General features: G+C 74.3%; 95 protein-coding genes and 1 pseudogene (1 of these 96 running past the window's edge). 70 read left to right on the top strand and 26 right to left on the bottom strand.

Annotated features, from left to right (window positions below; translation table 11 throughout):
* The 18 genes from nsdA to D7294_RS32660 form a co-directional block, all read left to right on the top strand.
* Positions 1–96: the 3' portion of a transcriptional repressor NsdA gene (nsdA, locus tag D7294_RS23505; RefSeq protein WP_120683014.1), read on the top strand. Its footprint begins 1503 nt before the window's first position; the window shows 96 of its 1599 coding nt (coding positions 1504–1599); its start codon lies beyond the left edge, outside the window; its stop codon occupies positions 94–96.
* 289 nt (positions 97–385) lie between these two features.
* Positions 386–1696 carry an ammonium transporter gene (locus D7294_RS23500; RefSeq protein WP_422070731.1) on the top strand — a complete coding sequence of 437 codons (1311 nt, stop codon included), beginning with the start codon at positions 386–388 and terminating at the stop codon, positions 1694–1696.
* Positions 1693–2031: a P-II family nitrogen regulator gene (locus D7294_RS23495; RefSeq protein WP_120683010.1), complete on the top strand. Its 339-nt coding sequence runs from the start codon at positions 1693–1695 to the stop codon at positions 2029–2031. Before D7294_RS23500 ends, D7294_RS23495 begins: the two co-directional genes overlap by 4 nt.
* Positions 2032–2104: 73 nt before the next feature.
* Complete coding sequence (locus D7294_RS23490) at positions 2105–4768, top strand: [protein-PII] uridylyltransferase (protein WP_120683008.1); 2664 nt, start codon at positions 2105–2107, stop codon at positions 4766–4768.
* 143 nt (positions 4769–4911) lie between these two features.
* Entirely contained in the window at positions 4912–6459 is a 1548-nt protein-coding gene (ffh, locus tag D7294_RS23485) for a signal recognition particle protein (protein ID WP_120683006.1), read from the top strand.
* Between the two features lie 70 nt (positions 6460–6529).
* Positions 6530–7945, top strand: a complete 1416-nt coding sequence (proS, locus tag D7294_RS23480) for a proline--tRNA ligase (RefSeq protein WP_120683005.1) — start codon at positions 6530–6532, stop codon at positions 7943–7945.
* Positions 7946–8171: 226 nt separating this feature from the next.
* Complete coding sequence (locus D7294_RS23475) at positions 8172–8771, top strand: hypothetical protein (protein WP_120683003.1); 600 nt, start codon at positions 8172–8174, stop codon at positions 8769–8771.
* A 166-nt stretch (positions 8772–8937) separates the two neighbouring features.
* Positions 8938–9378: a 30S ribosomal protein S16 gene (gene rpsP, locus D7294_RS23470; protein ID WP_120683001.1), complete on the top strand. Its 441-nt coding sequence runs from the start codon at positions 8938–8940 to the stop codon at positions 9376–9378.
* Between the two features lies 1 nt (position 9379).
* Positions 9380–9619: an RNA-binding protein gene (locus D7294_RS23465; protein ID WP_062205924.1), complete on the top strand. Its 240-nt coding sequence runs from the start codon at positions 9380–9382 to the stop codon at positions 9617–9619.
* Positions 9620–9724: 105 nt separating this feature from the next.
* A complete protein-coding gene (gene rimM / locus D7294_RS23460) occupies positions 9725–10309 on the top strand; it encodes a ribosome maturation factor RimM (protein ID WP_120682999.1) in 585 nt (194 codons plus the stop codon).
* A gap of 70 nt (positions 10310–10379) precedes the next feature.
* Positions 10380–11207, top strand: coding sequence for a tRNA (guanosine(37)-N1)-methyltransferase TrmD (trmD, locus tag D7294_RS23455; RefSeq protein WP_120682997.1), 828 nt, complete (start codon positions 10380–10382; stop codon positions 11205–11207).
* Between the two features lie 142 nt (positions 11208–11349).
* Positions 11350–11697, top strand: a complete 348-nt coding sequence (gene rplS / locus D7294_RS23450) for a 50S ribosomal protein L19 (protein WP_120682995.1) — start codon at positions 11350–11352, stop codon at positions 11695–11697.
* Between the two features lie 28 nt (positions 11698–11725).
* Positions 11726–12421, top strand: coding sequence for a signal peptidase I (lepB, locus tag D7294_RS23445; protein WP_120682993.1), 696 nt, complete (start codon positions 11726–11728; stop codon positions 12419–12421).
* Positions 12414–13682, top strand: a complete 1269-nt coding sequence (gene lepB, locus D7294_RS23440) for a signal peptidase I (protein ID WP_241562574.1) — start codon at positions 12414–12416, stop codon at positions 13680–13682. Before lepB (D7294_RS23445) ends, lepB (D7294_RS23440) begins: the two co-directional genes overlap by 8 nt.
* Complete coding sequence (lepB, locus tag D7294_RS23435; RefSeq protein WP_241562573.1) at positions 13612–14763, top strand: signal peptidase I; 1152 nt, start codon at positions 13612–13614, stop codon at positions 14761–14763. The genes lepB (D7294_RS23440) and lepB (D7294_RS23435) overlap by 71 nt, the downstream gene beginning before the upstream one ends.
* Positions 14764–14833: 70 nt before the next feature.
* Complete coding sequence (lepB, locus tag D7294_RS23430) at positions 14834–15595, top strand: signal peptidase I (RefSeq protein WP_120682989.1); 762 nt, start codon at positions 14834–14836, stop codon at positions 15593–15595.
* A gap of 13 nt (positions 15596–15608) precedes the next feature.
* Positions 15609–15944 carry a DUF2469 domain-containing protein gene (locus D7294_RS23425; RefSeq protein ID WP_120682987.1) on the top strand — a complete coding sequence of 112 codons (336 nt, stop codon included), beginning with the start codon at positions 15609–15611 and terminating at the stop codon, positions 15942–15944.
* A 107-nt stretch (positions 15945–16051) separates the two neighbouring features.
* The gene (locus D7294_RS32660) at positions 16052–16960 is read left to right on the top strand and encodes a M23 family metallopeptidase (protein ID WP_206619555.1); all 909 of its coding nucleotides are present in this window, start codon (positions 16052–16054) and stop codon (positions 16958–16960) included.
* Here the strand turns inward: D7294_RS32660 and whiG are convergent.
* The 4 genes from whiG to D7294_RS23400 all read right to left on the bottom strand — a co-directional run bounded on the left by whiG (position 16896) and on the right by D7294_RS23400 (position 21062).
* Positions 16896–17738: an RNA polymerase sigma factor WhiG gene (whiG, locus tag D7294_RS23415; RefSeq protein ID WP_120682985.1), complete on the bottom strand. Its 843-nt coding sequence runs from the start codon at positions 17736–17738 to the stop codon at positions 16896–16898. The genes D7294_RS32660 and whiG overlap by 65 nt on opposite strands.
* A 152-nt stretch (positions 17739–17890) precedes the next feature.
* Positions 17891–19066, bottom strand: a complete 1176-nt coding sequence (gene dprA / locus D7294_RS23410) for a DNA-processing protein DprA (RefSeq protein ID WP_120682983.1) — start codon at positions 19064–19066, stop codon at positions 17891–17893.
* On the bottom strand, positions 19063–20676 hold the full coding sequence (locus tag D7294_RS23405; protein WP_120682980.1) for a YifB family Mg chelatase-like AAA ATPase: 1614 nt from the start codon (positions 20674–20676) through the stop codon (positions 19063–19065). The genes dprA and D7294_RS23405 overlap by 4 nt, the downstream gene beginning before the upstream one ends.
* On the bottom strand, positions 20676–21062 hold the full coding sequence (locus D7294_RS23400) for a YraN family protein (RefSeq protein WP_120682978.1): 387 nt from the start codon (positions 21060–21062) through the stop codon (positions 20676–20678). Before D7294_RS23400 ends, D7294_RS23405 begins: the two co-directional genes overlap by 1 nt.
* Before the next feature lie 403 nt (positions 21063–21465).
* Here D7294_RS23400 and rpsB point away from each other — a divergent pair, with 403 nt between their 5' ends.
* The 9 genes and pseudogenes from rpsB to D7294_RS23355 form a co-directional block, all read left to right on the top strand.
* Complete coding sequence (gene rpsB / locus D7294_RS23395) at positions 21466–22329, top strand: 30S ribosomal protein S2 (protein WP_120682976.1); 864 nt, start codon at positions 21466–21468, stop codon at positions 22327–22329.
* 160 nt (positions 22330–22489) lie between these two features.
* A complete protein-coding gene (tsf, locus tag D7294_RS23390; RefSeq protein ID WP_120682974.1) occupies positions 22490–23326 on the top strand; it encodes a translation elongation factor Ts in 837 nt (278 codons plus the stop codon).
* A 187-nt stretch (positions 23327–23513) separates the two neighbouring features.
* The gene (pyrH, locus tag D7294_RS23385; protein WP_120682972.1) at positions 23514–24251 is read left to right on the top strand and encodes a UMP kinase; all 738 of its coding nucleotides are present in this window, start codon (positions 23514–23516) and stop codon (positions 24249–24251) included.
* A 45-nt stretch (positions 24252–24296) separates the two neighbouring features.
* Entirely contained in the window at positions 24297–24854 is a 558-nt protein-coding gene (gene frr, locus D7294_RS23380; protein WP_120683088.1) for a ribosome recycling factor, read from the top strand.
* Between the two features lie 4 nt (positions 24855–24858).
* On the top strand, positions 24859–25860 hold the full coding sequence (locus D7294_RS23375; protein WP_120682970.1) for a phosphatidate cytidylyltransferase: 1002 nt from the start codon (positions 24859–24861) through the stop codon (positions 25858–25860).
* A 55-nt stretch (positions 25861–25915) separates the two neighbouring features.
* Positions 25916–27022, top strand: a complete 1107-nt coding sequence (gene rlmN / locus D7294_RS23370) for a dual-specificity RNA methyltransferase RlmN (protein ID WP_120682968.1) — start codon at positions 25916–25918, stop codon at positions 27020–27022.
* Positions 27023–27215: 193 nt separating this feature from the next.
* A complete protein-coding gene (locus D7294_RS23365; RefSeq protein WP_120682966.1) occupies positions 27216–28316 on the top strand; it encodes a thiamine ABC transporter substrate-binding protein in 1101 nt (366 codons plus the stop codon).
* Positions 28317–28326: 10 nt separating this feature from the next.
* Positions 28327–29967 carry an ABC transporter permease gene (locus D7294_RS23360; RefSeq protein ID WP_120682964.1) on the top strand — a complete coding sequence of 547 codons (1641 nt, stop codon included), beginning with the start codon at positions 28327–28329 and terminating at the stop codon, positions 29965–29967.
* Between the two features lie 10 nt (positions 29968–29977).
* Positions 29978–31030, top strand: a pseudogene (locus D7294_RS23355) (ABC transporter ATP-binding protein); the annotation flags it as partial.
* Positions 31031–31321: 291 nt separating this feature from the next.
* On the opposite strand, the gene D7294_RS23350 reads toward D7294_RS23355, so the two are convergent.
* Together D7294_RS23350 and D7294_RS23345 are read right to left on the bottom strand one after the other, a co-directional pair.
* Positions 31322–32527, bottom strand: coding sequence for a hypothetical protein (locus tag D7294_RS23350; RefSeq protein WP_120682962.1), 1206 nt, complete (start codon positions 32525–32527; stop codon positions 31322–31324).
* Positions 32509–33216, bottom strand: coding sequence for an ABC transporter ATP-binding protein (locus D7294_RS23345; protein ID WP_120682960.1), 708 nt, complete (start codon positions 33214–33216; stop codon positions 32509–32511). The genes D7294_RS23350 and D7294_RS23345 overlap by 19 nt, the downstream gene beginning before the upstream one ends.
* Positions 33217–33581: 365 nt before the next feature.
* Between D7294_RS23345 and D7294_RS23340 the strand changes: the two genes are divergently transcribed.
* Positions 33582–35015, top strand: coding sequence for a gamma-aminobutyraldehyde dehydrogenase (locus D7294_RS23340; RefSeq protein ID WP_120682958.1), 1434 nt, complete (start codon positions 33582–33584; stop codon positions 35013–35015).
* A 60-nt stretch (positions 35016–35075) separates the two neighbouring features.
* Here the strand turns inward: D7294_RS23340 and D7294_RS23335 are convergent, their stop codons facing one another.
* Together D7294_RS23335 and D7294_RS23330 are read right to left on the bottom strand one after the other, a co-directional pair.
* Positions 35076–35762: a glycerophosphodiester phosphodiesterase gene (locus tag D7294_RS23335; RefSeq protein WP_120682956.1), complete on the bottom strand. Its 687-nt coding sequence runs from the start codon at positions 35760–35762 to the stop codon at positions 35076–35078.
* A complete protein-coding gene (locus D7294_RS23330) occupies positions 35750–36751 on the bottom strand; it encodes an adenosine deaminase (protein ID WP_241562580.1) in 1002 nt (333 codons plus the stop codon). Before D7294_RS23330 ends, D7294_RS23335 begins: the two co-directional genes overlap by 13 nt.
* 173 nt (positions 36752–36924) lie before the next feature.
* On the opposite strand from D7294_RS23330, the gene D7294_RS23325 reads away from it, so the two are divergent.
* On the top strand, positions 36925–37986 hold the full coding sequence (locus tag D7294_RS23325) for a hypothetical protein (RefSeq protein WP_147450901.1): 1062 nt from the start codon (positions 36925–36927) through the stop codon (positions 37984–37986).
* Positions 37987–38425: 439 nt separating this feature from the next.
* Here D7294_RS23325 and gabT read toward each other — a convergent pair whose 3' ends face one another.
* Positions 38426–39784 (bottom strand): 4-aminobutyrate--2-oxoglutarate transaminase, encoded by a 1359-nt coding sequence (gene gabT / locus D7294_RS23320; protein ID WP_241562572.1) that lies wholly within the window; start codon positions 39782–39784, stop codon positions 38426–38428.
* Between the two features lie 319 nt (positions 39785–40103).
* On the opposite strand from gabT, the gene D7294_RS23315 reads away from it, so the two are divergent.
* On the top strand, positions 40104–40955 hold the full coding sequence (locus D7294_RS23315) for an aldo/keto reductase (RefSeq protein WP_120682950.1): 852 nt from the start codon (positions 40104–40106) through the stop codon (positions 40953–40955).
* Positions 40956–41134: 179 nt separating this feature from the next.
* A complete protein-coding gene (locus tag D7294_RS23310; RefSeq protein WP_120682948.1) occupies positions 41135–41656 on the top strand; it encodes a TetR/AcrR family transcriptional regulator in 522 nt (173 codons plus the stop codon).
* A 12-nt stretch (positions 41657–41668) separates the two neighbouring features.
* Here D7294_RS23310 and D7294_RS23305 read toward each other — a convergent pair whose 3' ends face one another.
* Entirely contained in the window at positions 41669–43024 is a 1356-nt protein-coding gene (locus tag D7294_RS23305) for an ABC transporter ATP-binding protein (protein WP_120682946.1), read from the bottom strand.
* A gap of 231 nt (positions 43025–43255) precedes the next feature.
* On the opposite strand from D7294_RS23305, the gene D7294_RS23300 reads away from it, so the two are divergent.
* The 3 genes from D7294_RS23300 to D7294_RS23290 all read left to right on the top strand — a co-directional run bounded on the left by D7294_RS23300 (position 43256) and on the right by D7294_RS23290 (position 48982).
* Positions 43256–45619, top strand: a complete 2364-nt coding sequence (locus tag D7294_RS23300; RefSeq protein WP_120682944.1) for an ATP-binding protein — start codon at positions 43256–43258, stop codon at positions 45617–45619.
* 187 nt (positions 45620–45806) lie between these two features.
* Entirely contained in the window at positions 45807–47360 is a 1554-nt protein-coding gene (locus tag D7294_RS23295) for a PucR family transcriptional regulator (RefSeq protein ID WP_120682943.1), read from the top strand.
* 173 nt (positions 47361–47533) lie between these two features.
* Complete coding sequence (locus D7294_RS23290; RefSeq protein WP_120682941.1) at positions 47534–48982, top strand: aldehyde dehydrogenase family protein; 1449 nt, start codon at positions 47534–47536, stop codon at positions 48980–48982.
* Here the strand turns inward: D7294_RS23290 and D7294_RS23285 are convergent.
* Together D7294_RS23285 and D7294_RS23280 are read right to left on the bottom strand one after the other, a co-directional pair.
* Positions 48963–50240 (bottom strand): TRM11 family SAM-dependent methyltransferase, encoded by a 1278-nt coding sequence (locus D7294_RS23285; protein WP_241562571.1) that lies wholly within the window; start codon positions 50238–50240, stop codon positions 48963–48965. The genes D7294_RS23290 and D7294_RS23285 overlap by 20 nt on opposite strands.
* A 38-nt stretch (positions 50241–50278) precedes the next feature.
* Complete coding sequence (locus D7294_RS23280) at positions 50279–53206, bottom strand: glycoside hydrolase family 3 C-terminal domain-containing protein (RefSeq protein WP_120682939.1); 2928 nt, start codon at positions 53204–53206, stop codon at positions 50279–50281.
* 301 nt (positions 53207–53507) lie between these two features.
* Here D7294_RS23280 and D7294_RS23275 point away from each other — a divergent pair, with 301 nt between their 5' ends.
* The 5 genes from D7294_RS23275 to D7294_RS23255 all read left to right on the top strand — a co-directional run bounded on the left by D7294_RS23275 (position 53508) and on the right by D7294_RS23255 (position 60106).
* Positions 53508–55193, top strand: a complete 1686-nt coding sequence (locus D7294_RS23275; RefSeq protein ID WP_120682937.1) for an extracellular solute-binding protein — start codon at positions 53508–53510, stop codon at positions 55191–55193.
* Positions 55194–55315: 122 nt separating this feature from the next.
* Positions 55316–56374, top strand: coding sequence for an ABC transporter permease (locus D7294_RS23270; RefSeq protein WP_241562570.1), 1059 nt, complete (start codon positions 55316–55318; stop codon positions 56372–56374).
* Positions 56371–57330, top strand: a complete 960-nt coding sequence (locus tag D7294_RS23265) for a carbohydrate ABC transporter permease (protein ID WP_120682935.1) — start codon at positions 56371–56373, stop codon at positions 57328–57330. The genes D7294_RS23270 and D7294_RS23265 overlap by 4 nt, the downstream gene beginning before the upstream one ends.
* Positions 57331–57386: 56 nt before the next feature.
* Positions 57387–59405 (top strand): beta-galactosidase, encoded by a 2019-nt coding sequence (locus tag D7294_RS23260; protein ID WP_120682933.1) that lies wholly within the window; start codon positions 57387–57389, stop codon positions 59403–59405.
* Positions 59402–60106, top strand: coding sequence for a GH12 family glycosyl hydrolase domain-containing protein (locus D7294_RS23255; protein WP_120682931.1), 705 nt, complete (start codon positions 59402–59404; stop codon positions 60104–60106). The genes D7294_RS23260 and D7294_RS23255 overlap by 4 nt, the downstream gene beginning before the upstream one ends.
* 99 nt (positions 60107–60205) lie before the next feature.
* Here the strand turns inward: D7294_RS23255 and D7294_RS23250 are convergent, their stop codons facing one another.
* A complete protein-coding gene (locus D7294_RS23250) occupies positions 60206–62221 on the bottom strand; it encodes a glycoside hydrolase family 31 protein (protein WP_120682929.1) in 2016 nt (671 codons plus the stop codon).
* 71 nt (positions 62222–62292) lie between these two features.
* Positions 62293–63366 carry a LacI family DNA-binding transcriptional regulator gene (locus D7294_RS23245; RefSeq protein ID WP_120682927.1) on the bottom strand — a complete coding sequence of 358 codons (1074 nt, stop codon included), beginning with the start codon at positions 63364–63366 and terminating at the stop codon, positions 62293–62295.
* Between the two features lie 355 nt (positions 63367–63721).
* On the opposite strand from D7294_RS23245, the gene D7294_RS23240 reads away from it, so the two are divergent.
* The 6 genes from D7294_RS23240 to D7294_RS23215 all read left to right on the top strand — a co-directional run bounded on the left by D7294_RS23240 (position 63722) and on the right by D7294_RS23215 (position 71191).
* Positions 63722–65620, top strand: a complete 1899-nt coding sequence (locus D7294_RS23240; protein WP_120682925.1) for an acyl-CoA dehydrogenase family protein — start codon at positions 63722–63724, stop codon at positions 65618–65620.
* A gap of 113 nt (positions 65621–65733) precedes the next feature.
* Complete coding sequence (gene dxr, locus D7294_RS23235) at positions 65734–67002, top strand: 1-deoxy-D-xylulose-5-phosphate reductoisomerase (protein ID WP_120682923.1); 1269 nt, start codon at positions 65734–65736, stop codon at positions 67000–67002.
* 58 nt (positions 67003–67060) lie between these two features.
* Entirely contained in the window at positions 67061–68365 is a 1305-nt protein-coding gene (locus tag D7294_RS23230) for a M50 family metallopeptidase (protein WP_120682921.1), read from the top strand.
* Positions 68366–68437: 72 nt separating this feature from the next.
* Positions 68438–69592 (top strand): flavodoxin-dependent (E)-4-hydroxy-3-methylbut-2-enyl-diphosphate synthase, encoded by a 1155-nt coding sequence (gene ispG, locus D7294_RS23225; RefSeq protein ID WP_120682919.1) that lies wholly within the window; start codon positions 68438–68440, stop codon positions 69590–69592.
* Between the two features lie 133 nt (positions 69593–69725).
* Positions 69726–70571, top strand: coding sequence for a GNAT family N-acetyltransferase (locus tag D7294_RS23220; protein ID WP_120683080.1), 846 nt, complete (start codon positions 69726–69728; stop codon positions 70569–70571).
* A gap of 53 nt (positions 70572–70624) precedes the next feature.
* Positions 70625–71191: a GNAT family N-acetyltransferase gene (locus D7294_RS23215; protein WP_120682917.1), complete on the top strand. Its 567-nt coding sequence runs from the start codon at positions 70625–70627 to the stop codon at positions 71189–71191.
* 79 nt (positions 71192–71270) lie between these two features.
* Here the strand turns inward: D7294_RS23215 and D7294_RS23210 are convergent, their stop codons facing one another.
* The 3 genes from D7294_RS23210 to D7294_RS23200 are packed head-to-tail and all read right to left on the bottom strand — an operon-like array spanning position 71271 to position 73148.
* Complete coding sequence (locus D7294_RS23210; RefSeq protein ID WP_120682915.1) at positions 71271–72173, bottom strand: aminoglycoside phosphotransferase family protein; 903 nt, start codon at positions 72171–72173, stop codon at positions 71271–71273.
* Position 72174: 1 nt separating this feature from the next.
* A complete protein-coding gene (locus tag D7294_RS23205) occupies positions 72175–72636 on the bottom strand; it encodes a ferritin-like domain-containing protein (protein WP_120682913.1) in 462 nt (153 codons plus the stop codon).
* A complete protein-coding gene (locus D7294_RS23200; protein ID WP_120682911.1) occupies positions 72633–73148 on the bottom strand; it encodes a hypothetical protein in 516 nt (171 codons plus the stop codon). The genes D7294_RS23205 and D7294_RS23200 overlap by 4 nt, the downstream gene beginning before the upstream one ends.
* A gap of 317 nt (positions 73149–73465) precedes the next feature.
* On the opposite strand from D7294_RS23200, the gene rimP reads away from it, so the two are divergent.
* The 9 genes from rimP (at position 73466) to D7294_RS23155 (ending at position 84353) form a co-directional block, all read left to right on the top strand.
* Positions 73466–73963, top strand: coding sequence for a ribosome maturation factor RimP (rimP, locus tag D7294_RS23195; RefSeq protein ID WP_120682909.1), 498 nt, complete (start codon positions 73466–73468; stop codon positions 73961–73963).
* Positions 73964–73976: 13 nt separating this feature from the next.
* Positions 73977–74978, top strand: coding sequence for a transcription termination factor NusA (gene nusA, locus D7294_RS23190; RefSeq protein WP_120682907.1), 1002 nt, complete (start codon positions 73977–73979; stop codon positions 74976–74978).
* A gap of 122 nt (positions 74979–75100) precedes the next feature.
* Positions 75101–75388, top strand: a complete 288-nt coding sequence (locus tag D7294_RS23185; RefSeq protein WP_120682905.1) for a YlxR family protein — start codon at positions 75101–75103, stop codon at positions 75386–75388.
* Positions 75389–75541: 153 nt separating this feature from the next.
* On the top strand, positions 75542–78544 hold the full coding sequence (gene infB, locus D7294_RS23180; RefSeq protein WP_120682903.1) for a translation initiation factor IF-2: 3003 nt from the start codon (positions 75542–75544) through the stop codon (positions 78542–78544).
* A gap of 136 nt (positions 78545–78680) precedes the next feature.
* On the top strand, positions 78681–78974 hold the full coding sequence (locus D7294_RS23175) for a DUF503 domain-containing protein (RefSeq protein WP_120682901.1): 294 nt from the start codon (positions 78681–78683) through the stop codon (positions 78972–78974).
* 54 nt (positions 78975–79028) lie between these two features.
* The gene (rbfA, locus tag D7294_RS23170; RefSeq protein ID WP_120682899.1) at positions 79029–79562 is read left to right on the top strand and encodes a 30S ribosome-binding factor RbfA; all 534 of its coding nucleotides are present in this window, start codon (positions 79029–79031) and stop codon (positions 79560–79562) included.
* Between the two features lie 7 nt (positions 79563–79569).
* A complete protein-coding gene (gene truB, locus D7294_RS23165; RefSeq protein ID WP_120682897.1) occupies positions 79570–80463 on the top strand; it encodes a tRNA pseudouridine(55) synthase TruB in 894 nt (297 codons plus the stop codon).
* 370 nt (positions 80464–80833) lie between these two features.
* Complete coding sequence (locus D7294_RS23160) at positions 80834–83425, top strand: ATP-binding protein (protein ID WP_120682895.1); 2592 nt, start codon at positions 80834–80836, stop codon at positions 83423–83425.
* On the top strand, positions 83409–84353 hold the full coding sequence (locus tag D7294_RS23155; protein ID WP_120682893.1) for a bifunctional riboflavin kinase/FAD synthetase: 945 nt from the start codon (positions 83409–83411) through the stop codon (positions 84351–84353). The genes D7294_RS23160 and D7294_RS23155 overlap by 17 nt, the downstream gene beginning before the upstream one ends.
* Before the next feature lie 31 nt (positions 84354–84384).
* Here D7294_RS23155 and D7294_RS23150 read toward each other — a convergent pair whose 3' ends face one another.
* From D7294_RS23150 to eccE, 3 genes are all read right to left on the bottom strand, one after another.
* Positions 84385–87762: an SCO5717 family growth-regulating ATPase gene (locus tag D7294_RS23150; RefSeq protein ID WP_120682891.1), complete on the bottom strand. Its 3378-nt coding sequence runs from the start codon at positions 87760–87762 to the stop codon at positions 84385–84387.
* A 457-nt stretch (positions 87763–88219) separates the two neighbouring features.
* Entirely contained in the window at positions 88220–88900 is a 681-nt protein-coding gene (locus D7294_RS23145; protein WP_120682889.1) for a hypothetical protein, read from the bottom strand.
* Entirely contained in the window at positions 88900–90180 is a 1281-nt protein-coding gene (gene eccE / locus D7294_RS23140) for a type VII secretion protein EccE (protein ID WP_174248416.1), read from the bottom strand. The genes D7294_RS23145 and eccE overlap by 1 nt, the downstream gene beginning before the upstream one ends.
* A 99-nt stretch (positions 90181–90279) precedes the next feature.
* Here eccE and eccB point away from each other — a divergent pair, with 99 nt between their 5' ends.
* From eccB to D7294_RS23125, 3 genes are all read left to right on the top strand, one after another.
* Positions 90280–91749 (top strand): type VII secretion protein EccB, encoded by a 1470-nt coding sequence (gene eccB / locus D7294_RS23135; RefSeq protein WP_120682885.1) that lies wholly within the window; start codon positions 90280–90282, stop codon positions 91747–91749.
* A 1-nt stretch (position 91750) separates the two neighbouring features.
* Positions 91751–92989 carry a type VII secretion-associated serine protease mycosin gene (mycP, locus tag D7294_RS23130; protein ID WP_120682883.1) on the top strand — a complete coding sequence of 413 codons (1239 nt, stop codon included), beginning with the start codon at positions 91751–91753 and terminating at the stop codon, positions 92987–92989.
* An 80-nt stretch (positions 92990–93069) separates the two neighbouring features.
* Positions 93070–93768: a class I SAM-dependent methyltransferase gene (locus D7294_RS23125; RefSeq protein ID WP_120682881.1), complete on the top strand. Its 699-nt coding sequence runs from the start codon at positions 93070–93072 to the stop codon at positions 93766–93768.
* Between the two features lie 8 nt (positions 93769–93776).
* On the opposite strand, the gene D7294_RS23120 is transcribed toward D7294_RS23125, so the two are convergent.
* The gene (locus D7294_RS23120; RefSeq protein WP_120682879.1) at positions 93777–94040 is read right to left on the bottom strand and encodes a DUF397 domain-containing protein; all 264 of its coding nucleotides are present in this window, start codon (positions 94038–94040) and stop codon (positions 93777–93779) included.
* A gap of 194 nt (positions 94041–94234) precedes the next feature.
* On the bottom strand, positions 94235–94510 hold the full coding sequence (locus D7294_RS23115; RefSeq protein ID WP_120682877.1) for a hypothetical protein: 276 nt from the start codon (positions 94508–94510) through the stop codon (positions 94235–94237).
* 250 nt (positions 94511–94760) lie between these two features.
* Here D7294_RS23115 and D7294_RS23110 point away from each other — a divergent pair, with 250 nt between their 5' ends.
* Positions 94761–95180: a hypothetical protein gene (locus tag D7294_RS23110; protein ID WP_120682875.1), complete on the top strand. Its 420-nt coding sequence runs from the start codon at positions 94761–94763 to the stop codon at positions 95178–95180.
* A 46-nt stretch (positions 95181–95226) separates the two neighbouring features.
* Here the strand turns inward: D7294_RS23110 and D7294_RS23105 are convergent, their stop codons facing one another.
* A complete protein-coding gene (locus D7294_RS23105; protein WP_206619554.1) occupies positions 95227–95556 on the bottom strand; it encodes a hypothetical protein in 330 nt (109 codons plus the stop codon).
* Between the two features lie 1149 nt (positions 95557–96705).
* Between D7294_RS23105 and mycP (D7294_RS23100) the strand changes: the two genes are divergently transcribed.
* Genes mycP (D7294_RS23100) through D7294_RS23090 form a run of 3 tightly spaced genes read left to right on the top strand, consistent with a single transcriptional unit; the run spans position 96706 to position 98640 of the window.
* Positions 96706–97926, top strand: coding sequence for a type VII secretion-associated serine protease mycosin (mycP, locus tag D7294_RS23100; RefSeq protein ID WP_158674685.1), 1221 nt, complete (start codon positions 96706–96708; stop codon positions 97924–97926).
* A gap of 33 nt (positions 97927–97959) precedes the next feature.
* Positions 97960–98304, top strand: coding sequence for a WXG100 family type VII secretion target (locus D7294_RS23095; RefSeq protein WP_120682869.1), 345 nt, complete (start codon positions 97960–97962; stop codon positions 98302–98304).
* Between the two features lie 45 nt (positions 98305–98349).
* Positions 98350–98640 (top strand): WXG100 family type VII secretion target, encoded by a 291-nt coding sequence (locus D7294_RS23090; protein WP_120682867.1) that lies wholly within the window; start codon positions 98350–98352, stop codon positions 98638–98640.
* Positions 98641–98963: 323 nt separating this feature from the next.
* On the opposite strand, the gene eccCa is transcribed toward D7294_RS23090, so the two are convergent.
* Positions 98964–102962, bottom strand: coding sequence for a type VII secretion protein EccCa (gene eccCa, locus D7294_RS23085; protein WP_120682865.1), 3999 nt, complete (start codon positions 102960–102962; stop codon positions 98964–98966).
* Between the two features lie 132 nt (positions 102963–103094).
* Here eccCa and eccD point away from each other — a divergent pair, with 132 nt between their 5' ends.
* The 6 genes from eccD to D7294_RS23055 all read left to right on the top strand — a co-directional run bounded on the left by eccD (position 103095) and on the right by D7294_RS23055 (position 110329).
* A complete protein-coding gene (eccD, locus tag D7294_RS23080) occupies positions 103095–104618 on the top strand; it encodes a type VII secretion integral membrane protein EccD (RefSeq protein ID WP_120682863.1) in 1524 nt (507 codons plus the stop codon).
* 194 nt (positions 104619–104812) lie between these two features.
* A complete protein-coding gene (rpsO, locus tag D7294_RS23075; RefSeq protein WP_120682861.1) occupies positions 104813–105103 on the top strand; it encodes a 30S ribosomal protein S15 in 291 nt (96 codons plus the stop codon).
* A 330-nt stretch (positions 105104–105433) separates the two neighbouring features.
* On the top strand, positions 105434–107665 hold the full coding sequence (locus D7294_RS23070; protein ID WP_120682859.1) for a polyribonucleotide nucleotidyltransferase: 2232 nt from the start codon (positions 105434–105436) through the stop codon (positions 107663–107665).
* The gene (locus D7294_RS23065; protein WP_120682857.1) at positions 107662–109032 is read left to right on the top strand and encodes a M16 family metallopeptidase; all 1371 of its coding nucleotides are present in this window, start codon (positions 107662–107664) and stop codon (positions 109030–109032) included. Before D7294_RS23070 ends, D7294_RS23065 begins: the two co-directional genes overlap by 4 nt.
* A 71-nt stretch (positions 109033–109103) precedes the next feature.
* The gene (gene dapB, locus D7294_RS23060) at positions 109104–109871 is read left to right on the top strand and encodes a 4-hydroxy-tetrahydrodipicolinate reductase (RefSeq protein ID WP_120682855.1); all 768 of its coding nucleotides are present in this window, start codon (positions 109104–109106) and stop codon (positions 109869–109871) included.
* Between the two features lie 2 nt (positions 109872–109873).
* Entirely contained in the window at positions 109874–110329 is a 456-nt protein-coding gene (locus tag D7294_RS23055; protein ID WP_120682853.1) for a hypothetical protein, read from the top strand.
* 122 nt (positions 110330–110451) lie between these two features.
* Here D7294_RS23055 and D7294_RS23050 read toward each other — a convergent pair whose 3' ends face one another.
* Positions 110452–111000 (bottom strand): hypothetical protein, encoded by a 549-nt coding sequence (locus D7294_RS23050; RefSeq protein WP_120682851.1) that lies wholly within the window; start codon positions 110998–111000, stop codon positions 110452–110454.
* 68 nt (positions 111001–111068) lie between these two features.
* The gene (locus D7294_RS23045) at positions 111069–111293 is read right to left on the bottom strand and encodes a hypothetical protein (protein ID WP_120682849.1); all 225 of its coding nucleotides are present in this window, start codon (positions 111291–111293) and stop codon (positions 111069–111071) included.
* 169 nt (positions 111294–111462) lie between these two features.
* Here D7294_RS23045 and thyX point away from each other — a divergent pair, with 169 nt between their 5' ends.
* The 3 genes from thyX (at position 111463) to D7294_RS23030 (ending at position 115105) form a co-directional block, all read left to right on the top strand.
* A complete protein-coding gene (thyX, locus tag D7294_RS23040) occupies positions 111463–112185 on the top strand; it encodes an FAD-dependent thymidylate synthase (protein WP_120682847.1) in 723 nt (240 codons plus the stop codon).
* Positions 112186–112390: 205 nt separating this feature from the next.
* Complete coding sequence (gene dapA, locus D7294_RS23035; RefSeq protein ID WP_120682845.1) at positions 112391–113290, top strand: 4-hydroxy-tetrahydrodipicolinate synthase; 900 nt, start codon at positions 112391–112393, stop codon at positions 113288–113290.
* 129 nt (positions 113291–113419) lie between these two features.
* On the top strand, positions 113420–115105 hold the full coding sequence (locus D7294_RS23030; protein ID WP_120682843.1) for a ribonuclease J: 1686 nt from the start codon (positions 113420–113422) through the stop codon (positions 115103–115105).
* Positions 115106–115343 lie beyond the last annotated feature (238 nt).

Genomic DNA, 115343 nt, shown 5'->3' with positions numbered 1-115343 from the left:
CCCGAGATCCGCGAGGTGCTGCAACGGCTGGCCGAGCTCGCCGCCGGGCGGGAGCGGCCCCACGGCAGGGAGGGCGGCGTGGCCCGGGCGGTCTAGCGCCGCCCACTCCCCTGGTCCCCCCTCGCCCCTCGTCCCGACGCGCCCCGCCCGGGCGCTCGGGGCACGGACGCGGGCGGCGGCGGGGCGTTACCCCGCTCCGCCGACGCGGTGATCCTTGTCATGGCGGTGTAACACGTCCCGCCCCATCGTCACCTTCGTGAAACAAATGGGGCCATTGACGGAAACGGCCCTCAGAGAGCCTGTGGCGCATCGTGACCTGCCCGCGGGACTTGCCCGCATGGGCCGTCCTTCTGAGGAGACGTCCGCTTTGAGCCCTGAAGAAGTGCTGTCCCAGACAAATATCGGTTATGTGGTGATCAGTGCCGCACTGGTGATGCTCATGACTCCGGGCCTCGCCTTCTTCTACGGCGGCATGGTCCGGGTCAAGAGCGCGCTGAACATGCTGATGATGTCGTTCATCGCCCTCGGCATCGTCAGCGTGCTCTGGGTGCTCTACGGGTTCACCCTGGCCTTCAGCGACACCAGCAGCAGCCCGATCCTCGGCAACCTGGACTACATCGGACTCCAGGACATCACCGTCGACCAGGGCGAGCTGATCGCGTTCATCCTGTTCCAGCTGATGTTCGCCGTGATCACGCCCGCCCTGATGAGCGGCGCCCTGGCGGATCGCGTCAAGTTCACCGGCTGGGCGCTCTTCGTGGTCCTGTGGGTCACCGTCGTATACTTCCCGGTCGCCCACTGGGTGTGGGCGGTGGACCAGGGCTGGCTGTTCAACCAGGGCGTGATCGACTTCGCGGGCGGTACCGCGGTCCACATCAACGCCGGCGCGGGCGGCCTCGCCGCGGCGCTGGTGGTCGGCAAGCGCATCGGCTTCAAGCGCGAGCCGATGCGCCCGCACAACCTGCCGATGGTGCTGCTCGGCGCGGCCCTGCTGTGGTTCGGCTGGTTCGGCTTCAACGCGGGCTCCGCGCTCTCCCCGAACGGCACCGCGGCGCTGATGGCCCTCAACACCCAGGTCGCCACGGCCGCCGCCATCATCGGCTGGCTGGCCTACGAGCGGCTGCGGCACGGCGCGTTCACCACCCTGGGCGCGGCCTCGGGCGCGGTCGCGGGCCTGGTCGCCATCACCCCCTCCGGCGCCAACGTCAACCCCATGGGCGCCCTGCTCATCGGCGTCGTGGCGGGCGTGGTCTGCGCCTGGGCCGTGGGCCTGAAGTACCGGCTCGGCTACGACGACTCCCTCGACGTGGTCGGCGTGCACCTCTTCGGCGGCGTGGTCGGCACCCTCATGGTCGGCTTCCTGGCCACGGACGGCGTCGGCGGCTTCGAGCAGTTCGGCAAGCAGGCCCTGGGCGCGTTCTCCGTCATGGCCTACTCCTTCGTGGTCAGCTACCTCCTCGCCCAGCTCGTCCAGCGCACCATCGGCTTCCGCGCCTCCGAGGAGGAGGAGACCGCCGGGCTCGACCTGGCCTACCACGCGGAGACCGGGTACGACTTCAGCCAGACCGGCTCCGGCACGGTGGCCGTCGGCGCGGCGGCGGGCACGGCCGGCGCGGCGGAGTCCGGCGGGCGGACCGGTGACAGGCACGGCGAGAAGGCCGGCGAGAAGGCCGGCGAGAAGAAGGTGGACGCATGAAGCTCATCACCGCGGTGATCAAGCCGCACCGCCTCGACGAGGTCAAGGACGCCCTGCAGGCGTTCGGCGTGCACGGCCTGACCGTGACCGAGGCCAGCGGCTACGGCCGGCAGCGCGGCCACACCGAGGTCTACCGGGGCGCCGAGTACACCATCGACCTGGTACCGAAGATCCGCATCGAGATCCTCGTCGAGGACTCCGACGCCGAGCAGCTGATCGACGTCGTCGTCAAGGCGGCCCGCACCGGCAAGATCGGCGACGGGAAGGTGTGGAGCGTGCCGGTCGACACGGCCGTCAGGGTCCGCACCGGCGAGCGCGGCCCGGACGCCCTGTAGCGGTGACCCCTCGCCCACACCCCGGCAAGGGCCGGGAAACCACCCGACCACGACGACGGGAGTTGGCTACCGCATGACGGCTCCAACCGCCGGAACCGGCGGCGACGAGACGGAAACCGGCGGCGGTTACGCGGCGGCCCGGCTGCGCCTCCTCACCTCGGAGGAGCGGCCGGGCCCGCCGCGTCGCGCCGCGCTGGCCCGCCTGACCGACGAGTGGCTGGCCGGGCTCTTCGCCGCCGCCCCGCGCCAGGGCCGCGCCGCCCTGGTCGCCGTGGGCGGCTACGGGCGCGGGGAGCTGTCGCCGCGCAGCGACCTCGACCTGCTCCTGCTGCACGAGGGCGGCGGGGGGCGCGCCGAGGTGGCCGCCCTCGCCGACCGGCTCTGGTATCCGGTGTGGGACCTGGGCATCGCCCTCGACCACTCGGTGCGCACCCTGGCCGAGGCCCACCGGGCCGCCGCCGAGGACCTGAAGGTCCACCTCGGGCTGCTCGACGCGAGACACCTGGCGGGCGACGCCTCGCTCACCGCGGAGCTGCGCACCGCCGTGCTCGCGCAGTGGCGCGCCAAGGCCCCGACCAGGCTGTTCGAGCTGCGCGAGCTCACCGCGGAACGGGCCCGCAGGCAGGGCGAGCTGCCGTTCCTCCTCGAACCCGACCTGAAGGAGACCCGCGGCGGCCTCCGCGACGCCACCGCGCTGCGCGCCGTCGCCGCCTCCTGGGTGGCCGACGCCCCGCGGCAGGGCCTCGACGCGGCGCGCAACGTCCTCCTCGACGTCCGCGACGCCCTGCACCTGGCCACCGGCCGGGCCACCGACCGGCTCGCCCTGGAGGACCAGGACCAGGTCGCCGCCGCCCTCGGCCTGTCGGACGCCGACGCGCTGCTGCGCCAGGTCTACGAGGCGGGGCGCACCATCTCCTACGCCTCGGACGTCACCTGGCGCGAGGTCGGCCGGGTGCTGCGCGCGCGCTCGGCGCGCCGCGGGCGCCGCGGCCTGCTGCCGGCCAGGGCCGGCCGGCGCGGGCAGGCGCCCGAGCGCACGCCGCTCGCCGAGGGGGTCGTCGAGCAGGAGGGTGAGGTGGTGCTGGCCCGCACCGCGCGCCCCGACCGCGACCCCGTGCTGCCGTTGCGCGCCGCCGCCGCGGCCGCCCAGGCCGGGCTTCCGCTCGCGCTGCCCGCCGTGCACGCCATGACCGCGGCGGCCGGGCAGAGCGCCGCCCTGCCGGTGCCCTGGCCCGCCGAGGCCCGCGAGCAGTTCGTCACCCTGCTCGGCGCCGGGCCCTCCGCCGTGCCGGTGTGGGAGGCGCTGGACGCCGCGGGGCTGATCACGGGGCTGCTGCCCGACTGGGAGCGGGTCCGCTGCCGCCCGCAGCGCAACGCCGTACACCGCTGGACCGTCGACCGCCACCTCGTGGAGACCGCGGTGCGCGCCTCGGCCCTCACCCGCCGCGTCCGCCGCCCCGACCTGCTGCTCGTCGCCGCCCTCCTGCACGACATGGGCAAGGGCTGGCCCGGCGACCACAGCCGCACCGGGGAGACGATTGCCCGGGACATGGCCACCCGGATGGGCTTCCCCGCCGCGGACGCCGGGGTGCTCGGCACGCTGGTCAGGCACCACCTGCTGCTCGTCGAGACGGCCACCAGGCGCGATCTCGACGATCCGGCGACCGTCGCCACGGTCGCCGAGGCCGTGCGCGACCTCGGCACCCTCGAACTGCTGCACGCGCTGACCGAGGCCGACGCCCTCGCCACGGGCCCGGCCGCCTGGTCGCCCTGGCGCGCCTCGCTCGTCGCCGACCTGGTCAAGCGGGTGGCCGCGGGTCTGGAGGCCGGCGGCCCCGGGCCCGCGGCGGGGAGCCTGGCGGGGGCCGGGCCGGGGAGCGACGCGGAGGCGGGGGACGCAACGGGGGACACGGCGGAGGACGCCGCGAGGGGAGGGGTGCGGGGCGGCCGGGCGCCGGGGGCGGCCGGGGGCCAGGGGCACAGCCCGGAGCCAGGGGCGCACCCTGCCGCCTCGCGGCCGTCGGCCGCCGCGGAGCGGCTCGCCTTCGAGGCCGTCCGCACCGGCGGCCCCGTGCTGAGCCTGCGCCCGCGGCCGGAGGACCCGGGGCCCGACCCGGGGCGCGACCCGGCCGACCCGGCGCGGGAGGCACCGCCGGGCGAGGAGCCCGTGGGCGTCGAGCTGCTGCTCGCCCTGCCCGAGCGGCCGGGCGTGCTGCCCGCCGTGGCCGGGGTCCTGGCGCTGCACCGGCTCACCGTCCGCTCGGCCGAGCTGCGCTCCCTGGACCCGGCGGAGCAGGGGCCGGTCCTGCTGCTGAACTGGCGGGTGGCCGCCGAGTTCGGCTCGCTGCCCTCCGCGGAGCGGCTGCGGGCCGACCTGGTGCGCGCCCTGGAGGGTTCCCTCGACATCGAGGCCAGGCTCGCCGAGCGCGAGGCCGCCTACCGCAGGCCGCGCCGCCGCTCCCCGCAGGCGCCGCCGCCCGCCGTCTCGGTGGCCCCCGGCGGCTCCCGGGTGGCCACCGTCATCGAGGTGCGCGCCCAGGACGCCCCGGGGCTGCTGCACCGCATCGGCCGCGCGCTGGACGCGGCCGGGGTCGTGGTCCGCAGCGCGCACGTCAGCACGCTGGGTGCCAACGCCGTGGACGCCTTCTACGTCACCGGCGTCGAGGGAGCCCCCCTTCCCGCCGCGGAGGCGGCCGGGCTCGCCCGCGACCTGCAGCGGGCGCTCGCGGCGGGCTGAGCCGCCCCCGCCCCGGGGCCGGGAGGCGGCGGGGCGGGGCGGGCGGCCCTCCGCCGTGGGCTGACCGTACGGGCGCGGGCCCGATACCCTGGAGGGCACCGAATGACGACTTGCCCCACGATCTGTAAGGACCCGCCAGCGCCGTGTTCGATACTCTCTCCGACCGCCTTGCGGCAACGTTCAGAAATCTCAGGGGCAAGGGCCGCCTGAGCGAAGCGGACATCGACGCCACGGCCCGGGAGATCCGTATCGCCCTGCTGGAGGCGGACGTCGCCCTGCCGGTGGTCCGCTCGTTCATCAAGCAGGTCAAGGAGCGGGCGCTGGGCGCCGAGGTGTCCAGGGCCCTCAACCCCGCCCAGCAGGTCATCAAGATCGTCAACGAGGAGCTGGTCCGCATCCTCGGCGGCGAGACCAGGCGGCTGCGCTTCGCGAAGAACCCGCCGACGGTGATCATGCTGGCCGGCCTCCAGGGCGCCGGCAAGACGACCCTGGCGGGCAAGCTCGGCCGGTGGCTGAAGAGCCAGGGCCACACGCCGCTGCTCGTCGCCGCCGACCTGCAGCGGCCGAACGCGGTCAACCAGCTCTCCGTCGTCGCCGAGCGCGCCGGGGTGGCCGTCTTCGCCCCCGAGCCGGGCAACGGCGTGGGCGACCCGGTGAAGGTGGCCGAGGACTCCCTCGGCTACGCGCGGGACAAGCAGCACGACGTGGTCATCGTGGACACCGCGGGCCGCCTGGGCATCGACGAGGAGCTGATGCGGCAGGCCGCGGACATCCGCGACGCCGTCCGGCCCGACGAGGTCCTGTTCGTGGTCGACGCGATGATCGGCCAGGACGCGGTCACCACCGCGGAGGCCTTCCGCGACGGCGTCGGCTTCGACGGCGTGGTCCTCTCGAAGCTGGACGGCGACGCCCGGGGTGGCGCGGCGCTGTCCATCGCCCAGGTCACCGGCCGCCAGATCATGTTCGCCTCCAACGGCGAGAAGCTGGACGACTTCGACGCCTTCCACCCCGACCGGATGGCCTCGCGCATCCTCGGCATGGGCGACGTGCTCAGCCTCATCGAGCAGGCCGAGCGCACCTTCAGCCAGCAGGAGGCGGAGAAGCTCGCCGGGAAGCTGGCCAAGGGGCCCAAGGAGTTCACCCTCGACGACTTCCTGTCCCAGATGGAGCAGGTCCGCAAGATGGGCTCGCTCTCCAAGCTGCTCGGCATGATGCCGGGCATGGGCCAGATGCGCGAGCAGATCAACAACCTCGACGAGCGCGAGGTGGACCGCACGGCGGCGATCATCAAGTCGATGACCCCGGCAGAGCGCACCGACCCCAAGATCATCAACGGCTCGCGGCGGGCCCGCATCGCGCGCGGCTCCGGCGTCGACGTCAGCGCCGTGAAGAGCCTGGTGGAGCGCTTCTTCGAGGCCCGCAAGATGATGTCCAGGATGGCCCAGGGCGGCGGCATGCCGGGGATGCCGGGCATCCCGGGCATGGGCGGGGCGCGGCGCAAGGCCAAGCAGCAGAAGAAGGGCAAGGGCGCCCGCCGCTCGGGCAACCCGATGAAGCGCCAGGCCGAGGAGAGCGCCGCGGCCCAGCGGCAGGACGGCGAGGGCGGCGCGTTCGGCCTGCCGGGCGCGGGGCAGGGCCCGGGCGACTTCCAGCTGCCCAAGGAGTTCAAGGACCTGCTCCCGCCCTCCTGAGGACCGTCTCAAGGGGCCGTGGGACCGCCCGATTCACGCTCGGGCCCCGCGGCCCCGTACCATCTCCGCCATGGCTAAGGCTCCCGTACTCACCCCCCAGGCGGAGGACTTCCCGCGCTGGTACCAGGACGTGATCAGCAAGGCCGAGCTCGCCGACAACGGCCCGGTCCGCGGCACCATGGTCATCCGGCCTTACGGGTACGGGCTCTGGGAGCGGATGCAGTCCGAAATCGACGCCCGCATCAAGGCGGCGGGCGCGCGCAACGCCTACTTCCCGCTGTTCATCCCGCAGTCGTACATGGTCAAGGAGGCCGAGCACGTCGAGGGCTTCGCCCCCGAGCTCGCGGTGGTCACCCACGGCGGCGGCAAGCAGCTCGAAGAGCCCGCGGTCGTCCGGCCGACCTCGGAAATGATCATCAACGACTACTTCGCCAAGTGGGTGCAGAGCTACCGCGACCTCCCGCTGCTGATCAACCAGTGGGCGAACGTGGTCCGCTGGGAGATGCGCCCGCGGGTGTTCCTGCGCACCACGGAGTTCCTCTGGCAGGAGGGGCACACGGCGCACGCCACCTACGAGGACGCCAGGGACTACGCCGCGCGCATCCACCGCGAGGTCTACGCCGACTTCATGGTCAACGTGCTGGCCGTCGACGTGGTGCTGGGCCGGAAGTCGCCGGCCGAGCGCTTCGCCGGGGCCATCAACACGCTGACCCTCGAAGGCATGATGCGCGACGGCAAGGCCCTCCAGATGGGCACGAGCCATGAACTCGGCCAGAACTTCGCCCGGGCCTTCGACACCCGCTACCTGTCCAAGGAGGGCAGCCGCGAGCTGGTGTGGCAGACCTCCTGGGGCTCCTCGACCCGCATGGTCGGCGGCCTGATCATGACCCACGGCGACGACAACGGGCTGCGCGTGCCGCCGCGGCTCGCCCCGGTGCAGGCCGTCGTGCTCGCGGTCAAGGACGACGAGGCGGTCCTCGCCAAGGTCCGCGAGCTCGGCGCGGCGCTGGGCGCCGCCGGGATCAGGGCCGAGGTCGACGACCGCACCGACACCCCCTTCGGCCGCCGGGCGGTGGACTGGGAGCTGAAGGGCGTGCCGGTCCGCGTGGAGATCGGGCCGCGGGACCTGGCCGAGGGCACCGCGATGCTCGCCCGCCGCATCCCGGGCGGCAAGGAGCCGGTCTCCATCGAGCAGTTGCCCAAGCTGCTGCCGACGGTGCTGGAGGAGGACCAGGCGCTGCTGCTGCGCCAGTCCCGCGAGCTGCGCGAGGGGCGCACCCGGGACGTGCAAACGATCGAGGAGGCGGTCGAGGTGGCCACGCGCGGCGGCTGGGCCCGCATCCCGTGGGCCGAGCTGGGCGCCGAGGGGGAGCAGCGGCTGGCCAAGGACGCCGTCTCCGTGCGCTGCCTGGTCGCCGAGGACGGTTCGGTGCCCGAGTCGGACGACGCCCCGGGCACGCTGGCGATCGTGGGCCGCTCGTACTAGGCCGGGTCGTCCGGATTCTTCCCGGATCGGGCCGCCGCCCCTGCGGGCGGCGGCCCGCCCGCAGGCCGCCCGGGGTGCGCCCGTGCGCGGGCCCGGCCCGCGGTCACCCTGGGTGAGCGCGGCGTTCCAGAGCGGGTGGAAGCGCCGCGAACTGACGGGTAGGTGCAAATTCGGGGACTTGACCCGGAATCGGAACACACCGGGGGACTTGCTCGTTAGGTACGACGTGAGCACGACACCACCAGTTCTCGCCGCCGAGCTGGCACACGCGTGGGCCGACATTCAACGGCACCACCCGGAGCTGCCGGATTTGGCCGCACCCGAATCGCTGATCGGAGAGTCCTCGTCCGCGTGCGGCTCCGAGCTCTCCTTCGAAAGGCTGCTGCACGAGGCAGTGCACGGCATCGCCGCCGCCCGGGGGGTCAGGGACACCTCCCGCGCGGGGCGCTATCACAACCGCAGGTTCCTCGCGATCGCCGAGGAGCTCGGGCTGGAGCACGCCGAGGACCCGCACCCCAGCAGCGGGTTCTCGCTGGTCACGATGACGCCGGAGACCCGCCGCAGGTACCGGCCCACCTCCGAACGCCTCCAGCGCGCGCTCAAGGCGCACGTCGCCGCGACCGAGACGGACACCGCCCGCAGTTTCCGCGGGCCCGCCGCGCGGCACGGCTCCTCCGGGGGCGGCGTCCGCGTGAAGGCCGTCTGCGAGTGCGGGCGCAACGTCCGGGTGGTGCCCTCGGTGCTCGCCCAGGCCCCGATCGTGTGCGGCGCCTGCAAGAAGCCGTTCCAGATCGCGGAGGCCATGACCGTGGCGGCGTCGTCCTGACGGGCTGTGGCAGAATAATCGGCTGAACTCGGCAGTCGTACAGGACCCCTCTCTCCTCCGGCTGACGCGTCCATCGGGCCTGCCGGCGCCGCATCCCCACGCGACGACCGTCCCCCTCGGGGATTCCGGGGGCCCACCACGTCAACACGCAGGAGACACCACACCCGTGGCAGTCAAGATCAAACTGAAGCGACTGGGCAAGATCCGTTCGCCGCACTACCGCATCGTCGTCGCCGACTCGCGTACCCGCAGGGACGGGCGCGCGATCGAGGAGCTGGGCCTGTACCACCCGGTGCAGAACCCCTCGCGCATCGAGGTCGACTCGGACCGCGTGCAGTACTGGCTCGGCGTCGGCGCGCAGCCGACCGAGCCGGTGCTGGCCATCCTCAAGGCGACCGGCGACTGGCAGAAGTTCAAGGGTCTGCCGGCGCCGCCGCCCCTGAAGGTCGCCGAGCCCAAGCCCGACAAGCGCGCCCTCTTCGAGGCCGCCGCCAAGGAGACCGGCGGCGAGCCGCGGGGCGAGGCCATCACCCCGCGGGCGAAGAAGGCCGAGAAGAAGGCGGACGCCGAGGCCCCCGAGGCCGCGGCCGAGTCGGCTGAGGGCTGAGATGCTCGAAGAGGCCCTGGAGCACCTGGTAAAGGGCATCGTCGACCACCCCGACGAGGTCCAGGTCGCCTCGCGCACGCTGCGCCGCGGGCGTGTGCTCGAAGTCCGGGTACACCCCGACGACCTGGGCAAGGTGATCGGCCGCAACGGCCGCACCGCGCGCTCGCTGCGCACGGTCGTGGGCGCGCTCGGCGGCAAGGGAATCCGGGTCGACCTGGTCGACGCGGACGAGGTCCGCTGAGGGCACGGATGGCATCGCACCGAGGGCCGGGCGCGGCGACCGCCGCACCCGGCCCTCGGCGCTCGACGCCCGGGTGGAACGCCCGGGGGAGGTAGAAGAAGCACAGTGCACGTCGTCGTCGCGCGCATCGGCCGCGCCCACGGCATCAGGGGCGAGGTGTCCGTCGAGGTGCGCACCGACGAGCCGGAGACGCGGCTCGCGCCCGGCGCGGTGCTCGGCACCGAGCCCGCCTCTGCGGGACCGCTGACCATCGCGAGCGGCCGGGTGCACAGCGGGCGGCTGCTGCTGCGGTTCGAGGGCGTCACCGACCGCACCGCGGCGGAGGCCCTCCGCAACACGCTGCTGGTCGCCGAGGTGGACCCCGGGGAACTCCCCGAGGACCCCGAGGAGTTCTACGACCACCAGCTGGTCGGCCTGGAGGTGGTCACCGAGGAGGGCCGGCGGGTCGGCACCATCGGCGAGATCGCGCACCTGCCGAGCCAGGACCTGCTCATCGTGGCCCGCCCCGAGGGTGGCGAGGCCATGATCCCGTTCGTCGCCGAACTGGTCCCGGAGATCGACCTGCCCGGCCGCCGCGTGGTGGTCGCGCCCCCGCCCGGCCTGCTCGAGGAGCCGGAGGGCGCAGGCCCCGGGGAGCCGGGGGCGGAAGGCACCCCGGGGGACCGGGGCGCCGCGGGGGAGGAGGGATGAGCCGCCGCATCCCCCGGGCCGCACACGGGCGGGGGCGCCGGGCCGGCCTTCGCGCGGGTGGGAGGCCCTCGTGAGGATCGACGTGGTCACGATCTTCCCCGAGTACCTGGAGCCGCTGAACGTCTCGCTGGTCGGCAAGGCCCGCGCCCGGGGCCGGCTCGACGTCCGGGTGCACGACCTGCGCGGCTGGGCGCACGACCGCCACCACACCGTCGACGACACGCCCTACGGGGGCGGTCCCGGCATGGTGATGAAGCCGGAGCCCTGGGGCGAGGCGCTGGACGCCGTGCTCTCCGACCCCCCGCGGGAGGGGGAAGGCGCCGCGGAACCCGTGGTGATCGTGCCGACGCCCAGCGGGCGCCCGTTCACCCAGGAGCTGGCGGTCGAGCTGGCGGCGGCGCCCTGGCTGGTCTTCACGCCCGCGCGCTACGAGGGCATCGACGGCCGGGTGATGGAGGAGTACGGGGCCCGTCTCGACCTCAGGGAGCTGTCCATCGGCGACTACGTGCTCGCCGGCGGCGAGGCCCCGGTCCTGGTGATGGTCGAGGCGATCGCGCGGCTGCTGCCCGGCGTGCTCGGCAACGCCGACTCCCACCGCGACGACTCCTTCGCCCCGGGCGCGATGGCCGGCCTGCTCGAGGGCCCCGTGTACACCAAGCCCCCCGAGTGGCGCGGGCGCGAGGTTCCCGAGGTGCTGATCAGCGGGCACCACGGGCGCATCGCCCGCTGGCGCCGGGACGAGGCGCTGCGCAGGACCGCGCTCAACCGGCCCGACCTGCTGGCGCGTTGCGCCCCCGAGGCGCTGGACCGCGAGGACCGGGCGACGCTGGCCGAGCTCGGCTGGCGGCCGGGGCCCGACGGCCGATTTGGGCGCGCGTCCGACGGCATGGAAGAATAGGCGGCTGGCTCACGATCCTGTCCGGCGCGCGACCCTGCCACAGGGGGACCGCGGCCCGCCGGGCTCGCCGAGCCCGAAGGCATCCCCACCAACGGAAGATTCCGCTGATGACCTGTGGCATCAGCGAAGAGAGCAGCAGGTCATGAACCTCCTCGACAGCGTCGATTCCGCCTCCCTGCGCGAGGACATCCCGGCCTTCCGCCCGGGCGACACCATCAACGTCCACGTCCGGGTCATCGAGGGCAACCGCTCCCGGGTCCAGCAGTTCAAGGGCGTCGTCATCCGCCGCCAGGGCTCGGGGGTCCGCGAGACCTTCACCGTGCGCAAGGTCAGCTTCGGCGTCGGCGTGGAGCGCACCTTCCCGGTGCACACGCCCGTCGTGGAGAAGATCGAGCTCGTCACCCGCGGCGCGGTGCGCCGGGCGAAGCTCTACTACCTGCGCAACCTGCGTGGCAAGGCCGCCAAGATCAAGGAGAAGCGCGAGAACTGACCGTTCCGCCGCCGTATACCATCGCGGCGTGACGGAATCAGACGCGCAGGTCCCCGAGCGCGACCAGAGCTCCCGCCAGGGGCGGTGGTGGCGGTCGCGCTCGGTGCGTCTGTGGGTCACGGCCCTGTTGTGCACGGTGCTGGCCACCTCGCTGGTGAGCGCCTACGTGATGCAGCCCTTCCTGATCCCGAGCGGTTCGATGGAGGGCACGCTGCAGGTCGGGGACCGGGTGCTGGTCAACCGGCTCGCCTACCGCTTCGGGCACGACGTCCAGCGCGGCGACATCGTCGTCTTCGACGGAGCGGGGTCGTTCTCGGCCGAGTCCTCCGACGGCGGCCTGCTGACCGGCCTGCTGCGCGGCGCCGCCGCCGCGGTCGGCCTCGCCAGGCCCGCGGAGTCCGACTACGTGAAGCGGGTCATCGGGGTCGGCGGGGACCGGGTCAGCTGCTGCGACGCCGAGGGGCGTATCGAAGTGAACGGCGAAGCTCTCGACGAGCCGTACATCTATCCGGGGGACAAGCCTTCGAATGTCAGGTTTGATATCCAGGTGCCCGAGGGACGGTTGTGGGTGATGGGTGATCACCGTTCCGACTCGGCGGACTCCAGGCAGTACCTCGGCTCGCCTGGGGGCGGCACCGTCCCCGAGGACAAGGTGATCGGCCGGGTCGAGTGGATCGGCTGGCCGCTCGGCCGCTGGGGCTCCGTGCGGTCCGATCATGGGTGAGCGCGGACGCCGCAGGCCCGGGCGGCGGCGCGGCGAGGACCCACAGGAGGAGAGCCCCCGGGCGTACGAGCCGCCACCACCGGCGCAGCCCCCGGCGCGGGAGGAGCCCCCGGCGCGGGGAGAGCCCGCTCCGGCGGGAGAGCCCGCGGCCCTCGGCGGACCGGCGGCCTTCGGGGAGCCCGAGCCGGCGGGACAGGCCGCGAGTGCCGGAGACGAGCCCCCGGGTGAGGAGCCGCCCGCCCCCCTCCGCGGCCCGGGAGAGGGCAGGGCGGACCGCAGGCGCGCCGCCCGGCGGATCAAGCGCAGGCGCCGGGCCAGGGCGACGCGGGAGATACCCATCCTCGTCGGGACGGCGCTCCTCATCGCGCTGGTGCTGAAGACGTTCCTGGTGCAGGCGTTCGTCATCCCCTCCGGATCGATGGAGCAGACGATCCGGATCAGCGACCGGGTGCTGGTGGACAAGCTCACCCCCTGGTTCGGCTGGGAGCCCTCGCGCGGCGACGTCGTGGTCTTCGAGGACCCGGGCGGCTGGCTCGAACCCGAACAGCCGGACCAGGACGACGACCCGGTGGTGATCCGGCAGGTCAAGGAGGCGCTGACCTGGATCGGGCTGCTGCCCTCCGCGGACGACCAGGACCTGATCAAGCGCGTCGTCGGCGTGGGCGGGGACACCGTGGCCTGCTGCGACGAGCAGGGCAGGGTCACCGTGAACGGCACGCCGCTGGACGAGCCCTACCTGTACCCAGGGAACCCGCCCTCGCAGATCGAGTTCGAGGTGAAGGTGCCCGAGGGACGCCTCTTCGTGATGGGCGACCACCGGTCGAACTCGGCGGACTCCCGGTACCACCTGGAGGACGAGTACCAGGGCACCGTGCCGGAGAGCCAGGTGGTCGGGCGGGCGGTCGTGATCGCCTGGCCCTTCTCGCACTGGTCGGGGCTCGGCGACTCCGGGGCGTTCTCGGCGGTGGCCGACGCGCCGCCCACCTCGGCCGACGCCCTGGAGAGGGGCTGGGACGCGGGAGCGGACAAAGAATTCGCCCTCCTCCCGACTCCTGGGGAACTCCCACTCGTTATGGGAGTGGTGGGCCTGTTGCGTTATCGGCGCGGGCCGGAGCTGATCGTGAGGAGCGGATGTGGGGGAAGTGGCGGTGGGCGCCCGTCCCGGCGCGGAAGACCCGGAGGACAGCCCGGTGAGCCGGGACGACTCCGCGTCCGGCGATGGCTTCCCCGAAGACGGGCCGGGCGGCGAGGGCCGCGCTGACGCGGGTCGCGAGGGCGGCGCCGAGCCGCCGGGCGGCCCCGGCGCCGACCCGCCCCCGCCCTCCCCAGGGCCCGCCACGCCTCCCGAAGACCCCGCGGAACAGGGCCCCCTCGGCGCGGGGGCACCCGGGGAGGGCGGTGGCCGGAACGGCGAGACGGCCTCCGGTGGCGCCGGCGGCCCCGGCTCCGGCGGCCCCGGGCCCGAGGAAGCCGGGGAGACGGGGGAAGCCGGGGAGACGGAGAAGGCAGGGGAGGCCGAGCAAGGGCAACGGCGGCGCAAGCAGCGCTCGTTCTGGAAGGAGCTGCCCCTCCTGGTCGGCATCGCCGTCGTGCTCGCGGTGCTCATCAAGACCTTCCTGGTCCAGGCGTTCTCCATCCCCTCCGACTCGATGCAGGACACCCTCCAGCGCGGGGACCGGGTGCTGGTGGACAAGCTGACCCCCTGGTTCGGCTCCGAGCCCTCGCGCGGCGACGTCGTCGTCTTCGAGGACCCGGGCGGCTGGCTCGACGACGGCTCCACCGACAGCGGCGGCTTCGGCTCCGCCGTGCAGGACGTGCTCAGCGCCATCGGCCTGATGCCATCCGCCACGGAACAGGACCTGATCAAGCGCGTGATCGCGGTGGGCGGCGACACGGTGGAGTGCCAGCGCGGCGGCCAGGTCATGGTCAACGGCGAGCCCCTGGACGAGAGCGACTACCTTTTCCCCGGCAGCACGCCCTGCGACGACCGGCCGTTCGGCCCGATCGAGGTGCCCGACGGGCGGCTGTGGGTGATGGGCGACCACCGGCAGGACTCCCTCGACTCCCGCTACCACCAGAACCTGCAGGGCCAGGGCACCGTCTCGGTGGACGACGTGGTCGGCCGCGCGATCGTCGTCGCCTGGCCGGTGAACCGCTGGAGCACCCTCCCGGCGGGGGACGGGTACGGCGAGATCAGCAGCGCGGCCGCGGTGGCCGGGCCCTCGGCCCTGGGCCTGGCCGGGGCGGTGCCGCTCGTGCTGTGGCGCCGCCGCCGGCGCCCCGCGGGGCTCGGCCTGCGGAAAGGCGCGCGCCGGGCGGCGCGTACCGCGCGGGGGAAGTGACAAAGGGGCTGCCCAGCGCCCAGGCCGCTCGATAGGGTCGCCTCCTGGACATCCGATCGGGAGGGGCGAGATGAGCGGAGCTGCGCGCCGCGGCGGACGGCTGGGGCGGGCGCTGTCCGGGCTCGCCGTCGGTCTCGGCTGCGTGATGTTCCTCGGTGGGTTCGTGCTGGCCGCGGTGCTCTACCAGCCCTACGCGGTGCCGACCGACTCGATGTCGCCGCTGATCGCCGCGGGCGACCGGGTGCTGGCCGAGCGGGTGCAGGGTTCCGAGGTACGGCGCGGGGACGTCGTCGTCTTCGAGGACGAGGCGTGGGGCGACACGCTGATCGTGAAGCGCGTCGTCGGGGTCGGCGGCGACACGGTGAGCTGCTGTGGCGAGGACGGGCGCCTCGTCGTGAACGGGGAGCCGATATCCGAGCCGTATGTGGCCGGGGGCTTCGGCGCCTCGCTGACCCGCTTCGAGGTCACGGTGCCCGAAGGCGAGCTCTTCCTGCTGGGCGACGACCGGGCCGACTCCATCGACTCCCGGAGCATGCTGACCGAGACGAGCACCGGCAGCGTGCCGCGCGAGGAGGTCTCGGCGCGGGTGGAGGCGATCGTCTGGCCGCCGAGCCGGGCGCGTACGCTGCCCACCGCGGATGCCTTCGCCGGGCTGCCCGGCGGCGTCTCCGGCTCCGGCCCCCTGGTGCCCCTGCTGTACGTCACCGGCATCGGCGCCGTGCTCATCCTGGTGGGCGCGGCCTACGGCCCGGTGGCCCGCCGGCTGTCCCGATCGGACCGCCACGGCGTGCCAACGCCGCCAGTGGCGCACAATGAGGGAACGCACGGCTGAAGGGGATCACGCCATGAGTGCCGAGGACCTCGAAAAGTACGAGACCGAGATGGAGCTGAAGCTCTACCGGGAGTACCGGGACGTGGTCGGGCTGTTCACGTACGTGATCGAGACCGAGCGGCGCTTCTACCTCACCAACGACTACGAGATGCAGGTGCACTCGGTTCAGGGCGAGGTGTTTTTCGAGGTCTCCATGGCCGACGCATGGGTGTGGGACATGTACAGGCCGGCCAGGTTCGTCAAACGCGTGCGCGTCCTGACGTTCAAAGACGTGAACATCGAGGAGCTGAACCGCAGCGAACTCGACCTGCCGGAGGACTCCGGCTTCGGCGGCGGGCGCGCCGGCTGACCTGCGAACCCACCCGCACGGGTGAGACGTTTTTCCACAGGCGGGCGGTTTTCCACAGTTCGCGGGCTTGATCCCCACGCCCGCGGCTCACGGGGCAGGGTGGGGGCATGTTCGTGATCGCCGCATTGCTCTCCGCGTCCCTGCTCGCCCCGGCGCCGCCCGGGGCGGCCGATCCGCCCGGCCGGTGGCCGGTGCCGGGGGCCGAGGGCGGGCCGCGCCCCACGGTCGCCCGCCTCTTCCGGCCGCCTCCCGAGCCCTGGGCCGCCGGGCACCGGGGGGTCGATCTCCGCACCGCGCCCGGCGCCCCGGTCCGGGCGGCGGGCGCCGGCGTGGTGACCTTCGCCGGCCGGGTCGCCGGGCGCGGCGTGGTCACCCTGGAACTCGACGCCGGCGGCTCCCCGCCGCTGCGGCTCACCCACGAGCCGGTGCGGCCCGCGGTGGCCGCGGGCGACCGGGTGCGGGCGGGGGAGGTCCTCGGCGAGCTGGCGGAAGGCCCGTACCACTGCGCGGAGCCCTGCCTGCACTGGGGCCTGCTGCGCGGCGAGACCTACCTCGACCCCCTGGGCCTGCTGCCGCCCGAGCTGCTGCGCCGCGGGCCCTCCCGGCTGCTGCCCACCGCGGGCGTCCCGCTTCCCGAGGCGGGGCGGGCGGAGCCCGCGGGCGGGAACCGCGGCGAGGTCGGCGAGCGCGGGGGCGGCGGGGCCGGCGAGCGTGGGGGCGGCGGGGCCGGCGAGCGTGGGGGCGGCGAGGTGCACGGAGGCCGGGGCGAGCGGCGGGAGCAGGGGGACCGGGGAGCGCGGCCGGGCCCGGGGCCGGGGGCTCACCCGACCGGGGGGCCCGCCGGGCCCTCCGCACCCGCCGGGCGCCGGGACGGCGGCGGAGCGCCAGGCCGCCCGCCGGCCGGGGCGGGCGGGCGGCATCGGCGGGGCCTGCGGGGCCGCGGCCGCGGGCTCAGCCATGGACATCGGCGAGCTTGGCCCGCAGCTGCAGGACGGACTTGGTGTGGATCTGGCTGACCCGGCTCTCCGTGACGCCGAGCACCTCGCCGATCTCGGCCAGCGTGAGGCCCTCGTAGTAGTAGAGGGTGACCACCGTCTTCTCCCGCTCGGGCAGGGTGTTGACGGCACGGGCCAGGAGGCGGCGCAGCTCCCGGTCCTCGGCGACCTCGACCGGGTTGTCCGCTGCGGTGTCCTCCAGCGTGTCCATCAGGCTCAGCCGGTCCCCGCCGTCCCCGCCTGCGTGCAGCAGCTCCTCCAGGGCCACCACGTTCGCCAGCGACAACTGGCTGAAGACGCCGTGCAGTTCCTCCAGGGTGATGTCCATCTCCTCGGCGACCTCCGCCTCCGAGGGGGTGCGGCGCAGGGACGCCTCCAGGGTGGCGTAGGCGCGCTCGATGGCCCGTGCCTTCTGCCGCACCGAGCGCGGAATCCAGTCGAGGGCACGCAGTTCGTCGATCATCGCGCCGCGGATGCGGGTGATCGCGTAGGTCTCGAACTTGATCGACCGCTCGGGATCGAACTTCTCGATCGCGTCGATCAGGCCGAACACCCCCGAGGAGACGAAGTCCGCCTGCTCCACATTGGGCGGCAGGCCCACGCTCACCCGGCCCGCCACGTACTTGACCAGCGGCGAGTAGTGCAGGATCAGCTGCTCGCGCAGCCGCTCGTCCCCGGTGGCCTTGTAGGCGCGCCACAGCTCGTCCAGCGCCGTGGGCGCGCTGGGGAGGGTGGCGCCCTCCGCCGCGGCCGGTGCTGCCGGGGCCGAGTGCCGAGGCCCGGTGGGGTGCTGTGGCATGCGCTGTCTCGAGCCGTTTCTGCGGGGTGCGTGGGGGAAGTGGGGCTTCGTCGAAGAAAACCCTGTGAGCGTAGCGTGACTGCGGGGTCGCGTTGTGCAGGTGCGGAACGATCGAGGATGCGCAATAACGTTCCGCTGCCCGCACCGTGGTGTTACCCACCGGCCGGGGCCGGGTGCGCGCACGGCTCCGCGTGTCGGCCCGCGCCGCGGCGCAACTGCCAGCGGTCGCCCACTCGTTCGACGAAGCCGAGGGTGCTCAGCTCGCGCAGCCTGGCCAGGGCCGCCCGCTCGCTGGTGCACGCCCGCCGCGCCACCTCGGCCGCCTCCGTGGGCCGGGAGACCGGCAGCGCGTCGAGCACCAGGCCCGCCTGTGGGGCCAGCAGGTCGCGCGGCACCACCGCGGCCTCCTTCTCCTCGGCCAACTCGCCTATGTCGCCGACGAGTTCGACGATCTGCGCGGCGTCGCCCACCGGGACCGCGTCCTCCCGGAGCAGCCTGAGGGTCCCGGCCGAGAGCCCCGAGGTGACGGGCCCTGGCACCGCCATCAGGTGCCTGCCGAGCCGCCTGGCGTGCCGTGCGGTGTTCAGCGAGCCGCTGCGCCGTGCCGCCTCCACCACCACGGTGCCGCGGGTCAGCGCGGCGATCACCCGGTTCCGCTGGACGAAGCGGCCGCGCGTGGGGTGCTCGCCGGGCGGCAGCTCGGCGAGGACCAGGCCGCACTCCGCGATGGCGCGCAGCAGCTCCTGGTGCGCCGCCGGATAATCGACGTCCACCCCGCAGGCCAGCACCGCCACCGTCGGGCCCCCCGCGGCCAGCGCGCCGCGGTGCGCGGCGGCGTCGATCCCGTACGCGGCCCCGGAGACCACCGTCCAGCCGCGCTCCGCCAGCGCGCCGGCGCACTCGCAGGCGACGTGCGTGCCGTAGTCGGTGCAGGCCCTGGCGCCCACCAGCGCCACCGAGCGCAGGGCGACGAACCGCAGCGAGCAGGCGCCGCGCACCCACAGGCCGAGCGGTCTCGCGGCACCCAGCGCGTCGAGCTGCGTGGGCCACTCCCGGTCCCCCGGGCACAGGAAGCGCCCGCCGAGCCGTGCGATCACCCGCAGGTCGCGCTCGGGCGCCGCCCGGGCGGCGCGCAGCCGCAGGCCGGCCCAGCGGTCGGCCGAGGCGGCGGGCAGCCGGCGATCCTCGCACACCGCCTCCCACACCTCCGCCGGCCCGAGCTCCGCGACCCACCGGCCCACCGTCTCGTCGCCCGGCTCGGCGATCCGGGTCAGGGCCGCCCTGGCCAGCCGGTCCCGTGGCGGCTCGCCCTCCTCCTCCCGGCTCACGGCAGGCTGCCCACGATGCCCGCGCCCCGCCGCACCCCGGTGCGCAGCTCGAGCGCCGCGTCCACGTCCCCGGCGGTGGGCCGGTCGTGCCCCGCCAGGTCGGCGACCGTCCAGGCCACCCGCAGCACCCGGTCGAGGCCGCGAGCCGTCAGCAGGCCGCGGTCCATGTCGTGCTCCGCCCTGGCCAGGGCGCCGGGCGGCGGCGCCCAGCGGGTGCGCAACTGGTGTCCTGGCACCTCCGAGTTCGTCCGCCAGGGGGTGCCGGAGAAGCGCTCGCCTGCCCGCTGCCTGGCCTCGAGCACCCGGGCCGCCACCGCCGCGGTCGGCTCGCCCCCGCCGCCGCCGGAGACCAGCTCGGCCCGGCTCACCGGCTCCACGGGCACCCGAAGGTCCACCCGATCGAGCAAGGGGCCCGACAGGCGCGCCCGGTACCGCCTGACGGTGCCTGGCAGGCAGTCGCAGTCCCCGGCGGACGTGCCGTGCCTGCCGCAGGGGCAGGGATTGGCCGCCAGCACCAGCAGCACCCTGGCCGGCATCCGCATCACCCCGGCCGACCTGGCGACCACGACGTGCCCCGACTCCAGCGGCTGGCGCAGCGCGTCGAGCACCTGCCCGCTCATCTCGGCGGCCTCGTCGAGGAAGAGCACGCCGTGGTGGGCGAGGGACACGGCCCCCGGCCGCGGCAGCCCGGCGCCGCCGCCGACCAGCGCCGCCATGGACGCCGAGTGGTGCGGGGCGCAGTAGGGCGGGCGGTCGATCAGCGGCCGGCCGGCGGGCAGCGAGCCGCTCACCGAGTGCACCGCGGTCACCTCAAGCGCCTCCTGCCTGGTCAGCGGCGGCAGCAGGCCCGGCAGCCGCTCCGCCAGCATCGTCTTGCCCGCCCCCGGCGGGCCCTTGAGGAACAGGTGGTGGCGGCCCGCCGCGGCCACCTCCAGGGCCCTGCGGGCCAGCCGCTGCCCGGAGACCTCCGCCAGGTCGGGAGGGTGCTCGCCGCCCGGGGACAGGAGGAGGCCGGCCGGACAGGCCTCGCCCCAGCCCGGACCCGGGCCCGCCCACCGGCCGCCCGGCTCCTCCGCCGGCGGCTCCTCGGGGACCGGCTCGTCCGCGAGCAGGGCGATCAGCTGCCGCAGGCTGCGCACCCCGAGCACGGCCACGTCGGGCACCAGCGCGGCCTCGGCCGCGGCCTGCTCCGGCACCACCACCTGCCGGTATCCCGCGTCGGCCGCCGTGAGGACCGCGGGCAGCACCCCGCGCACCGGCCGCACCCGGCCGTCGAGGCCCAGCTCGCCGATCATCATCACGTCCGCGATGGACCGCGGGTCGATCCGCTCGGAGGCCGCGAGCACGCTGCAGGCCACCGCGAGGTCGAAGCCGCTGCCGCACTTGGGCACCGCGGCCGGGCTGAGCCCGACCGTCAGCTTCCGCTGCGGCCAGGGCGCCCCCGAGTTGACCACCGCGGCGCGCACCCGGTCCCGGCTCTCGCTGAGCGACTTGTCCGCGAGGCCCACCAGGGAGAAGGCCGCCACTCCCGGCTCCAGGTCGGCCTGGACCTCGACCACCACCCCCTCGACGCCGACGAGGGCCACCGCGCAGGTGCGGGCGAAGGCCATCACGCCACCCCCTTCGCGTGCTCCACGACCGGGGCCCCGCGGCCCGGCAGCAGCACCCCCACCAGGTCGATGCGCACCCCGCCCGGCGGCAGGGACTCGTGCACCGCGAGCCAGCGCTCGCACAGCCACCACTGCGCGAGCTCGCGCAGCCGCTCCGCCTTGCGCGGGGTCAGCGCGGCCATCGGGTGCTGGTATCCGCCGCCGCGCCTGGTCTTCACTTCGCAGACCACCAGCGTCCTGCCGCGGCCCGCCGGGTCCTGCGCCACGATGTCGATCTCGCCGGCCCGGCAGCGCCAGTTCCGCTCGAGGACGGTCAGGCCCGCCGTCCTCAGGGTGCGCACCGCCAGGTCCTCGCCGAAGCGGCCGAGCGCCGTTCGATGGTTCATCACGTAACACCTCCGCCACCCACGGTGACCGAAGGCGGAAGGGCGAGTGGATCTTGGTCGAAATCTGTGGACAACCCGCCGGATGTGGAAAACTCGCTCACTCGTGTGGGTGAGGCGGGGAGCCGGGGACGCCGGCGGGGACTGCCCCCCGGGGCCCGCAGGCGGCCTGTCGCCCCCCACTCCCCATGTCCCGTACACTGCTCGTGGCGATCCGGGGTCCCCGGATCGACCTCGCATGCCCCGCCACTTCGGCGCTCCGGCCCCGCCGCGGCGCCGCGGTGGCCGCGTATCTCGGTCCACGGTCCGGTCCGCACTCTCCGGCCCGTGGCGCAGCGCGCCGGGGCGTCAGGAGCGCCGCCCAGCCGGACGGCGCGAACAACCGAGCGTCACAAGGAGAACGGCCATGGCCGTCGTCACGATGCGGGAGTTGCTGGAGAGCGGCGTCCACTTCGGGCACCAGACCCGCAGGTGGAACCCGAAGATGAAGCGCTTCATCTTCACCGAGCGCAACGGCATCTACATCATCGACCTGCTCCAGTCGCTGTCCTACATCGACCGCGCCTACGAGTTCGTCAAGGAGACCGTCGCCCACGGCGGCACGGTCATGTTCGTCGGCACCAAGAAGCAGGCCCAGCAGGCCATCGCCGAGCAGGCGGCCCGCGTCGGCATGCCGTACGTCAACCAGCGCTGGCTCGGCGGCATGCTCACCAACTTCTCGACCGTCCACAAGCGGCTGCAGCGGCTCAAGGAGCTGGAGCAGATCGACTTCGAGGACGTGGCCGCCTCCGGCCTCACGAAGAAGGAACTGCTGGTCCTCTCCCGCGAGAAGGCCAAGCTGGAGAAGACCCTCGGCGGCATCCGCGACATGCAGAAGGTGCCGAGCGCCGTCTGGATCGTGGACACCAAGAAGGAGCACATCGCCGTCGGCGAGGCCCGCAAGCTGAGCATCCCGGTCGTCGCGATCCTCGACACCAACTGCGACCCCGACGAGGTCGACTACAAGATCCCGGGCAACGACGACGCGATCCGCTCCGTCACGCTGCTGACCCGGGTGATCGCCGACGCCGTCGCCGAGGGCCTGATCGCCCGTTCCGGCGCCGCCGAGGTCAAGGAGGGCGGCAAGCCGGCCGGTGAGCCGCTGCCGGAGTGGGAGCGGGAGCTGCTCCAGGGCGCCGAGGCCAAGGCCGCGGAGCAGCAGGGCGAGGAGGGCGCCGCCGCCGCCGAGGCCCCCGCCGCCGGCGAGAGCGACACCCCCGCGCAGGCCTGACGGCCGTCGCGGCACGGCCCCCACCCGGCGGCGGGCACCCGCCGCCGGACGCCGGGGGCAGAGCCCCCGAGGGCGGGGCCGGGCAGCGCCCCCGGCCCCGCCGTCGACTCCGGCGCAAGCCAAGCGATCCGACCACATTCCGGAAGAGAATCACGTAACCATGGCGAACTTCACCGCCGTAGACGTCAAGAAGCTCCGTGAGCTGACGGGCGCGGGCATGATGGACTGCAAGAAGGCGCTGGACGAGGCCGAGGGCGATGTCACCAAGGCCGTCGAGATCCTGCGCGTCAAGGGCCAGAAGGGCGTGGCCAAGCGCGAGAGTCGCACGGCCGAGAACGGCGCGGTCGTCTCCCTGATCGCCGAGGACAACGCCAAGGGCGTGCTGGTCGAGCTGAAGTGCGAGACCGACTTCGTGGCGAAGGGCGACAAGTTCCAGGCGGTCGCCAAGGCGATCGCGGAGCACGTCTTCGCCACCGCCCCCGCGGACCTCGGCACGCTGCTCACCTCGGAGATCGAGGCCGGCAAGTCCGTGCAGAACTACGTGGACGAGGCCAACGCGAGCCTGGGCGAGAAGATCGTCCTGGACCGCTTCGCCTACCTGACCGGCGGCTACGTCGCCTCCTACCTGCACCGCACCAGCCCCGACCTGCCCCCGCAGGTCGGCGTCCTGGTCCAGCTGGCCGAGCCCAACGCCGAGACCGCCAAGGACGTCGCGCAGCACATCGCCGCGTTCGCGCCCGGCTTCCTGAGCCGTGACGACGTCCCCGCCGACGTCGTCGAGAGCGAGCGCCGCATCGCCGAGGCCACCGCCCGCGAGGAGGGCAAGCCGGAGGCCGCCCTGCCGCGCATCGTCGAGGGCCGGGTGAACGGCTACTTCAAGGAGAACGTCCTCCTCGACCAGCCCTTCGCCAAGGACAACAAGAAGACCGTCCAGAAGGTGCTGAGCGAGGCGGGCGTCACCGTCAGGTCCTTCGCCCGCTTCCGCGTCGGCGCCTGACCGGAGCGGTTCCGCGCCGTCGGGGGCGGACGGGGCGACTCCCGGCTATTGTCGGGCGGAAGGCCGTCCGCCCCCGGGCCGGGCGCCCGGGACGGCCGCAGTTGTCGCGAGGAGGCCATTGCCCTACGGGGAACCGTGCGAACTCCGCCGGCAGTGGCCTCCTTGGTGTGTGCACGAGGAGAGGTCGATGAACCAGGACGACAAACCCCGGCGTTTCCTGCTGAAGCTGTCGGGAGAAGCCTTCGCGGGCGGCGGAGGGCTCGGTGTCGACCCCGATGTCGTGCACAAGATGGCCCACGAGATCGCCGCGGTGGTGCGCGACGGCGCACAGATCGCCGTGGTCATCGGCGGCGGTAACTTCTTCCGCGGTGCCGAGTTGCAGCAGCGCGGCATGGACCGGGCCCGTTCCGACTACATGGGCATGCTCGGCACGGTCATGAACTGCCTGGCCCTCCAGGACTTCCTGGAGAAGGAGGGGATCGACTCCCGGGTGCAGACCGCGATCACCATGGGGCAGGTCGCGGAGCCCTACATCCCGCTGCGCGCGGTGCGCCACCTGGAGAAGGGCCGGGTGGTCATCTTCGGCGCGGGCATGGGCATGCCCTACTTCTCCACGGACACCACGGCCGCCCAGCGGGCCCTGGAGATCCACGCCGAGGCGCTGCTGATGGGCAAGAACGGCGTGGACGGGGTCTACGACTCCGACCCGGCGAAGAACGCCGACGCCGTCAAGTTCGACGCGCTCGACTACGGCGAGGTGATCACGCGGGACCTCAAGGTCGCCGACTCGACCGCCATCACGCTGTGCCGGGACAACCAGCTCCCCATCCTCGTGTTCGAACTGCTCGCGGAGGGCAATATCGCCCGCGCGGTAAAGGGTGAGAAGATCGGCACACTCGTCAACAGCCAGGGCCGACGGGCCTGATTCACCGTCACTCACACATCGGACACATCGAACCAGGAGCACGTGGTGATCGAAGAAGCCCTCCTCGAGGCCGAGGAGAAGATGGAGAAGGCGGTCGTGGTCGCCAAGGAGGATCTGGCCGCGATCCGCACCGGCCGTGCGCACCCGGCGATGTTCAACAAGATCGTGGCCGAGTACTACGGCACCAAGACCCCCATCAACCAGCTGGCGTCCTTCTCCGTGCCCGAGGCGCGGATGGCCGTCGTGACGCCGTTCGACAAGAACGCGCTGCGCAACATCGAGCAGGCGATCCGCGACTCCGACCTCGGCGTCAACCCGACCAACGACGGCCACATCATCCGGGTGGTCTTCCCGGAGCTGACCGAGGAGCGGCGCCGGGAGTTCATCAAGGTGGCCAGGTCCAAGGGCGAGGACGCGCGGATCTCGATCCGCGGCATCCGCCGCAAGGCGAAGGAGACCATCGACAAGGCCATCAAGGACGGCGAGGTCGGCGAGGACGAGGGACGGCGCGGCGAGAAGGAACTCGACGACACCACGGCGAAGTACGTCGCCCAGGTGGACGAGCTGCTCAAGCACAAGGAAGCCGAACTCCTCGAGGTCTGACCCCGTGACTGAATCATCCTGGGGGCCGTCCCCGGCCGCCGGGTTCCTCGGGCAGTCCGGGCAGGCCGGCGGCGTTCCGGCGGGTCCCTCGCGCGACGCCGGGGAATCGGCGCAGACTCGGCCCATGTCGATCACCCCACCCCGTCCAGGCGACGGGAGCGCGCACGGGCCGGAGCCGGCCAAGCCCAGGAAGCGCGGGGGGCGCGACCTGCGTGCCGCCATCGGGGTCGGGGCGGGCCTCGGCGCCGTGGTCCTGGCCTCGATCTTCGTCTACAAGCCCGTCTTCCTCGGCGTGATAGCGGTGGCCGTGGTCGTCGGCCTCTGGGAACTGGCGGCCCGCCTCTCCGAGCGCAAGCAGATCCGCCCGCCGCTGGTGCCGCTCGCCCTCGGCGGCGCCGCGACGGTCGTCTCGGGGTACTTCTGGCACGCGCAGGGCGCCTGGATCGCGGTGTCGTTCACCGCGCTCGCGGTGCTGGTGTGGCGGATGGCCAGGCCCCCGGAGAACTACCTGCGGGACGTGACCGCGGGCGTGTTCGCCGCCTTCTATGTCCCGTTCCTCGCCTCGTTCGTGGCCGTGATGCTCGCCGCGGACGACGGGCCCTGGCGGGTGCTCACCTTTCTCCTGCTGACCGTCGTCAGCGACACCGGCGCCTATGCCGTCGGCTTCCGCCTCGGGCGGCACAAGCTGGCCCCGAGGATCAGCCCGGGCAAGACCGTCGAGGGCCTGGCGGGCGCCGTGCTCTTTGCCATGGTGGCGGGCGCGCTGTGCCTGCAGTTCCTGGTGGACGACGGCGTCTGGTGGCAGGGCCTCGTCGTCGGGCTCGGCGCCGCCGTCAGCGCCACCCTCGGCGACCTGGGCGAGTCGATGATCAAGCGGGACCTCGGCATCAAGGACATGGGGACGCTGCTGCCGGGGCACGGCGGGATCATGGACCGGCTCGACTCCCTGCTGCCCACGGCGCCCGTCGTCTGGCTGCTGCTGCGGGTCTTCGTCGGAGCCGGCTGAGCGGCGGGCCCCGGCGTCCGGGCGTGGGCCCGGGATCTGCGACACTGGCCAGACCATGCCTGCACCCGGAGAGCTCACGTTCATCGCGCCGCGGGGGGCCGCCAAGCCCCCGCGGCACCTCGCCGACCTCACGCCGGCCGAACGCCGCGAGGCGGTGGCCGCGCTCGGCGAGAAGCCGTTCCGCGCCGCGCAGCTCTCGCGGCACTACTTCGGGCGGTTCACGGACGACCCGGCCGCCTGGACGGACATCCCGGCCGCGGCCAGGGAGCGCCTGGCCCAGGCGCTGCTGCCCCGGCTGATGACCACCGTCCGCCACATCAGCTGCGACGCGGGCGCCACCCGCAAGACGCTGTGGCGGCTGCACGACGGCACGCTGGTCGAGTCGGTGCTGATGCGCTACCCGGACCGGGTCACCATGTGCGTCTCCTCGCAGGCGGGCTGCGGGATGAACTGCCCGTTCTGCGCCACCGGCCAGGCCGGTCTCGACCGCAACCTCTCCACCGCCGAGATCGTCCACCAGATCGTCGACGGGATGCGCGCCCTGCGGGACGGGGAGGTGCCCGGCGGCCCGGCGCGGCTGTCCAACATCGTGTTCATGGGAATGGGCGAGCCGCTGGCCAACTACCGCCGCGTCGTCGGGGCGATCCGGCGGCTGACGGACGAGGGCCCGGACGGCGTGGGCCTGTCCCAGCGCGGCATCACCGTCTCCACCGTCGGCCTCGTCCCCGCCATCCACCGGCTCGCCGGCGAGGGCCTCAGCTGCCGCCTGGCCGTCTCGCTGCACGCCCCCGACGACGAGCTCCGCGACACCCTGGTCCCGGTCAACACCCGGTGGAAGGTCCGCGAGGTCCTCGACGCGGCCTGGGAGTACGCGGAGAGGTCGGGGCGGCGGATCTCCATCGAGTACGCCCTGATCCGGGACATCAACGACCAGGCCTGGCGGGCCGATCGGCTGGCCAGGCTGGTGCGCGGCCGCGGGGCGCACGTCAACCTGATCCCGCTCAACCCGACGCCCGGCTCCAAGTGGACCGCCTCGCGCCCCGAGGACCAGCGGGCGTTCGTCGCCGCGCTGGAGTCCCACGGCGTGCCGGTGACCGTCAGGGACACCAGGGGCCAGGAGATCGAGGGGGCCTGCGGCCAGCTGGCGGCGGCCGAACGCTGAACCGGCCGCCCGCCCGGCACGCTGCTATCGTAGGCGGCCGAAAACAGTCACATATTCCGACAGGGGAGCGCTCGCAGCGCTGAGAGTGCGGCACCGGCCGCAGACCCTCGAACCTCGCCCAGGTCATGCTGGGTAGGAAGTTCGGACTCTCTCCCGTGCTGCCTTGTGCCGCCCTCGCCGAGAAAGCAGCACGATGAAGCGCATCGGTTCCGCCACCTCCCGCACCGCGACGGCCGCCGGCCTGGCCCTCGCCCTCGGCCTGCTCGCCGCCTGCTCGGGCGGAGGCTCGGGCGAAGGAGACGGGGAGGAAGGCGGCGGCTCGGGCGGCAAGGACGTCACGCTGGTCACCCACGACTCGTTCCTCGCCTCCGACGAGGTCCTGGCGCAGTTCACCGAGGAGACCGGCTACGAGGTGCACGTGGTGCGCGGCGGCGACGCGGGCGTCATGGTGAACCAGGCCATCCTCTCCCAGGGCCACCCGCAGGGCGACGTACTCTTCGGCGTGGACAACACCCTGCTCTCCAGGGCCCTGGACGCCGACCTCTTCGAGCCCTACGAGGCGGCCGGCCTCGACGCGATCCCCGCGGAGGTCCAACTCGACGCGGAGCAGCACCGGGTGACCCCCGTGGACACCGGCGACATCTGCGTCAACTACGACCGCGCCTACTTCGCGGACCACCACCTCGACCCGCCCGCCTCCCTGGACGACCTGACCGACCCGGCCTACGCCGACCTGCTCGTGGTGGAGAACGCCGCGACCTCCTCCCCCGGCCTCGGCTTCCTGCTCGCGACGGTCTCGGCCTTCGGCGAGGACGGCTGGCAGGACTACTGGCAGCGGCTGGCGGACAACGGCGTGGAGGTCGTCGACAGCTGGGAGACGGCCTACGACGAGCGGTTCTCCGGCGCCGGCCACGGCGACAGGCCGCTGGTCGTCTCCTACGCGTCGAGCCCGCCGGCCGGGGTCTACTACGCGGGCGACGACCTCCCCGATCAGGCACCGACCGGGGTGTCCGCCGGAACCTGCTTCCGGCAGGTCGAGTTCGCCGGCCTGCTGACGGGCGCGGGGAACCCCGAGGGCGGCCGGGCGCTGATCGACTTCCTGCTGAGCCGCGCCTTCCAGGAGGACATGCCGCTGCAGATGTTCGTGGACCCGGTGCTGCCGGAGGCGCAGCTGCCCGAGGTCTACACGAGGTACGGGGAGACGATCGAGGATCCGTACCGGCTGGACCCCGGGGACATCGCCGAGCACCGCGAGGAGTGGATCGACGACTGGACCTCGCTGGTCGTCAGGTGAGGAGCGCCGGATGAGCCGCGCCGCGGCGGTCAGGCTCGCGCTGCTCGCCCCGCCCCTGGCGTTCTTCGGGATCTTCTTCGGCTACCCGGTGACCGCCATCGTCGGGCGCGGGCTGCGCGAGGGGGGCGCCTGGCAGTTCGGGCGCGCCGCGGAGGTGCTGCGCGACCCCGACCTGGCCGGGGTGCTCTGGTTCACCGTCTGGCAGGCCGCCGCCTCGACCGCGCTGACCCTGGTCCTGGCCCTGCCCGCCGCCTACGCCTTCGCCCGGCTCGACTTCCCCGGACGCCGGCTGCTGCACGCCCTGGTCACCGTCCCCTTCGTGCTGCCGACCGTGGTGGCGGGCGCCGCCTTCCTCGCCCTGCTGGGGCGCGGCGGGGTGCTCGACGAGCTGTGGGGGGTGCGGCTGGACGACAGCGTGTGGGCGATCCTGCTCGCCCACGCCTTCTTCAACTTCGCCGTCGTGGTCAGGACCGTGGGCGGGCTCTGGGCGCAGCTCGACCCGCGCCAGGAGGAGGCCGCCCGGGTGCTGGGCGCGGGCCCCTTCGCGGCCTGGCGGCGGGTCACGCTGCCCGCGCTGGCCCCCGCGCTCGCCGCGGCGGCGCTGATGGTCTTCCTCTTCGCGTTCACCTCCTTCGGCGCCGTGCAGATCCTGGGCGGCATCAGGTACGCGACGCTCGAGGTCGAGATATACCGGCAGACCGCGCAGCTGCTCGACCTGCCGACCGCGGCCGTGCTCTCCCTGATCCAGCTCGCCGCCGTGGCCCTGCTGCTCGGGGCGCACGGCTGGCTGGTGCGGCGCCAGGAGAGCAGCCTCGCGCTCGTCGACCCGGCGCACACGGCGCACCGGCCGCGCGGCGCCGGGGAGTGGGCGCTGCTCGGCTGGGTGCTCGCGGTGATCGCGCTGCTGCTGGCGCTGCCCCTGGGCGTGCTGGTGGAGCGCTCGCTCACCGGCCCCGACGGCCTCGGCCTGGCCAACTACCGGGCGCTCGCCTCGGCGGACGGCGGCACCTTCGTGGTGCCGGCCTGGGAGGCGGTGGGCAACTCGCTGCGCTACGCGGCCGTGGCCACCGCCGTCGCCCTGGCCGTCGGCGGCCTGGCCGCGGTGGCCCTGACCCGGCGGGCGGGCCGGCTGGCCCGGGGTTTCGACGCGCTGCTGATGCTGCCGCTCGGCACCTCGGCCGTCACGGTGGGCTTCGGCTTCCTGATCGCGCTCGACGAGCCGCCGCTCGACCTGCGTTCCTCCTGGCTGCTGGTGCCGCTGGCCCAGGCGCTGGTCGGGGCGCCCTTCGTGGTGCGCGTCATGCTGCCGGTGCTGCGTGCGGTGGACGAGCGGCTGCGGGAGGCGGCGGCGGTCCTGGGCGCCTCTCCGCTGCGGGCCTGGCGCGAGGTGGACCTGCCGCTGGTGCGGCGGGCCCTGCTGGTCGCGGCCGGCTTCGCCTTCGCCGTTTCCCTCGGGGAGTTCGGGGCCACGGTGTTCATCGCCAGGGCGGACGCCCCGACCCTGCCGGTGGCCGTGGCCCGGCTGCTGGGCAGGCCGGGCGAGCTCAACTACGGGCAGGCGATGGCCCTGAGCACCGTCCTGATGCTCGTCTGCGCGCTGAGCCTGCTGCTGCTCGAACGCCTCCGCCCCGGCCGCGCCGAGATCGTCTGAGGAGATCGTCATGGCCCTGCTCGAACTCGCGGGAACCACCGTCAGATACGGCCAGAGGACCGCGCTGGACTCGGTGGACCTGAGCGTGGCGGAACGCGAGATCGTCTGCGTCCTCGGCCCGAGCGGCAGCGGCAAGTCGACGCTGCTGCGGGCCGTGGCCGGGCTGACCCCGGTGGCCGGCGGCGCCGTCCGGCTCGCCGGGCGCGACCAGGCAGGGGTGCCGGCGCACCGGCGGGGGGTCGGCCTGATGTTCCAGGACCACCAGCTCTTCCCACAGCGCGACGTGGGCGGCAACATCGCCTTCGGCCTGCGGGTGCGGGGCGTGCCGCGCCGGGAGGCGGAGCGCCGCGTCGCCGAACTCCTCGACCTGGTGGGCCTGCCCGGGGCACAGCGGCGGCCGGTCGGCTCGCTCTCCGGCGGCGAGCAGCAGCGGGTGGCCCTGGCCCGCGCGCTGGCGCCGCGGCCGCGGCTGCTGATGCTGGACGAGCCCTTCGGGCAGCTGGACCGCGGCCTGCGCGAGCGGCTGCTGGTCGAGCTGCGGCAGCTGTTCCGGTCCCTGGGCACCACGGTCCTGGCCGTCACCCACGACCAGGGGGAGGCCTTCGCGCTCGCGGACCGGATGGTGGTGATGCGGGAGGGGCGGATCGCCCAGGCCGGCAGCCCCCTGGAGGTGTGGCGGCGGCCCGCGGACGAGTTCGTCGCCGGGTTCCTCGGCTTCAGGAACGTGGCCTGGGCGACGGTGGCCGAGGGGGTGGCGGACACCCCCTGGGGGCCGGTGCCCCTTCCCGGCGGCGAGGCGGCCGGCCGCCGCCTGCTGCTCGTGCGGCCCTCAGGGGTGCGGACGGCCGGGGCCGGGGACGGCGAGGACGGCGGAGGCGAGGGCGCGGGAGGCGAGGGGCTGTGGGCGACCGTGCGGGCCCGCACCTTCCGCGGCGACCACGTGCTGCTCCTGCTCGCGCCGGAGTCCGGGCCGGCTCTTGAGGCCGCCTGCCCGGCCGAGGCGGCGCCGGCCGAGGGCCGGCGGGTACGGGTGTCCTTCGACCCGGCCGAGGTGGTGCTGCTGCCGGGAGCGCAGGACGCCGGCCCGGCGCGGATCGCGGCCCACCCGGCGCGGCCCGCAGCCACGGGGCGCGCGGGGAGTCCCGGAAGCCCCGAACCCGCCGCGGGCCCGGCGGACTTCGGGGGCGCCGAAACCGTGGGAAACGCCGAGGGCACCGGGAAGATCCCCGGGCCGGGGGCGGGGCGCGCCTCCGGGGGCGCCGGGCGGCAGGCCGCGGGGTGAGCGGCGCGGGGTGAGCGGCGCCCGGCGTTGCCGCACCGGCGAGCGGCCGGGCCGCGGGCGCGGCGCGCCGGCTCAGGCGAGGCCGGAGCCGGTCGGCAGCGCCATCAGCTGGGCGACCAGCCAGGTCAGCGGGACGAAGGCGGCGAGCAGGGTGGCGATCCTGGCCAGGGCCGCGCCGCGCAGCAGGCCGCGGGAGGCGCCGAGCCGCAGCAGCAGGGCGGTGGCCGGCCGGCGGGCCGATCTGGCCTCGTCGGCGGCGGTGGCCACCGCCGCCAGGGCGCAGACCAGGACGATGCCGAGACCCAGGTTGCCCAGCGGGCCGAACTGGCCGAGCCCGTCGAGGTCGGCCAGCACGAGCACCGCGGCCGAGGCCGCGCACAGCGCCCCCATCGGGCGGCCCACCCGGTGTGCCTCCTCCTGGAGGACCCGCCCGGCCAGCAGCCGCAGCACGCCGGGCCGTCCGGTGGCAAGCAGCAGGCCGCACAGGTGGACGACGCCCGGGGCGGCGAGCACCAGCCCGGCGACCATGAGCAGCCAGCCGCCGACCACGCCGGGGGTCGCGCCGCCCAGGGTGCCGGTGAGCGGGAGCCAGCCGTCGGGCTCGATCGCGGTGTCCATGCCGGCGTATCCGCTCAGCGCGATGCCGCTGCCGGTCAGGGCCGTGCCCCAGGGGAGGCCGTTGGGCACCGGCAGATCCGGCTCGGCGCGGGTGACGGCGGCCACGTCGGCGCCGCCGGGCGGGGCGGCCGGCGGCCTGCGGCGGTGGGTGCGCCCGGGGCGCAGCGCCAGGGCGCCGGCGGCCGCGGCGCCGGCCGGGGCGACCGAGAGCAGGGTGAGTACGGCGCCGGCCGGCAGCGGCTCGCTCTCGGGGAGCACGCCCGCCGCCGCGCCGTGCAGTGGCAGGCCGGCGAGGTCCCCGCGCAGCAGCAGGAAGGCCAGCAGGGCGAGGAGGCTGCCGAGGAGGGCGGCGGAGGCGGTGGAGACGGCGGCGAGGGCCGGAAGCCTGGCCGGCCCCACGCCCACCACGGCGAGGCCGCGGCGCGAGCCGGCGGCGGGCTCCGACCTGGCGACCACGACGGCGAGGTGCAGGGTGGCGGCCAGGGGCACCGCGCACCAGGCCAGCCGCAGCACCGCGGGCCGCCCTCCCCCGGGGTGGCCGACCGCGTAGGCGAGCGCGCTCAGGAGCAGGAAGCCGACTCCGCCCGCGGCGCAGGCCAGCAGCAGCCGGCGGCACAGCACCGCGGGGTGGGAGCCCCGGGCTAGGCGGAGAGCGAGCATGCCGCTTCGGTGGGCGCGCCCTGGGGGCGGCCGTCGACGATGGTGAGGGTGCGGTCGGCGAGGGTGGCCACCTCGGGGTCGTGGGTGGCGAGCACGACGGTGATGCCGTGGGAGCGGCCGGCCGTGGTCAGGGTGCGCAGCACCTGGGCCCGGTCGGCCTGGTGCAGCGGGGCGGTCGGCTCGTCGGCGAACAGCACGTCGGGCTCGTGGACCAGGGCCCTGGCCAGCGCGATGCGCTGGCGCTGGGACTGCAGCAGGTCCCAGGGGCGCTTGTGGGCGCAGCCGCCGACGTCCAGCCGCTCCAGCCACTCCATGGCGGCCCGCTTGGCCTTGCGGTGCCCGGTCCCGGCCAGCAGCAGGGGCAGGGCGGCGTTCTCCCAGGCGGTCAGCTCCTCGACGAGCTGCGGGCGGTCCCCGACCCAGCCGAAGCGGTCGCGGCGCAGCCGCTCCCGCGCGGTGGGGGAGAGGGTGTGGACGGGCACGCTGTTGAACCAGACCTCGCCGTCGTCCGGGAGCAGCAGCCCGGACAGGCAGCCGAGCAGCGTGGTCTTGCCGCTGCCGCGCGCTCCGGTGACCGCGAGGATCTCGCCCTGCCGGACGCCAAGGGAGACGCCGAGCAGCGCGGGTGAGCCGTGGTACGCGTGGTGCAGGCCGCGCGCCCAGAGTACGTCGTTGTCGGGTGGGGCCATGGTCTTCGGCGCCTCCGCTCGTATCGCCTCAACTCCCCCGACCGGGTGAACGAGCGGTCGGGGAATCCGTCACAGGCACCCCTGCACGCTGACACAGGGGCGCTGACCCCGGGCGGGCGACTCGGCGGAGTAGTCCGAAGAATCCTCCGGACGGTGCACGGCCTGGCGCGAGTTCGGGAAAATATCGTTCATCAACGCACAATGGGCGTCGTTTTTACGGGATGAGCCCGCCGTTGATGGTGGATCTGTCGCGTTCGGCGGTGTCGGGGAGAGGGGCACCGGGCATAGGGTGAGGGGCCGGACCCGGGGACCCGGGGCCTGACGGGCAGGCGAGCAGCAAGCCGATCAGAACGCAGGAGGGTGCCGTGACCGCCGAGCCGCGCCGTTTGCGCAACTACATCAACGGAGAGTTCCGCGACGCCGCCGACGGGCGGACCACCGAGGTGGTCGACCCGGCCACGGGCGTGGGCTACGCCACCGCCCCGCTGTCCGGCGCGGCGGACGTGGACGCCGCCATGGCCGCGGCCGCCGCCGCCTTCCCCGAGTGGCGCGCGACCACCCCCGCGGCCAGGCAGCTGGCGCTGCTGCGGATCGCCGACGCCTTCGAGCGGCACGCCGACGAACTCCTCGCCGTGGAGTGCGAGAACACCGGCAAGCCGCTGGAGCTGACCCGGCAGGAGGAGCTGCCGATGATGCTGGAGCAGATCCGGTTCTTCGCCGGGGCCGCCCGCATGCTCGAAGGCAAGTCGGCCGGCGAGTACATGGCGGGGATGACCTCCTTCGTCCGGCGCGAGCCGGTCGGGGTCTGCGCCCAGGTCGTGCCGTGGAACTACCCGGTGATGATGGCCGTCTGGAAGTTCGCCCCCGCCCTGGCCGCGGGGAACACGGTGGTGCTCAAGCCCTCGGACACCACCCCGGCCTCGGCGGTCTTCGTGGCGGGCCTGCTGGGCGAGATCCTGCCGGCCGGCGTGTTCAACGTGGTGTGCGGCGACCGGGACACCGGCCGGCTGATGGTGGAGCACCCGACCCCGGCGATGGCCTCGATCACCGGCTCGGTGCGGGCCGGCACGGAGGTGGCGGCCAGCGCCGCCAGGGACCTCAAGCGGGTGCACCTGGAGCTCGGCGGCAAGGCGCCCTGCGTCGTCTTCGAGGACGCCGACCTCGACGCCGCGGTCGCCGGGATCAGGGACGCCGGCTTCTTCAACGCCGGCCAGGACTGCACCGCGGCCACCCGGGTGCTGGTGCACGAGTCGGTGCACGAGGAGTTCACGGCCGCCCTCGCGAAGGCGGCGGCCGAGGTGAAGACGGGCGACCCCGCCGACCCCGAGTGCTTCTACGGCCCGCTCAACAACGCCGCCCACCTGGCCAAGGTCTCCGGCTACATCGACCGCCTGCCCCCGCACGCCAAGGTCGTCACCGGGGGCCACCGGGTGGGGGAGCGGGGCTGGTTCTACGCGCCCACGGTGGTGACCGGCTGCCGTCAGGAGGACGAGATCATCCAGGAGGAGGTGTTCGGGCCCGTCGTCACGGTGCAGAAGTTCGCCGACGAGGCGCAGGCGGTGGCCCTCGCCAACGATGTGGAGTACGGCCTCGCCTCCTCGGTGTGGACCAGGGACCACGCCCGGGCCATGCGGATGTCGCGGGACCTGGAGTTCGGCTGCGTGTGGATCAACACGCACATCCCGCTGGTGGGCGAGATGCCGCACGGCGGCTTCAAGAAGTCGGGCTACGGCAAGGACCTGTCCTCCTACGGCCTGGAGGACTACACCCGCGTCAAGCACGTGATGACGGCCCTCTGACCGGCCCGCCGCTGCGCCTCCCGGCCGCCGCCGTGGCGGCGGCCGGCCGGGGGCCCGCGCTCAGCGGCGGGCGGCGAGCTCGGCCCGCAGGGCGCCGATCCTGTTGGTCGTGATCGACTCGACGCCGAGCGCGAGCAGCCGCCGCATGGTGCGGCGGCTGTCGGCGGTCCAGGCCGAGACCAGGCAGCCCCTGGCGTGGGCGCGCTCGATCGTCTCCGGGGTGATCAGGCCGAAACGGTAGTTGAGCCAGCGCGGGCGCAGCGCGGCGAGCAGCGGCTCGCGCGGCCACGAGGCGCGCTTCCAGGTCAGGCAGATCTCCGCCTCGGGCTCCGCCTCCCGCACCGTGCGCAGCGCCGCCGGATCGCCGCAGTAGTAGACCCGCCCGGCCGCGCCCGCCTCCCGGACCGCGTCCAGGGCCGCCCGCGCGATCGCGGCCGAGCGCTCCGGCAGGTCGATCAGCGTGCGCACCGGCGCCGTCACGTCGAGCGCCGCGCACAGCGTCGGCACGCCGCCGCCGGTGCGGTCGGCCAGCTCGGCCGCGGTCAGCTCCGCCACCGGCACGTCCTGCCCCCACAGCCGCTTCAGCGTGGGGTCGTGCAGGACTACCGGCACCCCGTCCGCGGTGGTGCGCACGTCCAGCTCGACGGCGTCGGCGCCCGCGGCGACCGCGGAGGCGAAGGAGGCCAGGGTGTTCTCCCTGGCCCGGTAGGGGTCGCCGCGGTGGGCGACCGCGCTCACCCGGGCCACGCCGCCAGGTACCCGTCGATCTCGGCGGTCAGCCTGGCCTTGCCCGCGGCGTCGAGGAAGGAGACCCGCACCGCGTTCTTCGCGAGCTCGGCGACCCCCGCCGCGTCCAGGCCGAGCAGCCGGGCGGCATGGGCGTACTCGGTGTTCAGGTCGGTGCCGAACATGGGCGGGTCGTCGGAGTTGACGGTGACCGTCACGCCCGCCGCCACCAGCTGCGGCAGCGGGTGTTCCGCCAGGGAGGGCACGGCCCTGGTCGCCACGTTCGAGGTCGGGCAGACCTCGAGCGGAATGCCGTGCTCGGCGAGGTGGGCGAGCAGCCGCGGGTCCCTGGCGGCGCTCGTGCCATGCCCGATGCGCTCGGCGCGCAGCTCGGTCAGCGCGTCCCACACCGTCTGCGGGCCGGTGGTCTCCCCGGCGTGCGGGACGCTGTGCAGCCCGGCGGCGATGGCGCGGTCGAAGTACGGCTTGAACGGCGGCCTGGGCCAGCCGATCTCGGGGCCGCCGAGGCCGAAGGAGACCAGCCCCTCCGGGCGCAGCTCGCAGGCCATCCGGACGGTCTCGGCGGCGGCCGGGAGCCCGAGCTCGCTCGGGGTGTCGAAGCACCAGCGCAGGACGACGCCGAGCTCGCGCTCCGCCGCCTTCCTGGCGTCCTCGATGGCCTCCATGAAGGCGAGGTCGGGGATGCCGCGGGCCACGGAGGAGTGGGGGGTGACGGTGAGTTCGGCGTAGCGGATGTTCTGCCGGGCCATGTCCCGGGCGACCTCGTAGGTGAGCAGCCGGATGTCCTCGGCGTCCCTGATGAGGTCGACGACCGAGAGGTAGACCTCGATGAAGTGCGCGAAGTCCCGGAAGGTGAAGTACCGTTCGAGCTCCGCGGGGTCCTTGGGCACGGGCGAGTCGGGGTGCCGGGCGGCCAACTCGGCCACGATGCGCGGCGAGGCCGAGCCGACGTGGTGGACGTGCAGCTCCGCCTTGGGCAGGCCGGCGATGAAGGCGCCGAGGCCGGCGGGGGCGGCGGCCTCGGGCGACCGCGGCGGCTCGGACGGTGCGGACGGCTGGGACAAGGGGCCCTCCCGGGAGAGTTCGGGTGCGCCTCCATCGTAGGTGGGTGCCCTGCCCGGCCCCACGCCCCGTAAGGTGTGGCCAACGATTGGGAGGTCCTGTGACTGCCGAGCAGCAGCCCAACCCGTTCCGTCCGCCGGACGAGAACGCTCCCCCCGTGCCGCCGCCACCGGCGGCGGGGCCGCCGCAGGGCGCGGCCCCGGCCACGGCCCCGCCCGCCGGGCCGGCGACGACGACGTGGCAGGCCCCCGCGCCCGCGGGCGGTCAGGGGGTGCCGCACCAGCCCTATCCGCCGGGGTACGCGGGTCCGCAGGCCGGGCCGGCACAGGGCACGCAGTTCACGCAGTTCGCCGGGGTCCCGCAGCCGGGCCTGTCGGGCGTGCAGACGGCCGTGCACCCGGGCCTGCACCCGGGAGTCGCGGGCTGGCCGCAGCTCCCGTTCGCGCCGCGCAACGGGCCCGGCACCGCCGCGCTCGTCCTGGGCATCGTCGGCGCCTCGCTGTGCTGGACGTTCGTGCTCAGCCCGCTCACGCTGTCCCTGGGCGTGCTCGCGCTGATCTTCGGCTTCGTGGGCTTCGGCCGGGCCAGGAGCGGCGCCGCCACCAACCGCAAGGCGGCGCTCGGCGGCCTGTGGACCGGCGCCGGCACCACCCTGATCTCCCTGGTGCTCACCGTGGTGCTGGTGATCTGGGGCGGCGCCTCGGTGGAGGTGGAGACGGAGGCGGGCTCGGAGTACCTGGCCGGGCAGGGCGAGGAGGTCGCCTTCGAGAACGGCGTGCGGGTCACCTTCGACGCGCCCGAGTCCGCCATCGACAGCGACACCGTCCTCCTCTCGCTGAACGTCACCAACGGCGGCGAGGACACCGCCGAGGTCACCGCGGACCGCTTCCGGATCTGGATCGGCGACGTCCGGGTGGGCGAGGCGGACGTGGTCCGCAGCCAGGCGCCGGGGAGCCTCGCGCCCGGCGCCACGACCCGGCTGTCGTTCACCGTCACCCTGGTGTCGCGCTCGGGGGCCATCGACGTGGACTACGCCCCTGGCGACGACTACGAGTGGGGCTACTGGGAGTTCGACCTGCCCCCGTCGGTGGCCCAGGGCAACGGCGGCGGCTCGGGAGATCCCGGCGACGGCGGCGGCGCGGACGGCGGCCTCGACGCCTGAGCCGCCGCGCGGGGTCCCGTCCACGGGCCCGCCGCGCGGCTCCCGGGAACGACCCCCCCGGCACGAAGACGCGCCCGCCGCCCGCGAGATGCGGGCGGCGGGCGCGTTTCGGCTCTGAACGGCCACATGCACGGCCACCGCCCCGGAGCGAGGGGGGAGAGGCTCCGGGGCGGTCCTGGTCACTCGGCGGACGGCCGCACGCCCCGGGGGGTGTGGGGCGGGCGGATCGGTCCGTTAAGGAGTGCGGGAGTCTGGCTGCTCTCGCTACGCGACCGACGGTACGGCACCGGGCGGCGCCCCGGCAGCGCGCGTCGGCAATCCGCATCACATCCCCGCAGCTTCTCCATCCGGCTTGACCTCCCGCTCACCAACTCGCCCACCCACGGAATCGTCAGGCCGTCCGTCGCATCGTCCTGCGGGTCGTCCGTCCCGCATCCCCTCACAGGGTGGCGAGGGCCTCGGCCAGCACGTCGAGTCCCTCGCGGAGCAGGTCCTCGCCGATGACGAGCGGCGGCAGGAAGCGCATCACGTTGCCGTAGGTGCCCGTGGTCAGCACCAGCAGGCCCCGCCGGTGGCAGGCGGCGGCCAGGGCCGCGGTCGCCGCCGGGTCGGGCTCCTTGGTGCCCGGCTTGACCAGCTCGATCGCGAGCATGGCCCCGCGCCCGCGGACCTCGCCGATCAGCGGGTACCGCTCGGCGAGCGCGGTCAGCCGCGGGCGCATCAGCCCCTCGATCTCCCGCGCCCTGGCCGGCAGGTCGAGTTCGCGCATGGTCTCGATGGCGCCGAGGGCCGCCGCGCAGGCCACCGGGTTGCCGCCGTAGGTCCCGCCGAGGCCGCCCGGGTGGGCGGCGTCCATGATCTCGCTGCGCCCGGTGACCGCCGCGAGCGGCAGGCCGCCCGCGATGCCCTTGGCCGTCGTGATGAGGTCGGGGACCAGGCCCTCGTCCTCGCAGGCGAACCACTGGCCGGTGCGGCAGAAGCCGGTCTGGATCTCGTCGGCGATGAAGAGGATCCCGTGCTCCCTGGCGAAGTCCGCGATCCGGGGCAGGAAGCCGCGGGCCGGCACGATGAACCCGCCCTCGCCGAGCACCGGTTCGACCAGGATGGCCGCCGTGTTCCCCACCCCGACCTGCTTGGTGATCTGCTCGACGACCTGGGCCGCGGCCTCCTCGGCGCAGTTCTCCGGGCCCGTCAGCCAGCGGAAGGGGTAGGCCAGGGGAACGCGGTAGATCTCGGGGGCGAAGGGCCCGAAGCCGTGCTTGTAGGGCATGTCCTTGGCGGTCAGCCCCATGGTGAGGTTGGTGCGCCCGTGGTAGCCGTGGTCGAAGACGACGACCGCCTGCCGCCTGGTGTGGTAGCGGGCGATCTTGACGGCGTTCTCCACCGCCTCCGCGCCCGAGTTGAGCAGGAGCGACTTCTTGGCGTGGTCGCCCGGGGTGAGCCGGGCCAGTTCCTCGCACACCTCCACGTAGCCCTCGTAGGGGGTGACCATCGCGCAGGTGTGGGTGAACTGCGTGAGCTGGGCCGTCGCCCGGCTGACGACGGCCTCGGCGCTGTTGCCCACGCCGGTGACGGCGATGCCGGAGCCGAAGTCGATGAACGAGTTGCCGTCCACGTCCTCGACGACGCCACCGCCCGCGCGCCTGGCGAACACCGGCATCACGGTGCTCAGCCCGTCCGCGACGGCGGCCTGCTTGCGGGCCATCAGCGCCCGCGACCCGGGCCCGGGGATCTCGGTGACCAGGCGGCGTTCCTGGGGGAGGGACGGGCCTCCGAACAGTTCGGTCATGACGGTCATGGGGGACTCCTCGACGCGAAGGGGGGCTACCTCACTCCTTTCGGCAGGCTAGGGCCGCGCGCCGCGCGCGGGCATGCACCGTCGCGGAGTGGTGCTCCGCCGGATTTGGCCATCGCGGCGGGGAGGGCCGGGCGCGCGGCCGGACCGCCGCGCGGGGGCCGCCGGCCGGGTGGGGGGCCTGCTCGGCGGGAAGGGGGCGCGCCGGACCGGGTGGACTCGCCGGGGCGCGCGCGGCGGCGTACCCGGGGGGTGGAGGGGCGCGCGCCACCCTGGACGCGTCCGCCAGACCGGCCGCCCGCCGCGCCCCCGAGGAGCCCGCATGACCAACGACGTCCTTCCGCTGTCCTTCGCCATCGGCGGCGACCTGCCGGTGCGGCGGCTCGGCTTCGGGGCGATGAACCTGACCGGACCCGGCGTGTGGGGTGAGCCGCGGGACTACGAGGAGGCGATCCGGGTGCTGCGCCGGGCCGTGGAACTCGGCGTGACGCTGGTGGACACGGCCGACTCCTACGGGCCCGAGGTCAGCGAGCGGATCATCAGGCAGGCCCTGCACCCCTACCCCGCCGGCCTGGTGATCGCGACCAAGGCGGGCTTCGCGCGGACGGGGCCGGGACGCTGGCACCCGCTGGGCAGGCCCGAGTACCTGCGCCAGCAGGCCGAGCTGAGCCTGCGGCACCTGGCCCTGGAGCGGATCGACCTCTTCCAGCTGCACCGGATCGACCCCAGGGTGCCGCTGGCCGACCAGCTCGGCGCCCTGGCCGAACTCCGGCAGGAGGGGAAGATCCGCCACCTCGGCCTCTCCGAGGTGAGCGTGGAACAGGTGCGGCAGGCCAGGGAGATCGCCCCGATCGCCACCGTGCAGAACCGGTACAGCCTCGCCGACCGCCGGTGGGAGGACGTGCTGGAGTACTGCGAGGCCGAGGGGCTCGGCTTCCTGCCCTGGCAGCCCCTGGAGACCGGGGACCTGGCCCGCCCCGGCGGCCCGCTCGCCGGCATCGCCAGGGAGCGGGAGACCACCCCGGTCCAGTTCGCGCTGGCCTGGCTGCTGCACCGCTCGCCCGTGATGCTGCCCATCCCCGGCACCTCGCGGGTGGCGCACCTGGAGGAGAACCTCGGGGCCGCGGAGGTGCGGCTGAGCGAGGCCGAGTTCCGCGCCCTCGGCGCCCGCTGAGGCCGCCGGCCCGGGCCCCGCCGGAGGCCCCGCCCGGGTGCGGCGCCGGCCCGCGCGGCCGGAACCCCCGGGTGGGGCGGCGGCCGGGGCGCATGCCGCGGCTCCAAGGCGAGGGGCACCCTCATGCCCCGGGCCGGGGATAATATGAAGAGAGAGTTCACCTTGTCGGAGGGGGCCGGATGAGGGCCGACGCCCGGCGCAACCGGGAGGCGATCGTCGAGGCGGCGCTGCGCCTGTTCACGGAGCACGGCGCCGGCGTCGGCATGGACCGGATCGCCACCGCGGCCGGGCTGCGGGTGGGCACCCTCTACCGGCACTTCGACGACCGGCAGGCGCTGGTGGAGCACATCGCCGTCCGGGCCCTCGACGACTTCCTGGCCTTCGGCTGGGCCGAGGCCGCCGCCGAGCAGCCGCGCTGGGACGCCCTGCGCGCCCTGGTCCTGCACGGCCTGGGCCTGCCGCTGGCCCTCTGCGCCTCCCTGACCGAGGGCGCCACGGCCCCGGCCGAGCCGGCCCGGCTGGCCGCCGAGGCCGCCGAACTGGTCAGGGACCTGGCGCGCGGGGCGCAGCGCGAGGGCACGCTGCGCTCCGACCTCAGCCCTGACGAGGTGCGCGAGCTGCTGAACGTCGCGATCTGCCGCGTCGGCGCCCGCCCGGGCGACGCCCTGATCACCGTCCTCCTCGACGGCCTGCGGGCCTGAAGCCCCGCGGCCCTACCCCTCCAGCCGGGGCGTCCCGACCGGCGCCGGGCAGATCCGCCGGCCCTCGCTGTCGAAGACGTAGAGCTGCCCGAGATCGAGCAGCAGCGGCACCCGCTCGCCGATCCGCAGCTGCACGTCCGCGCCCGCCCGCAGCACCAGCCCGTCCGCGATCCGGCCCGAGGGGATGGGCGAGGCGGGTGCCGGGGGCGGCGCGGGCTCCGCCGGGCGTTCCAGGGTGGCGACCGAGGACCTCGCCCGCCGCCGCAGCCGCCCCAGCGCGCCCTGCCCCAGGCCCGCGGCGGCGCGGGCGGCGCGCCGGGTGCGGGTCCGCGCCGGGCCGCGCGCCGCCTCAAGCCCGTCCACCCTGGCCGGCCTGGCGCCGGTGCTCACGTGCACCAGGGACTCGTGCCCCTGGTACTCCACGTGCTGCACCACGCCGTTGAGCAGCGCCTCCGTCGGCCGCATGGCGCCGGGCGAGGCGATGCGAGCCGCCTCGGAGCGCAGCCCCACCGTGATCTCCCGGCCCATCTGGAGCCGCAGCATCTGGTGATCCGGGCTCAGCGGCTGCGGCAGCAGCATCCGCTGGGTGCCGAAGTCGATACTCATCCGGCCGTCGAGCGGCGCGTGCACCGTGGCGCTGAGCAGGTTGATGCGGGGGGTGCCGACGAAGGCCGCCACGAAGACGTTGTCGGGCAGGCCGTAGACGTCCCGGGCCGTACCGACCTGCTGCAGCACCCCGTCCCGCATCACCGCCACCCGGTCCCCGAGCGACATCGCCTCGGACTGGTCGTGGGTGACGTACACCGTCGTCACGCCCAAGTGCCTGGTCAGCGTGGCGATTTCGGCCCGCAGCCGGGTGCGCAGCTTGGCGTCGAGGTTGGACAGCGGCTCGTCGAGCAGGAAGGCCGTGGGCCGCCTCACGATGGCCCGCCCCATCGCCACCCGCTGCCGCTCCCCGCCCGAGAGCTGCGCGGGGTAGCGGTCGAGGAGCTGCTCGATGTCCAGCAGCCTGGCCGCCTCGCGCACCCGCTGGTCGTGGTCGTCGAGCCGCTGCTCCATCCGCAGCGGGAAGGCGATGTTCTGGCGGCTCGTCATGTTCGGGTACAGCGCGTACTGCTGGAAGACCATGGCCAGCTCCCGCTCGCCGGGCGCCAGGTCGTTGGCGGCCACGCCGTCGAGCAGCAGCTCTCCCGAGGTGATCTCCTCAAGGCCCGCGATCATGCGCAGCACGGTGGACTTGCCGCAGCCGGAAGGGCCGAGCAGCACGACGAACTCGCCGGGCTCGATGTCCAGCGACAGCCGGTCCACGGCCACCACGTTGCGTGGATAGATCTTGGAGACGTCTCGCAAGGAGATCGCGCGTGTCATGAAGTTCCGCCCAGGGTCGTCTTTGAGCCAGTGGGGGGTGAGGCAGGACCGTAGCGCACCAGATGTCCCAGCGGAACGGGTATGGACGCTTTACCGCCCTGCATATTCGACACCGAACGGCACTACATTAAAACCGCGTTGAACGACATCGGCCGCCGCCGCAGGCGGCCGGGGCGAACGGAGGCCGCGGGCACGCGGCCGATGTCCTGATCAGGGGGCCAGGCACACCGGATGAGCACCAACGACCCGTACGGTGCGCGCGGCGCGCGGAACACCCGCGCGAAGGCGGCGCCCGTCCCGCGCCCGGCAGCGCCGCCGCCGATGCCGCCGCCGGCGGCGGAGCCCGGGGCGCCGCCGCTGGTGCGCTGGCTGCACCGGCCGCGCCCCGCGGCCAAGCCAGGCGTGTGGCGGCAGGACCACGCGCCCAAGCCGCCCGAGGACCCCGACCTGCCCGGGGACCGCGAGCTGCACGGCGGGGCGCTGCTCGCGCTGATCTGCGGCTGGTTCGTGTGGTCGTTCTACGACAACGGCTACCTCGACTTCGCCAACCGGCCGCTGTACTGGATCGGCGTGGACACCTGGCACGGCACGGCCAACCACACGGCCGTCTACCTCTACCAGGTCCTCGTCGCCTGCCTGCTGGCGTACGCCTTCGGCCGGGTGGGCAACGCGTCCGGGCTGTGGCGCCGCTGGCGCCCCGCGGCGCTGCGGCTGCTGTGCGGCAGGGCCGACATCGAGCCGCTTGGCTCCGCGGCCACGCTGCGCGCGCTGGCCGCGCTCGCCGGGGCCTGGGCGGCCTGGCGGCTGAGCTTCCTCGGCATCTGGGAGTTCTGGCTCGACCCGCTCTACGCGGTGGTGCCCGACTCCTGGTGGGAGGAGGGCGACAGCACCGCCTACACGCTCTCCTACAACCTCTACTACGTCCTCTACACGCTGCTGCTCCTCGCGCTCTTCGGCTGGCTCGGCGGCTGGCGCGCGGTGCTGCGCCGCTACCCGCCCGCCGCGCCGGGAGCCGCGCGCCGCGCGCGCACCCCGGAGGAGCGCGCCGAGTTGGCCCGGCTCACGGACTTCACGGAACTGCGTGCCGCCGGGGCTCCCGAGGCCGCCGACCGGCTGGCCGGGGACCTCAGGAACGGCGCGATGAGCGACCTCGACTACGCGCGCATCGCGCACGCCTGGGGGGCGGTGCGGGCCCGGCCGACCGACCTGCCCGAGTTCGCCAGGGCGGCCGCCGCGCTGGGGGCGGGCGCGTTCGTCCACCCCTCGGGCGACCGCGACCTGCCGGTGCGGGCGGCCACCCACGACCTGCTGACCAGGCAGGTGCGCATCGGGCACGCGGTGGACGAGGAGCGCAACGCCTACGAGTACCGCGGCGAGGACGTGGCCCTCGACCCCGCGGTGCTCGGCACCTCCCTGCTCGCCGTCGGCCCCCCGGGCTCGGGCAAGACCGGCCGCGTCATCAGGCCGGTCACCGAGGCGCTGTGCCTGCACGCCCTGACCGGCCAGGCCGCCGTGGTCGCCGTCGGCACCGCGAACAGCGGCCTGGGGCCCGACGACGCCTTCGACATCATCGTCCGCGTCGGCGACCCGGCCGGCACCCACCAGCTCGACCTGTACGGCGGCGCCACCGACACGGACGAGGCCGCCGGGCTGCTCGCCGAGGCGCTGACCGGCGGCTCCCGCATCGAGCAGCAGGAGGCGGCGGCCGTCCTCGTGCAGCTGATCGGCCCCTACCTGGCCGCGTACGGGCAGCTGCCCGGGGTGCCAGAGCTGCGCGCCATGCTGGACGGCGCCCCCGCGCTGCTGGCCACCCTGCGCGAGGACCTGGCCCTTGCGGGGGCCGCCGCCCAGCAGCGGGAACTCGACGCGCGGGCCAGGCAGGCCCAGCGCCCCGACGACCTCGGGCCCCAGCTCGCGGACCGGCTCGCGGTCCTCGACCGGGCCGGGTTCTCCCAGGACGCGCGGCCCTTCTCGCTCAGCGCCCTGGTCCACCCGCTGCGGGTGCGGGTGGACCTGCCGGCCACCGGGCACGCGGAGGCGCGGCGGATCATCACCCGGCTGCTGCTCGCCCAGTTCACCGCCGCCGCGACCACCAGGCCCGACCGCTCCCTCTTCGCCTGCCTGGTGCTCGACGACGCCACCGCGGCCATCACCCCGGGGACCGTCCGCGGCCTCACCCAGCTGCGGCCCAACAACGCCGGGGTGGTGCTCGCCCTGCGCACCCTGGACGACGTGCCGCCGCAGCTGCGCACCGGGCTGCTCGGCGCGGTGGGCTGCCGCATGGCCTTCTCCGGCATCACCACCTGGGACGCCGAGCACTTCGCCCGGGCCTGGGGCACCGAGTGGCGGGAGGACGAGGAGACCACCCGCACCCCCGACCGCAGCGGCGGGTGGATGCGGCGCGCGGTGCGCGGGGTGCGCAAGCTGTTCACCGGCCGGGACGTCACCACCGAGGCGGTCACCGTGCGGCGGGTCGAGCGGGAGCGCTGGTCGGCCTCGGAACTGGCCCACCGGGTGCCGCCCAGGCACGCGGTGCTCTCGATGACCACCGTCTCGGGCGAGCCAAGCCCCCCGGTCCTGGTGCGGCTCGGCTAGTGCGGGGGCGCCGCGGGCCGGTGAATCTCCCGGTGACGGCGCCGGATTCCGGGCCCGGCCCCCGCACCGGTGGCCGGCCCCGGGCGGAACGGCCGGTATTCGCCGCCTTCCGCAGCTGCCCACCTGCGCATATGCCAGGCCACTGTACGGTGATGGTACGTGTCGTCCTGGCTCCCCAAGGTGATCAATGCACCCTTCCCTCGCCTCACTTGTCCAGCACACCGCGCTCAGGCTCAGCGTGCTCGCGGGCCGGGAGCGCCTGGCGGCCGAGGTGCGGTGGGCGCACGCGAGCGAGCTCTCCGATCCCACCCCCTGGCTCGACGGCGGCGAGCTGCTGCTGACCACCGGGCTCAACCTGGCCGTGGACGACGCCGAGGCCATGCGCGCCTACGTGGCCAGGCTGTGCGAGGCGGGCGTGGTGGGCCTCGGCTTCGGCGTCGGGGTCAACCACCCCGAGGTGCCGCCCGCCCTGCTCGCCGCCGCCCGCGAGGCGGATCTCCCGCTGCTCGAAGTGCCGCGCCCCACGCCCTTCATCGCCATCAGCAAGGCCGTCTCGGCGGTGATGGCCGCCGAGCAGTACCGCGCGGTCACCGCCGGGTTCGCCGCCCAGCGCGAGCTGACCCGGGCCGCGCTCTCGGACGGCGGGCAGCGCGCGCTCCTGGAGCGGCTGGCGGCGCAGGTCGGCGGCTGGGCCGCGCTCTACGACCTCACCGGCACGGTCACCGCCGTGGCCCCGGCCTGGGCCGCGCGCCGCGCCGGGCGGCTCACCCAGGACGTGCGGCGGCTCGGCCAGCGCACCGCGCCCGCCACCGCGGTGTGCGCCGCCGGGCCCGAGGAGGACCGGGTGGAGCTGCAGTCGGTGGGCAGCGGGCAGGTGCCGCGCGCGATCCTCGCCATCGGCACCGCCGCGCCGCCCGCGACCGCGGAGCGCTACGCCATCCAGTCCGCCGTCGCCGTGCTGACGTTGACCACCGAGCGCTCCAGCGCCTACCAGGCGGCCGAGGCCAGGCTCGGCGGCGCGGTGCTCCGGATGCTGCTGAGCGGCGAGCCTGACCACGCCAGGGCGGTCGCGGGCCAGTTGTACGGCGGGCTGCTCGACGCCCCGCTGCGGGTGCTCGTCGCCGAGTCGAACGGCGACCCCGCGGTGCTCGAGGACTTCGGACTCGCCGTCGAGGCCGCGGCGCAGCGGGCCGGGGAGCCGGTGCTCGCCGCCGCCGACGGGGAGGGGCTGGTGGTGGTCGCGGCGGACGGCGGGGCGGCGATGGCGGCCTGCGAGGACTACGCGCGGCTCGCCCCCGAGGGCAGGGCCGAGGGCCTGGCCCTCGGCATGTCGGCCCCCACCGGCCTCGCCTCCGCGGACGCCGCCTACCAGCACGCGCGGGCCGCCCTGCTGGTCGCCAGGCGCCGCGGCCGGGCCCTGGTGGAGCACAACGACGTGGCCACCGGATCGGTGATGCCGCTGCTCGCCGACGACGCGGTGCGGGCCTTCGCGGACGGCCTGCTGCGCGCGCTGCGCGACCACGACGAGCGGGGGCGCGGCGACCTGGTGGCCTCGTTGCGCGCCTGGCTCGCCAGGCACGGCCAGTGGGACGCGGCGGCGGCCGACCTCGGCGTCCACCGGCACACGCTGCGGTACCGGATGCGGCGCGTGGAGGAGATCCTCGACCGGTCCCTGGACGACCCGGACGTGCGGATGGAGCTGTGGCTCGCGCTGAAGGCCACGGCCCCGCCGGGACGGTGAGGCCGGCGCCCGCGGGCCCGGCGGAGCCGCCCGCCGCGGGGCTGGCCATCGTGGCGGGCGCGCCGGATGGACCGCTCCACTGCGGCCAAGTCGCGGGCGGGCCGAAAGCCCCTACGGTGGAGCCGAGGACCGACCGCACCAGGCAGCAGACCCCACGGAAGGCGGGAGATGCGATGACGACGGCGACGACACCCTTCTGGCTTGCCGGACACGAGGCGCACGGCGAGGACACGCTCGAGGTCACCTCCCCCTGGGACGGCCGCACCGTCGGCACCGTCGGCCTGCCGACCGCCGCCCAGACCGAGGAGGCCGTCGCCGCCGCGGCGGCCGTGGCCGGCGAGTTCGCGGCCACCCCCGCCCACGTCAGGGCCGCGGCGCTGGACCTCGTGGGGCGGCGGCTGGCGGAGCGCGCCGAGGAGTTCGCCGGGCTGATCACGGCGGAGAGCGGAAAGCCGCTGAAGTGGGCGCGGGTGGAGGTCGCCCGCTGCCAGTCGGTCTTCCGCTGGGCCGCCGACGAGGCCCGCCGGTTCAACGGCGCCACGGGCCAGCGCCTGGACGCCGACCCCAGCGGCGCCGGGAGGCTGGCGATCACCAGGCGCGTGCCCTACGGGCCCGTCCTCGGCATCGCGCCGTTCAACTTCCCGCTGAACCTGTGCGCCCACAAGGTGGCCCCCGCCCTCGCCGCGGGCGCGCCGATCATCCTCAAGCCGGCCCCGGCCACCCCGCTGACCGCGCTGCTGCTCGGCGAGTTGCTCGCGGGCACCGACCTGCCCGCCGGCGCCTGGAGCGTGCTTCCGGTGCCCAACGAGGCGATGCCCCCGCTGGTGCAGGACCCGCGGCTGCCGATCATCTCCTTCACCGGCTCGGTGCCGGTGGGCTGGGCGATCCGGGACTCGGTGCCGCGCAAGCGCGTCACCCTGGAACTCGGCGGCAATGGCGCGGCGATCGTCCTGGCGGACTACTCCTCGGACGCCGATCTCGACTGGGCCGCGCAGCGCATCGCGACCTTCTCCAACTACCAGGGCGGGCAGTCCTGCATCGCCGTGCAGCGGGTGCTGGCCGACGAGACCGTCTACGACCGTCTCGTGCCGCGCGTGGTGGCGGCGGTGGAGGCGCTGCGGCTCGGCGACCCGGCCGACGAGGCCACCGACGTGGGCCCGCTGATCAGCGAGGACGCCGCCAGGCGCGTGGAGGGCTGGGTGAAGGAGGCGAGCGAGGCCGGCGCGAAGGTGCTCACCGGGGGCGTGCGGGAGGGCGCGAGCTACCGGCCGACCGTGCTCGAGGAGGTGCCAGGCGACGCGAAGGTGGCCACCGAGGAGGTCTTCGGCCCGGTCCTGCTGCTGAGCCGGGTGGCGGGCGAGGAGGCGGCCTACGCGGCGGCGAACGACTCGCAGTTCGGCCTCCAGGCGGGCGTGTTCACCCACGACGTGCAGGCCGCGTTCCGCGCCCACCGCGCCCTCGAGGTGGGCGGCGTGATCATCGGCGACGTGCCCTCCTACCGCGGGGACCAGATGCCCTACGGCGGGGTCAAGGCCTCGGGCGTGGGCCGCGAGGGCGTGGCCTTCGCGATGGAGGACTACACCTACGAGCGGGTGATGGTCCTCACCGGCCTCGACCTGTAGGCCGCTCCAGCCGCGCCACGATCAGGTCGCGGTCGATCGACTGGTCGACGCGATGCCGGAAGCCGCGGTACGGCTCGCCGTCCAGGACGGTGAAGCCGTGCCCGGCCAGCAGCTCGGCGAGCTCGGCCCGGCGGGCGACGTGGGTGTTCCAGGAGAGGCCGAGGGCGCCGCCGGGCCGCAGCAGCCCGGCCCACACCGGCAGGGCCGAGGCCAGCAGGGGCACCGGGGAGCGGGACAGCTCCTCGGCCGCGCGGCTGCCGTACCGCACGCCGTAGGGCGCGTCCGTGACGATCAGGTCGAAGGAGCCGCGCCTGAAGAAGGCCCCGCTCGCCGCGGTGTCGGCGTGGATCACCGTGACCTCGATCGCCTCGCCCTTCTTGTAGAGCTCCTTCGTCTCGCCCAGCGTGACGTGGAGGCGCCGGCCGAGGCTCTTGCGGTCCCGGCGCACGGTCGAGGTCTCCGCGTGGTGCTTGATGCGGCTGTTCTTCAGCCACTGCCGCAGGAAGGTGCCGTACGCCTCGAAGCTCTTGCCGTCGTGGTCGACGCCGGCCGCGTCCAGGCCGTACATCACCGCCTGGTTGAGCGTGGTGCCGCGCCCGCACAGCGGGTCGAGCAGCCGCAGCTCCCCGGTCAGCAGCCGCTCGGGGGCCTCGGTGGCCAGGGCGGTCACGTTGAGCAGGAGCTTGGTGAAGTCCTCGTTGGTCTTGCCCGAGTACTTCTGGATCGTGATCAGGTCGCTGGCGAATTTGTCCAGGCGGCGGAGCGGGAGCGGGGTGAGCCGCCCGTCCTCCAGGGCGAAGAGCGCGTACAGCGAGGACAGGTTGGACAGGTAGCGCAGGTCCCGGTCGCCCAGGCCCCCGCGCACCCGGAAGGTGAGGTACGGCACGCCGCCGAGCTCCGTCGTGTCCACGTCGGTGAGCCGGCCGCCGAGCACCGCCGCCCCGAACACCTCGAGCTCGGCCCTGGCCAGCGCCACGGAGGACTGGGCGTAGACCCGGTTGTGCGAGGGGAGCAGCAGGAAGGCGTAGGTGACGGCGGGGCCGGCGGCCTCCGGGTCGCTCCCGGGGGCCCGGCCGTCCGCCGCCTGCGCGCGGTCCCGGGCGGCCGGATCGGCCGGGGTGGCCGGGCCGTCGGGTGGGGTGGCGGGGGGAGCCGGGGCGGCCGGGGCGTCGGGCGAGGGGGCCGGGTGGTCCTGGGCGGCCGGGTGGTCCTGGCCATTCCCGGCCTCCCGGCCGGCCGAGGCGTTCGAGGCGTTCATCGGGCCGGAGTCTAGCCGCGGCCGTCCGGCCGCCCGCCTCAGGAGTCGAACTCCAGCCGGTCCACCCGCACCGCTCCGTGCAGGGTCAGCCGCACCTCGCCGACCCCGGAGGCGAGGCCGGTCAGCGGGGCGCTGATCGTCGCGTAGGCGTAGTCGTCCCCGGTGGAGGGGACGGTGAGCGTGATCCCGGAGCCGGTGCCCTCCGCGCCGGTCAGCCGCAGCTCCACCCGGGCCGCGCCGGGCTCGCCGCGTGCCGCGCGCAGCCGCACTCCCGTCACCCCCTGGCCGAAGTCGCAGCGCAGGTAGCGCAGCGTGGCCGGGGACGTGGCGCCCGCGGCGCGGGTCACCGCGTCGCCCGACTCCGGGGTGAGGTCGGTCAGTTCGATGTGCTCGCTCTCGTCGAAGGAGGCGGCGGCCAGGCCGGCGCGCAGCACCGGCCGCGGCGGCACCGGCTCGCCCGCGAGCGCGAACGCCGCGGTCCGCCTGATGTCCCGGCTGGAGGCCCCGGCCTGCACCTCGTAGGGCCCCGGCTCCAGGGTCCACCTGCCGTGCCCGACGTCGAAGAAGCCGAAGGTCTCGCCGACCGGGACGGTGAAGGACAGCCGCCGCTCCTCACCGGGCGCCAGGTGGATGCGGCGGTGCCCGATCAGCCAGCGGTGGGGCCTGGGCACGCTCGGCCGCAGCGCCCTGGCGTACAGCTGCACGACCTCGTCGCCCGGCACCGCGCCCGCGTTGGCGACCGTGACCTCGGCCGTCAGCTCCTCGCCGTCGAGGCGGACGTCGAGCGCCGTGTAGTCGAAGGCCGTGTAGGACAGGCCGTGGCCGAAGGGGTACAGCGGGACCCCGTCGTAGTACAGGTAGGTGGAGCGGGCGGCGATCAGGTCGTAGTCGAGCATCCCCGGCAGCTCCCCGTCGCCGGCGTACCAGGTCTGCGGCAGGCGCCCGCCGGGGGAGACGTCCCCGAAGAGGACCCGGGCCAGCGCCGTGCCGGCGGCCTGCCCGCCGTGGGCGGTCCACAGCAGGGCGGGCAGCGTGGCGTCCGCCTCGGGAACGGCGTAGGGGTAGGCGGAGGTGAGGACGAGCGCGGTGCGCGGGTTGGCGGCGTGCGCCGCCCGCCACAGCCGCTCCTGCTGCGGCGGCAGCGCCAGGGTGCGGCGGTCCTCGGTCTCCCGGCCGTTGATGTGCGGGTCGTTGCCCGCGACCACGACCACCACGTCCGCCTCGGCGGCGGCCCTGGCCACGGCCTCCGCGCCGCGTTCGAGGGTCTCCACGAAGAAGACCTCGCCCGCCTGCGGCGCCCCCGGCTCCCCGGCGGCGCCCGCCGTGGCCTCCCCCTCGGGGCCGGCTTCTTCCGGCGGGGCGGCAACCCTGAGGCCGTCGGCGGCGACCCACACGTGGTTGCCGGTACCGAGATGCCGGAGGAGGTGGCCTCCGCCGTGCGGTTCGAGCGAGAACGTCTCCTGCACCACCCAGCCGCCCGGCTGCTCGGCGGAGGCCCGCACCAGTCCGTCCCCGGCCGCCGACAGGTAACGCCCGTCCGGAGCGCGCAGGGTGAGCACCCCGCCGCCCCAGTCGATCAGGTGCAGCCCGGTGGCCTCGGCCTCCTCCCCGGTGAGGGTGAGGGCGGGCAGGTCGGTTCGGCCGCTCAGCAGCGCCGGGTCGAGCGCCGCCTGCGCCTCGGCCCGGGGCGCCTCGGGCGCGGGCGGCACCCGCAGCCAGCCGCCGCCCGCGGCGCGCAGCCGCACCAGGTCGGCCCCCTCGGCGAAGGTGACCGAGTCCGCCCCCGCGCGCTCGCGGAGGCCGGCGAGCGGGCTGGTGCGGCGCAGCAGCGAGCCGCTGTACCAGTCGAGCTTGACCTCGTCGGCCAGCAGGCCCACCACCGCCACCCGGGTGCCGGGGCGCAGCGGCAGCAGCCCGTCGTTCTTCAGCAGCACCACCGCCTGCTCGGCGGCCTCGAGCGCCAGGGCCCGGTGCTCGGGGGTGTCGAAGGCGGCGTCGGCGGCGAAGGGGTCGAGGTCCGGGTCGAACTCGCCGAGCAGGAACCGCATGTCGAGCAGCCTGGCGACCGCGCGGTCCACGTCCCCGGGGTCGATCAGGCCGGCCTCGAGCGCCCCGTTCAGCCGCTTCAGGGTGAGCGGGCCGTCGTCGGTGAAGCTGTCCACGCCGGCGCGCAGCGCGGCGGCCAGGCCCTCCTCGTGGCTGGGCAGGTACCCCTGGGAGCCGGCGATGTTGCCGGGCGCGAAGGCGTCGGAGCAGACCACGAGGGAGCGGTCAGTCCAGGTCCGCAACTCGCTCTCCAGCAGCGGGGACAGGTGGTTGGGGCGCCCGTTGACCAGGTTGTACGCCGGCATGACGCCGATCACCGTGCCGGCCCGCACCGGGCCGCGGAAGGCGGGGAGCTCGTACTCGTGCAGCACCCGCAAGCGCACCGAGGTGCTGGCGGTGTCCCGGTGCCACTCGTGGTTGTGGGCGAGCCAGTGCTTGAGGAGGGGCGCGGTGCGCCAGTAGACGGGGTGGTCGCCGCGCAGGCCGCGGGTGTACGCGGTGGCCAGGGCGGCCGTCAGGTGCGGGTCCTCGGCGTAGCCCTCCTCGTTGCGGCCCCACAGCGGGTGCCGGAGCAGGTTGACCGTCGGCGACCAGACGTTCAGGCCCACCTTGGGCTCGCGGGCGCGCATCGCGCGGGCCTCGCGCCCCGCCGCCTCGCCCACCCGGCGGACCAGCTCGTCGTTCCAGGTCGCGCCGAGCCCCACGGCCTGGGGGAAGACGGTGGCCTTGCCCATCCAGGCCACCCCGTGCAGCGCCTCCTGGCCGGTGCGGAAGGGCGCCAGGCCGAGGCGTTCCACGGCGGGCGCCGCCTGGTGGAGCATCGCGACGCGCTCGGGGAGGGTCAGCCGTCCCAGCAGGTCGGCCACCCGCTCGGCGAAGGGCAGCCGCGGGTCGCGGAAGGGCACAGGTGCGTCGGTCACAGGAACTCCCCAGCGGTGGCGGCGGCTCTCCCGGCCCGGATCCGGCGGGCCCGCGAAGTGGATGTTCGAAGCGCTTCGATGCTGGGTTTCCGGCGCGCTCCCTGTCAAGACGCCACGGGGCAATGAAGCGTCATGAGCCTGGAAACCGGGGAAGGATGCCGATGAGCGGTCGTCGAACTTTCTGTCGACCGGGGCTTGTGTGGTCAGGTGGGGGGACTTAACCTCAGCGCACATCGAAGCGCTTCGACCAGCCTGCACCACGGTCATGCGAAGAGGCAGAGCCATGAAGGGTTGACGTGCCATGCCGAACTCACGGCCCAACTTCCGCCCCGGACCGACCCGGAGAAGATTCCTCGCCTCGTCGGCCTTCGCCGCGGCGGCCACGGTGGGCGCCACGCCGCTGCTGACCGCCTGCGGCGGCGGTGGGGGCGGCGCAGGCGAGGAGGGCCGGGCCTCGGAGCAGGAACTGGAGAGCATCCTGCCGACGTTCAAGGCCTCCGAGGTGGCCGTGGCACCCGACATCGCCTCGGAGAACGGTTCGAGCCCCGGCTACACCAGCTGGATACCCGACGCGGAACTCGGCGTCTCGGTGCCGGAACCCCTCGGCAGCGGCGGGCACTTCACCGCCATGACCCCGCTGTGGGGCACCCCGCCCGACGCGGGCAACGACTTCTGGACCGCCATGGACCAGGCCATCGGCGTCTCGATCGACTGGCAGACGCAGGACGGCAACACCTACGGCGAGAAGCTCGGCGCGGTCCTCGCCGGCAGCGACATCCCCGACCTGGTGTGCGTGCCGGGCTGGGAGCTGACCGGCCAGATCCCGCAGGCGATCAGCAGCCGCTTCGCCGACCTGGGCCCCTACCTCTCCGGCGACAAGGTGCTCGACTACCCCAACCTGGCCGCCATCCCCACCGCCGCCTGGCAGCCCGCCGTCTTCGGCGGGGCACTGCGCGGCCTGCCCATGCCGGGGGCGCCCATCGGCGGGGTCGTCCCCTACTACCGGCAGGACATCTTCGAGGCCAACGGCTGGCCCGCGCCCGGCAGCGCCGAGGACTTCCTCGACTTCTGCAAGGAGATCACCTCACCGTCCAGCCGGGTCTGGGCCTGCGAGGACATGAAGTGGACGGCGTTCGTCATCCACGGGGTGCTGCCGGAGAAGCCCAACTACTTCGACCGCGGCGAGGACGGCAGGCTGATCAACCGTTACGAGACGGACGCCTACCTCGAGGCCCTGGAGTGGACCCGCAAGCTGTATGCGGCCGAGGTGGTCCACCCGGACGCGGTGGCCGTCTCCGGCGACGCCGTGCAGCGCTTCACCGCCGGTGAGGTGCTGATGTTCAACACCGGCGACGGCACCTGGCACAACACCGTGATCGAGCAGCGCAGCGCCAACCCCGACTTCCGGATGAACGCCTTCGACTTCTTCGGCGTCGGCGGCCAGGACCCGATCGTCTACACCGCCAACGGCTCCGGCATCTGGACCTTCGTCAACAAGAACCTCCCCGAGGACCGCATCCGCGAGGCCCTGCAGATCGCCAACTACACGGCCGCGCCCTACGGCACCCGCGAGAACCGGCTGCGCACCTACGGCATCGAGGGCACCCACTACAACGTCGAGAACGGGCTGCCGGTGCGCACCCCGCAGGGCGAGACCGAGGTCGTGCCCGAGACCTACACCTTCATCTGCACCCCCGGCCACTCCATCGCGCTGCCCGACACCCCCGAGGTGGTCGAGGACTGGACGGGCTGGCAGAAGCGGAACCTCGCCTTCGCCAAGGAGCCGCTGTTCTTCGGCCGCCAGGTCCAGGAGCCGGCCAGGCTCGCCAGCATCAACGACGGCTTCGAGGACCTGGAGGACGACGTGGTCCGCGGCCGGCAGTCCCTTCGCGACCTGCAGAACGCCGTGGCCGAGTGGCGCCGCAACGGCGGGGACGAACTGCGCGAGTTCTACCAGGGACTGCTCGACGAGGAAGAGGGCGCGTAGGCCGCGCCCCGCAGGCAGGCCGGGCAGGACCCGGGGCCGCCGGGAGGGCCTGACCGCCTGAAGGACACCGGGACAACGGGACACCCGGGGCACCGGGGACCACCGCAGACAAGGAGAAAGCCGTGTCGCAGAGCACGGTCCCGCGCCCTGGGCCCCCCAGGGAGAGCGGCGACCCGCCGAAGGCGCCCGCCCCCCAGGTCCGCCGCCCGCGGACGCGGCTGCGCCGCACCGACCCGCGCCTGCGCGGTGGCATCAGACTCCGGCACAAGCTGCGCCGGGACTGGCCGCTGATCCTGATGACCCTGCCCGCGGTGGCCCTGCTGGTGGTCTTCGCGTACGTCCCCATCGCGGGCAACGTCATCGCCTTCCAGTTCTACAGCCCCTACGCGGGCGACGGCTTCTTCGACTCCATGCAGAACAGCGCGTGGACCGGGCTGGAGAACTTCCAGCGGCTGCTGGACGACCACGACTTCTGGAACGCGGTGCAGAACACCCTCCTGTTCTCCTCGCTCCAGCTGATCTTCTACTTCCCGGTCCCCATCGCGCTCGCCCTGCTGATCAACAGCATCCTGCACAGCAAGGTCCGCGCCTGGGCCCAGGCGGTGCTCTACCTGCCGCACTTCTTCTCCTGGGTTCTGGTCATCACCGTCTTCCAGCAGCTGTTCGGCGGCGCGGGGCTCGTCGCCCAGCTGCTGCGCGACTGGGGCGTGACGGACAGCTTCGACCTGATGACCGACCCCGGCTTCTTCAAGTGGCTGATCACCGCGCAGGTGATGTGGAAGGACGCCGGCTGGGGCATCATCGTCTTCCTCGCGGCCCTGTCGACGGTCAACACCGAGCTGTACGAGTCGGCCGCGGTGGACGGCGCCGGCCGCTGGCGCCGCATGTGGCACGTCACGCTGCCCGCCCTGCGCCCGGTCATCGCGCTGCTGCTGGTGCTCCAGGTGGGCAACATGCTCACGGTCGGCGGCGAGCAGTTCCTCATCCAGCGCACCGCCGTCGGCCCCGGCGCCTCCGAGGTGCTCGACACCTACGTCTGGCACAAGGGCATCGAGGGCGGCGACTTCAGCTATGCGGCGGCCATCGGCATCGTGAAGGGCTTCTTCAGCGTCTGCCTCGTGCTGGCCGCCAACCGAGTCGCCCACGCGATGGGCGAGCAGGGGGTGTATTCGAGGCGATGAGCGCAAGCACCGCATCCACCGACTACCCGGACCACCTGGTCTGGGACGACGAGCGCGACGTGGGCACCAGGCGCAGGCCGGCCTGGGAGGAGCGGCCCACCCGGGTCGGCGTCACCGCCAAGGGCGCGATCCTGGGCATCGCGCTGCTCGCGATCCTCTTCCCGCTGTGGATCGTCGTGATCACCAGCCTGTCCGACGCCAAGACCATCTCCGAGACCGGCGGCCTCGTCGTCTGGCCGCGGGGCATCACCTTCGACGCCTACCGCGAACTCCTCAGCGGCGGCGAGGTCTCCCGCGCCATGGTGGTCTCCATCGGCGTCACCGTGATCGGCACGCTCTTCAGCATGGCGGTCTCCGTGCTCGCCGCCTACGGCCTGTCCCGGCTCGGCTCGCTCGGGCACCGCACGCTGCTGTTCACGATGATGGCGACGATGTTCTTCGGCGGCGCCGGCATCATCCCCACCTACCTGCTGATCCAGACCCTCGGCCTGATGAACAGCTACGCGGCGCTGATCCTGCCGATGGCCGTCAACGTGTTCAACATCCTGGTCCTGCGGGCGTTCTTCATGAACGTCGGCCAGGAGATCATCGACAGCGCCCGGATCGACGGCGCGGGGGAGTTCCGCATCCTCTTCCAGATGGTGCTGCCGCTCTCCAGGGCGGTGCTCGCGGTGATCTCCCTCTTCTACGCGGTCGCGTACTGGGGCAACTGGTTCGCCGGCTTCATCTACCTGACCGACCAGGACAAGCTGCCGCTGCAGAACGTCCTCCAGCAGATCGTGATCGCCCACCAGCGGCCCGCCGGCATGGCGCAGCTGATCGGCACCGGCCAGATCCCGAGCCTGGCGGTGCAGACCGCCGTGATGGTGCTCGCGCTGCTCCCGGTGGCGGTGCTCTCGCCGTTCGTCCAGCGCCACTTCAAGAAGGGCATGCTGATCGGCGCCGTGAAAGGCTGACCCACGCCGTGCGACGCACGGAATCGTCGGGCGCAAGAGAAAGTGAGGGATCGGCGATGGCCGCGCTGGAACGGGCGACTCGGGGCAGGCTGCTCTTCGGCGGGGACTACAACCCCGAGCAATGGCCCAGGGAGGTCTGGCGGGAGGACGTCCGGCTGATGCGCGAGGCCGGGGTGAATCTGGCCACCGTGGGCGTGTTCTCCTGGGCCACCCTCGAACCGCGCCCGGGGGCGCGGAACTTCGAGTGGCTGGACGAGGTCTTCGACCTGCTGCACGAGGGCGGCATCGGCGTCTGCCTCGCCACCCCGACCGCCTCCCCGCCGCCCTGGCTCGGCGCCCGCCACCCGGAGACCCTGCCGCGGGACGAGAACGGCGCCGTCGTCTGGTACGGCGCGCGCAACCAGTTCTGCGCCTCCTCGCCCGCCTACCGGGAGCACGCGCTCGGCATCACCGAGGCGCTGGCCCGCCGCTACGGCCGCCACCCGGCGCTGCGAATGTGGCACATCAACAACGAGTACGGGACCGCCTGCTGGTGCGACACCACCGCGGCCCACTTCCGCACCTGGCTGCGCGCCAGGTACGGCACGCTCGACGCCCTGAACGAGGCGTGGGGCACGGCGTTCTGGAGCCAGCGCTACGACGCCTGGGAGGAGATCCTCCCGCCGCGCCGGGCGCAGTACCTGCGCAACCCCAGCCAGGTGCTCGACTTCCGCAGGTTCACGAGCGACGCGCTCCTCGAATGCTTCACGGCCGAGCGCGACGCCGTCGCCGCGCACAGCCCCGAGGTGCCGGTCACCACCAACTTCATGCCGCTGTTCGCCGGCCTGGACGGCTGGCGCTGGGCCGCCGCCGAGGACGTCGTCTCGGTGGACCTCTACCCCGAGCCGGCCGCGGGCCCGGGCGAGCCGGGCGGGGCCGCCTACGGCGCCCTGGTGCAGGACCTCACCCGCTCCCAGGCCCGCGGCCCGTGGATGCTGATGGAGCAGGCCGCCTCCGCGGTCAGCTGGCGGGAGGTCAACCAGCCCAAGCCGGAGGGGCTGATGCGGCTGTGGTCCCTCCAGGCCGTGGCCCGCGGCGCGGACGCGGTCTGCTTCTTCCAGTGGCGCCAGTCCCGGCAGGGCAGCGAGAAGTTCCACTCGGCGATGCTGCCGCACGCGGGCGAGGGCTCCCGCACCTTCCGGCAGGTGCGGGAGCTGGGCGCCGAACTCGCCCGGCTGGCGCCCGTGGCGGGCGCCGAGGTCCCGGCGCGGATCGCGATCCTGCACGACTGGGCCGCCTGGTGGGCGGGCAGCCAGCCGGCGCGCCCCTCGGCGGCCGTGGACCACCCCGAACTGCTCGGCGCCTGGCACCGCGCCCTGTGGGCGGGCAACCTCACCTGCGACTTCGCCCACCCCGAGGCCGACCTCGGCGGCTATCGCCTGGTGGTGATCCCGCAGCTCTACCTGCTGTCGGATGCCGCCCTGGACAACATCGCCGCGTGGGTGCGCGGCGGCGGCACCCTGGTGTGCGGCTTCTTCACCGGGGTCGCCGACCCCGACGACCGGGTCCGCGAGGGCGGGGTGGACGCCAGGCTGCGGCGCGTCCTCGGCATCGGGACCGTGCAGGACTGGTGGCCCCTGCCCCCGGGGGACACGGTCCGGCTCAGCGACGGCAGCACCGGCAGCCTCTGGCGCGAGGACCTCGACCTGGCCGGTGCACAGACCGTCGCCGCCTACGCCGAGGGCGAGCTGGCCGGCCGGCCCGCCGTCACCAGGGCCCGTTACGGCGAGGGCACCGCCTGGTACGTCTCCACGCTGCCCGGCCACCGGGCGCTTGCCGCGCTGCTCGCACAGGCCGCGGAGACGGCCGGGGTGGACCCGGTGCTGCCCGGGCTGCCCGCCGGGGTCGAGGCGGTGCGCCGCGGGGAGCTGCTCTTCCTTCTCAACCACGGACCCGAGCAGGTCACAGTCCCCCTGCCCGGCGCCTACCTGGCGTCGCGCGACCTGCTCACCGGCCGCGCCCACGCGGCCGAGATCACTCTCGGCCGCTACGGCGTGGCCGCCCTTTCCCCCACCCTCGAAGGGAGCCGCACATGAAAGGCCGCATCCGCACGATGATGCTCGCCCCGGCCCTGGCCCTGGCGACCGTCATCGGCTTCAACGCGGGCACCGCCCAGGCAGCCGCCTGGCAGTCGTGTGACCAGTGGGGCAACTGGACGGACCCCAACGGCTACACGGTCTACAACAACATCTGGGGTTCGGGCGCCGGGTCGCAGTGCATCGCGGCGGACTCCGGCGCGAGCTGGACCGTCACCGCCGACCACCCCAACACCGGCGGCATCAAGTCCTACCCCAACGCCAAGCGGGTCGTCGGCCGGACCATCGCCGACCTCTCCAGGCTGACCAGCAGCTACAACGTGACGGTGCCGAGCTCGGGCGCCTACAACACGGCCTACGACGTCTGGGACAGCGACTACGGCAACGAGATCATGCTCTGGGTGAACTGGAACGGCGCCGTGGGCCCGCTGGGCTCGCAGGTGGCCACCGTCAGCCTGGGCGGCCACGGCTGGACCGTCTACCGGGGCAGCAACGGCAGCAACAACGTCTACTCGTTCCTGCGCCAGGGCGACTCCACCCAGGGCACCATCGACATCCTGCCGATCCTGGACTGGATCACCCAGCAGGGCTGGATGTCGCAGAGCGAGGTCATCGGCGACGTGCAGCTCGGCTACGAGATCACCTCGTCCCCCGGCGGGCTGACCTTCCGCACCAACAACTTCAGCGTCACCGCCGGCTGAGCCCCGCGCCCGGAGCCGAGCGGACCCGGCGAACGCACCTTCGCCGGGTCCGTCCCCCGCCCACGCGGGGCGGAGCCTGCCGGGGCCGGGCCGGCCGCCTCACTCGGCGATCGGCAGCCGGGCCCCGTCGCGCAGGAACAGCGGGATGCGCTCCAGGGGAGCGGGCACCGTGACCGCCCTGCCGCCCTCGTACTCCTCGCCGGTCCAGGCGTCCTGCCAGCGCGCGCCCGCCGGCAGCCGCACCGTCCGCTGCCTGGCCCCGGCCTCGAGCACCGGCGCCACCAGCAGGTCGGGGCCGAAGAGGTACGCGTCGGCCGTCTCCCAGGCCGCCTCGTCCCCGGGGAACTCCAGGAACACCGGCCGCATCGGGGGCAGTCCCTCCTCGTGCGCGGCGCGCATCAGGCGCATCACGTAGGGCCGCAGCCGCTCCCGCAGCCGCAGGTAGGAGGCCAGAATCGGCTCCGCCCGGGCGCCGTAGGACCAGACCTCGTTGGGCCCGCCGGTCATGGTGGGCCCGAGCGGCATCCCGGGCTCGCGGAAGCCGTGCAGCCGCATCAGGGGCGAGAGCGCGCCGAACTGGAACCAGCGCACCAGCACCTCCCGGTACGCCGCGTCCTGCGGGTCGCCGCCGTGGAAGCCGCCGATGTCCGTGGTCCACCAGGGGATGCCGCACAGGGCGGTGTTGAGGCCGGCCGCGACCTGGCGGCGGAGCGTCGCGAAGTCCGTGCCGATGTCGCCCGACCACAGCGCGGCGCCCCAGCGCTGGCTGCCCGCCCAGGCGGACCGGTTGAGGGTGAGCACCTCCTGCTCGCCGGCCTCCCACAGCCCCTCGGCGAAGGTCCTGGCGTTGTCCCGCGGGTAGGCGTTCGCCACTTCGAGCCCGGGGCCGGCGTGGTAGCGGAGGTTCGCCTGGAAGCCCGGCTTGATCTCCGGTTCGCAGGCGTCCAGCCAGTAGGCCGAGATCCCGTACGGCCTCAGGTAGTTGTCGCGCACCCTGCCCCAGACGAACTTCCTGGCCTCCGGGTTCGTCGCGTCGTAGAAGGCCACCTGCACCGTGGAGGCGACCTCCTTGTCCGGCCAGTCGGCGTGCGCCACCGGCCCGTACTCGGTGCCGATGAAGTAGCCGCGCTGCTCCATCTCCTCGTGGTTCTCGCTGAGTGGCGAGACCGAGGGCCACACCGAGACGACCAGCTTGATGCCGAGCTCCTCCAGCTCCCGCACCATCGCCGCCGGGTCGGGCCACTCGGCCGGGTCGAACTTCCACTCGCCCAGGTGCGTCCAGTGGAAGAAGTCGCAGACGATGGCCGAGAGGGGCAGCCCGCGGCGCTTGTACTCCCGTGCCACGCCCAGCAGTTCCTCCTGGGTGCGGTAGCGCAGCTTGCACTGCCAGAACCCGGCGGCCCACTCGGGCAGCATGGGCGGCAGGCCGGTGGCCACCGCGTACCGCCGCAGCGCCCGCGCGGGCGCGCCCGCGGTGATCCAGTAGTCGATCTGCCGGGCGCTGTCGGCCACCCAGCGGGTTCCGTTGTGCGCGAGCTCGACGCGGCCGACGGCCGGGTTGTTCCACAGCAGGGTGTAGCCGCGGCTCGAGGTCAGCACCGGGATGGAGACCTCGGCGTTGCGCTGCACCAGGTCGATCACGGCGCCCTTCTGGTCGAGGAGGCCGTGCTGGTGCTGCCCGAGGCCGTAGAGGCGCTCGCCCTCGTAGGCGGCGAAGCGCTGTTCGAGGCGGTGGTAGCCGTTGCCCGTCGCGGTGTACAGGCGCGGGCCCGGCCACCAGAAGTGGGCCCGCTCCTCGGCCAGCAGCTCCGCGCCGTCCTCGGTGCGCAGGAAGCGGACCATGCCGCCGGCGCTCACCTCGGCGGTGATCGCCCCGCAGGTGAGCGTGGCGGCCTCGGCGCCGATCTGCACCGTGGCCGTCCCGCCGGCCGGGGGCTCGGTCGCCAGGGCGCCCGCCAGGCCCTCGGTCACCGGGCCGCCGAGCCGGGCGCGCACCCGGACGGCGTCGGGGCCCCAGGGCTCGACGCGCAGCGTCTCCTGGCGCCCGCTCCACTCCAGCGCACCCTCGCGGGCCCGGAAGGTGCCGCGGGTGGGGGAGGACTCGGCGAGAGACACCGGGGGAGTGGGTGGGGGCGGCGCAGCGGGGGTGGGCGAAGCGGCCTGCTCGGGTGCCGGGGAGGACTCGTTCACTGCGCTCCTGTGGGTGCGGGGGCCTGTCCTGTGCTGGCCCGTACGGTCAGCTGCGGCGGAAGCAGTTCGGTGCAGGCGCCGGTGGCGGTCGCCTGGGGCGCCGTGGCGGCGCCGTTTCCCGCAGGTCCCGCGCCCCGCGCCTCGACCTTGGCCATCACCAGCTCGACGGCCCGCCGCCCCATCTCGTGGGCCGGGATGGCCACCGAGGTCAGCGCCACCGAGGTCTGGGTGGCGACCTGGTCGGGGCAGACGGCGACCACGGAGATGTCCTCGGGCACCGCGCGCCCCAGCTGCCGCAGGAGGCTGAGCAGGGGGCCTATGGCGGCCTCGTTCTGGACGACGATGCCGGTGGTGGCGGGGCGCTCGTCGAAGATCCGGGACAGCGTGCCGGCCACGGACTCGTAGCTGCCCTCGCACGGCCGGTGCAGCACCCTGACGCCGAGTTCGGCCGCGGCCTCCCTGACGCCGAGGAGGGTCCGCTCGGCGAAGCCGGTGTGCCGCTGGTACACCGCGGCGGCCTCGCCGACGACCGCGATCTCGCGGTGCCCCAGCTCGGCCAGGTGCGCCACGCACAGCCGGCCGGTGGCCGCGAAGTCCAGGTCCACGCAGGTCAGTTCGCTGGTGTCGGCGGGCAGGCCGATGAGCACGGCGGGCCGTGGGCTCTCGCGCACCAGCGGGAGCCGCTGGTCCTCGAGCTCGACGTCCATGAGGATCATGGCGTCGGCCAGCCCGCTGCCGACCACCCGCCGCACCGCCTCGGGACCCTCCTGGCCGGTCAGCAGCAGCACGTCGTAGCCGCGCTCGCGGGCGGTGGTGGCCACGGCGATGGCGATCTCCATCATCACCGGGACGTACATGTCGGTGCGCAGCGGCATCATCAGGGCGATGATGTTCGACTTGCTGCTCGCCAGGGCGCGGGCGCCGGCGTTCGGGTGATAGCCGAGTTCCCTGATGCTGCGCTCGACGCGTTCCCTGGTGCCGGAGGAGATGGTCCGTTTGCCGCTGAGAACGTAACTCACCGTGCTGGCTGAGACGCCCGCGTGCCGGGCGACCTCGGCGAGAGTGACCATCTGCTCTCCCGGGAGTGTGAAGCGCTTCGACAGGGGATGGCTATGCAATCCCGTCGACCTTATTCCGCTCAACTGCCGCTGTCCAGACAGATGTCGAAGCGCTTCAACGCCCGAGTGGCGCCCGTTTCCCGGGCGACCCGGCCCCCTTCCGGGAACGCCCCGGCGGGGACGGCGGCGCGCAGGAGCGCCGGGGAACGGCGGCGGGAACGGCGGCGGGAACAGACCCGGGCAAGCGGCGGGCAAGCGGCGGGACTGGCGGCGAAAAGACGGCGAAAGCGCGGCGAAAACAGGTACGAATCTCCCGCATCGGGTACATAGCAACCAGTTGCGCCGTCGCGAGTGCGAGGTGAGCGGGATGACGGTCTCCGAGCAGGAAGCGCGCCGGGTGGCGGAGGCCGCCAGGGAGCAGGAGTGGCGGCGGCCGAGCTTCGCCAGGGAGCTCTTCCTGGGCAGATTCCGGCTCGACCTGGTGCACCCCGGCCCGGCGCGGGACCCGGAGGAGGCCGGGCGCGGCGAGGAGTTCCTCGCCCGCCTCGCCGCCTTCTGCCGCACCGGGATCGACGGGCGGCGGATCGAGCGCGAGGCCCGCATCCCCGACCGCACGGTCGCGGGGCTGCGCGAGCTGGGCGCGTTCGGGATGAAGATCGCCCCCGAGTACGGCGGCCTCGGGCTCAGCCACCTCACCTTCAACCGCGCGCTCGCGCTGGTCGCCTCGGCGAGCCCGGCGGTGAGCGCCATGCTCTCGGCGCACCAGTCCATCGGCGTGCCGCAGCCGCTGAAGCAGTTCGGCACCGAGGAGCAGCGCCGCGCCTTCCTGCCGCGCTGCGCCCGCGGGGCGATCTCCGCCTTCCTGCTCACCGAGCCCGACGTGGGCTCCGACCCGGCCCGGCTGGGCGCCACGGCCACCAGGCAGGGCGACGAGTACGTGCTGAACGGCGTCAAGCTGTGGACGACCAACGGCGTGGTCGCCGAACTGCTCGTCGTCATGGCGAAGGCCCCCGGCGGCATCACGGCCTTCGTCGTGGAGGCCGACTCGCCCGGCATCACGGTCGAGCACCGCAACGCCTTCATGGGCCTGCGCGGCATCGAGAACGGCGTCACCCGGCTGGACGGGGTCCGGGTGCCGGCCGCGAACCGGATCGGGGCCGAGGGCGCCGGGCTCAAGATCGCCCTGTCCACCCTCAACACCGGCCGCCTCTCGGTGCCCGCGGTGTGCGTCGGGGCGGGCAAGTGGTGCCTGAAGATCGCCCGCGAGTGGTCGGCGGCCCGGGTCCAGTGGGGCAAGCCCATCGCCGAGCACGAGGCCATCGGCGCCAAGATCTCCTTCATCGCCGCGACCACCTTCGCCCTGGAGGCCGTCGTCGAGCTGGCGAGCGAGCTGGCCGACGTGGGCCGCCACGACTTCCGCATCGAGGCCGCCCTCGCCAAGCTCTACGCCAGCGAGATGGGCTGCCGGATGGCCGACGAGCTGGTCCAGATCCGGGGCGGGCGCGGCTTCGAGACCGCGGACTCCCTCGCGGCCCGCGGCGAACGCGGCGTTCCCGCCGAGCAGTTGCTGCGCGACCTGCGGATCAACCGGATATTCGAGGGCTCCTCGGAGATCATGCGCCTGCTGATCGCCCGCGAGGCGGTGGACGCCCACCTGTCCGTGGCGGGCGACCTGGTCGACCCCGAGGCCAGTTCCGCCAGGAAGCGCAGGGCGGCCCTGGCCGCCGGCGCCTTCTACGTCCGCTGGCTGCCGCGGCTGGCCGCCGGGCGCGGGCAGCTGCCCCTGGCCTTCGGCGAGTTCCGCGTCCCGCGGTACGGCGACCTCTCGGTGCACCTGCGCTACGCCGAGCGGGCCGCCCGCAGGCTGGCCAGGGCCACGTTCTACGGCATGTCCAGGTGGCAGGGCCGGCTGGAGGGCAGGCAGGTCTTCCTCGGCCGGATCGTGGACATCGGGGCCGAGCTGTTCGCGATCACCGCGGCCTGCTCCCGGGCCGAGCGGCTGCGCGGCGAGGGCGCGCACCCCCGCGAGGCCTACCAGCTGGCCGACGCCTTCTGCCGGCAGGCCAGGCAGCGCACCGAGGAGCTCTTCCGCCGCCTGTGGCACAACACCGACGCCCCCGACCGCGCCCTGACCGAGGCCGTGCAGTCCGGCAGCTGCGCCTGGCTGGAGGAGGGCGTCCTCGACCCCTCCACGCCCGGCCCCTGGATCGCCGAGGCGCCGGGCGGGCCCGCGAGCGGCCAGGACCTGCACCGCACGATCCCCTGAGCCGGGACGGAGCCCTGCGCCGCGCCCGGGCGCCCGCGCGCCGTCGCCCGTGCGCCGCGGGCGGGTTCCGAGGGCCGGGGCGGCGCCCGCAGGGGAGCGGGGACAATGGGGGGATGACCGAGAGCCCCGCGTGCCTTGCCGACCCCCACCTGCGCTACCCGGCCCAGCCCCCGCCCGAGGGCCCGAAGGAGATCGTCCTCCTCGGCTCCACCGGCTCGATCGGCACCCAGGCGGTCGACGTGGTCCTGCGCCACCCCGGGCTCTTCCGCGTCACCGGGATCTCCGCGGCCGGCGGGCGCCCCGAGCTGCTGGCCGAGCAGGCGGAACGGCTCGGGGTGCGGACGGTCGCCGTCGCCCGCGAGGACCGCGCCGGCGCCCTGCGCGAGGCGCTGCGCGCCCGCTTCGGCCCGGGGCGGGCGCTGCCCGAGGTCCTGGCCGGGCCCGGGGCCGCCGCCGCATTGGCGGCGGGGGACTGCCACACCGTCCTCAACGGCATCACCGGCTCCATCGGCCTGGCCCCCACCCTCGCCGCCCTGGAGGCCGGCCACGTCCTCGCCCTGGCCAACAAGGAGTCCCTCATCGTGGGGGGCCCGCTGGTGACGCGGCTGGCCAAGCCGGGGCAGATCGTGCCCGTCGACTCCGAGCACTCCGCCCTCTTCCAGGCGCTGCTCGGCGGCACGGCGGCCGAGGTGGACAAGCTGATCGTCACGGCCAGCGGCGGGCCCTTCCGCGGGCGCCCGCGCGCCGAGCTGGCCCGGGTCACGCCGGCCGAGGCGCTGGCCCACCCCACCTGGGACATGGGGCCGGTGATCACCGTCAACTCGGCGACGCTGGTCAACAAGGGCCTGGAGGTGATCGAGGCGCACCTGCTCTACGGCATCCCCTTCGACCGCATCGAGGTCGTCGTGCACCCCCAGTCGTACATCCACTCCATGGTGCAGTTCACCGACGGCTCCACGCTGGCCCAGGCGAGCCCGCCCGACATGCGCATGCCGATCGCCCTGGCCCTCGGCTGGCCCGAGCGCGTCCCGGGCGCCGCCGCCCCCGTGGACTGGACCCGCGCGCACACCTGGCAGTTCGAGCCGCTGGACACTGACGCCTTCCCCTCTGTGCCGCTCGCCCGCCATGTGGGTAGCCTCGGCGGTACCGCCCCCGCGGTGTTCAACGCGGCCAACGAGGAGTGCGTCGACGCCTTCCTCGCCGGCCTGCTGCCGTTCACCGGCATCGTGGACACGGTCGCCCGGGTGGTCGAGGAACAGGGAACGGCCGGCTCAGGAACTTCTCCGGCGCTCCCGGACGTCCTCGAAGCGGAGACCAGGGCGCGCGCCCGCGCCCGCGAGCTGGCCGGCACGGCCGGCCCCAGGACGACGGAGGCATCGTGAGCGACGAACGCGCCGTCCGCGCGCGCCGCGTGGCCGAGGCGGCGAGGGGGAAGAGGGCATGAACGGTCTGATGTTCCTCCTCGGCGTGCTGGTCTTCGTCTTCGGCCTGCTCTTCTCGATCGCCTGGCACGAGTTCGGGCACTTCTCCACGGCCCGGATGTTCGGCGTGCGGGTGCCCCAGTTCATGATCGGCTTCGGGCCGACGATCTGGTCGCGCAAGCGCAAGGAGACCGAGTTCGGCGTCAAGGCCATCCCGCTCGGCGGCTACATCCGGATGATCGGCATGTTCCCGCCCGGCGACGACGGCCAGATCCGCAAGCGCTCCACCTCCCCCTTCCGCGGCATGATCGAGGACGCCAGGGCCGCGGCCTTCGAGGAGCTGCAGCCGGGCGACGAGCACCGCCTCTTCTACACGCGCAAGCCGTGGAAGCGGATCATCGTCATGTTCGCCGGGCCCGCGATGAACCTGATCCTGGCCGTCGTGGTCTTCCTCGGCGTCCTCATGGGCTTCGGCATCAGCACCCAGACGACCACGGTGGCCTCCGTCTCCGAGTGCGTCATAGCGCAGAGCGAGGAGCCGCGCGACTGCCAGGCCGGCGACACCCCCGCGCCTGCCGCCGCGGCGGGCCTGCTGCCGGGCGACCGGATCACGGCCTTCAACGGCGAGCCCATCGACGAGTGGGACACCCTCCAGCAGCGCATCCGCGACACCACGGGCGCGGCCACCCTCACCGTGGACCGCGACGGCAGGACGCTCGAGCTGCAGGCCGACCTCATCGAGAACCAGGTGGCCAAGACGGACGGGCAGGGCGGTTACGTCGAGGGCGAGTACGTCACCGCGGGCTTCCTCGGCTTCTCGCCGGCCAACGGGGTCGTCAAGCAGAGTTTCCCCGAGGCCATCGACCGTATGGGTGACATCATGACCACCGGCATAGAGGCCATGGTGGACATCCCCTCCAAGATCCCCGGCCTGTGGGACGCGGCACTCGGGCACGGCGAACGGGAGCAGGACTCCCCGATGGGTGTGGTAGGGGCGGCCCGGGTCGGCGGCCAGATCTTCACGCTCGACATCCCCGCCAGCCAGCAGATCGCCACCGCACTGTTCCTGGTCGCGGGCTTCAACCTGTCGCTCTTCCTGTTCAACATGCTCCCGCTCCTCCCGCTCGACGGCGGGCACGTCGCGGGCGCCCTGTGGGAGTCGATCAGGCGCGGCGCGGCCAAGGTGGCCAGGCGGCCCGACCCGGGTCCCTTCGACGTCGCCAAGCTGATGCCGGTCGCCTACGTCGTCGCCGGCGTGTTCATCTGCTTCACCCTTCTGGTCCTAGCGGCCGATATCGTCAGTCCGGTAAAGCTCACCGGCTGAGGTGCCGTAGGCTCAGCCGCGGGAGCCCGCCCAACCCGGGACTCGATCAGCACCGTGGGGTTGCACGAAGCCATGACAGCCATCTCGCTGGGAATGCCGTCCGTACCTATCAAGCTGGCCGAGCGCCGTGCCAGCCGCCAGATCCACGTCGGCAGCGTCCCGGTCGGAGGAGACGCGCCCGTCTCCGTCCAGTCGATGACGACCACCCGCACCTCCGACATCGGCGCCACGCTCCAGCAGATCGCCGAGCTGACCGCCTCCGGGTGCCAGATCGTGCGGGTCGCCGTCCCGACCCAGGACGACGCCGACGCCCTGCCGGTGATCGCGCGCAAGTCGCAGATCCCGGTGATCGCGGACATCCACTTCCAGCCCAAGTACGTCTTCGCCGCGCTGGATGCCGGCTGCGCCGCGGTGCGGGTCAACCCCGGGAACATCAAGAAGTTCGACGACAAGGTCCGCGAGATCGCCAAGGCGGCCACCGAGACGGGCACCCCGATCCGGATCGGCGTCAACGCCGGCTCGCTCGACAAGCGCCTGCTCGCCAAGTACGGCAAGGCCACCCCGGAGGCGCTGGTCGAGTCCGCGCTGTGGGAGTGCTCCCTCTTCGAGGAGCACGGCTTCCACGACATCAAGATCTCGGTCAAGCACAACGACCCGGTGGTCATGGTGAACGCTTACCGGCAGCTCGCCGAGCGCTGCGACTACCCGCTGCACCTGGGCGTCACCGAGGCCGGCCCCGCCTTCCAGGGCACCATCAAGTCGGCCGTCGCCTTCGGCGCGCTGCTCAGCGAGGGCATCGGCGACACCATCCGGGTCTCGCTGTCCGCGCCGCCCGTCGAGGAGGTCAAGGTCGGCATCCAGATCCTGGAGTCCCTCGGCCTGCGCGAGCGCGGCCTGGAGATCGTCTCCTGCCCCTCCTGCGGGCGTGCCCAGGTCGACGTCTACACCCTCGCCGAGCAGGTCACCGCGGGCCTGACCGGGATGGACGTGCCGCTGCGCGTCGCCGTGATGGGCTGCGTGGTCAACGGCCCGGGGGAGGCCCGCGAGGCCGACCTCGGGGTGGCCTCGGGCAACGGCAAGGGCCAGATCTTCGTCAAGGGCGAGGTCGTCAAGACCGTCCCCGAATCCAAGATCGTCGAGACCCTCATCGACGAGGCCATGAAGATCGCCGAGCGGATGGAGCGCGAGGGCAGCCCCTCGGGCGAGCCCCAGGTCTCGGTGGGCTGAGGCCGCGGCCGGGGCGGGCCGCGGCGCCGGAAGGGGGCCGGGTAGGGTTTCGGGCACGCGCGGGCCGTGCGCCACGGCCCGCACCGTGCAGACCCGGCTGACCCTGGCCCCGAGCGCAAGGCCCCACCCCGTGCTGACCACGCCCACCCTCCGGGTCCTCGGACCCGCCGACCTCGGCGCCGCCCTCGGCGTGCTGGACAAGGACCCGGTGGCCAACGCCTTCGTGACCGCCAGGGTCCTCGACTCGGGCCTCGAAGCGCCCTACCTGGGCGGTGAGATGTGGGGCTACCAGCGCCGCGGGCGGCTGCTCGCGCTGTGCTACTCGGGCGCCAACCTGGTGCCCGTCTGCGCCGGCCCGGCCGCCGTGCGGGCCTTCGCCGCCCGCGCCCTGCGCCAGGGCCGCGTCTGCTCCTCGATCGTCGGGCCCGCGGGCCCCACCGCGCGCCTGTGGGCCCACCTGGAGCCCCGCTGGGGCCCCGCCCGCGAGGTCCGCGCCCGGCAGCCCCTGATGGTCACCGGCGCGGTGCCGCCCGGGATCACCCCCGACCCTCAGGTGCGGCCGGTGCGCAAGGACGAGATGGAACTGGTGCTGCCCGCCGCGGTGGCCATGTTCACCGAGGAGGTGGGCGTCTCCCCGCTCGACGCCCCCGACGGCGGCCTCACCTACCAGGCGCGGGTCGCGGAGACCGTGGGCACCGGCCGCTGCTTCGCCAGGGTGGAGGACGGCCGGGTCGTCTTCAAGGCCGAGATCGGCGCCATCACCCCGGGCACCTGCCAGCTCCAGGGCGTGTGGACCGCCCCCGACCGGCGGGGCCACGGCCTGGCCACCGCGGGCCTCGCCACCGTGCTCCGGCACGCCCTGCAGGAGATCGCGCCGCTCGTCAGCCTGTACGTCAACGACTTCAACGCCCCGGCCCTCGCCGTCTACCGCCGCCTCGGCTTCACCGAGTCCGGTGCCCTGATGAGCGTGCTGTTCTGATCTTTCCCGGCGCCGGGCGCGACTTCACCGGCCGGGCACGTTAGCCTCCCCGCATGACACCATCCGCCGGGGAAGCCGCCTCCGACCTCCGGGACGTCGTCATCGGCCCGCTCGACCTGGCGGCCCGCGTCGACGAGGCGCTGGCCGTGCAGGCCCAGGCGTTCGGCCTCAGCGACGAGGAGGTCGCCGTCCGCCGCCACATCGTGGTCCGCCACATGGCCTCTCCCGGCGCCCGCGCCCTCGGCGCCACCCTCGGCGGCGGCCGGCTGGTCGGCTTCGTCTACGGCATGCCCAACGACCGCGCCCAGTGGTGGTCGACCGTGGTGGAGCCCTACCTGCGCCGCACGGGCAACGACGAGTGGCTCGACGACTCGTTCATCATCACCGAACTGCACGTGCTGCCCGCCTACCAGCACCGGCGGATAGGCCGCCGGCTGATCACCACCCTGACCGACGAGGTCACCCAGCCGCGCTCCATCCTCTCCGCCGTGGACACCGAGAGCCCGGCCCGCGCCCTCTACCGCAAGCTCGGCTACCACGACCTGGCCCGGCGCGTGATGTTCCCCTCCGCGCCCTGCCCCTACGCCGTGATGGGCGCCCCGCTCCCCCTGCGCCGCTGAACCGGCAGCGGGCCGACGGGTCCCCGGCCGGGCGCGGCACGGGTCCCGTGTGCGCCGGGGGAGGCGTGCGCCGGTGCGCTCACAGCCAGGTGGCGAACTCCAGCAGCATCTCCCCCTCGGCGCGCCGCCCGGCCGCCAGGCTCAGGACCCCGGAGAGCACCGCCCGGTACAGCGCCCAGGCGCGCAGCCGGTCCGCGGGAACGTCCACCGCCTCGGCGAGCTGGGCCACCCGGCGGCGGGTGATCGCCGCCGCGCCGGGGGAGGCGACCAGGTCGTGCAGCCGGTCGCGGACCAGCCGCGCCAGATCGAAGGCGCGCTCTCCCACCAGGGGTTCCGGCCCCACCGCGAGCCAGGGGGCGCGTTCCGCGTCCGAGGCGAGCACCGCGCCCTGCCGGAAGTCACCGTGCAGCAGCACGCCCTCCTCCTGCGCGCCTGACACCAGCGAGTCCCGCAGGTCGAGGGCCTCGGCGAGCAGCCCGGCCGCCTCGGGGCCCGCGAGCGGGGCGGCCTGCCGGCCCAGCTCCGCCTGCCGGGCGGTGTGCTCGGCCACCGAGGGGAAGGGGTGGCCGGCGCCGGGTTCCACCCACAGGCGCCGCGCCACCGACAGCGCCTCCAGCATCGCCTTGGCCTCGGGCAGCGCCCGCAGCGAGGTCTCGCCGTGCAGCCGCTCCAGCAGCAGCGCCCCCGCCTCGGGCGCGCAGCGCAGCACGCGCACCGCGCCCAGCCCCTGCCAGCGGCGCAGCGCCGCCTCCTCCACCGCCGCGGGCCGGTCGGGCGCGGATATCTTCAGGGCGGCACGCCGGCCCTCCGCGTCCGTGACCAGCACGGCCATGCTGTGCCTGCCGCCGGGGGCCACGACCCGCTCCACGGTGAGTTCCCAGCGCCCAAGCACCTCCTCCACCAGCTCCGGCAGGCCCGCCAGCCAGCCTTCTGCGGCCGGTTGCTGGAACTCGACCAGCCGCCGCGGAAGCGTCAGCTCCATCTCAGCCGCCCTCCTCGTTCGCGTACTCGGCCAGGCCCGGGAAGGCGCTCCCGGCGCCGCTCCACCGCGCCGCCCGCACCGCGGCCTCGCCGAGCGCGGTGGCCGCCGCCACGCGCCTCTCGCCGTCGGTCGCCGCGACCAGGTCCGCGTACGCCCCCGCCAGCCGCCTTTCGAGCTCGGCGGCGAACCGGCGCGCCGCCTCCCCGTCGCCCACCTCGAAGGGCAGCGCGTAGGCCGCCGCGGCGGCCACCGGCGTCCCGCCCAGGTCCCGCACGGCCCGGTGCAGCCGGTCGCGGCGCGCCAGGTGCGCCTCGTACGCCTCCCGCACCTCGGCGCCGCCCTCCTCGCCGAGCCGCCCGCCCACCAGCCCGTAGCCGTAGACGGCGGCGTGCTCGGCGGCGAGCGCCGCCTGCGTGGCCTCCAGCTCCGGATCGGCGTCCTGCGCGCCCTCCCGCCGCCTCACGCGGCCACCCCGTTCAGCAGGTACGCGTGGGCGGCGCCCGCGGCGGACAGCGAGGCCAGCAGCCTGGCCAGGTCGGGCGGGGCCCCGGCCACCGCGGCAAGGCGCCGGCCCGACAGCTCCTGCTCGGCCTCGGACAGCGCGCCGAGCGCCGCCCCCGGCTCGGCCGACACCTCCGGAGTGCCGCCCGTGGCGCCCGCAGGTTCGCGTCCCGGCTCGGTCAGCGCGCGGACGTGTGCGGAGACGGCGTCGGCGTAGGGGGCGAGGGCGCCGGACAGGTCGGGGTGGGCGGCGGCGGTGGCCTCGTAGCGGGCCAGCAGTCCCGCGCTGTCCCGGGCGGCCCTGCGGCGCACCCCGCGGGCGGCCGCCGCCGCGGCGGTGCGGTCCGCGGCCGATCCCGATTCCGAGGTGCAGCCGGACAGCGTGCCGGTGAGCCCGGCCACCCCGGCGGTTCCGGCCAGGAGGCCACCGGTCAGTCTGGTCAGCAGGACGCGTCTTGGCAGGCCAGAGGGCATGGCTTCGCCACACTTCCGTCGTGGTGTCCGTCGGGAGCGGACAGAATGATCACCGGTTCCGTGAGCGTACCCGCCGCCCGCGCCCGCCCGGGCCCCGCCCCACCGAACGGCGTGGCCGGGGAGCGGCGCCCGCGGGCGGGCGGGGAGCGCGCGGGCGGGGGCGGGTTCGGAGCGGTCCGCGAACCGCGTCGCAGGCGCTAGGCTGTTGCGCGAGAGCGCCCGTGACGCCCCTGCCCCCGCCGCGGCCCACGTCACCCGCGCCACCGCCCCGATGGACGCCGACCCACAACAGCACACGCGGCCGAGGAGTCACCCGGATGAGCACCACCCAGATCGACAGGCTGCGGGAGCTTCTGGAGCCACTGGCCGCGAAGCGGGACATGGACCTGGAGGACGTCAGGATCACCCCGGCCGGGCGGCGCCGCGTCCTGCGGGTCGTGGTGGACGCGGACGGCGGCGTGGGCCTGGACGCCTGCGCCGAGCTGAGCCGCGAGGTCTCCGCGGCCCTGGACGACACCGAGGTGATGGGGGGCGCGCCCTACGTCCTCGAGGTCACCTCGCCGGGCGCGGAGCGGCCGCTGACCGAGTTCCGGCACTACCGCCGCTCGGTCGGGCGGCTGGTGCGCTTCCGGCTCCACGAGGGCGGGGAGCTGACGGCCAGGATCGTGGGCCTCGACGAGGAGGGCCTGGACGTCGAGGTGCCGGGCGAGAAGGGCCGCCCGCCCACCGCCCGCCGGGTCGCATTTCCCGAGGTCGCCGCGGCCCGGGTGGAAGTCGAATTCAGCCGCGGGCCCGCCGGCGACGAGAGAGCCTGAAGGAGGCGCAGCCGTGGACATCGATATGAGTGCCCTGCGGGGGCTCGTCAGGGAGAAGGAGATCTCCTTCGACCTGCTGGTCGAGGCGATCGAGTCGGCCCTCCTGATCGCCTACCACCGCACCGAGGGGAGCCGCAGGCAGGCCCGGGTGGTCCTCGACCGCAACACCGGCCACGTCACGGTGTGGGCCAGGGAGGACGAGGCCGACCTCGACGAGGCGGCCGAGGGAGCGGAGCCGCGCGAGTTCGACGACACGCCCCAGGGCTTCGGCCGGATCGCGGCGACCACCGCCAAGCAGGTCATCCTGCAGCGGCTGCGGGACGCCGAGGAGGACGTCACCTTCGGGGAGTACGCCGGGCGCGAGGGCGACGTGGTGGCGGGCGTGGTGCAGCAGGGCCGCGACCCCAAGAGCGTGCTGGTGGACATCGGCAAGCTGGAGGCCATACTGCCGCCGCAGGAGCAGGTGCCGGGAGAGGACTACAGCCACGGCGCGCGGCTGCGTTCCTACGTGGTCCGGGTGGTCAAGGGGGCGCGCGGCCCCTCGGTCACGCTGTCGCGGACGCACCCGAACCTGGTCAAGAAGCTCTTCGAGCTGGAGGTCCCCGAGATCGCCGACGGCTCCGTGGAGATCGCCGCCATCGCCAGGGAGGCCGGGCACCGCACCAAGATCGCGGTGCGCTCGCTGCGCTCGGGACTGAACGCCAAGGGCGCGTGCATCGGCCCCATGGGCGGCCGGGTGCGCAGCGTGATGGCCGAGCTGCACGGCGAGAAGATCGACATCGTGGACTGGTCGGACGACCCCGCCGAGCTGGTCGCCAACGCCCTCTCGCCCGCCAGGGTCACCAAGGTGGACGTCGTGGACCAGGCGGCCCGTTCCGCCCGGGTGACGGTCCCCGACTACCAGCTGTCCCTGGCCATCGGCAAGGAGGGCCAGAACGCCAGGCTGGCCGCCCGGCTGACCGGCTGGCGCATCGACATCAGGCCCGACACCGAGCAGCAGGAACCGGGGGCGTGAGCCCGCGGCCGGGCGCCGGTTCGGCAAGCACGGGGGAATACGCCCGGCCCGCCGGACCGTTGAGCTGAGCACTGGCGCCCGGGCCCCCTTAGGCCCGGGCGCACGGGGAGGTAGAATCAACTGTGTCTGGCCGGACGAGCGCGCCAGCATGCCCGGAACGTACGTGCATCGGATGCCGGCAGCGATCAGCTCGGAATGGCCTGCTGCGTGTGGTGAGGAATGGGGATCGCTGTGTCCCCGATCTTCGCGGTACGCTGCCCGGTCGGGGTGCATATGTGCATCCCACACCGAGCTGCTTGGAGCTGGCGGTCCGCCGTCGGGCGTTCCCCAGGGCCTTTCGGACCCAGGGGCCGCTTGACATCGGGGAGCTGCGCGAGGCAGTCGGTCGGACACCACCGGAAGAACCGTAAGAAGAAGCTGTGCGGGCGATCCGCGCGGCAGGTACCTCGCGAGTCGGAAGTAGGTCGAGATTGCGATGAGCACTCGATGAGTACGCGATGAGTACGCCCGAGAAGTAGCGAAGGTCCGGCGGACGACCGACCCCGGACCGAATAAGGAGCGAAGTGGCTAAGGTCCGGGTATACGAGCTCGCCAAGGAGCTTGGAGTCGAGAGCAAGGTCGTCATGGCCAAACTCCAGGAACTTGGTGAATTCGTCCGTTCGGCGTCCTCGACGATCGAGGCGCCGGTGGTACGCAAACTCACTGATGCGCTGAGCGCGGGCAACGGCGGCGCCCGCAAGTCCGCCAAGCCGGGCGCGCCCGCCGCGCCGCGGCCCGGCGCCCCCAAGCCGGGTGCCGTGGGCCCGCGGCCCTCCGTGCCCAAGCCGGGCGCGGGCGCGGCCCCGAAGCCGGGCGCGCCGCGGCCCACCCCTGGGCCGCGTCCCGGCGCCAGGCCGGCCCCGGCCGCCCCCGAGTTCACCTCGCCGGCCTCCGGCCAGCCCGGTGGCGAGGCGGCGCCGACGCGGCCCGCCGCGCCGCGGCCCGGCCCCGGCGGCCAGACCCCGAAGCCGGGTGCGCGCCCCGCGGCGCCGCGCCCGGGCGCCGGCGCGCCCAAGCCCGCGCCCGGCAAGCCGGGCACCCCCAAGCAGGGCTCGCGTCCCGCCGGCCCGCGCCCGGGGAACAACCCCTTCACGACCAGTGGCTCCACGGGCATGAACCGCCCGCAGCCCGCCCCGCGTCCGGGCCCGGGTCCGCGCCCGGGCGGCGCGCCCCAGCCCGGCCCGCGGCCGGGCCAGGAGCGTCCCGGTCCCAGGCCGCAGGCCCCCGCGGGCGGCGGCCGTGCCACGCCGGGCAACATGCCGCGTCCGCAGGGCGGGCCCGCGGGCCCGCGGCCGGGCGCGAGCAGGCCCAACCCCGGCATGATGCCGCAGCGGCCCCCGGCCGGCGGCCGTCCCGGCGGCGGCCCCGGCGGCCGTCCGCAGGGCGGTCCCCGCCCCGGCGGCGGTGGCGGCGGCTTCGGCGGCCGCGGCGGTGGTGGCGGCGGTGGCCGTCCCGGCGGCGGCTTCGGCGGCGGACGCGCCGGCACGGGCGCCCGTCCCGGCGGCGGTGGCGGCGGCTTCGGCGGCCGTCCCGGCGGCGGCTTCGGCGGCGGCCCAGGCGGCGGTGGCCGTCCCGGCGGCGGCCCCGGTGGCCGTGGCGGCACGCAGGGCGCGTTCGGCCGTCCCGGCGGCCCGGCGCGGCGCGGGCGCAAGTCGAAGCGGCAGCGCCGCCAGGAGTACGAGGCCATGCAGGCCCCGTCCATCGGCGGTGTCATGCTGCCGCGCGGCAAGGGAGAGGTCATCAGGCTCTCCCGCGGCGCCTCGCTGACCGACTTCGCGGAGAAGATCAACGCCAACCCGGCGTCCCTGGTCCAGGTGATGTTCAACCTGGGCGAGATGGTCACCGCGACCCAGTCGGTCTCCGACGAGACGCTGCAGCTGCTCGGCGACGAGATGAACTACACGGTCCAGATCGTCAGCCCGGAGGAGGAGGACCGCGAGCTGCTCGAGTCCTTCGACATCGAGTTCGGCGAGAACGAGGGCGGCGAGGAGGCCCTGGTCTCCAGGCCGCCGGTGGTCACCGTCATGGGCCACGTCGACCACGGCAAGACGCGGCTGCTGGACGCGATCCGCAAGACCAACGTCATCGAGGGCGAGGCCGGCGGCATCACCCAGCACATCGGCGCCTACCAGGTGGCGATCGACGTGAACGGCGAGGAGCGCCGGATCACGTTCATCGACACCCCGGGCCACGAGGCGTTCACCGCCATGCGTGCCCGCGGCGCCAAGTCCACCGACATCGCGATCCTCGTGGTGGCGGCGAACGACGGCGTGATGCCGCAGACGATCGAGGCGCTCAACCACGCCAAGGCGGCCGAGGTCCCGATCGTCGTGGCGGTCAACAAGATCGACGTCGAGGGCGCCGACCCGGCCAAGGTCCGCGGCCAGCTCACCGAGTTCGGCCTGGTGGCCGAGGAGTACGGCGGCGACACGATGTTCGTCGACATCTCCGCCCGCCAGGGCACGAACATCGAGGAGCTGCTCGAGGCCGTCATCCTCACGGCGGACGCGACCCTCGACCTGCGCGCCAACCCGGAGCAGGACGCCCAGGGCATCGCGATCGAGGCCCACCTCGACCGCGGGCGCGGCGCCGTGGCCACCGTGCTGGTGCAGCGCGGCACCCTGCGGGTCGGCGACACGATGGTGGTGGGCGACGCCCACGGCCGCGTGCGGGCCATGCTCGACGACGCCGGGCGCAACCTCACCGAGGCCGGGCCCTCCACGCCGGTTCTGGTGCAGGGCCTGACCAACGTGCCGGGCGCCGGGGACAACTTCCTGGTCGTCGGCGAGGACCGCACCGCGCGGCAGATCGCCGAGAAGCGGGCCGCCCGCGAGCGGAACGCGGCGTTCGCCAAGCGCACCCGCCGGGTCTCGCTCGAGGACCTGGACAAGGTGCTCAAGGCGGGCGAGGTGCAGCAGCTCAACCTCATCCTCAAGGGCGACGCGTCCGGTTCCGTCGAGGCCCTGGAGTCCTCGCTGCTGCAGCTGGACGTCGGCGACGGGGTGGACCTGCGGGTCCTGCATCGCGGCGTCGGCGCGGTCACCGAGACCGACATCGACCTGGCGGCCGGCTCCGACGCCATCGTCCTCGGCTTCAACGTGCGCGCCGAGGGGCGTGCCACGCAGGCGGCCGAGCGCGAGGGCGTGGACGTCCGGTACTACTCGGTCATCTACCAGGCGATCGAGGAGATCGAGGCGGCCCTGAAGGGCATGCTGAAGCCGGAGTTCGAGGAGGTCGAGCTGGGCACCGCGGAGATCCGCGAGGTCTTCCGCTCCTCCAAGCTGGGCAACATCGCGGGTGTCCTCATCCGCTCCGGCGAGGTCAGGCGGAACACCAAGGCCCGCCTGGTGCGCGACGGCAAGGTGGTCGCGGAGAACCTCACGATCGAGGGCCTGCGCCGCTTCAAGGACGATGTCACCGAGATCAGGGAAGGTTTCGAGGGCGGTATCAACCTCGGGAACTTCAACGACATCAAGGTCGACGACGTCATCGCGACCTACGAGATGCGGGAGAAGCCGCGCGTCTGACGCGAGGCGCCCGGGCCCGGCCCGCGGGGGAGACCCCGCGCCCGCCGGGCCCGGGCCCGTCCGGCGGCCGGGATGCCCCCGCGGGCGGCCCGTTAACCACCGGACAGGCCGACAGGCCGCCCGTTACGATCACCGCATGTATACCGGGACGTTGTCCTTCGATCTGCTGCTCGGAGATGTCCGTTCGCTGAAGCAGAAACGCTCCGTGGTGCGGCCGATCGTGGCGGAGCTCCAACGCACGTACGCCGTCAGCGTCGCCGAAGTGGGCGGCCACGAGCTCTACCGAAGGACCGAGATCGGGCTGGCCGCGGTCTCCGGGGACGCCGGCCACCTCACCGACGTGCTCGACCGGTGCGAGCGGTGGATGGCCGCCCGCCCCGAGGTGGAGCTGCTGTCCGTGCGGCGGCGGATACACGGCGCCGAGGATTGACAGCCGGCTCGGCCGGAACAGCGCGACCAGCCCAATCAGCAAGGAGACGGACCAGTGGCGGACAAGGCGCGGGCGAAGAGGCTGGCGGACCTCATTCACGAGGTGGTCGCCGAGAAGCTGCACCGGGACATCAAGGACCCGCGGCTGGGCAGCAGGGTCACCATCACCGACACCAGGGTCACCGGGGACCTGCGCGAGGCGACGGTCTTCTACACGGTGTACGGGGACGAGTCCGCCCGGCAGGAGGTGGCCGCGGGCCTGCAGAGCGCCAGGGGCGTGCTGCGGTCCGCCGTCGGCGCGGCGGCCGGGGTGAAGCACACCCCGAGCCTGGAGTTCGTGCCGGACGCGCTCCCCGAGAACGCCCGCAACCTCGACCACCTTTTCGTGCAGGCCAGGGAGCGGGACGAGCAGGTGCGGCAGGCGTCGGCCGGCGCCGAGTACGCGGGCGGCGCCGACCCGTACGTGAGCCGGGAGACCGGAGAAGCGGACGAGGCGGACGACGCGGAGGAGAGCGATGAGGCCGGCGAGGCCGACGGGGGACCCGGTGGCGCCTCGGGCGCGGGGCACGAGGGCCCCGGCAGGGGCTGAGGCGCGCATGGGCCGGCCCACCGCCGACGGGCTCGTCGTGGTCGACAAGCCCGCCGGCTTCACCTCGCACGACGTCGTGGCCGTGCTGCGCGGCGTCGCCGGGACCCGGCGCGTCGGGCACGCCGGGACGCTCGACCCGATGGCCACCGGCGTGCTCGTCGTGGGCCTCGGGCGGGCCACCCGGCTTCTCGGCCATCTCGCGCTGACCGAGAAGGAGTACCTGGGCACCGTCCGGCTCGGCCAGACCACGGTCACCGATGACGCCGAGGGGGAGGTCACCGCGAGAGCGGGGGCCCTGGGCCTGTCGCGGGAGGCGATCGAGGAGGGCATGCGGCGCCTGACGGGCCCGCTGATGCAGGTGCCCGCGAAGGTCAGCGCGATCAAGATCGACGGCAGGCGCTCCTACCGGCGGGTCAGGGCGGGCGAGGACGTCGAACTGCCCGCCAGGCCGGTCACGGTCTCCACGTTCGACCTGGACGGGGTGCGGGAGCTGACCGCCCCGGACGGGACGCCGGTCACCGACCTGTCGGTGCGGGTGGTCTGCTCCTCGGGCACCTACGTCAGGGCGCTGGCCCGCGACCTGGGGGCCGGGCTGGGGACGGGCGGCCACCTGACGGCGCTGCGCCGTACCCGCGTCGGCCCCTATCGGCTGGAGGAGGCCAGGTCCCTGGAGGAGCTGCGGGAGCGGCTGGTGGTGCTGCCGCTCGGCGAGGCCGCCGCGGCGGCCTTCCCGCGGTGGGACGTGGACGAGCGGCAGGCGGCCCTGCTGGCGAACGGCGCACGGATCGCCACCCCGCCCCTGCCCGAGGGGCCGGTCGCGGTCTTCGGCCCCGAGGGCCGCTTCATCGCGCTGATCGAGGCGCGCGGGGAGAAGTCCAGGAGCCTGGCCGTCTTCGCCTGAGCCCGCCGCCGAACGGCGCGCGTTTGCGGCGGCCCGCGCCCCTCGGGCCGCGCCACGCCCCCAGCGCGCCGCCGGCGGGCGGTTCCTCGCGGGCACGCCCTCGTGCGCGCTCTCGCGGCGGCGCACGCGCGCCGCCGCCTTCGCCTGCGCGCCGGGCCCGCGGTGCGCCGCGCGGCGCCGCCGGGAGCGACCCGGGCGCGCCGCCCCTGCCGGGCCGGGTGCCGGCTGCCCCGGCGCGGGTTCACCGGAACGGGCGAGGGCGGAGCGCGCGATTTGGCACAGGGGCGACGTGTCCGGTATTCCGGCTGTCTCCGCCGTTGTCGGGAGCGTCCCGCCCGGCACCGGCTGCGACGGCTCGGGAGGTTCGGTGATGGCGGTGGACGTGTCCCCGGCGCTGGTGCACATCTGCGATCCCGGCGGGCGGCCGCGTGGCCGGGGCTTCCGCGCGGACCCGGCGGGGACGGTGCTCACCAGCCACGAGGCCGTGGCGGGCCTCGACCACCTGCTGCTGCGCGGCCCGACCGGGCGAAGCCACGTCCTGACGGCCGCCTCCGTGGTCCCGCTGCCGCGCTGGAACCTGGCCCTCGTCCACGCCCCCGCCCTGCCCCTCACCCCGCTGCTCGTCGGCGCGGAACGCCCCGCGGGCACCCGCGTCCTCGCCCACCTGGGCGGCCGGCGGGACGGCGTTCTCCTGCCCGGCGGCGGGGCCGGTCGGCCCGACGCGGCGGGCCACGGCCCCCCGGCCCCCGCCGCCGTCGGCATCGCCCTGACACCCCGGGCGGCGGGCTGCCCGCTGCCGGGGCCCGAGCACACCGGCCAACCCGTGCTCGACGCCGCGACGGGCGCCGTCCTCGCCGTTCTCGGCGCCCCGCACTCCTCCCCGCACGTGCTCGGCGGCACCCTGCTGCGGGCCGCAGCCGCGGCGGAGCCCGACGGCCACCTGGCCCGGCTGCTGCGGCGCAACGGGGCGACCGTCCCCGGCTTCGGACCCGACCTCAACCTGGCCGGCGTGCTGCGCCTGGCCGCCGCCTCGCTCGGCCCCGCGCGCCTGATCCACGCGGCGGCGGCCCCGCAGGGGGCCGGGGCCGCGAGGCTGCCCGTGCCGAGGGCCGAACTCGCGGCGCAGCTACAGCAGTTCGAGGCCGGTCCCGGGCGGGTGCTGGCCCTGGTCGGGAGGCCGGGCAGCGGCCGTTCCACCGAGCTCGCCGCCCACGCCGCCCGCCGCGTGGACCGGCCGGAACCGGCGCCCACCCTCTGGCTGCGCGGCGCGGACCTGTGGGCCTCCGACGGCGGGCTGCGCGAGGCGGTGGCCCGGGCCCTGGGGGGCGCCGATCCCGACGCGGCGGCCCTGGCGGCGCGGGACGCGGGCCGGCCGCTGCTCGTGCTCCTCGACGGGCCGGAGGAGATGCCCGGAGCGCTTGCCTCGGCCCTGCCCCGGTGGACGGCGGCCACCGCCCGGTGGCTGGACGAGGTGGACGGCCGGCTGCTGCTCGCCTGCCGCCCCGAGTTCTGGGAGCGGGCCGGCGCCCTCTTCCCCGCCGCCGCGCGGCACGGCGCGTTCGGCTGCCTGCCCGTCGGCGACCTCACGCCGGCCCAGGCGGAACGGGCGCGCCTCGCCCTGGGCCTCGGCCCGGCGCGGGCGCCGGAGGAGACGCGGCACCCGCTCGCGCTGCGCATGCGCGCCGAGCTGGAGGCGGCGGGCCTGCCCTCGGGTTCCGGTGGCCCCTCGACCGACCCGCACCGGCTGTTCACCGCCTACCTCGCCCTCGCGGCCGGGCGGGTCGCCGCGGCCCTGTCCGGCGGCGCGGTCACGGAGGCCACGGCCGCCCGCGCCGCCGCCAGGCTCCGGGAGGCGGCGCGGCGTTCCGTGGCCACCGGGGCGCTCGGCCGGCGGGCCTTCGCCTGCCTCTTCCCCTGGTCCGAGGGCTGGGCCGGGGCCGTCCTCGACCAGCGCCTGCTGGTCCCCGCCGGGGCCGGGTACCGGTTCGCCGACGAGGAGTTCGGCGACTGGCTGCACGGCGCCCACCTCGATCTGGACGCGACCCTCCCGGCCGCGGCCCGCGGGGGCGTGCCGCGTCACCGGGTGGGCGTGGTCGCCCAGGCGATGCTGCACCTGTGGCACGACCGGGGTCCCGAGGCGCTGCGGCGCCGGGTCCGCCCGCTGGCCGAGGCGCTCGCGGCGCCGGGCGACGACGGCTGGTGGGCCAGGCACCTGCTGCACGAGGTGCTGCTCGGCCTGCCCGACGCCTCTGGCCTGCTGCCGGAGCTGCGCTGGCTGGCCGACCGGGTCGGCGAGGGCGGCCCTGGCAGGGCCCAGCCGTTCGGGCCCGGGTTCTGGCGGCGGCTGCGACTCGGCGTTCCCGATCTGCTCGACCTGGTCCGCCGGGTGCTGCCCGCGGACCGGCGCGTCCCCGAGGGCGGCGAGCGGCACCTGGCCACCGCCGCCGCGCTGCTGACCGCGGCGCCGGCAGCGGTGATGCCCCTGCTGTGCGCCTGGTTCGACGACGAACGGCCCCTGCACGGCTCGGAGACGGACCCGCCGCCCCCGGGGCTGACCGTTGCCGCCGCCGCCCAGGCGCTGCTGTACGCCCACCGCCACCTGGCCCCGGGCGAGCTGGTGGCGACCCTGGCCGGCCGCGGCCACCCCAGGGCGGAGGAGCTGCTCGCCGAACTCGCCGAGGAGGAACCGGCCGCGCCGCGCCGCGCCGCCCTCCCGCCCGCCCCGCGGCCGGGCGGCGAACGGCCCGCCGCCGGGCGGGCGTTGGCGTCGGCGCGCGGGACGCCCGCCGCGGGGCAGGCGACCCTCGTGCTGCGCGGGCGCCGCCCGGGGCCGGACGCGCCCCCGGCCGAGGCGGCCGTCCCGGGCCCGCCCGAGTCCCGGTACCTTGGAGCGGCAAGCCCACACGGGCAGCGGGACGGCTGGACAGCGGCAAGGAGCGAGAACGGTGCAGCGCTGGCGTGACATGGCGGACATCCCCGGGGACTTTGGGCGCAGCGTCGTCACCATCGGTTCGTACGACGGTGTCCACCGGGGGCACCAGCTGATCATCGGGCGCACGGTGACGCGGGCGCGGGAGCTGGGAGTCCCGGCGGTGGTGGTCACCTTCGACCCGCACCCCAAGGAGGTCACCAGGCCGGGCAGCCACCCGCCGCTGCTCGCCCCGCACCCCAGGCGCGCGGAACTGCTCGCGGGGCTGGGCGTGGACGCGGTGCTCGTGCTGCCCTTCACCAGGGAGTTCTCGAAGCTGCCCGCCCCCGAGTTCGTCGTCAAGGTGCTGGTCGAGAAGCTCCACGCGCGGGTGGTGGTCGAGGGACCCAACTTCCGCTTCGGGCACCGGGCCGCCGGGACCGTCGAAACGCTGGCCGAACTCGGCGAGACCTACGGCTTCGACGTGGAGGTCGTCGACCTGTTCGAGCGCGGGGTCGCCGGGCACGACGAGCCCCTGTCCTCCTCGCTCGCGCGGCGGCTGATCGCCGAGGGCGACGTGGCCGGGGCCGCGCAGGTGCTCGGGCGGCCGCACCGGGTCGAGGGCACGGTCGTCACGGGGGCGCGGCGCGGCCGGGAACTCGGCATCCCCACGGCGAACCTCGACCCCGTGCCGCACTCCGCGATCCCCGCGGACGGCGTGTACGCGGGCTGGCTGACCGCGGCGGGGCAGCGGATGCCGGCCGCGATCTCGGTGGGCACCAACCCGCACTTCCAGGGCACCGCGCGGACCGTCGAGGCCCACGCGCTCGACCGCACCGACCTCGACCTGTACGGCCAGTCGGTGGCCGTCGACTTCCACTCCTTCGTGCGCGGCCAGGAGAGCTTCCCCACCCTGGAGGCGCTGCTTGAGCGGATCGCCGACGACATCCGCCGGGTGCGCGAGCTGACGAACGGCGGCTGACCGCGCCGCGGCCGGCCGCCGTCGCTTCGTCTCAGCCCTGCTGCGGCGGCTGCTGGGGCCAGGGGCCAGGCTGCTGCGGGTAGTTCTGCGCGAAGCCCGGCTGCTGCGGCCGGCCCGGCTGCGGGACGGCGCCCGGCTGCGGGACCTGCTGGGGCTGGGGCGGCTGCGGGCCCTGCTGGGGCTGGCCCGGCTGCTGCGGGTAGCCGTAGGCCGGGGCGGGCGGCTGCTGGGGGTAGCCGTAGCCCTGCTGCGGATACCCGTAGCTCGGCGGCTGCGGCTGCTGCGCCTGCTGGGGCTGGGGCGGCTGCGGGTAACCGTAGGTCTGCCGGCCCTGACCGGGGAGCGGCGGCATGGCGTGCGGCGGCATGCCCCCGTCCTGCGTCCACAGGCCCTGCTCCTGCTGCGCCCGGACGAAGTCCTCGGCGATCAGCGCGGCCAGGTCGAAGTACGCCTGGCGGGTCTTGGGCCGCATCAGGTTGAGGTCCACCTCGGCGCCCGCGGCCAGGTGCTCGTCGAAGGGCGCGACGACGACGCCGCGGCAGCGCGTCTTGAAGTGCGCCACGATGTCCTCGACCTTGACCAGCTTGCCGGTCTCGCGCACCCCGGAGATCACGGTGATGCTGCGCTGCACCAGATCCCCGTAGCCGTGCGCGGCCAGCCAGTCGAGGGTCGTGCTCGCGCTGCTCGCGCCGTCGACCGAGGGCGTGGAGACGATGATCAGCTGGTGCGCGAGGTCGAGCACCCCGCGCATCGCGCTGTACAGCAGGCCGGTGCCCGAGTCCGTGAGGATGATCGGGTACTGCTTGCCGAGCACGTCGATGACGCGCCGGTAGTCCTCGTCGTTGAACGTCGTGGAGATCGCCGGGTCCACGTCGTTGGCCAGGATCTCGAGACCGGACGGCGCCTGCGAGGTGAAGCGGCGGATGTCCATGTAGCTGTGCAGGTACGGGATCGCGCCGACCAGGTCGCGGATGGTGGCGCCCGTCTCGCGCCGCACGCGGCGCCCCAGGGTGCCGGCGTCCGGGTTGGCGTCGATCGCGATCACCTTGTCCTGGCGCTCGCTGGCGAGCGTGGCGCCCAGGGCCGTGGTGGTCGTCGTCTTGCCGACGCCGCCCTTCAGGCTGATGACCGCGATGCGGTAGCAGGACAGCATGGGCGTCCTGATGACGGCGAGCTTGCGCTGCCGCTCCTCCTCGGCCGCCTTGCCCCCGATGCGGAACCGGGAGCCCGGCTTGCTGGCCGGCTGCGAGCGCTGCTTGTTGCGCCGCCGGTCCTGCAACAGCCGGTCGGAGGACAGCTCGACGGAGGCCGTGTAGCCCAACGCGCCGGGCTGCACCTGGGGCTGGCCGTACTGCGCCGCCGGGAGGCCGGCCTGCGGGTCGGGCGGCTGCGCCCCGGCCGCGGCGGGTGCGCCTGCTGCGCCGGCCGCGGGGGCGGGGGGCAACGCGGGCTGGCCCTGGGCCGGTTGCTGCCACTGGGGCACGGCGGGCTGAGGGGTGGGTCCCGCCGGGGCGGGGGGCCCGGGCACGGGGTGTCCCGGCGCAGGGGCCGCGGGCAGCGCGGGCTGGCCCGCCGACGGCTGGGGCTGCGGCCAGGGCGCCGGGGCGGGCTGCGGGACCTGCGGGGGCTGGGCCTGTTCCGGCGCGGGCGCGGGCGCCGGCTGCGGCGCCGCGGGCGCGGCGGGCTGCGGCCACCGGGGCAACGCGGGCGGCTCGGCGGCGGGTTGCGGCTGCGGCGGCGCCTGGGCACTGATCCGCGGGTCCTGGGGCGCGTCCGGCCGCGGCAGCGACGGGGCCTGCGGCTGCCCGGCCGCAGGCAGCGCGGGGTGTCCCGGCTGCTGCGGCTGCGGCCACTGGGGCAGGGCGGGCCCGCCCTCCTGTGGGTTCGCCGGGGCCGGGGGAGCCTGGGCGGGCTCGGGCCACTTCGGGAAGGCGGGCGGCGCGGCGGCCTCGGCCTGCCGCGCGGGTTCGGGCGCGGCGGGCTGCGGCCACTGCGGAAGGCCAGAGGACTGCGGGGCGTTCGGGGACCTGGGGTCGGGGGAGCGCCCGGGCGCGGCCGGGCCCGGCTTGGGCAGCGGGGGCAGGCCGAGCGGCGGGGCGGGGGACGCCTCGGCCGCGGCGGCCTCTCCTGCCTCCGGCGCCGCGGCGGTCCCGGCCGGGTCGGGCTCAGGCTCGGCCGGGGGACCGGCGTGCCCGATGGCTCCTTCCTCCTCGGCCTCTGCCTCGTCCGCGGAGGCGGCGGGCCAGGCGGCTTCCCCGGGACCGGCGGCTCCCTCGGCGGCCGCCGCCTCCGCGGCGCCCTCCGCGGTCCCGTCGTTCCCGCCGTGCGCTTCGTGCGCGTCGGTTCCGCCGTTCCCGGCTTTCCCGGGCTCCCCGGTGCTCCCGGTGCTCCCGGTGCCCTCCGGGGCCGCGAGGGGCGCGGGGTTCGGGGCGTTCCCCGGCTCCTCGGCGCCCTCCGCGCCGGCCGGCTCGGTGAGGTCGGCGATTCCCTCGTCGATCTCCTCGTCCATTTCGTCCAGTTCGTCCAGCTCGTCCTCGAGATCCTCCTCCAGCTCGGCCTCGGCGGCCGACCTGGTGAACTCGACCTGAACGGCGGGTTCTTCGGGCCGCGCCTGGCGCAAGGGTGTGAAGACCACCGTGTGCTCGGCGGCGGGCTCCGCGCCCTCCGTCCGCTTCCCGGCGGCCTCTGCCTGGCCGGCGGGCTGCGCGGCGCCGGTGGCGTGCGCCGGTGGCGCGCCGTGCGCGTCGCCCGGCGCGGATGCCTCGGCGCGCGCCGGCTCCGCGGCCGGGGCCGTTCCGCCGGGCGGCAGGGGTGGCGGCGTGCCGGGCTGCGGCGGGGTGAGCCGGAAGTCCGGCGGCAGGGGCGGCAGTCCGCCGGGGACCCCCGGCGGTGCGGCGGGCGGCGCGGTGCTCTGCTGCTCGGCGGACGACATGTCCTCCCCCTCGTCCCCCTCGGCGGGGTCTGGATTCGGCTCGCCGAGCGTCTTTCGCACGGCCGCCACGGAGATCTGCATGGTGGCCCCGGCGTTCGTGCCCTCGGCGGGGGCCGCGGCGGCCCCGGGGGCCTCGCCCGCCGCGGGAGCCGGCGCGGCGGCCGGGGGAGCGGGCGGCGGCGGGAAACCGGGCGGCGCCTGGGGCGCCTGGGGTGCCTGCGGCACGTGCGGCGCCTGGGGTGCCTGCGGCAGGTGGGGCGCCTGGGACAGCTGAGGCGCCGGGGACGCCGGGGGTACGGCGGGCGGCGCGGGCGCCGCGGCCCCCGCGCCACCGGCGCCCCCCGAGTACCAGGCGGGCGGTGTGTAGTCGATGGTGAACTGCCCGGTGTGCTCGGACTCCTCATCGAGGAGCTCGTCGTCGGGGCGCTCGTCGGCGGAGGTGCCCTCCGCGCCAAGCCTGTCCCGATCGCTGTCCACGACGCCTCCCGCTGCTGTCTTTCCTGCCGGCCCGGGTCTTGGTGGGGGGACCGCGGTGCGGATGACGGGCCGGACCCCTGGAGCGGTTCCCCGGCAGGAGTTCGTGGCACCGCCTGTCGCACTCCTGCTGCGCTCTCCCTCACCCTAAACGTCGCGGGCGCGACTGCCCTAGCCCTCCCCGCGCGGGCCTCACGCCGCCCCGGCGGAAAACCATACAAAGGTGCACATAAGGGTAACTTCCGGCGGACGCTCGGCGCTTGGCGAACCCTCCCCGAACTCGGGCGAACCTCGCCGCCACCCCACCGCCCGCACGCCCGCCTCCGCGCCTGCCCGCCCGCCTGCGCCCCGCCTCCGCGCCTCCGCGCCTGCCCGCCCGCCTGCGCCCCGCCTCCGCGCCTGCGCCCCGTGCCCGCCGCCAGGGCGGCGCTCCGGGGGCCCAGGCCCCGCGGCGGAGGACTCAGGCCGGCGGGTCGAGGCGGCTCGGATTCCCCAGCAGGCCCGTCTCGCTGTCCGTGGGCACCAGCCGCACCAGCCGCCGCGAGCCGCGCGTACACCACAGCGTGACGTCCTCGGCGAGCGCGGGCAGGGCCTGGGTCTGCACCTCGGGCAGGCCCATGACCCGCCCGATGGGCAGGGCCTCGTCCGGCGAGACCCGCTGTACCCCCACCAGCGCGGCGCGTTCGAGCAGCCGCGGCGCGGTCGGGCTCAGGTAGGGCAGCAGCGTCAGCACCGGCTGCCAGGGGGCGGAGGCCACCCGGCCGCGCGGCGGCCGTATCCCGCAGTCCCGCACCACCAGCACCGGACTGCCCAGCGTGGCGCCCAGCGGCGGCACTTGGCCCACCTCGTGCAGGGTCATGCACTCCAGGCCGCCGTTGGCCGCCTGCGCCAGCCTCGCCCACACCTGCGCGCGCCCCGTCTCCACCGCCACCCGCGCGCCGGTGGCCACCGCGCGCAGCGCCAGCACCTGGGCCGTCCACACCCCGCCCACCAGCACCATGTCGTAGGGCACGGGGTGGTGGATGCCCAGCACGGCCGGCCTGCCCTTGCTGTCCTGGCCGATGATGATCCCGTCGTCGCCCACCGGCAGGGAGAGGGCGGCCAGCTCCGCGGCCGGCAGCACGTGCCCCCAGCGGCCCATCAGCCCTCACCGCCCAGCGGCAGCGTCGCCTGCAGGCCCGGGAGCTGACGCCGGTCCATGCGCGCCAGCACCACCCGCGCCGCGCGCGCGGCCCGCAGCAGCCTGCGGCCGGCCGCGCGCAGCTCCTCCTGCCCCCGGCCCGTGACCCGCACGTGCGCGCTCAGCGCGACCGTGCCGCGGCCGCGTCCCGACAGGGTCAGCGAGAACGTCGTCGCGAAGGCGGGCAGCGAGGTCAGCAGCGCCACCAGCGCAGGAAGCGGCGTCGCCCCTGACCCGAGCCCGGGCCAGCGCGCCACCCGGTAGGTGGTGTGCCAGCGGTCGTCACAGCGCCACACCCTGGCCTCCTCCCGCGTCCTCCGCGGCCGGGAGCCGTCGCCCTGCCCGATCAGCGTCGTGGCCAGCGGGTTGGAACTCGCGCAGGCCGCGACCGCGGACAGCAGCTCCGCCTCGGTGAGGACCCGCGCCGCAAAGCCCGCCCCGGCCAGCCGGCTCGCCAGCTGGCCGGCGGCCCTGGCCAGCGCGCGCTGCGCCCCGAGCAGCCCCCCGCCGCGCTCCGCCACCGCCGCGGGGCACAGCTCGGGGTCGAGCCGCAGCGCCACCCAGGTGAGCCGCAGCGCCGGCGTGCCCCCCTCGCCCCGCGGCTGGAGCAGCGAGTAACTCGCCCCCGCCACCGAGCGTTCCGGCAGGATCGGCGCGGGCGCGGGCTGGGTGTGCTGCACCGACTGCACGGACTCCAGGCGTATGCCGTCCGTCTCCAGCGCCTGGTACAGCAGCGCCAGGGGCAGCGGACGCTCGGCGTGCCCCGGCTGCAACGGGGCCCGCCGCGCCTCCACGCGCAGCACCGCCGTCAGCCCGCCGCCGTGCGCCGCCATCCCCATCTCGCCCCCGCCCGGCCCGGCGTACGCGTAACTCCGCAGCCCCGGGCGGCACTCCGCGGCCAGCGCGAACAGCGGATCGGAGCCGGGCGGCGCGCCGACGGCCTCCCGCCTGCGCCGCCGCAGCGCCAGCACCGCGCCCAGCCACGAGGAGAGCGGCTCGCCGTGCCGCCAGGCGGCCACCGCGAGCAGCAGCAGCGCCGCCGGGGCCGCCGCGAGCCCCGTCAGCGCCCAGCGCGCCGCGCCCTCTGCGGCCAGCCCGCACCACACCAGCCCCCCGCCGGCCTCCAGGCACAGCAGCGGCCACAGCACGCGCAGACCGCCCGCCCCCGTCGCCGCGCGCGGCACCACCCCGCCGCCGCCCGCGGCCACCGCGGCGGCCGGTGCCGCCGTCGTCGTCGCCATCCTTCCGGCCCCCCTCCTCACCGTGACCGCATCGTCACCCGGCATAGTAGAGGCCCGGTCTGACAGACCGTTCACGAGGCACCGGGGGAGGGACCGACCATGGCCTCGCGCAAGGACGAGCTGAACGCCTACACCTTCGCCAAGCGCCGCACCGTCGCCGCTTTCCTGCAACCCACCGCGGGAGTCACCGAGGAGGGCGCGCCCCGCCCGCTGCGCGCCGTGCTGCCGGGCATGGTGATCGGGGCGCTGATCCTGGCGGCGTTCGGCGCCTGGGGCCTGTTCCGGCCCGCCGTCCCCGAGGGCTGGGACGAGCCGGGGCGCAACGTCGTCATCGGCAGCGAGTCCACCACCCGCTACGTCGTCCTGGAAGGCGAGGACGGGCACCCCGAGCTGCACCCCGTGCTGAACCTCTCCTCCGCGCGCCTGCTGCTGGAGGACCCGGACGACTTCGGGATCGTCAGCGTCGACGAGGACGAGCTCGACAGCGGCAGCATCCCGCGCGGCCCCACCCTCGGCATCCCCTACGCCCCCGACCGGCTGCCCTCCGCCGAGGAGGCCGCCCGGGCCAAGCGGTGGGCCGTCTGCCGGCAGCCGGACGGCGCCGACGGGGCCACCCGGCAGGCCGTCTTCGTCCTCGCGGACCGGGACGCCGGCCGCGTCGAGGGCGAAGAGCGCCTGGACGGAGGCGAGTTGCTCTACGTCGCGGACGAGGACGAGGAGCCCTGGCTGATCGACGCCGAGGGCACCAGATACCCGATCGCCGCGGGCGCGCACCGCGAGACCCTGCTGCGGCTCCTCACCCGTTCCGAGCCGCAGCGCGTCACCGACGCGTGGCTGGCCACCTTCGCCGAGGGCGACACCATCGACTTCCCCGACCTGCCGGGCCAGGCCGGTGCCGACGCCGGCATCCCGGGTCTCGACCCGGAGGCCGGCCGCGTCGGCACGGTCCTCGTCGCCCGCACCGGCGGCGGGCCCCAGCACTACCTGGTGCTTCCCGGCGAGGTCGTCCCCGTCTCCGACTTCACCGCGCGGCTCCTGCTCAACAGCGAGGACGCGGAGACCCTCGGCCTGCACGGCGAACCCGTCGAACTCGGCGCCCAGGGCTTCACCCCGGCCCCCGAGTCGCACAGCATCGACCGCGAGCGCCACTGGCCACGGGCCGCGCCCCGGCAGGCCAACGCCGGGGAGCGCACCACCATCTGCTCCGTGCTGCTCTCGGTCGACGGCCGGGACGGCAGCACCGAGGTCGCCACCTGGGCCGGCACCGGCTACCCGGCCGCCACCGCCTCGGGCGCGGCCACGGCGTACGTCACCCCCGGCTCGGGCCTCCTCTACCGGCAGGTGCAGGGGGAACAGGCCGAGGCCGGAAGCGTCTTCCTGGTCACCGACACCGGGCTGCGCTACGGCGTGCAGGCCACCGCCCCCGGCGAGGACGCCGGCGAGCAGGCCCAGATCCGCCTGGGCTACGGCGACGTCACGCCCGTGCCCGTCCCGGCCCGCTGGTCGGAGTTCCTGCCCACAGGACCGCGCCTCGACACCGAGAGCGCCAAGCAGCCCCAGGGGGCCTGACGTGCCCGCCGCGCGAACCCGTCTGCCGCGTGCCGCGCCGGCCCTGTGCCTGGCGGCCCTCGCCTCCCTGGCCGGCGCTCCCGCCGCGCCCGCCGCTCCCGCCGCTCCCGCCGAGGGGGCGGCGGCCTGCACCTTCCCCGCCGAGCCCCTCAGGGAACGCCCCTGGTCGCTCCAGCGCGTGCAGCTCGACCGGCTGTGGCAGGTGAGCCGCGGCGCCGGCGTCCTCGTCGCCGTCATCGACTCGGGCGTGGACGTCCGCAACCCCCAGCTCGCCGGGGCCGTCGACGCGGACCTCGGCGTCGACCTGACCGGCGAGGAGGGCGGCGCCACCACGGACCCCCTCGGCCACGGCACCGAGGTCGCGGGCATCATCGCCGCCCGCCCCAGCGAGGACACCGGGTTCGTCGGCCTGGCCCCTGAGGCCACGATCATGCCCATCCGGCAGACCGGCTCCGACGGCGAGGGCACGGTGGAGGGACTGGCCGAGGCCGTCGACGCCGCGGTCCTGGCCGGGGCCGACGTCATCAACGTCTCGCAGGACAGCGACCAGCCGCCCGCCGCTGGCTCCGGCCTCCAGCAGCTCAGGGAGGCCGTGGACCGCGCCCTCGACGCCGGAGTGGTCGTGGTCGCCTCCGCGGGCAACGAGGGCGCGGACGGCCGCCGGCGGGAGACCTACCCGGCCGCCTTCGAGGGCGTGCTGGCCGTCGCGGCCTCCGACCGCAACAACGAACGCGCCCCGTTCTCCCAGCCGGGCGACTTCGTCGGCATCGCGGCGCCCGGCGTCGACATGGTCTCCACCGTCCCCGGCGGCGGCCACTGCGTCGCCGACGGCACCAGCTTCGCCGCCCCCTACGTGGCCGCGGTCGCCGCGCTGCTGCGCGCCGCGCACCAGGACTGGACCGCCGCGCAGATCGTCACCAGGCTCCAGCAGACCGCCGAACGTTCCATCCCAGGCGCCGACGAGAACATCGGCTGGGGCGTCGTGGACCCGGTGCGCGCGCTCACCGAGGAGGGGGAGGCGCCGGGCGCCACGCCCACCCCGGACGCCGGACCGCCCGCCGCCCCGGCCCCCCGGGTGCCGCCCCTCGAACTCGGCGAGAGCTACGCGGACCACTCGGCACGCCTGGGCACGTACGCGCTGCTGGCGGGCGCCGTGCTGACGGCGGGCGTCGGCGGCACCGCGCTGGTCTGGCGCGACTGGCGCCGCCGGCAGGGCCGGGACACCCCGCGCGGGGCCTGAGCGACCCGGGCGGCGGCACAGGGGCCGCCACCGGCGAAAACCGCGCGCGCCTTCCCCTGTCCTGTGGCAGGGTCCGCACCATGGCCGCATCCTGGATCATCGACGAACTCGCCCACGCAGGCCCGGAGCACCTCGACCCCGGCTTCGTCGCCGGCTTCGACCGCAAGCAGGGCTTCCCCGACCCCACCGCGGACATCGAGGCGCTCCGCGCCCACGGCCTCGGACCGGGCGCCACCGTCCTCGACCTCGGCGCCGGCACCGGCCGCTTCGCCCTGGCGGCCGCCGCGTCGTTCGGCCGCGTCGTCGCCGTGGACGTCTCGCCCGCCATGACGAACGTCCTCACGCGGCGCGCCGCAGCGGCCGGTCTGGACAACCTCGAGTGCGTCAGGGCCGGATTCCTCAGCTACGAGCACCAGGGCCCGCCCGCGGACGCCGTGCATTCCCGCCACGCCCTGCACCAGCTGCCCGACTTCTGGAAGACGCTCGCCCTCCGCCGCATCGCCCGCATGCTGCGCCCCGGCGGCATCCTCCGGCTGCGCGACCTCGTCTACGACTTCCGCCCCGAGGAGGCCGAGGAGGTCTTCGCCGGCTGGTTCGCCGGGGCGGCGGACGATCCGGCCTCCGGGTACACGGCCGGGGACTACGCCGAGCACATCCGCACCGAGCACAGCACCTACCGCTGGCTCCTGGAACCCATGCTGGAGGCGACGGGCTTCGAGATCGCCGAGGCCCGGTTCGACGGCCGGCTCTTCGGCGCCTACACCTGCGTCAGGCGCTGAGGCGGCGGTCAGTCGAGGTCGAACTCCCCGTCGCGCGCGCCCAGCACGAACGCCTCCCACTCGGCGGCCGTGAACCGCAGCACCGTCTCCGGGTCCTTGGAGTTGCGCATCCCCACGCCACCGCCGGGCAGATACGCGATCTCCACCTTCTCGTCCTCGGGGCCGCCCGGCGCGCTGAGCCACTCGACCCCGGAGATGTCGAGCGCGTACAACTCGTTCTTCTCGCGCTCCTTGCGCGCGGCCAGCTCCTCGGGGGTCTCCGTCGAGGCCATCAGCGTCCCCCTGCCCCCGTGCCGGATGCGGCGGGGGCGTGCCCGCGCCGGATCAGGGCCCTGTGCATAGCGTCCTCCCACGGCCCGGCGGAGCCTCCCCGCCGAGTCCCGTAGGTGATCGTAACGCAGCACACTGTCACGAAGCCCTGGCTTTACCGCCCGCTTTGCCGCCCCGGCCCCGCGGCGGGCCAGGATCAGAATCCGCCGAGCCACCAGTCGGCGCCGAGCACGAGCACGAAGCCCGCGCCAAGGACCGCCATCCCGAGCCTGGTGCGACCGCGGCGGCTCATCTCGATGACGGCCCCGGAGAGGATGAAGGCCGCCCCGTAGAGGCCGATCGACTGCAGCGAGGAGCCGTCCCCCAGCTGGATGACCAGCACCACCGCCATCACGACCATGGCGGCGGCCGCGATCGCCATGCGCACCCGCCTGGCCTGGCGGGGAGTGAGACCCTGCTGCGTCGAAGTCACCGGAGCAGCATAAGCGTTCGGCGAGGAGCGCGATCCGCTGGCACGGAGTGACGGGCTTGTGTGGCTTCTGTGTGCGCCCGGTCACGCGCCCGCCCGCCCCCGGAAACGCCGCAGGTGACCTAGGACCCTGTCAACTACCGTTCCTATAACGGGTGTTCGCACCTCTGTTGCAACAATACGGCGCGCGCGGTCTAGGATGGGTGGCCCACGGTGACTGAACCAGCACGACCTGTGGAAGGGGAGGGGCAGGATGGGCGACCGTACGCGCCATCCCGCGGATCTGCACGTTGCCGACGGGGCACTGAGTGACTTCACCCATTGGCTGGGCGGCATCGTCGAGCCGCTGGACAACCTGGCGGCGGACATCGCCGAGTTGAACATCGCCACACACCAGTACGGCGGCGCCATGCCCGCCGTCGCGGAAATGGCCAGGCAGTACGAGACCGCGCGATCCCGCCTCGTGGAATTCGTGCGCATCCAGCGTGAGGCGGTCGAGATGCTCGGCATCGCGGCCCAGATCTCCGAACGCGGCTACGAGGCGGTCGACCAGGAACAGCTCGACCGGCTGCGGCAGATCACGAGCACCTGGAACGAACGGTATCCCCGGCCACCGCGGATTCCCGAGGAGGCGTCCGGCGGCGGAGGCGGGGGCCGCGACATGGCTCTGTAAGACGAGAAGGGGGGGAACACATGACGGAATTCGAGCACTACACGCATCAGGAACTGGCCGCGGTCATCGCGCACGGCGACCCGGAGGTCCTCGCCCACCGATCCCTCGCCATGGCGGCGATCATGCCGCACCTGGCGAACCTCGGCAGCCAGATCGCCTCGCGGATGGAGCAGGTCGACTGGCAGGGCGAGGGCGCCGAGGTCTTCCGCGCCTGGGGCGACCACTTCCGCAACGAGTCTCTCGTCCTCGGCGAGTACACCGGGGCCGTTGCCAAGGCGATGAACCTGGCCGCCTCGGCCCTCGCGAGGGCCAGGACCTCCATGCCCACGCCCCCGGCCCTGGGCCCGGTCACCACCGAGGGGGCCACTCTCCTCACCGCGGAGGCCGACCGCCAGGAGGCCATCGGCATCGTCGAACGCCTCTCCGCCGCGTACCGCACCGCGGCGGAGGACCTTGCCCGCGCCCGGGAACCGAAGTTCAAGCCGCTCGCAGTGGATCTTCCCGAGTTCGATGCGCCGGGCCGGACGCCGTTTGCTGCTGGGCCGGTGGAAGGAGAGGCGTTTCAGGCGGCATCCCCGGGAGGGCAGGCGCAAGATGCCGCGCTGAACGACTCGGCAGGCGAGGGCACGGAGATCCCGGCCAATGCGCAGACGCCTCCGTACCCGGAATCGACGGCTGGGAAGGAGGAGCCGCAGCCGTCGCCGGCCGGTGACAGCGGCCCGCTCACGACATCGCTTGACTCGGCGAATCCGGTTTCTCCAACCGAGACTCCGCCGACGCGGTCAGGCGGTGGCCCGGCAGTGCCCCCCCTTGGGGGGAGGGAGGGCCAGCCCCTCCCCCTTCCCGCTGCGCCACCGGTCGGGCGTGGCGCCTGGCTGCCTCCCGACCTTGACCCGGCGCCTGCAGGGCGGATGCCGAGTGGCGGGTTCCCGGGCGGGCGCCCTGCTGATACAAACCGGCCCGTGACGGGTGCCCCCCGTGAGGGCGGAGGGGAAGCGCGGACGCGTGGTACTCCGCCAGGACGCCCGCCGATGGTGCGGCAAGGGGGGTGGGATGGGCAGTCCACGCCCCCGAGGCAACAGAGTCTCGTCGGCGGAGTGCCCCGGCAGACCGGCCAGGCGACCAGGAGGGCGTTCTCCGGTGGCGCGGTGGAGCCGGGTGTCGCGCCCGCGATGCGGGATCCCGCCACCGGGGCCGTAAGGGGACCGGGCGGAGGGCTCGTCGGCCGTCTGGCACGTCGGCGTCAGGTGACGGCCAGGGGAGTGCGTCTATCGCCCGGTCTCGTGATCGGTGACCACATTGCCGGACAGGAGGCGGGTGGGGATCCCCGTGGCGGAACGGATGCGGATGGCCGTCAGAGCCAGCGCCCTGCGAGGGTTACCGGAAAGCCCCGCAGGATCGGACGGCGTCGGCGCCGAACGAATGCGCGCGATCAACGTCAACGAGTGGAAAGGGACGACTGACGCCGATGCCTCGCCTTCCTCTGTTACTCCGACGGACTGCCTTGGTCTTCCCGTTGTTTCTGGTGGCCTCCACGCTGCCGGGCCTGCTGACCGCGCCTGCCGCTTCGGCCGAGGACGTGCACGACCCCTGGTACATGGACACCCTGCGCGTAGAGGAGATGTGGCAGCAGACTCGGGGTGAGGGGGTGACCGTCGCCGTCATCGATACCGGGGTCGACGACTCGCTGCCCGAATTGGCAGGGAAAGTTGTGGGCGGTACGGATCTGACCTTCGGTGCCGAAGGGCCGACCGTGGACGAAGCAGGCCACGGAACGAACATGGCTGCCCTGATTGCCGGGACGGGAGAAGGTGGTGGCGTCCGAGGCCTGGCCCCGGATGTCGATCTCATCTCGATCCGAGTGGGAGAGAGAGACGGACAGGTCGATTTCGATCTTGATGCGCGCATGGCGGAGGCAATTCAATACGCGGCCGAATCCGGCGCACAGGTGATCAATATCTCCTGGGGGAAAGTCGAGGACGGCGTCGATGTCGAGGCGATCAGTGAGGCAATTGCGGAAGCGGCCCGTCAGGGGGCCCTCATTTTCGCGGCTTCAGGGAACGACGGGGACACCGAGAACTCGTCGTTTTTTCCGGCTGACCGGGACGGCGTGGTGGCGGTAGGTGCTGTAGACCGCAACGGGCGAGTTTCGCACTACTCCACCCATGGCCCGCAACTGGCTTTGGCGGCACCGGCAGATGACGTCCCTTCGCATTGTCCGGACGCCCCGGGCGGTCTATGCCTCGACCCCGAGGGCGGCACCAGCAGTGCCAGCGCATTGGCCTCCGCCTCTGCCGCGTTGATCTGGTCGGCGCATCCGGACTGGACCAAGAACCAGGTGCTGCGGGTCATGATGGAGACCGCGGACGGGCCGGAAGGCCACGAGCGGGACGACTACATCGGGTATGGGATGGTCCGCCCCGATCGGGTGATTCTCGATGGGGAGGGGGAACCGGGACGGCCGGACACGAGTCCGCTCTTCCCGAGTTACGAGGCGTCGCTCGACCCGCCGGCCACGCCCGAGCCCACCGCGCCCGAGCCGGGCGCGGACGAGGGCGAGGGCTCCTCGCCCGCGCCGGGGGCCGCGGCGAGCGAGGGGGCCGAGCAGACGGTTGCGAGTTCGTCGGACGGCTCGGACGGCTCCGGGGCGGGGCCGTGGGTGCTGTTCGGACTGGCCGGCGCCGTGCTCATGGGCGGAACCGTGACGGCGGTGCTGCTCAGCCGCAGACGCGCCACCACGCTGTGACGCGAAGTAGCAATCTCAGGAGGGGAATTCGACATGGCTGACCCACAGACCGGTGCCCAGGGCGACCTGGTCGTCGGGAGTGCGGAGATCACCCGGCTGACGTCCTCGATCGACGAGGTGGTGGGGGAGCTCCAGACGAACCGCAACCATCTCTCGGGCGTCGCGGGCGACGTGCTCGCCGGGTGGCAGGGAGAGGCCTCCCGGCAGTTCTCCCAGGGCACCACGGACGCCGGCCTCAACCTCGACCGGCTGATCCGGGCCCTGCAGAACCTCAGGGACCTGGTCCAGATGAGCCGGGACAGCTTCACGGCCGAGGAGCAGGAGCAGGCCGCCCAGATGAGGAGCGTCGCGCTCAACGACAACATCGCGAGCCTCTGACGAGGAAGAGCTTTCGTGCGCACGCTCGCACGGGGAGGGAACTTCATGTCCGACATCAGCGTGAACTACGCGGCGCTGACCGCGGGGGCCGACGGCCTGACGCAGCAGGAGCAGGCGCTGCTGCACAAGATCGAGGACCTGGCGCAGGCGCTGAACCGGGTGGCGGCCGGCTGGACCGGTGAGGCCCAGCGCGCGTTCCACGAGAACATGCGGGCCTTCGCCGAGGAGACGGCCAACCTGGCCGCGGTGCTCGGCCGCACCGGCAACCAGCTCGGCAACGCCCAGGCCGACTACCGGCACGTGGACCACCGGCAGGCCGCCCAGTACCGGGCCTGAGCCCACGCCGGGCCCTCGGCCCGGCGCCGCCTGTCGCGCAAGAGGCAACAGACGCACCTGCGGGGCCGTCCACCGGACGGCCCCGTTCGCGTGCCGTGACCCGCGCCCCGGGCCCCGGCTCACGCGCCGGCTCCCGAGGGGCGGGCCGAGGGGCTTCCGAGTGGCGGCCGAGGGGCTGGGGCGCGCCCTGGCGCCGGTGCGGCCGCTTCCCCACCGACGGCCGATCCCCATCCGCGTCCGCTTCCCCACCGGCGGCCGATCCCCACCGACTCCCCACCGGCGGCCGAGCCTCGCGCGGCCGACGGGGCGCGCCGGCGCCCCCGCTACTCCTCGGGCAGCCAGCCCAGTTGCACGAGGCGGCTGTCGCGGCGGCGCCCCACCAGGCGGGCCCGGCCCTGTGGCAGCGGCTGCGCCCTGGCCCCGTGCAGGATCTCGCCCTCCTTCGGGTCGCCGGAAAGCAGCAGGCCCTGGGCGCCCGCGTCCCGCAGCCGCTGCAGGAACGGGTCGAACAGGGCCCGTCCGATGCCCGCCGCGTTGCGCGCCACGATGAAGCTGATGCCGGTGTCCCTCGCGTAGGCCAGGTGGTCGGCCAGCGTGGTCAGCGGGTTCCTGCCCGCGGCCGAGGCCAGGTCGTGGTCGTCGACGATGACGAACATCCGCGGGCCCGACCACCAGTTGCGCGCCCGCAGCTCCTGGAGCGTGATGTTCTCCCGCGGGGCGCGCTTCTCGAAGAGGCTGTTGAGGGAGAGAACGTCCGTGTTGAGCTTCGCCTCCGTGGTGGCGTACCCGGCGACGTAGCCCTCGGGGGCGGCGGCCATCAGCGAGCGCCGGAAGTCCGTGATGGCGAAGCGCGCCTCGCCCGGGCCGTAGCGCTCGGTCAGCTTGTGCATGATCAGGCGCAGCGCGGCCGTCTTGCCCGACTCGTTCTCCCCGATGACCAGCAGGAAGGGGTCCCGGTCGAAGTCGAGGAAGACGGGCTCCAGGTCGGACTCGCCGAGGCCGATGGCGATGCCGTCCTGTGGGCGTTCGAAGCCCTTGGGGAGGTCCTGGGCGGGCAGGCGGCGCGGCAGCATCCGCACCCGCGGGGCAGGCGGGCCATTCCACGCCTCGTCCACGGCGGCCACCAGGGCGGCCGTGGCCGCGGTGAGTCCCTCCGCGCCCGGGGTGCCGTCCAGCCGCGGCAGGGCCGAGATCCAGTGCAGCCGCTCCGGGGTCTGCCCGCGGCCGGGGATGTCCGCGGGAACGGCCGCGGCCACCTTCCGGTCGAAGTCCGAGTCGAGGGCGTCGCCCAGCCGCAGTTCGAGGCGGTTGGTCAGCTGGTCCTTGACGGCCACCCGCAGCTCCATGTGGCGGGAGGCGGTGACGATCAGGTGGATGCCGTAGCCGAGGCCGCGGGTGGCGATGTCGGCGAGCACCGGCTCCAGCGTCATGTCGTGGTCCTGCTTGAACGCGGCCCACCCGTCGACCAGGAGGAACACGTCGCCCAGCGGCTGGTCGGCCAGCCGCCCCTCGGCGCGGAGCCGGCGGTAGGTGGGCATCGAGTCGATCCCCTGGCGCCGGAACAGCTCCTCGCGCGTGGCCAGGGCCCCGGCCACCTCGGCGACGGTCCGGCGCACCCGGTCCGGGTCGAGCCGCGAGGCGACGCCGCCGACGTGCGGCAGGCCCTCCAGGGCCGACAGCCCGCCGCCGCCGAAGTCCAGCGCGTAGAACTGGACTTCGGCCGGGGTGTGGGTGAGCGCGAAGGAGGCGACCAGGGTGCGAAGCAGCGTCGACTTGCCGGACTGGGGCCCGCCCACGACGAGCATGTGGCCGCCCGCCCCCGAGAAGTCCCGCACCAGGGTCTCGCGCCGCTGCTCGAAGGGCTTGTCGACCAGGCCGAGGGGCACCGCCAGGCTCCCGGAGCGCCCGGGCGCCGAGAGGCCACGGCCCTCCTCGACCCGCAGCCCCGGCAGCAGCTCGCCCAGCGTGGGGGAGGAGTCGAGCGGCGGCAGCCAGACCTGGTGGGCGGCGGGGCCCTGCCCCTCCAGGCGGCGGGCGATGACGTCGAGCACCGTGTCCGCGAGGGCGTCCTCGCCGGCGGCCGGGGCCTGGGCCGGGGGGTGGGGCGCCGCCGGGCCGGGCTCCGCGTGGGCCACGGGAACCGGATCGGCGGTGAACACGACGGGGTGGCGCGCCGGGGGCCGCGGCCCGTCCGCGGCGGCCACGGGCTTCGCCGAGGGCTCGCGGTAGGGGCCCGAGACGTACGCCGCCTTGAAGCGGACCATCTCGTCGGTGCCGAACTTGAGGATGCCGGAGCCGGGAATCTGCGGCAGGTGGTAGGCGTCGGGCGTGCCGATGGCGGTGCGGGACTCGGCGGCGGAGAAGGTGCGCAGCCCGATCCGGTACGAGAGGTAGGTGTCGAGGCCGCGGAGCCTGCCCTCCTCCAGGCGCTGGGAGGCCAGCAGGAGGTGGACGCCGAGCGACCGGCCGATCCGGCCGATCTGGATGAACATGTCGATGAAGTCGGGCTTGGCGGAGAGCAGTTCGCTGAACTCGTCGATCACGAGCACCAGCGAGGGCAGCGGCTCGAGCGGGGCCCCGGCCGCGCGCGCCTTCTCGTAGTCGCCGAGGTTCGCGTAGTTGCCCGCGGCGCGCAGCAGCTCCTGGCGGCGCTGGAGCTCGCCGCGGATCGAGTCGCCCATCCGGTCGACGAGGGTCAGGTCGTCGGCCAGGTTGGTGATGACGGCGGAGACGTGGGGGAGCCCGGCCATGCCGGTGAACGTGGCGCCGCCCTTGAAGTCGGCGAGCACGAAGTTCAGCGTCTCCGAGGTGTGGGTGACCGCCAGGCCGAGGACCAGCGTGCGCAGCAGCTCCGACTTGCCCGAGCCGGTGGCGCCCACGCACAGGCCGTGCGGGCCCATGCCCTCCTGGGCCGCCTCCTTGAGGTCCAGCATCACCGGCTGGCCCTCCTCGTCCACGCCGATGGGCACCCGCAGCCGCTCGCCCGCCGAGCGCGGGCGCCAGGTCCTGGCCACGTCCACCGCGGCGGGGTCCCCGAGCCCGAGCAGCTCCGCGAAGTCCAGCTCGGCGAGCAGCGGTTCGTCCTCGTCCGCCGCCGTGCCCAGGCGCAGCGGCGCCAGCTGCCTGGCCAGGGCCTCGGCCGCGGCGGGCGGCAGCACGTCGGGCTCGCCCTCGAACACGGTGCCCTCGGGGGACTCGAGGCGCAGCTCGCCCGGCGTGCAGTGCACCCACAGCGCGCCCCGGGCCGGCCCGGGACCGCCGAAGGGCTCGCCGCGGCCCGGCTCACCGCCCGGCAGCAGCTCCAGCACGGTGACGCCCTGAAGGCCCTCGGCGGCAGCGAAGGCCGAGTGCGGGGGCAACCGGACGCCGTCGAGCACGAGCAGCACGTGCGGCGCGTCGAGCACCGGCTTGCCGCCGGGGGAGAACCGCCCCCTGCCCTTCAGCCGCCCCGCCAGCTCCTGCTCCAGGTCGGGCACCTGCCGCCCCAGCAGCCGCCGGGTGCCCGCGCCGTCCAGGGAGGCCAGCTGGGTGTGCGGCAGCCATTTCGCCCACTCCCAGGCGCCGGCCGCGTCCGCCGACGAGGCCACGGCCACGGTGACGTCCTCGGGCGAGTGCAGCGCGGTCAGGGAGACCACCAGCGAGCGGGCCGTGCCGCGGGCGGTCTCCGGCTCGCCGGTGAGCGCGATCCGGTGGAAGCCGCGCAGCGAGACCGCCATCGGGAGCCCGCGCACCGTGCCGTGCGTGTCGAGGAAGCGCCGCATCGCGCCGGCCGTCAGCGGCTCGGGCTCGTCGGCCTGCGCCGCGTCGGGAGGCACCAGGGGCGTCGCCAGCTGGTGCTCGCCGAGGCCGAGGCGCACCTGCCCGAAGTCGGCGTCGCCGGGCCGCCGCTCCCACACCCTGCTGCCCTCGGCCACCAGCGCCCACAGCTGGTCGGGGGCCGGGTGCAGGTAGAGCTGGGAGTCCCGCTGCTCCCGCGCCGTCCGCCGCACCGCCTCCCGGGTGCGGGCCAGGTACTTGAGGTAGTCCCGCCTGGCCTCGGCCATCTGGCCCTGGGTGCCGCGGCGGAAGCGGACGACCATGGCGACCAGCATGCCGACCGTCGAGACCAGCATCAGCATGCCCATCACCCGCATCATCGGCGCGGCGTTCGGCATGAAGAAGAAGACGACCGAGGTGCCCATGCCGAGCATCGGCACGAGCTGCATCAGCACGCTCTCCTGCTGCCCTCTGGGCAGCTCGGGCGGCGAGGCGAGGTGCACGGGCTCGTCGGCGACCTTCTCCGGAAGGGCGCGCGGCGGCCGCTTGACCACGATCTGGCTCAACGAAATCCCCCCCGCGGCAACGGCAGACGTACGGCTGGTGTCGCGCTCCGCATCCTACTGACCACCACCGACAGCACAGCCGGTAGGGTGACGGGCGCACTGCGTGCGCAACCGTGAGGGGGGAAACGTACCGTGAGCACGACCGCGACCGGGCCGGCGAGCCCGGGTGGGCAGGCGAATCGGGCGGTGCAGGCGCCGGCCACGGGGACGGGCACCGGGTTCTGCCGGGTGACGGTGGCGGCGCCGGGCAGCCGCGTCGACCTGGCGCTGCCCGAGGACGTCCCGCTGGCCGACCTGTACCCCGAGCTCCTCAGACTCGCCGGGCAGGCCCCGGACCCGGGCGCCCCGGTGGGCTATCACCTGGTGCGGCGCGACGGCACCGTCCTGGACGGCGCCCGCACCCTCGGCGCCCAGCGGGTGCTGGACGGCGAGGTCCTGGTACTGCGTCCCTTTGCCGACTCGCTGCCGCCGCCGGTGCACGACGACGTGACCGACGCCGTCGCCGAGGCCGTGACCCACGACCGGCTGCTGTGGCACGACGGCATGCTGCGCGCCGGGGGGCTGATCGCCGCGGGGGTGCTGGCCGCGCTCACCGCGGCGGCGCTGTGGCTGGGCGAGCCGGACCGGCACGACATGCACGGGCTGCCCGGCGTCCTCGCGGGCGTCCTCGCCGTGCTGCTGATCGCCTTCGCCGCCGTGCGCGCCCGGGTCTACGAGGACCGCGCGGCGGCCGTCGCCTCCGGGCTGGCGGCCCTGCCGCACGCCCTGGTCGGGGGCACGGGGGCGCTTCCGCTGGACGCGGGGCACGGCGCCGGGCGCCTGCAGCTGCTGCTCGGCTGCCTGGCCGTGCTGCTGGCCTCGGCCGTGCTGATCGCCGCGATGCCCGAGGCGGCGAGCTGGTTCGCCGCGGGCGCCTGCGCCGCCACCCTCGGCGCGCTCGCCACCTTCTGCGCCCTGCTCACCGAGGGCACCCCCGTCCAGACCGCGGCGCTCTGCCTGCCGGTCGTGCTGGGCGCCCTGGCGTTCCTGCCCGCCCTCACCGCGGCCCTGGTGCGGCTGCCCGTCGGCTACGAGACGCCGGCGCCGCCCCCCGACCCGCGCACGGCCCCGGGCGGCGGGCCGCGTTCCGAGGACCGCCCCGATCCGCTGGACACCGCCCGCATCGCCGCCCAGGCCCGGCGCGGCCACCAGATCCTCCTGGGCCTCACCGGCGGCTGCGCGGCGCTCGCCGTCGCGGCGGCCGGGGTGCTCGGCTTCGCCTCCGACGGCTGGGGCCGGCTGCTCGCGCTGGCCGCCGCCGTCGCCCTGCTCACCCGGGCCCGGCTGTTCCGCTACGCCGTCCAGGTGTCCGTCCTGCTCGCGGCCGGGCTGACCGCCCTGGTCCTGCTCGTCCTCGGCTTCGTGCTCGACGCCGCCACGGCGGGCGGCCGGCCGGAGGGAACGGACTCGCTGCACACCCTGTGGCTGGCCGCCGCCCTCACCGCGGCGGCCGGCCTGCTCGCCGCCGTCGCCCTGATCGTGCCCAGGGCGGGGCTGACGCCCTTCTGGGGACGCGTCCTCGACCTCACCGAAGGCGTAGTACTGTTGTCCCTGATTCCGCTGTGTCTGGCGGTACTTGACGTCTACGGCGAGGCCCGCGGCCTGACCAGCGGCTGAGGGGCCTTGGGGCCTGGGCCGATGTGCTCACCGGCCGGATCTGTTGTACGGTGCTCACTGGCCGTTTGCGTACGCGCCCCCGGAGTCTTCTGGAGGAAGCGCTCAGCGGACCCCGCCTCCCGAGTTCCGGAAGTTCCCCTGCGGGTCAGACCAGGGGCACTCGGTGGCCAGATGAACACCACCAAGGAGTACGTGTGTCGTCGCTCGACGCCGCAACGAAGCAGAAGATCATCGCCGAGTTCGCCACCAAGGAGGGCGACACCGGCTCCCCCGAGGTCCAGGTGGCGCTGCTCTCGCGCCGCATCTCGGACCTGACCGAGCACCTGAAGACCCACAAGCACGACCACCACTCCCGCCGGGGCCTGCTGCTCCTGGTCGGCCAGCGCCGCCGCCTGCTCCAGTACCTGGCGAGCAAGGACATCCAGCGCTTCCGCACCCTGGTGGAGCGCCTCGGCATCCGCCGCGGCGCGGCGGGCGCCAGGTAAGACGCCATCGAGGGAGCGGCCACCGCTGGGGGCCGCTCCTTCGCCGTACTCCCCGCCCGCGCCCCGGCCACCGGCCGCGGGGCGCCGTGGCTCCCCGGGGCCGGAGCGAAACCGGGCCGGGACGCCGCCTCCTTTGTAGGCTGGACCCAGCGGCACAACGACATACCCGACACACACGAGGCGGAGCGCCATCCGCACCGACGCCGGTCCTCGGTAGTGGCCCCCGGGCGGCGTCCCGGGAGCTTCGATCGATGGCCGGCCCGCACGGAGGTGCTCCACCGCACCGTCCCGCCGCCCCACGGCGCGACGGAGAAGAGGAGACATTCCAAGGTGGAGAACGAAACCCACTACGCCGAGGCCGTCATCGACAACGGCTCCTTCGGCACCCGCACGATCCGCTTCGAGACCGGCCGGCTCGCCAGGCAGGCGGCCGGTTCCGCGGTCGCCTACCTCGACGACGACACGATGGTGCTCTCCGCCACCACCGCCTCGAAGCACCCCAAGGACCAGCTCGACTTCTTCCCGCTCACCGTCGACGTCGAGGAGCGGATGTACGCGGCGGGCAAGATCCCCGGTTCCTTCTTCCGGCGCGAGGGGCGTCCTTCGGAGGACGCGATCCTCACCTGCCGCCTGATCGACCGCCCGCTGCGCCCCTCGTTCAAGAAGGGCCTGCGCAACGAGATCCAGATCGTCGAGACGATCATGGCGCTCAACCCCGACCACCTCTACGACGTGGTCGCCATCAACGCCGCCTCCTGCTCGACGCAGCTGGCGGGCCTGCCGTTCTCCGGGCCGATCGGCGGCACCCGGGTTGCCCTGATCCGCGGCCAGTGGGTCGCCTTCCCCACCCACACGGAGCTGGAGGAGGCCGTCTTCGACATGGTCGTCGCCGGCCGGGTGCTGCCGGACGGGGACGTGGCGATCATGATGGTCGAGGCGGAGGCCACCGAGCAGACCATCACCCTGATCCGCGGCGGCGCGACCGCGCCGACCGAGGAGGTCGTGGCCGCGGGGCTCGAGGCGGCCAAGCCGTTCATCAAGGTGCTGTGCAAGGCGCAGTCCGACCTGGCCGCCAAGGCCGCCAAGCCGACCGCCGAGTTCCCGATCTACCTCGACTTCCAGGACGACGTCCTGGAGGCGCTGACCACGGCGGTCAAGGACGAGCTGGCGCAGGCGCTGACGATCCCGGGCAAGCAGGACCGCGAGGCGGAGCTCGACCGGGTCAAGACCGTCGCCGCCGAGAAGCTGCTGCCGCAGTTCGAGGGCCGCGAGAAGGAGATCTCGGCCGCCTACCGGGCGCTGACCAAGCAGCTGGTGCGCGAGCGCGTCATCCGCGACAAGGTCCGCATCGACGGCCGCGGCGTCACCGACATCCGCACCCTGGCCGCCGAGGTCGAGGCGATCCCGCGGGTCCACGGCTCGGCGCTCTTCGAGCGCGGCGAGACGCAGATCCTCGGCGTCACCACGCTGAACATGCTCCGGATGGAACAGCAGCTCGACACGCTGTCCCCGGTGACCCGCAAGCGGTACATGCACAACTACAACTTCCCGCCGTACTCCACCGGCGAGACCGGCCGCGTCGGCTCCCCCAAGCGCCGCGAGATCGGGCACGGGGCGCTGGCCGAGCGGGCGCTGATCCCGGTGCTGCCCAGCCGCGAGGAGTTCCCCTACGCGATCCGGCAGGTCTCCGAGGCCCTCGGCTCCAACGGCTCCACCTCGATGGGCTCGGTCTGCGCCTCGACCATGTCCCTGCTGAACGCGGGCGTGCCGCTGAAGGCGCCGGTGGCCGGCATCGCGATGGGCCTGATCTCGCAGGAGATCGAGGGCGAGACGCACTACGTGACGCTGACGGACATCCTCGGCGCCGAGGACGCGTACGGCGACATGGACTTCAAGGTCGCCGGCACCCGGCAGTTCGTCACCGCCCTCCAGCTCGACACCAAGCTGGACGGCATCCCCGCCTCGGTCCTGGCCGCCGCGCTCAAGCAGGCCAGGGACGCCAGGCTGCACATCCTCGACGTGATGAGCGAGGCCATCGACGTCCCCGACGAGATGTCCCCGAACGCGCCGCGGATCATCACGGTGAAGATCCCGGTGGACAAGATCGGCGAGGTCATCGGCCCCAAGGGCAAGATGATCAACCAGATCCAGGAGGACACCGGCGCCGACATCACCATCGAGGACGACGGCACGATCTACATCGGCGCCGCCGACGGCCCGGCCGCCGAGGCCGCCCGCACCGCGATCAACGGCATCGCCAACCCGACGATGCCCGAGGTCGGCGAGCGCTACCTGGGCACGGTCGTCAAGACGACCACCTTCGGCGCCTTCGTCTCCCTCCTGCCCGGCAAGGACGGCCTGCTGCACATCTCGCAGATCCGCAAGCTGGCCGGCGGCAAGCGGGTGGAGAACGTGGACGACGTCCTCGGCGTCGGCCAGAAGGTCCAGGTCGAGATCGCCGAGATCGACCAGCGCGGCAAGCTGTCCCTGATCCCCGTCCTGGAGGACGGGGCCGCGGAGGGCGAGGCCCAGGCCACCGAGAAGGGCGCTGCCGAGAAGTGACCGGTACGCCCCGCGCGACGACGGCCCGCCCCACCGCTGAGGTGGGGCGGGCCGTGCCCCGTCCGCGTCCCGCCACCGGCTCCGCCGTGCGCAAGACGGTGCTGCCCGGCGGGCTGCGGATCGTGACCGAGACGGTGCCGCAGGTGCGCTCCGTGTCCTTCGGCATCTGGGCCAGGGTCGGCTCCCGCGACGAGACCCCGGCGCTCAACGGCGCCACGCACTACCTGGAGCACCTGCTCTTCAAGGGCACGAGGCGGCGCTCTGCCCTGGACATCTCCTCGGTCATCGACGCCGTGGGCGGTGAGATGAACGCCTTCACCACGAAGGAGTTCACCTGCTACTACGCCCGGGTGCTCGACGCCGACCTGCCGCTCGCTGTCGACGTCGTCTGCGACATGCTCACCGGCTCGGTGATCGCCCCCGAGGAGGTGGACGCCGAGCGCGGCGTCATCCTGGAGGAGATCGCGATGACCGAGGACGACCCGAGCGACGGCGTGCACGACCTGTTCGCGCGCACCCTCTTCGGGGACTCCCCGCTCGGCCGCCCCGTCCTCGGCACCGTCGAGACGATCAACGCCCTGACCCGCGACCGCATCGCCCGCTTCTACCGGCGCCACTACGACCCGACCCGCCTGGTCGTCACCGCCGCCGGGAACCTCGATCACGACGCCCTCGTGGCCCAGGTCGCGCAGGCATTCGGGGAGGCCCTGTCCGCCGGCGCGGAGGCGGGCGCCGAGCCGGTGGGGCCGCGCTCGGGGCAGCGGGGGCTGCGCGCCGCGGGCCGGGTGGACGTGCTGGAGCGCCGCACCGAGCAGGCGCACGTCATCCTGGGGATGCCGGGCGTCTCCCGCCACGACGAGCGCCGCTGGGCCCTCGGCGTGCTCTCCGCCGCCCTGGGGGGCGGGATGAGCTCGCGCCTGTTCCAGGAGATCCGCGAGAAACGGGGCCTGGCCTACAACGTCTACACGCACACCTCCGGCTACGCCGACTGCGGCCTGTTCGGCGTCTACGCGGGCTGCCGCCCCGACCGCCTCTCCGACGTGCTGCGGATCTGCCGCGAGCAGCTCGCCGAGGTGGCAGAACACGGCCTCGACGAGGAGGAGACGCGCCGGGCGATCGGCCAGCTCACCGGTTCCACCGTGCTCGGCCTGGAGGACACCGGCTCGCTGATGCACCGCATCGGCAAGAGCGAGCTGTGCTGGGGCGAGCAGCTCTCGGTCGACGAGCTGCTGGACCGGATCGCCGCGGTCACTCCCGACGAGGTGCGGAAGGTGGCGGGGGAGGTGCTGGGGCAACGGCCCTCGCTCGCGGTCATCGGCCGGCTCAGCGGCAGCCAGGCCGCCCGCCTGTCCGAGGCCGTGGCCTGAGAGAATCGGCGGCCGTGGGCCCGGCCACCACCCGGCCGGGCGAGCAGAACAGTCGAGGGACGAGAAGAACTATGAGCAAGCTGCGCGTGGCGGTCCTCGGGGCCGGCGGGCGGATGGGCTCCGAGGCGGTGCGCGCGGTGCGGGCCGCGGAGGAGTCCGCGGGGGACATGGAGCTGGTCGCCGCCCTCGGCCGCGGCGACCCGCTGTCCACCCTGGTGGAGGCAGGCGCCACCGTGGCCGTGGACCTGACGCACCCGGACGCGGTGATGGCCAACGTCGAGTTCTGCGTGCGCCACGGCATCCACGCGGTCGTCGGCACCACGGGCTGGACCGAGGAGCGGCTGGCGGCGCTGCGCGACTGGCTCGCGGACTCGCCCGGCACCGGCGTCCTGATCGCGCCGAACTTCGGCATCGGCGCGGTCCTCACCATGCGTTTCGCCCGGCAGGCCGCGCGTTTCTTCGAGTCCGTGGAGATCGTCGAACTGCACCACCCGGGCAAGGCGGACGCCCCCAGCGGCACGGCCGTGCGCACCGCGCAGCTGGTCGCCGGGGCCCGCGAGGAGGCCGGGCTGCCCGCCCAGCCGGACGCGACCGGCACGGCCCTGCCCGGGGCCCGCGGCGCCGACGTCTCCGGGGTGCCGGTGCACGCGGTGCGGCTGCGCGGCCTGGTCGCGCACCAGGAGGTGCTGTTCGGCGGCGAGGGGGAGCTGTTCACCATCCGGCACGACTCGATGAACCGCGCCTCGTTCATGCCGGGCGTGCTGCTCGGGATTCGCCGGATCGCGGGCGCGCCCGGCCTCACCTTCGGCCTTGAGCACTTCATGGAGCTGGACGGCTGACCGTGCGCGCCAGGTTCCTGTACTTCCTGATGAGCGCCGCCCTGGTGGGCTACTTCCTGCTGGCCGGCCAGCGCGGGGTGCTGCTCATCGCGCACGGCACCTGGGTGTCGGTGCCGCTGGGGGCGGCCGTGCTGGTCCTGCCGCTGCTGGGGGCCTGGTTCCTGTGGCGCAGCCTCCGGTTCGTGCTGGACGCCAACCGGCTGGCCCGCGAGCTGGACGCCGAGGGCGGGCTGCCCGTGGACGACCTGCCGCGCGCGCCGAGCGGCCGTATCCAGCGCGAGGCGGCGGACGCGGTGTTCGCGCAGCGGCGGGCCGAGGCGGAGGCCCATCCCGAGGACTGGCGCTGCTGGTTCCGCCTCGCGGTCGCCTACCACGACGCCCGGGACACCCCGCGGGCCAGGAAGGCGATGCAGCACGCGATCGCGCTGCACGCGGGAAGCGCCTCGCCCGAGCACTGACCGCCCCAGCCGGGCGAACGCCCCGGGGAGGCGTCTCCCGCGGCGCCGACGCCACCGGGCGGCCACCGGTCCCGGGGGACGCCCCTTCCCGGGGCGTGCCCGGGCGCGAGCGCCCGCGGGGGCTACTGGTGCTCGGCCGCCCAGGCCTCGATGGTGTCCGCGGCCCGGTCGAAGACCTCGGGGCGGCCCAGGAAGTCGGCGCTGTGGTCGGTGAGCAGCATCCGCAGCGGCTCGCCGTGGTGCCGCTCCACGAGCAGCCCCTGGCCCTGCACGGTGCGCGGCAGCCCCAGCCACTTCACGGGCTGCTGAACGGTGTGCACGCGCGAGATCTCCCGCCAGCGCAGGGTGCGGGTGCCGAGCAGGCCGACGCGGCGCAGGCCGCGGGAGCTGACCCAGATCCCCATGCGCAGCAGGCGCAGGGCGAGGGCGATGGTCACCACGGCGGTGCCCACCGTGACGCCGGCCCCCGCCGGGGGCCCGGCCAGCGCGATGATCAGCGCCGAGATCATCAGGTAGGCGGAGATCAGCAGTATGACGGCGGCGATGCCGACGCGCCAGGGGCCCAGACGGTAGGGGCGCCGCCAGTAGTCCTGGTCGGAGTGGGGCAGCGGAACGTCCGGCTGAGCGGCCGTGGAGGCGTCACGGTCGGCCGCGAGAAAGGTCAGGGGCACGGCTGGTCCTCGTTCGTATCACAGTCGAGCACAGGGGGGACGTGCTGTGAACGGTGAGGCTATCGCGCTCAGCGGTTGTCGGCTGCCTCCGGGGCGTCGGGGGCGGACCCGTGCTCCACGTCCAGGGCGGGTCTGGCCAGCAGCAACGCGCCCACGAGCCCGGATATCACGATGAGCCCGACCAGCAGGTGCCCCAGCCGCTGGCCGAGGCTCGGGCGCGGCCCGCGGGCCGGATCGCCCGGTGCGCCGCCCGGAGAGACGCCGGGACGTTCCTCATCGATGGGCCACGACATGCCGGTACTCCTCTCCTGATCGGGGTGGATACAAAGTTATCAGCTGAAGAATCCGACTCGATGACAAAGGTTCGATTTGCGGGCTGCTCTCCGCCGGGCTCCCGTCACCTCACGTGACGGTCCTAGGGTGGTGCCGCCCTGCCCGTGCCGCCCTCGAAAGGACGCGCCGATGAACGACCTCCCGAGCTTCCGCAGCGACATCACCGTCGAACTGGTCAAACACAGTGCCTCGGACACGGATGTGCTGTGGGCCGCGCGGGTCTCCACGGCCGGCGAGCAGTCCCTGGAGGAGGTGGGCAAGGACCCCGAGCGCTCCAAGGGCCTCATCAACTTCCTGATGCGCGACCGGCACGGCAGCCCCTTCGAGCACAACTCGATGACCTTCCTCGTCAGCGCGCCGATCTTCGTCTTCCGCGAGTTCCACCGGCACCGCGTCGGCTGGTCCTACAACGAGGAGAGCGGCAGGTACCGGGAGCTCAAGCCGGTGTTCTACGTCCCGGGCGAGGACCGCAACCTCGTACAGGAGGGCCGCCCGGGCAAGTACCGCTTCGTGCCGGGCACCGCCGGGCAGCGCTCGCTGGTGCGCAAGGTCCTGGAGGAGTCCTACCTCCGGTCGTACGAGGCGTACCAGGAGATGCTGGCCGCCGGGGTGGCCAGGGAGGTCGCCAGGGCCGCGCTCCCGGTGGGCCTGTTCTCCTCCATGTACGCCACCTGCAACGCGCGCTCGCTGATGCACTTCCTCGGCCTGCGCACCCAGGACGAGCGGGCGAAGGTCCCCTCCTTCCCGCAGCGCGAGATCGAGCTGGTCGGCAGGCGGATGGAGGAGGAGTGGGCCCGGCTGATGCCGCTCACCCACGCCGCTTTCAACGCGAACGGCCGCGTGGCCCCCTGACGGCCACAACCCCCGCCCCACCGGGCCGGTGTGCCCTAAGGAAAACCCGATTGAAGTGTCACGTATTGCGACATTTCGCGAAGTTCATCTAGGGTGATTGAACGGACCCGGCGCTGCCTGAACCCCCGAGCAGGCAGCGCCGGGCTCCACAGCTTGTTCGCCCCGATGGGCCCCGGCACTCTGAGCTGCGGGTAGCGTGGAACCTATGGCACCGACCTCCACACCGCAGACCCCCTTCGGGCGGGTCCTCACCGCCATGGTCACGCCATTCACGGCGGACGGTTCGCTCGACCTCGACGGCGCGCAGCGGCTCGCCGTCCATCTGGTGGAAGCGGGAAACGACGGCCTGGTCGTCAACGGCACCACCGGCGAGTCCCCCACGACCAGCGACGCCGAGAAAGCCAGGCTGGTCCGCGCGGTGGTGGAGGCGGTCGGCGAGCGCGCGCACGTGGTGGCCGGCGTCGGCACCAACGACACCAGGCACAGCGTCGAGCTGGCCCGCGCCGCCGAGGAGGCCGGCGCCCACGGACTGCTCGCGGTCACGCCGTACTACAACAAGCCTCCGCAGGAGGGGCTCTACCAGCACTTCACCGCCGTCGCGGACGCCACCGGGCTGCCCGTGATGCTCTACGACATCCCCGGCCGCAGCGGCGTGCCGATCGACACCGAGACCATGGTCAGGCTGGCAGGTCACCCCCGGATCGTCGCCAACAAGGACGCCAAGGGCGACCTCGGCCGCGCCGGCTGGGCCATCGCCACCACCGGCCTCGCCTGGTACTCGGGCGACGACATGCTGAACCTGCCCCTGCTGTCCGTCGGGGCCGTCGGCTTCGTCTCCGTGGTCGGCCACCTGGTGACCCCCGAGCTGCGCGCGCTGGTCGACGCCTACACGAGTGGCGACGTCGCCAAGGCCACGGAGATTCACCAGAAGCTCCTGCCGGTCTTCACCGGCATGTTCCGTACCCAGGGTGTGATCACCACCAAGGCGGCCCTCGGCATGCTCGGTCTCCCGGGCGGCCCGCTCCGGCTCCCCCTCGTCGGGCTGACCGAGCAGGAGAGCGAGCAGCTGAAGCGGGATCTCACCGCCGGCGGGGTACAGATCTGAGAAACCAGACGCGAAGCACCACGCGAATCACCTCGCTCAAGGTGATAACTGAATACCGACCAGTGCACACAGACACGCGCGCCACGTGCCCTCACCAGGGCAGGTGGCGCGCGTGGTCAGGAGAGTCTCTTGAGTCATCCGCACCCAGAACTCGGCCCGCCGCCGAGCCTTCCTGAGGGTGGCCTACGCGTTACCCCGCTCGGCGGCCTCGGCGAAATCGGCCGCAATATGACCGTCTTCGAATACGGAGGGCGGCTCCTCGTCGTCGACTGCGGCGTCCTCTTTCCCGAACAGGAACAGCCGGGCGTCGACCTCATTCTGCCGGACTTCACCTGCCTGAGGGACCGCCTCGACGACATCGACGGCATTGTTCTCACCCACGGCCACGAGGACCACATCGGCGGCGTGCCGTACCTGCTGCGCGAGAAGCCAGACATCCCGCTCATCGGATCGAAGCTGACGCTCGCGCTGATCGAGGCGAAGCTGCAGGAACACCGCATCCGGCCGTACACGCTTGAGGTCCGCGAGGGACATCGCGAGCCCATCGGGCCCTTCGACTGCGAGTTCGTGGCCGTCAACCACTCCATTCCCGACGCGCTGGCCGTCGCCATCCGCACCCCGGCCGGAATGGCCGTGCACACCGGCGACTTCAAGATGGACCAGCTGCCCCTCGACGGCCGGCTCACCGACCTGCGAGCCTTCGCACGGCTCGGCGAGGAGGGCATCGACCTGCTGCTGTGCGACTCGACGAACGCCGAGGTACCCGGATTCATCGCCCCCGAGCGGGAGATCTCGGGCGTGCTGCGGCAGGTCTTCTCGCGGGCCGAGAAGCGCATCATCGTCGCCAGCTTCGCCAGCCACGTCCACCGCATCCAGCAGATCGTGGACGCGGCCCACGAACACGGCCGCAGGATCGCCTTCGTGGGCCGCTCCATGGTCCGCAACATGGGCATCGCCAGGGACCTCGGCTACCTGCGGGTGCCCGCCGGGCTCGTCGTGGACGTCCGCGCGCTCGACGACCTCCCCGACAACGAGGTCGTCCTGGTCTGCACCGGCTCGCAGGGCGAGCCGATGGCGGCCCTGTCCCGGATGGCCAACCGGGACCACCAGATCCGGATCGTCGAGGGCGACACCGTGATCCTGGCCTCCTCCCTGATCCCCGGCAACGAGAACGCCGTCTACCGCGTCATCAACGGCCTCACCCGCTGGGGCGCGACGGTGGTCCACAAGGGCAACGCCAAGGTGCACGTCTCGGGTCACGCCTCCGCCGGCGAACTGCTGTACTTCTACAACATCTGCCGGCCCAGGAACCTGATGCCGGTGCACGGCGAGTGGCGGCACCTGCGGGCAAACGCGGAACTCGGCGCCATGACCGGCGTGCCGGCCGAGCGGATCGTCATCGCCGAGGACGGCGTCGCGGTCGACCTGGTCGACGGCAAGGCGAAGATCGTCGGCAAGACCCAGGCCGGGTACGTGTACGTGGACGGCCTGTCCGTGGGCGACGTGACCGAATCCAGCCTGAAGGACCGCAGGATCCTCGGCGACGAGGGCTTCATCTCCGTCTTCGTCGTGGTGGACAGCAGCACCGGCAAGATCGTCAGCGGGCCGAGCATCCACTCCAGGGGCTCCGGCATCGAGGACTCGGACTTCGCCGAGGTCATCCCGAAGATCGACGAGGTCCTGTCCAGGTCGGCCCAGGACGGCGTGGTCGATCCGCACCAACTCCAGCAGCTGGTAAGGCGGACGATGGGCAAGTGGGTCTCCGACACGTACCGCAGGCGCCCGATGATCATGCCGGTCGTGGTCGACGTCTGAGCCCCATCTGGCGGCGGGGCGCCTGGATTTGCATCCAGGCGCCCCGCTCCAGTACGTTTACGACACCGCCGCAACGGGAAGCCGGGAAGGCCAACTGCCCCGGGTCCCGCGGAGGGTCCGTTCCTTGAGAACTCAACAGCGTGTCTATTCTCGTCAATGCCAGTTTATTGATTGAGTAGTTCATTTTTAGCGAGGATTCTCGCGTGAAGCATTCACGGAGAGTTTGATCCTGGCTCAG

It is taken from the genome of Streptomyces hoynatensis (assembly GCF_003626535.1).
Taxonomy (GTDB): Bacteria; Actinomycetota; Actinomycetes; order Streptomycetales; family Streptomycetaceae; genus Streptomyces; species Streptomyces hoynatensis.
This window is presented reverse-complemented; position numbering and strand designations above follow the sequence as displayed.

Coding starts and splice junctions, on each gene's coding strand:
- eccB (WP_120682885.1), top strand. CDS start 90,280: ATGGCCTCGCGCAAGGACGAGCTGAACGCCTACACCTTCGCCAAGCGC.
- D7294_RS23285 (WP_241562571.1), bottom strand. CDS start 50,240: ATGAACGCCTCGAACGCCTCGGCCGGCCGGGAGGCCGGGAATGGCCAG.
- D7294_RS23200 (WP_120682911.1), bottom strand. CDS start 73,148: ATGCCCTCTGGCCTGCCAAGACGCGTCCTGCTGACCAGACTGACCGGT.
- truB (WP_120682897.1), top strand. CDS start 79,570: ATGGGCCGGCCCACCGCCGACGGGCTCGTCGTGGTCGACAAGCCCGCC.
- D7294_RS23400 (WP_120682978.1), bottom strand. CDS start 21,062: ATGAACCATCGAACGGCGCTCGGCCGCTTCGGCGAGGACCTGGCGGTG.
- tsf (WP_120682974.1), top strand. CDS start 22,490: ATGGCGAACTTCACCGCCGTAGACGTCAAGAAGCTCCGTGAGCTGACG.
- lepB (WP_120682989.1), top strand. CDS start 14,834: ATGAGCGGAGCTGCGCGCCGCGGCGGACGGCTGGGGCGGGCGCTGTCC.
- D7294_RS23295 (WP_120682943.1), top strand. CDS start 45,807: ATGCACCCTTCCCTCGCCTCACTTGTCCAGCACACCGCGCTCAGGCTC.
- D7294_RS23145 (WP_120682889.1), bottom strand. CDS start 88,900: ATGGGCCGCTGGGGGCACGTGCTGCCGGCCGCGGAGCTGGCCGCCCTC.
- D7294_RS23305 (WP_120682946.1), bottom strand. CDS start 43,024: ATGACACGCGCGATCTCCTTGCGAGACGTCTCCAAGATCTATCCACGC.
- D7294_RS23360 (WP_120682964.1), top strand. CDS start 28,327: ATGAGCCGCGCCGCGGCGGTCAGGCTCGCGCTGCTCGCCCCGCCCCTG.
- D7294_RS23310 (WP_120682948.1), top strand. CDS start 41,135: ATGAGGGCCGACGCCCGGCGCAACCGGGAGGCGATCGTCGAGGCGGCG.
- gabT (WP_241562572.1), bottom strand. CDS start 39,784: ATGACCGTCATGACCGAACTGTTCGGAGGCCCGTCCCTCCCCCAGGAA.
- rlmN (WP_120682968.1), top strand. CDS start 25,916: ATGCCTGCACCCGGAGAGCTCACGTTCATCGCGCCGCGGGGGGCCGCC.
- D7294_RS23095 (WP_120682869.1), top strand. CDS start 97,960: ATGGCTGACCCACAGACCGGTGCCCAGGGCGACCTGGTCGTCGGGAGT.
- whiG (WP_120682985.1), bottom strand. CDS start 17,738: ATGCCACAGCACCCCACCGGGCCTCGGCACTCGGCCCCGGCAGCACCG.
- D7294_RS23315 (WP_120682950.1), top strand. CDS start 40,104: ATGACCAACGACGTCCTTCCGCTGTCCTTCGCCATCGGCGGCGACCTG.
- D7294_RS23260 (WP_120682933.1), top strand. CDS start 57,387: ATGGCCGCGCTGGAACGGGCGACTCGGGGCAGGCTGCTCTTCGGCGGG.
- D7294_RS23300 (WP_120682944.1), top strand. CDS start 43,256: ATGAGCACCAACGACCCGTACGGTGCGCGCGGCGCGCGGAACACCCGC.
- dxr (WP_120682923.1), top strand. CDS start 65,734: ATGACCGAGAGCCCCGCGTGCCTTGCCGACCCCCACCTGCGCTACCCG.
- D7294_RS23365 (WP_120682966.1), top strand. CDS start 27,216: ATGAAGCGCATCGGTTCCGCCACCTCCCGCACCGCGACGGCCGCCGGC.
- D7294_RS23160 (WP_120682895.1), top strand. CDS start 80,834: ATGGCGGTGGACGTGTCCCCGGCGCTGGTGCACATCTGCGATCCCGGC.
- eccE (WP_174248416.1), bottom strand. CDS start 90,180: ATGGCGACGACGACGGCGGCACCGGCCGCCGCGGTGGCCGCGGGCGGC.
- ispG (WP_120682919.1), top strand. CDS start 68,438: ATGACAGCCATCTCGCTGGGAATGCCGTCCGTACCTATCAAGCTGGCC.
- D7294_RS23425 (WP_120682987.1), top strand. CDS start 15,609: ATGAGTGCCGAGGACCTCGAAAAGTACGAGACCGAGATGGAGCTGAAG.
- D7294_RS23090 (WP_120682867.1), top strand. CDS start 98,350: ATGTCCGACATCAGCGTGAACTACGCGGCGCTGACCGCGGGGGCCGAC.
- D7294_RS23255 (WP_120682931.1), top strand. CDS start 59,402: ATGAAAGGCCGCATCCGCACGATGATGCTCGCCCCGGCCCTGGCCCTG.
- rplS (WP_120682995.1), top strand. CDS start 11,350: ATGAACCTCCTCGACAGCGTCGATTCCGCCTCCCTGCGCGAGGACATC.
- D7294_RS23215 (WP_120682917.1), top strand. CDS start 70,625: ATGACACCATCCGCCGGGGAAGCCGCCTCCGACCTCCGGGACGTCGTC.
- D7294_RS23265 (WP_120682935.1), top strand. CDS start 56,371: ATGAGCGCAAGCACCGCATCCACCGACTACCCGGACCACCTGGTCTGG.
- rimP (WP_120682909.1), top strand. CDS start 73,466: ATGAGCACCACCCAGATCGACAGGCTGCGGGAGCTTCTGGAGCCACTG.
- D7294_RS23175 (WP_120682901.1), top strand. CDS start 78,681: ATGTATACCGGGACGTTGTCCTTCGATCTGCTGCTCGGAGATGTCCGT.
- D7294_RS32660 (WP_206619555.1), top strand. CDS start 16,052: ATGTTCGTGATCGCCGCATTGCTCTCCGCGTCCCTGCTCGCCCCGGCG.
- pyrH (WP_120682972.1), top strand. CDS start 23,514: ATGAACCAGGACGACAAACCCCGGCGTTTCCTGCTGAAGCTGTCGGGA.
- dapB (WP_120682855.1), top strand. CDS start 109,104: ATGAGCAAGCTGCGCGTGGCGGTCCTCGGGGCCGGCGGGCGGATGGGC.
- D7294_RS23495 (WP_120683010.1), top strand. CDS start 1,693: ATGAAGCTCATCACCGCGGTGATCAAGCCGCACCGCCTCGACGAGGTC.
- D7294_RS23490 (WP_120683008.1), top strand. CDS start 2,105: ATGACGGCTCCAACCGCCGGAACCGGCGGCGACGAGACGGAAACCGGC.
- D7294_RS23045 (WP_120682849.1), bottom strand. CDS start 111,293: ATGTCGTGGCCCATCGATGAGGAACGTCCCGGCGTCTCTCCGGGCGGC.
- D7294_RS23290 (WP_120682941.1), top strand. CDS start 47,534: ATGACGACGGCGACGACACCCTTCTGGCTTGCCGGACACGAGGCGCAC.
- D7294_RS23465 (WP_062205924.1), top strand. CDS start 9,380: ATGCTCGAAGAGGCCCTGGAGCACCTGGTAAAGGGCATCGTCGACCAC.
- D7294_RS23120 (WP_120682879.1), bottom strand. CDS start 94,040: ATGGCCTCGACGGAGACCCCCGAGGAGCTGGCCGCGCGCAAGGAGCGC.
- D7294_RS23240 (WP_120682925.1), top strand. CDS start 63,722: ATGACGGTCTCCGAGCAGGAAGCGCGCCGGGTGGCGGAGGCCGCCAGG.
- rpsB (WP_120682976.1), top strand. CDS start 21,466: ATGGCCGTCGTCACGATGCGGGAGTTGCTGGAGAGCGGCGTCCACTTC.
- D7294_RS23350 (WP_120682962.1), bottom strand. CDS start 32,527: ATGCTCGCTCTCCGCCTAGCCCGGGGCTCCCACCCCGCGGTGCTGTGC.
- proS (WP_120683005.1), top strand. CDS start 6,530: ATGGCTAAGGCTCCCGTACTCACCCCCCAGGCGGAGGACTTCCCGCGC.
- D7294_RS23125 (WP_120682881.1), top strand. CDS start 93,070: ATGGCCGCATCCTGGATCATCGACGAACTCGCCCACGCAGGCCCGGAG.
- D7294_RS23110 (WP_120682875.1), top strand. CDS start 94,761: ATGGGCGACCGTACGCGCCATCCCGCGGATCTGCACGTTGCCGACGGG.
- dapA (WP_120682845.1), top strand. CDS start 112,391: ATGGCACCGACCTCCACACCGCAGACCCCCTTCGGGCGGGTCCTCACC.
- D7294_RS23245 (WP_120682927.1), bottom strand. CDS start 63,366: ATGGTCACTCTCGCCGAGGTCGCCCGGCACGCGGGCGTCTCAGCCAGC.
- D7294_RS23210 (WP_120682915.1), bottom strand. CDS start 72,173: ATGGAGCTGACGCTTCCGCGGCGGCTGGTCGAGTTCCAGCAACCGGCC.
- D7294_RS23345 (WP_120682960.1), bottom strand. CDS start 33,216: ATGGCCCCACCCGACAACGACGTACTCTGGGCGCGCGGCCTGCACCAC.
- D7294_RS23405 (WP_120682980.1), bottom strand. CDS start 20,676: ATGGCCTTCGCCCGCACCTGCGCGGTGGCCCTCGTCGGCGTCGAGGGG.
- lepB (WP_241562574.1), top strand. CDS start 12,414: ATGGGTGAGCGCGGACGCCGCAGGCCCGGGCGGCGGCGCGGCGAGGAC.
- D7294_RS23230 (WP_120682921.1), top strand. CDS start 67,061: ATGAACGGTCTGATGTTCCTCCTCGGCGTGCTGGTCTTCGTCTTCGGC.
- D7294_RS23275 (WP_120682937.1), top strand. CDS start 53,508: ATGCCGAACTCACGGCCCAACTTCCGCCCCGGACCGACCCGGAGAAGA.
- thyX (WP_120682847.1), top strand. CDS start 111,463: ATGAACGACCTCCCGAGCTTCCGCAGCGACATCACCGTCGAACTGGTC.